The organism is Cupriavidus sp. Agwp_2, assembly GCF_040784895.1.
GTDB lineage: Bacteria > Pseudomonadota > Gammaproteobacteria > Burkholderiales > Burkholderiaceae > Cupriavidus.
Window position 1 is genome coordinate 3,555,464 of record NZ_CP088083.1, and the last position, 111,954, is coordinate 3,667,417.

At 68.1% G+C, this 111,954-nt stretch carries 104 protein-coding genes, 2 tRNA genes, 3 pseudogenes and 2 riboswitches (1 of these 111 running past the window's edge); of the genes and pseudogenes, 57 read left to right on the forward strand and 52 right to left on the reverse strand.

What is annotated here, in order from left to right:
- Positions 1-3 precede the first annotated feature (3 nt).
- Positions 4-702, forward strand: coding sequence for a GNAT family N-acetyltransferase (locus LPA45_RS16670; RefSeq protein ID WP_116319919.1), 699 nt, complete (start codon positions 4-6; stop codon positions 700-702).
- Positions 703-799: 97 nt separating this feature from the next.
- Here the strand turns inward: LPA45_RS16670 and LPA45_RS16675 are convergent, their stop codons facing one another.
- The 5 genes from LPA45_RS16675 to LPA45_RS16695 form a co-directional block, all read right to left on the reverse strand.
- Positions 800-1,294, reverse strand: coding sequence for an Lrp/AsnC family transcriptional regulator (locus tag LPA45_RS16675; RefSeq protein WP_010813460.1), 495 nt, complete (start codon positions 1,292-1,294; stop codon positions 800-802).
- Between the two features lie 417 nt (positions 1,295-1,711).
- Entirely contained in the window at positions 1,712-2,311 is a 600-nt protein-coding gene (locus tag LPA45_RS16680) for an EF-hand domain-containing protein (RefSeq protein ID WP_116319920.1), read from the reverse strand.
- A gap of 154 nt (positions 2,312-2,465) precedes the next feature.
- Positions 2,466-3,176: a type II secretion system protein N gene (locus LPA45_RS16685; protein ID WP_116319921.1), complete on the reverse strand. Its 711-nt coding sequence runs from the start codon at positions 3,174-3,176 to the stop codon at positions 2,466-2,468.
- Between the two features lie 93 nt (positions 3,177-3,269).
- Entirely contained in the window at positions 3,270-4,490 is a 1,221-nt protein-coding gene (locus tag LPA45_RS16690; protein ID WP_116319922.1) for a globin domain-containing protein, read from the reverse strand.
- Positions 4,491-4,585: 95 nt separating this feature from the next.
- Entirely contained in the window at positions 4,586-5,038 is a 453-nt protein-coding gene (locus tag LPA45_RS16695; RefSeq protein WP_116319923.1) for an Rrf2 family transcriptional regulator, read from the reverse strand.
- A gap of 206 nt (positions 5,039-5,244) precedes the next feature.
- Here LPA45_RS16695 and gspG point away from each other — a divergent pair, with 206 nt between their 5' ends.
- From gspG to gspF, 11 genes are all read left to right on the forward strand, one after another.
- Positions 5,245-5,718 carry a type II secretion system major pseudopilin GspG gene (gene gspG, locus LPA45_RS16700; RefSeq protein WP_116319924.1) on the forward strand — a complete coding sequence of 158 codons (474 nt, stop codon included), beginning with the start codon at positions 5,245-5,247 and terminating at the stop codon, positions 5,716-5,718.
- Positions 5,719-5,749: 31 nt separating this feature from the next.
- Positions 5,750-6,247, forward strand: a complete 498-nt coding sequence (locus LPA45_RS16705; protein WP_116319925.1) for a prepilin-type N-terminal cleavage/methylation domain-containing protein — start codon at positions 5,750-5,752, stop codon at positions 6,245-6,247.
- On the forward strand, positions 6,244-6,651 hold the full coding sequence (gspI, locus tag LPA45_RS16710) for a type II secretion system minor pseudopilin GspI (protein ID WP_116319926.1): 408 nt from the start codon (positions 6,244-6,246) through the stop codon (positions 6,649-6,651). Before LPA45_RS16705 ends, gspI begins: the two co-directional genes overlap by 4 nt.
- Positions 6,629-7,336 carry a type II secretion system protein J gene (locus LPA45_RS16715; protein WP_367394641.1) on the forward strand — a complete coding sequence of 236 codons (708 nt, stop codon included), beginning with the start codon at positions 6,629-6,631 and terminating at the stop codon, positions 7,334-7,336. The genes gspI and LPA45_RS16715 overlap by 23 nt, the downstream gene beginning before the upstream one ends.
- Complete coding sequence (gene gspK, locus LPA45_RS16720) at positions 7,333-8,361, forward strand: type II secretion system minor pseudopilin GspK (protein WP_367394642.1); 1,029 nt, start codon at positions 7,333-7,335, stop codon at positions 8,359-8,361. The genes LPA45_RS16715 and gspK overlap by 4 nt, the downstream gene beginning before the upstream one ends.
- A gap of 330 nt (positions 8,362-8,691) precedes the next feature.
- Positions 8,692-10,173: a type II secretion system protein GspL gene (gene gspL / locus LPA45_RS16725; RefSeq protein ID WP_116319929.1), complete on the forward strand. Its 1,482-nt coding sequence runs from the start codon at positions 8,692-8,694 to the stop codon at positions 10,171-10,173.
- A gap of 19 nt (positions 10,174-10,192) precedes the next feature.
- Positions 10,193-10,801, forward strand: a complete 609-nt coding sequence (locus LPA45_RS16730; RefSeq protein WP_116319930.1) for a type II secretion system protein M — start codon at positions 10,193-10,195, stop codon at positions 10,799-10,801.
- A complete protein-coding gene (gene gspN, locus LPA45_RS16735) occupies positions 10,801-11,640 on the forward strand; it encodes a type II secretion system protein N (protein WP_367394643.1) in 840 nt (279 codons plus the stop codon). The genes LPA45_RS16730 and gspN overlap by 1 nt, the downstream gene beginning before the upstream one ends.
- A gap of 34 nt (positions 11,641-11,674) precedes the next feature.
- Positions 11,675-14,131 carry a type II secretion system secretin GspD gene (gspD, locus tag LPA45_RS16740; protein ID WP_116319932.1) on the forward strand — a complete coding sequence of 819 codons (2,457 nt, stop codon included), beginning with the start codon at positions 11,675-11,677 and terminating at the stop codon, positions 14,129-14,131.
- Between the two features lie 8 nt (positions 14,132-14,139).
- Positions 14,140-15,681: a type II secretion system ATPase GspE gene (gene gspE, locus LPA45_RS16745; protein ID WP_116319933.1), complete on the forward strand. Its 1,542-nt coding sequence runs from the start codon at positions 14,140-14,142 to the stop codon at positions 15,679-15,681.
- Positions 15,682-15,696: 15 nt separating this feature from the next.
- Positions 15,697-16,914, forward strand: coding sequence for a type II secretion system inner membrane protein GspF (gene gspF, locus LPA45_RS16750; RefSeq protein WP_116319934.1), 1,218 nt, complete (start codon positions 15,697-15,699; stop codon positions 16,912-16,914).
- A 96-nt stretch (positions 16,915-17,010) separates the two neighbouring features.
- On the opposite strand, the gene LPA45_RS16755 is transcribed toward gspF, so the two are convergent.
- Positions 17,011-18,378 carry an NYN domain-containing protein gene (locus LPA45_RS16755; protein ID WP_116320125.1) on the reverse strand — a complete coding sequence of 456 codons (1,368 nt, stop codon included), beginning with the start codon at positions 18,376-18,378 and terminating at the stop codon, positions 17,011-17,013.
- Positions 18,379-18,717: 339 nt separating this feature from the next.
- Here LPA45_RS16755 and LPA45_RS16760 point away from each other — a divergent pair, with 339 nt between their 5' ends.
- Positions 18,718-22,323, forward strand: coding sequence for an indolepyruvate ferredoxin oxidoreductase family protein (locus LPA45_RS16760; protein ID WP_116319935.1), 3,606 nt, complete (start codon positions 18,718-18,720; stop codon positions 22,321-22,323).
- Positions 22,324-22,389: 66 nt separating this feature from the next.
- Here the strand turns inward: LPA45_RS16760 and LPA45_RS16765 are convergent, their stop codons facing one another.
- Entirely contained in the window at positions 22,390-23,001 is a 612-nt protein-coding gene (locus LPA45_RS16765; protein WP_116319936.1) for an HD domain-containing protein, read from the reverse strand.
- Positions 23,002-23,140: 139 nt separating this feature from the next.
- On the opposite strand from LPA45_RS16765, the gene LPA45_RS16770 reads away from it, so the two are divergent.
- The 5 genes from LPA45_RS16770 to LPA45_RS16790 all read left to right on the forward strand — a co-directional run bounded on the left by LPA45_RS16770 (position 23,141) and on the right by LPA45_RS16790 (position 27,081).
- Positions 23,141-23,560: a GNAT family acetyltransferase gene (locus LPA45_RS16770; RefSeq protein WP_367394644.1), complete on the forward strand. Its 420-nt coding sequence runs from the start codon at positions 23,141-23,143 to the stop codon at positions 23,558-23,560.
- A 30-nt stretch (positions 23,561-23,590) separates the two neighbouring features.
- Positions 23,591-23,941 carry a GFA family protein gene (locus LPA45_RS16775; protein WP_116319938.1) on the forward strand — a complete coding sequence of 117 codons (351 nt, stop codon included), beginning with the start codon at positions 23,591-23,593 and terminating at the stop codon, positions 23,939-23,941.
- A gap of 8 nt (positions 23,942-23,949) precedes the next feature.
- On the forward strand, positions 23,950-24,378 hold the full coding sequence (locus LPA45_RS16780) for a VOC family protein (protein ID WP_116319939.1): 429 nt from the start codon (positions 23,950-23,952) through the stop codon (positions 24,376-24,378).
- Positions 24,379-24,475: 97 nt separating this feature from the next.
- Positions 24,476-25,774, forward strand: a complete 1,299-nt coding sequence (locus LPA45_RS16785) for an MFS transporter (protein WP_367394645.1) — start codon at positions 24,476-24,478, stop codon at positions 25,772-25,774.
- Between the two features lie 86 nt (positions 25,775-25,860).
- Positions 25,861-27,081: an MFS transporter gene (locus LPA45_RS16790; RefSeq protein ID WP_376790617.1), complete on the forward strand. Its 1,221-nt coding sequence runs from the start codon at positions 25,861-25,863 to the stop codon at positions 27,079-27,081.
- 18 nt (positions 27,082-27,099) lie between these two features.
- Here the strand turns inward: LPA45_RS16790 and LPA45_RS16795 are convergent, their stop codons facing one another.
- Positions 27,100-27,993: a class III extradiol ring-cleavage dioxygenase gene (locus LPA45_RS16795; protein WP_116319942.1), complete on the reverse strand. Its 894-nt coding sequence runs from the start codon at positions 27,991-27,993 to the stop codon at positions 27,100-27,102.
- A gap of 225 nt (positions 27,994-28,218) precedes the next feature.
- Between LPA45_RS16795 and LPA45_RS16800 the strand changes: the two genes are divergently transcribed.
- Together LPA45_RS16800 and LPA45_RS16805 are read left to right on the forward strand one after the other, a co-directional pair.
- Positions 28,219-28,629, forward strand: coding sequence for a hypothetical protein (locus LPA45_RS16800; protein WP_367394646.1), 411 nt, complete (start codon positions 28,219-28,221; stop codon positions 28,627-28,629).
- A gap of 139 nt (positions 28,630-28,768) precedes the next feature.
- Entirely contained in the window at positions 28,769-29,770 is a 1,002-nt protein-coding gene (locus tag LPA45_RS16805) for a hypothetical protein (protein WP_233528146.1), read from the forward strand.
- 23 nt (positions 29,771-29,793) lie between these two features.
- Here LPA45_RS16805 and LPA45_RS16810 read toward each other — a convergent pair whose 3' ends face one another.
- Positions 29,794-30,150, reverse strand: coding sequence for a DUF2314 domain-containing protein (locus LPA45_RS16810; protein WP_367394647.1), 357 nt, complete (start codon positions 30,148-30,150; stop codon positions 29,794-29,796).
- Positions 30,151-30,264: 114 nt separating this feature from the next.
- Between LPA45_RS16810 and LPA45_RS16815 the strand changes: the two genes are divergently transcribed.
- Positions 30,265-30,900, forward strand: a complete 636-nt coding sequence (locus tag LPA45_RS16815; protein WP_116319944.1) for a DNA-3-methyladenine glycosylase I — start codon at positions 30,265-30,267, stop codon at positions 30,898-30,900.
- Positions 30,901-31,265: 365 nt separating this feature from the next.
- Here LPA45_RS16815 and LPA45_RS16820 read toward each other — a convergent pair whose 3' ends face one another.
- Together LPA45_RS16820 and LPA45_RS16825 are read right to left on the reverse strand one after the other, a co-directional pair.
- A complete protein-coding gene (locus tag LPA45_RS16820; RefSeq protein WP_116319945.1) occupies positions 31,266-32,273 on the reverse strand; it encodes a cation diffusion facilitator family transporter in 1,008 nt (335 codons plus the stop codon).
- A 36-nt stretch (positions 32,274-32,309) separates the two neighbouring features.
- Positions 32,310-32,447: pseudogene (locus LPA45_RS16825) on the reverse strand (MarR family transcriptional regulator); the annotation flags it as partial.
- 320 nt (positions 32,448-32,767) lie between these two features.
- Here LPA45_RS16825 and LPA45_RS16830 point away from each other — a divergent pair.
- Both LPA45_RS16830 and LPA45_RS16835 read left to right on the forward strand, forming a co-directional pair.
- Positions 32,768-33,019, forward strand: coding sequence for a hypothetical protein (locus tag LPA45_RS16830; protein WP_116319946.1), 252 nt, complete (start codon positions 32,768-32,770; stop codon positions 33,017-33,019).
- 240 nt (positions 33,020-33,259) lie between these two features.
- Positions 33,260-33,670, forward strand: coding sequence for a calcium-binding protein (locus LPA45_RS16835; RefSeq protein ID WP_367394648.1), 411 nt, complete (start codon positions 33,260-33,262; stop codon positions 33,668-33,670).
- 87 nt (positions 33,671-33,757) lie between these two features.
- Here the strand turns inward: LPA45_RS16835 and LPA45_RS16840 are convergent.
- From LPA45_RS16840 to LPA45_RS16925, 18 genes are all read right to left on the reverse strand, one after another.
- A tRNA-Ala gene (locus tag LPA45_RS16840) sits at positions 33,758-33,833 on the reverse strand.
- A gap of 84 nt (positions 33,834-33,917) precedes the next feature.
- Positions 33,918-35,639 carry a thiosulfohydrolase SoxB gene (soxB, locus tag LPA45_RS16845; protein WP_367394649.1) on the reverse strand — a complete coding sequence of 574 codons (1,722 nt, stop codon included), beginning with the start codon at positions 35,637-35,639 and terminating at the stop codon, positions 33,918-33,920.
- A 57-nt stretch (positions 35,640-35,696) separates the two neighbouring features.
- A complete protein-coding gene (locus tag LPA45_RS16850; RefSeq protein WP_116319948.1) occupies positions 35,697-36,191 on the reverse strand; it encodes a TlpA disulfide reductase family protein in 495 nt (164 codons plus the stop codon).
- A 5-nt stretch (positions 36,192-36,196) separates the two neighbouring features.
- Entirely contained in the window at positions 36,197-36,859 is a 663-nt protein-coding gene (soxX, locus tag LPA45_RS16855; RefSeq protein ID WP_116319949.1) for a sulfur oxidation c-type cytochrome SoxX, read from the reverse strand.
- Between the two features lie 19 nt (positions 36,860-36,878).
- Positions 36,879-37,706, reverse strand: a complete 828-nt coding sequence (gene soxA / locus LPA45_RS16860) for a sulfur oxidation c-type cytochrome SoxA (RefSeq protein ID WP_116319950.1) — start codon at positions 37,704-37,706, stop codon at positions 36,879-36,881.
- 78 nt (positions 37,707-37,784) lie between these two features.
- A complete protein-coding gene (locus LPA45_RS16865; protein WP_116319951.1) occupies positions 37,785-38,249 on the reverse strand; it encodes a DsrE family protein in 465 nt (154 codons plus the stop codon).
- A 112-nt stretch (positions 38,250-38,361) separates the two neighbouring features.
- On the reverse strand, positions 38,362-38,673 hold the full coding sequence (soxZ, locus tag LPA45_RS16870) for a thiosulfate oxidation carrier complex protein SoxZ (protein WP_116319952.1): 312 nt from the start codon (positions 38,671-38,673) through the stop codon (positions 38,362-38,364).
- Positions 38,674-38,731: 58 nt separating this feature from the next.
- Positions 38,732-39,187: a thiosulfate oxidation carrier protein SoxY gene (gene soxY / locus LPA45_RS16875; protein WP_367394650.1), complete on the reverse strand. Its 456-nt coding sequence runs from the start codon at positions 39,185-39,187 to the stop codon at positions 38,732-38,734.
- Positions 39,188-39,384: 197 nt separating this feature from the next.
- Positions 39,385-39,711 (reverse strand): c-type cytochrome, encoded by a 327-nt coding sequence (locus tag LPA45_RS16880; RefSeq protein ID WP_035826540.1) that lies wholly within the window; start codon positions 39,709-39,711, stop codon positions 39,385-39,387.
- Positions 39,712-39,829: 118 nt separating this feature from the next.
- Positions 39,830-40,879 carry a c-type cytochrome gene (locus tag LPA45_RS16885; RefSeq protein WP_367394651.1) on the reverse strand — a complete coding sequence of 350 codons (1,050 nt, stop codon included), beginning with the start codon at positions 40,877-40,879 and terminating at the stop codon, positions 39,830-39,832.
- On the reverse strand, positions 40,863-42,212 hold the full coding sequence (gene soxC, locus LPA45_RS16890; RefSeq protein WP_116319954.1) for a sulfite dehydrogenase: 1,350 nt from the start codon (positions 42,210-42,212) through the stop codon (positions 40,863-40,865). Before soxC ends, LPA45_RS16885 begins: the two co-directional genes overlap by 17 nt.
- A 108-nt stretch (positions 42,213-42,320) precedes the next feature.
- Positions 42,321-42,737, reverse strand: a complete 417-nt coding sequence (locus tag LPA45_RS16895; protein ID WP_367394652.1) for an ArsR/SmtB family transcription factor — start codon at positions 42,735-42,737, stop codon at positions 42,321-42,323.
- Between the two features lie 96 nt (positions 42,738-42,833).
- Positions 42,834-43,727, reverse strand: coding sequence for an EamA family transporter (locus LPA45_RS16900; protein ID WP_116319956.1), 894 nt, complete (start codon positions 43,725-43,727; stop codon positions 42,834-42,836).
- 182 nt (positions 43,728-43,909) lie between these two features.
- A complete protein-coding gene (locus LPA45_RS16905; RefSeq protein WP_116319957.1) occupies positions 43,910-45,184 on the reverse strand; it encodes an NAD(P)/FAD-dependent oxidoreductase in 1,275 nt (424 codons plus the stop codon).
- Positions 45,185-45,197: 13 nt separating this feature from the next.
- Complete coding sequence (locus LPA45_RS16910) at positions 45,198-45,578, reverse strand: cytochrome C (RefSeq protein WP_116319958.1); 381 nt, start codon at positions 45,576-45,578, stop codon at positions 45,198-45,200.
- A 162-nt stretch (positions 45,579-45,740) separates the two neighbouring features.
- A complete protein-coding gene (locus tag LPA45_RS16915) occupies positions 45,741-46,580 on the reverse strand; it encodes a BON domain-containing protein (protein WP_116319959.1) in 840 nt (279 codons plus the stop codon).
- A 63-nt stretch (positions 46,581-46,643) separates the two neighbouring features.
- The gene (locus LPA45_RS16920; protein ID WP_116319960.1) at positions 46,644-47,231 is read right to left on the reverse strand and encodes a phosphoheptose isomerase; all 588 of its coding nucleotides are present in this window, start codon (positions 47,229-47,231) and stop codon (positions 46,644-46,646) included.
- Positions 47,232-47,284: 53 nt separating this feature from the next.
- Positions 47,285-47,680 carry a YraN family protein gene (locus LPA45_RS16925; protein WP_116319961.1) on the reverse strand — a complete coding sequence of 132 codons (396 nt, stop codon included), beginning with the start codon at positions 47,678-47,680 and terminating at the stop codon, positions 47,285-47,287.
- Positions 47,681-47,695: 15 nt separating this feature from the next.
- On the opposite strand from LPA45_RS16925, the gene rsmI reads away from it, so the two are divergent.
- Positions 47,696-48,604: a 16S rRNA (cytidine(1402)-2'-O)-methyltransferase gene (gene rsmI / locus LPA45_RS16930; RefSeq protein WP_116319962.1), complete on the forward strand. Its 909-nt coding sequence runs from the start codon at positions 47,696-47,698 to the stop codon at positions 48,602-48,604.
- Between the two features lie 88 nt (positions 48,605-48,692).
- Here rsmI and LPA45_RS16935 read toward each other — a convergent pair whose 3' ends face one another.
- Complete coding sequence (locus tag LPA45_RS16935; protein ID WP_199414597.1) at positions 48,693-49,457, reverse strand: septal ring lytic transglycosylase RlpA family protein; 765 nt, start codon at positions 49,455-49,457, stop codon at positions 48,693-48,695.
- Positions 49,458-49,751: 294 nt separating this feature from the next.
- Here LPA45_RS16935 and LPA45_RS16940 point away from each other — a divergent pair, with 294 nt between their 5' ends.
- The 3 genes and pseudogenes from LPA45_RS16940 to LPA45_RS16950 all read left to right on the forward strand — a co-directional run bounded on the left by LPA45_RS16940 (position 49,752) and on the right by LPA45_RS16950 (position 51,505).
- On the forward strand, positions 49,752-50,402 hold the full coding sequence (locus LPA45_RS16940; RefSeq protein ID WP_116319963.1) for an MBL fold metallo-hydrolase: 651 nt from the start codon (positions 49,752-49,754) through the stop codon (positions 50,400-50,402).
- A pseudogene (locus LPA45_RS16945) lies at positions 50,288-51,063 on the forward strand (exonuclease). The gene LPA45_RS16940 and the pseudogene LPA45_RS16945 overlap by 115 nt, the downstream one beginning before the upstream one ends.
- A 208-nt stretch (positions 51,064-51,271) precedes the next feature.
- Complete coding sequence (locus tag LPA45_RS16950; RefSeq protein WP_116320130.1) at positions 51,272-51,505, forward strand: hypothetical protein; 234 nt, start codon at positions 51,272-51,274, stop codon at positions 51,503-51,505.
- 81 nt (positions 51,506-51,586) lie between these two features.
- Here the strand turns inward: LPA45_RS16950 and arsC are convergent, their stop codons facing one another.
- Positions 51,587-51,946 carry an arsenate reductase (glutaredoxin) gene (gene arsC, locus LPA45_RS16955; RefSeq protein WP_116319965.1) on the reverse strand — a complete coding sequence of 120 codons (360 nt, stop codon included), beginning with the start codon at positions 51,944-51,946 and terminating at the stop codon, positions 51,587-51,589.
- Positions 51,947-52,127: 181 nt separating this feature from the next.
- Here arsC and LPA45_RS16960 point away from each other — a divergent pair, with 181 nt between their 5' ends.
- Positions 52,128-52,703 carry a GNAT family N-acetyltransferase gene (locus LPA45_RS16960; protein WP_116319966.1) on the forward strand — a complete coding sequence of 192 codons (576 nt, stop codon included), beginning with the start codon at positions 52,128-52,130 and terminating at the stop codon, positions 52,701-52,703.
- A 143-nt stretch (positions 52,704-52,846) separates the two neighbouring features.
- Here the strand turns inward: LPA45_RS16960 and LPA45_RS16965 are convergent, their stop codons facing one another.
- Complete coding sequence (locus LPA45_RS16965) at positions 52,847-54,097, reverse strand: M20/M25/M40 family metallo-hydrolase (RefSeq protein WP_233528163.1); 1,251 nt, start codon at positions 54,095-54,097, stop codon at positions 52,847-52,849.
- A 71-nt stretch (positions 54,098-54,168) separates the two neighbouring features.
- Positions 54,169-55,449: an allantoate amidohydrolase gene (locus tag LPA45_RS16970; protein ID WP_116319968.1), complete on the reverse strand. Its 1,281-nt coding sequence runs from the start codon at positions 55,447-55,449 to the stop codon at positions 54,169-54,171.
- A 393-nt stretch (positions 55,450-55,842) separates the two neighbouring features.
- Here LPA45_RS16970 and LPA45_RS16975 point away from each other — a divergent pair, with 393 nt between their 5' ends.
- The 5 genes from LPA45_RS16975 (at position 55,843) to LPA45_RS16995 (ending at position 61,286) form a co-directional block, all read left to right on the forward strand.
- The gene (locus LPA45_RS16975) at positions 55,843-57,249 is read left to right on the forward strand and encodes a C4-dicarboxylate transporter DctA (RefSeq protein ID WP_116319969.1); all 1,407 of its coding nucleotides are present in this window, start codon (positions 55,843-55,845) and stop codon (positions 57,247-57,249) included.
- A gap of 47 nt (positions 57,250-57,296) precedes the next feature.
- A complete protein-coding gene (locus LPA45_RS16980) occupies positions 57,297-57,989 on the forward strand; it encodes a GntR family transcriptional regulator (protein ID WP_116319970.1) in 693 nt (230 codons plus the stop codon).
- A 607-nt stretch (positions 57,990-58,596) separates the two neighbouring features.
- Positions 58,597-59,400 carry an SDR family oxidoreductase gene (locus tag LPA45_RS16985; RefSeq protein ID WP_367394653.1) on the forward strand — a complete coding sequence of 268 codons (804 nt, stop codon included), beginning with the start codon at positions 58,597-58,599 and terminating at the stop codon, positions 59,398-59,400.
- A 55-nt stretch (positions 59,401-59,455) separates the two neighbouring features.
- Positions 59,456-60,241, forward strand: coding sequence for an enoyl-CoA hydratase-related protein (locus LPA45_RS16990; protein ID WP_116319972.1), 786 nt, complete (start codon positions 59,456-59,458; stop codon positions 60,239-60,241).
- A 202-nt stretch (positions 60,242-60,443) separates the two neighbouring features.
- Entirely contained in the window at positions 60,444-61,286 is an 843-nt protein-coding gene (locus tag LPA45_RS16995) for a crotonase/enoyl-CoA hydratase family protein (RefSeq protein ID WP_367394654.1), read from the forward strand.
- A gap of 10 nt (positions 61,287-61,296) precedes the next feature.
- Here LPA45_RS16995 and LPA45_RS17000 read toward each other — a convergent pair whose 3' ends face one another.
- From LPA45_RS17000 to LPA45_RS17010, 3 genes are all read right to left on the reverse strand, one after another.
- Entirely contained in the window at positions 61,297-61,659 is a 363-nt protein-coding gene (locus tag LPA45_RS17000) for a DUF2784 domain-containing protein (RefSeq protein ID WP_367394655.1), read from the reverse strand.
- A gap of 30 nt (positions 61,660-61,689) precedes the next feature.
- Entirely contained in the window at positions 61,690-62,610 is a 921-nt protein-coding gene (locus LPA45_RS17005; RefSeq protein WP_116319975.1) for a LysR family transcriptional regulator, read from the reverse strand.
- A 63-nt stretch (positions 62,611-62,673) separates the two neighbouring features.
- Entirely contained in the window at positions 62,674-63,624 is a 951-nt protein-coding gene (locus LPA45_RS17010) for a LysR family transcriptional regulator (protein ID WP_116319976.1), read from the reverse strand.
- 373 nt (positions 63,625-63,997) lie between these two features.
- Between LPA45_RS17010 and LPA45_RS17015 the strand changes: the two genes are divergently transcribed.
- Together LPA45_RS17015 and LPA45_RS17020 are read left to right on the forward strand one after the other, a co-directional pair.
- Positions 63,998-65,311, forward strand: a complete 1,314-nt coding sequence (locus tag LPA45_RS17015) for an MFS transporter (RefSeq protein WP_367394656.1) — start codon at positions 63,998-64,000, stop codon at positions 65,309-65,311.
- 42 nt (positions 65,312-65,353) lie between these two features.
- Positions 65,354-66,568: a M20 aminoacylase family protein gene (locus LPA45_RS17020; RefSeq protein ID WP_367394657.1), complete on the forward strand. Its 1,215-nt coding sequence runs from the start codon at positions 65,354-65,356 to the stop codon at positions 66,566-66,568.
- A gap of 40 nt (positions 66,569-66,608) precedes the next feature.
- Here LPA45_RS17020 and LPA45_RS17025 read toward each other — a convergent pair whose 3' ends face one another.
- Positions 66,609-67,343, reverse strand: a complete 735-nt coding sequence (locus LPA45_RS17025) for a hypothetical protein (RefSeq protein WP_376790618.1) — start codon at positions 67,341-67,343, stop codon at positions 66,609-66,611.
- 286 nt (positions 67,344-67,629) lie between these two features.
- Between LPA45_RS17025 and gcl the strand changes: the two genes are divergently transcribed.
- The 8 genes and pseudogenes from gcl to LPA45_RS17065 all read left to right on the forward strand — a co-directional run bounded on the left by gcl (position 67,630) and on the right by LPA45_RS17065 (position 77,617).
- Positions 67,630-69,423: a glyoxylate carboligase gene (gene gcl / locus LPA45_RS17030; RefSeq protein WP_116319979.1), complete on the forward strand. Its 1,794-nt coding sequence runs from the start codon at positions 67,630-67,632 to the stop codon at positions 69,421-69,423.
- An 86-nt stretch (positions 69,424-69,509) separates the two neighbouring features.
- Complete coding sequence (gene hyi / locus LPA45_RS17035) at positions 69,510-70,292, forward strand: hydroxypyruvate isomerase (protein ID WP_116319980.1); 783 nt, start codon at positions 69,510-69,512, stop codon at positions 70,290-70,292.
- 69 nt (positions 70,293-70,361) lie between these two features.
- Positions 70,362-71,276, forward strand: a complete 915-nt coding sequence (locus LPA45_RS17040; RefSeq protein WP_116319981.1) for a 2-hydroxy-3-oxopropionate reductase — start codon at positions 70,362-70,364, stop codon at positions 71,274-71,276.
- 66 nt (positions 71,277-71,342) lie between these two features.
- Positions 71,343-72,665: a glycerate kinase gene (locus tag LPA45_RS17045; RefSeq protein ID WP_367394658.1), complete on the forward strand. Its 1,323-nt coding sequence runs from the start codon at positions 71,343-71,345 to the stop codon at positions 72,663-72,665.
- A 74-nt stretch (positions 72,666-72,739) separates the two neighbouring features.
- A complete protein-coding gene (gene pyk / locus LPA45_RS17050) occupies positions 72,740-74,203 on the forward strand; it encodes a pyruvate kinase (RefSeq protein WP_116319983.1) in 1,464 nt (487 codons plus the stop codon).
- A 247-nt stretch (positions 74,204-74,450) separates the two neighbouring features.
- Complete coding sequence (locus LPA45_RS17055; RefSeq protein WP_116319984.1) at positions 74,451-75,320, forward strand: neutral zinc metallopeptidase; 870 nt, start codon at positions 74,451-74,453, stop codon at positions 75,318-75,320.
- A gap of 415 nt (positions 75,321-75,735) precedes the next feature.
- Positions 75,736-76,008: pseudogene (locus tag LPA45_RS34225) on the forward strand (efflux RND transporter permease subunit); the annotation flags it as partial.
- Positions 76,009-76,072: 64 nt separating this feature from the next.
- Positions 76,073-77,617, forward strand: coding sequence for an efflux RND transporter permease subunit (locus LPA45_RS17065; RefSeq protein ID WP_367394659.1), 1,545 nt, complete (start codon positions 76,073-76,075; stop codon positions 77,615-77,617).
- A 193-nt stretch (positions 77,618-77,810) separates the two neighbouring features.
- On the opposite strand, the gene LPA45_RS17070 is transcribed toward LPA45_RS17065, so the two are convergent.
- The 3 genes from LPA45_RS17070 to LPA45_RS17080 form a co-directional block, all read right to left on the reverse strand.
- Positions 77,811-78,224: a hypothetical protein gene (locus LPA45_RS17070; RefSeq protein WP_116319985.1), complete on the reverse strand. Its 414-nt coding sequence runs from the start codon at positions 78,222-78,224 to the stop codon at positions 77,811-77,813.
- A 271-nt stretch (positions 78,225-78,495) separates the two neighbouring features.
- On the reverse strand, positions 78,496-78,939 hold the full coding sequence (rnk, locus tag LPA45_RS17075; RefSeq protein ID WP_116319986.1) for a nucleoside diphosphate kinase regulator: 444 nt from the start codon (positions 78,937-78,939) through the stop codon (positions 78,496-78,498).
- Positions 78,940-79,430: 491 nt separating this feature from the next.
- Positions 79,431-79,889: a Cd(II)/Pb(II)-responsive transcriptional regulator gene (locus tag LPA45_RS17080; RefSeq protein WP_116319987.1), complete on the reverse strand. Its 459-nt coding sequence runs from the start codon at positions 79,887-79,889 to the stop codon at positions 79,431-79,433.
- A gap of 195 nt (positions 79,890-80,084) precedes the next feature.
- On the opposite strand from LPA45_RS17080, the gene LPA45_RS17085 reads away from it, so the two are divergent.
- On the forward strand, positions 80,085-80,435 hold the full coding sequence (locus LPA45_RS17085) for a hypothetical protein (protein ID WP_116319988.1): 351 nt from the start codon (positions 80,085-80,087) through the stop codon (positions 80,433-80,435).
- Positions 80,436-80,570: 135 nt separating this feature from the next.
- Positions 80,571-81,449 carry a protease HtpX gene (gene htpX, locus LPA45_RS17090; RefSeq protein WP_116319989.1) on the forward strand — a complete coding sequence of 293 codons (879 nt, stop codon included), beginning with the start codon at positions 80,571-80,573 and terminating at the stop codon, positions 81,447-81,449.
- A 26-nt stretch (positions 81,450-81,475) separates the two neighbouring features.
- Here the strand turns inward: htpX and arfB are convergent, their stop codons facing one another.
- The gene (gene arfB, locus LPA45_RS17095; protein ID WP_116319990.1) at positions 81,476-81,880 is read right to left on the reverse strand and encodes an alternative ribosome rescue aminoacyl-tRNA hydrolase ArfB; all 405 of its coding nucleotides are present in this window, start codon (positions 81,878-81,880) and stop codon (positions 81,476-81,478) included.
- Positions 81,881-81,918: 38 nt separating this feature from the next.
- On the reverse strand, positions 81,919-82,746 hold the full coding sequence (locus LPA45_RS17100) for a MipA/OmpV family protein (protein ID WP_317922503.1): 828 nt from the start codon (positions 82,744-82,746) through the stop codon (positions 81,919-81,921).
- Between the two features lie 307 nt (positions 82,747-83,053).
- On the opposite strand from LPA45_RS17100, the gene LPA45_RS17105 reads away from it, so the two are divergent.
- Entirely contained in the window at positions 83,054-84,805 is a 1,752-nt protein-coding gene (locus LPA45_RS17105) for a diguanylate cyclase (RefSeq protein WP_367394660.1), read from the forward strand.
- Positions 84,806-84,874: 69 nt separating this feature from the next.
- Here the strand turns inward: LPA45_RS17105 and LPA45_RS17110 are convergent.
- A tRNA-Arg gene (locus tag LPA45_RS17110) sits at positions 84,875-84,950 on the reverse strand.
- A gap of 453 nt (positions 84,951-85,403) precedes the next feature.
- Here LPA45_RS17110 and LPA45_RS17115 point away from each other — a divergent pair.
- Complete coding sequence (locus LPA45_RS17115; protein ID WP_116319992.1) at positions 85,404-86,300, forward strand: cytochrome c5 family protein; 897 nt, start codon at positions 85,404-85,406, stop codon at positions 86,298-86,300.
- A gap of 67 nt (positions 86,301-86,367) precedes the next feature.
- Here LPA45_RS17115 and hemN read toward each other — a convergent pair whose 3' ends face one another.
- Positions 86,368-87,849 (reverse strand): oxygen-independent coproporphyrinogen III oxidase, encoded by a 1,482-nt coding sequence (gene hemN / locus LPA45_RS17120; protein WP_376790619.1) that lies wholly within the window; start codon positions 87,847-87,849, stop codon positions 86,368-86,370.
- 228 nt (positions 87,850-88,077) lie between these two features.
- On the opposite strand from hemN, the gene LPA45_RS17125 reads away from it, so the two are divergent.
- Positions 88,078-89,166, forward strand: a complete 1,089-nt coding sequence (locus LPA45_RS17125) for an ABC transporter substrate-binding protein (RefSeq protein ID WP_367394662.1) — start codon at positions 88,078-88,080, stop codon at positions 89,164-89,166.
- Here the strand turns inward: LPA45_RS17125 and LPA45_RS17130 are convergent.
- Both LPA45_RS17130 and LPA45_RS17135 read right to left on the reverse strand, forming a co-directional pair.
- Positions 89,152-90,279: a sensor histidine kinase gene (locus tag LPA45_RS17130; protein ID WP_367394663.1), complete on the reverse strand. Its 1,128-nt coding sequence runs from the start codon at positions 90,277-90,279 to the stop codon at positions 89,152-89,154. The two genes, LPA45_RS17125 and LPA45_RS17130, sit on opposite strands and share 15 nt — an antisense overlap.
- Positions 90,280-90,284: 5 nt before the next feature.
- A complete protein-coding gene (locus LPA45_RS17135) occupies positions 90,285-91,040 on the reverse strand; it encodes a response regulator (protein ID WP_116319995.1) in 756 nt (251 codons plus the stop codon).
- Positions 91,041-91,320: 280 nt separating this feature from the next.
- On the opposite strand from LPA45_RS17135, the gene LPA45_RS17140 reads away from it, so the two are divergent.
- Entirely contained in the window at positions 91,321-91,833 is a 513-nt protein-coding gene (locus LPA45_RS17140; protein ID WP_367394664.1) for a hypothetical protein, read from the forward strand.
- Between the two features lie 232 nt (positions 91,834-92,065).
- Here the strand turns inward: LPA45_RS17140 and LPA45_RS17145 are convergent, their stop codons facing one another.
- Positions 92,066-94,162 (reverse strand): UvrD-helicase domain-containing protein, encoded by a 2,097-nt coding sequence (locus LPA45_RS17145; protein WP_116319997.1) that lies wholly within the window; start codon positions 94,160-94,162, stop codon positions 92,066-92,068.
- A 271-nt stretch (positions 94,163-94,433) separates the two neighbouring features.
- Between LPA45_RS17145 and LPA45_RS17150 the strand changes: the two genes are divergently transcribed.
- The 8 genes from LPA45_RS17150 (at position 94,434) to LPA45_RS17185 (ending at position 103,428) form a co-directional block, all read left to right on the forward strand.
- Positions 94,434-94,661, forward strand: a complete 228-nt coding sequence (locus LPA45_RS17150; protein ID WP_116319998.1) for a glycine zipper 2TM domain-containing protein — start codon at positions 94,434-94,436, stop codon at positions 94,659-94,661.
- Positions 94,662-94,775: 114 nt separating this feature from the next.
- Positions 94,776-94,862: riboswitch (glycine riboswitch) on the forward strand.
- A gap of 21 nt (positions 94,863-94,883) precedes the next feature.
- Positions 94,884-95,008, forward strand: a riboswitch (glycine riboswitch).
- Between the two features lie 94 nt (positions 95,009-95,102).
- The gene (gcvT, locus tag LPA45_RS17155; RefSeq protein ID WP_116320136.1) at positions 95,103-96,230 is read left to right on the forward strand and encodes a glycine cleavage system aminomethyltransferase GcvT; all 1,128 of its coding nucleotides are present in this window, start codon (positions 95,103-95,105) and stop codon (positions 96,228-96,230) included.
- Positions 96,231-96,329: 99 nt separating this feature from the next.
- The gene (gene gcvH / locus LPA45_RS17160; RefSeq protein ID WP_116319999.1) at positions 96,330-96,710 is read left to right on the forward strand and encodes a glycine cleavage system protein GcvH; all 381 of its coding nucleotides are present in this window, start codon (positions 96,330-96,332) and stop codon (positions 96,708-96,710) included.
- Positions 96,711-96,783: 73 nt separating this feature from the next.
- The gene (gcvP, locus tag LPA45_RS17165) at positions 96,784-99,714 is read left to right on the forward strand and encodes an aminomethyl-transferring glycine dehydrogenase (RefSeq protein WP_116320000.1); all 2,931 of its coding nucleotides are present in this window, start codon (positions 96,784-96,786) and stop codon (positions 99,712-99,714) included.
- A gap of 143 nt (positions 99,715-99,857) precedes the next feature.
- A complete protein-coding gene (locus LPA45_RS17170; RefSeq protein WP_116320001.1) occupies positions 99,858-101,234 on the forward strand; it encodes an L-serine ammonia-lyase in 1,377 nt (458 codons plus the stop codon).
- A gap of 111 nt (positions 101,235-101,345) precedes the next feature.
- Entirely contained in the window at positions 101,346-102,083 is a 738-nt protein-coding gene (locus tag LPA45_RS17175) for an MBL fold metallo-hydrolase (RefSeq protein ID WP_116320002.1), read from the forward strand.
- 27 nt (positions 102,084-102,110) lie between these two features.
- Complete coding sequence (locus tag LPA45_RS17180; protein ID WP_116320003.1) at positions 102,111-102,584, forward strand: OsmC family protein; 474 nt, start codon at positions 102,111-102,113, stop codon at positions 102,582-102,584.
- Between the two features lie 10 nt (positions 102,585-102,594).
- A complete protein-coding gene (locus LPA45_RS17185; protein WP_367394665.1) occupies positions 102,595-103,428 on the forward strand; it encodes an alpha/beta hydrolase in 834 nt (277 codons plus the stop codon).
- Positions 103,429-103,552: 124 nt separating this feature from the next.
- Here LPA45_RS17185 and LPA45_RS17190 read toward each other — a convergent pair whose 3' ends face one another.
- From LPA45_RS17190 to putA, 5 genes are all read right to left on the reverse strand, one after another.
- Complete coding sequence (locus tag LPA45_RS17190) at positions 103,553-104,668, reverse strand: YbdK family carboxylate-amine ligase (protein ID WP_116320005.1); 1,116 nt, start codon at positions 104,666-104,668, stop codon at positions 103,553-103,555.
- Entirely contained in the window at positions 104,668-105,891 is a 1,224-nt protein-coding gene (locus LPA45_RS17195; protein WP_199414599.1) for a cation:proton antiporter, read from the reverse strand. The genes LPA45_RS17190 and LPA45_RS17195 overlap by 1 nt, the downstream gene beginning before the upstream one ends.
- 159 nt (positions 105,892-106,050) lie before the next feature.
- Positions 106,051-108,009: a tetratricopeptide repeat protein gene (locus tag LPA45_RS17200; protein WP_116320139.1), complete on the reverse strand. Its 1,959-nt coding sequence runs from the start codon at positions 108,007-108,009 to the stop codon at positions 106,051-106,053.
- A 174-nt stretch (positions 108,010-108,183) separates the two neighbouring features.
- Positions 108,184-109,335: a branched-chain amino acid ABC transporter substrate-binding protein gene (locus LPA45_RS17205; protein ID WP_367394666.1), complete on the reverse strand. Its 1,152-nt coding sequence runs from the start codon at positions 109,333-109,335 to the stop codon at positions 108,184-108,186.
- A 191-nt stretch (positions 109,336-109,526) separates the two neighbouring features.
- Positions 109,527-111,954, reverse strand: partial view of a trifunctional transcriptional regulator/proline dehydrogenase/L-glutamate gamma-semialdehyde dehydrogenase gene (gene putA / locus LPA45_RS17210; protein ID WP_367394667.1) — the 3' portion only. The gene runs 1,562 nt beyond the window's last position; 2,428 of the gene's 3,990 nt are visible here — the last part of the coding sequence; its start codon lies off the right edge, out of view; it ends in the stop codon at positions 109,527-109,529.

A 111,954-nucleotide genomic window follows, 5' to 3' on the forward strand; every position in this document is an offset into this window, starting at 1 on the left:
AACGTGAACCCGCTCGAACTGAGCAAGGCTGTCGGCGCACTGACCGACGAAGATCTGCGCAAAGCAGCTGCAGCGACGCAGGCCGCCCACCGCGCCACCGTTCTGGTGCGCGAACTGGCCGCCCATCACCGCTCGCGCCTGCTGAAGCATTTCCTCGCCCTGGGTGAGGACGATCGCCTGCTCCGTTTCGGCCAGTCGGTGGGTGACCACGTGATCGAAGCCTACGTGGACAGCATCGACTTCGACCACGATTCCGTGTTCGGCGTCTACGACGACAAGCTCGAGCTGGTCGGCGTGGGCCACTTCGCCAACCTGCGCGACAACGCCCAGGGCCGCGTGGCGGAGTTCGGCGTGTCGGTGTCGCGCAGCGCCCGCGGCCGTGGCATCGGCAGCGCGCTGTTCGAGCGTGCGGCTATTCATGGCCGCAATACCAACGTGCGCACGCTGTACATGCACTGCCTGTCGCGCAACGCGGCGATGATGCATATCGCCAAGAAGGCCGGCATGAAGGTCCAGTATGCCTACGGCGAGGCCGACGCGTACCTGGAACTGCCGCCCGCCGACACTGCCAGCCGCCTGACCGAGGCGCTGGACGAGCAGCTGGCCGACCTGGACTACGCGGTGCGCCGCAACCTGCGCGACGCGCGTCGCTTCGGCCTGCGCTTCTGGCGCAGCATGGTGCCGCAGAAGCACACTGCATAAGCACAGCGTGTAAGCGGGCTTTTCGCCAGCTTCGCCGCCCACGGCCACAACGGCGCATCGCAACGATGCGCCGTTTTTGCATGCTCCCCCTTACCGCTCAGGCTGCGCCGCCGACCGGCAGCGCCGTGGTGTCCTTGATGCTTTCCAGCGCAAAGCTCGAGCGCACGTCGATCACCGACGGATGGGCCAGCAGCTGCTCCTGCATGAAGCGCGCGAAATGCTCCATGTCCTCGACATAGACCTTGAGCAGCAGGTCCATCTCGCCGGTCATGGCGTGGCATGCCGCCACCTCGGGCCACACCGCGATGGAGGCGCGGAACAGATCCAGCGGCGCCTTGCCCTTGGGCGCGCCGCCATGCTTCTCCAGCCGGACATTGATATAGGCCAGCAGGCCAAGCCCGATCTTGTTCGGCTCCAGCAATGCCGCGTACTGCCGGATTACGCCGATCTCCTCCAGCCGCCGGATGCGGCGCAGGCAGGGGCTGGGCGACAGGTTGACGCGCTCGGCCACCTCCAGGTTGGTCAACCGGCCGTTGGTCTGCAGCACTTCCAGGATCTTCCGGTCGATCTTGTCCAACTCCACCTTGCTCACGATATTGTTGCTCCGCAATATGTTTATTGGCAATTTTTTTGCGCAAATTTAGCAAGCCGTGCACAAATACGCAATTTTTTGTGTGATTGCGTCCGTTGCGGGCGGGATTCTGGCGAACCGGCAGCCTCTTCGGTCACTCGTGCTGCAGCCGGTCGGGCTGGGCAACCTGTCTGGTGGCACGGCCGCGGGGGTTGCGGTCGCGCCGCGCCGACCAGGGAAAGGCAAGGATGGTGCCAAGGCCCGGCCGGACAGGGAAGCGGCATTCTACGGGCGTTTGCCGCCGGGGTCAGATACTTCCTGGTCGACGCGCTGCCAATGCAGTCCCGGAGCGGACAAAACCAAAAGCGCGCGGCCCCGGGGCACGCGCGCTAAACAGCGGCTTCAGGCAGGGACGGCCATGGCCGTCCCGCCGCGGCATCAGCCTCCGCTACTGGACGGGGCACCTGGCGCAGACGGATTGGCCGGGGCCGGCTGGCTGCCCGGCGCACCCTGGCCGCGCTGGCCCCGGTGCTGGTGGTCGCGGTGCATCTTCTCCATGCCGGCGCGGATTTCATCGCGGGTCAGCTTGCCGTCGCGGTTGGCGTCGAGCTGGTCGAAGCGCTTGGCCAGGCGCGGCATGCCGGCATTGGCCTCGGCCTTGGTCAGGGCGCCGTCGCCGTTCTTGTCGGCTGCCTTGAATTTCTCGTCGAAGGCGGCCTGCATGCGGGCGTGACGCTCGGCCATGACGGCCTTGCGGTGCGCGTCCATCTCCGCCTTGTCGATCTTGCCGTCGCGGTTGGTGTCGAGCTTGTTGAAGTAGGCGTCGGCTTCCGCCTTGGAGATCGCGCCGTCGTTATCGGTGTCGACCGCCTTCATCCAGCCGCCGCCATGACCCATATGGTGGTGGTGGCCGTGGCCGGGCTTGCCGGCCGGCGCGGCGGGCGCGCTGGCCTGGGCGAAGGCACCTCCGGCGACCAGCAGGGCGGCCGAGGCGGCGAGGAATTGCTTCAGGATCTGCGGCTTGGAATTGCGTTGCATGTCTTGCTCCTTGTCAGCACGTTGGCATGTACGGATTAGAACGCAGACGATGCAGGGAAGTTGGTGCTTTTAATACGATGTTACCCGCCTCACAGAAAGGTTGGGGCGCCGTAAGGGAACGCAACGGAACGTGAATATTCGCGCCCGTGCCAGCTTAGTTCTTGGGGACCAGCATGCCGTCCTGGCTGGGCGGCGGCGCCATCATGGGCTGATGCTGGGCAGCCGGCTGTGCCTGGGGTTGAGACTGGACTTGCGGCTGCGGGGGCTGGCTTGTAGCCGGTAGCATCGGCTGGGCCGGCTGGCCGGCCATCGGGGTCATCGGAGCGGCCGGCGGCGGCATCGGCGTCGCCATCGGCGCGGCCGCGCCGGCGGGCGGCGTAGGCAGCGCGGGACCCGGCGCACCTGCGGCTGGTGCACGCGCGGCGCCCGCCTGCAGCGGCAATGCGATTTCCTGCCGCACGCCGCTGCGTTCGATCACCACGGAGCGCTGGCGGATCTCCACCAGCCGGATCTGCTGCGACAGTTCGGCTCCGGAGCGCACCGCCTTGGGCGGCCCGCCGTCCATCGACACGATCGCCGCGCCGGCGCCGCCGTCGACCTCAGCCACCACGCCAAGCAGTTGCACGTCGCGCGGACCGCCCTGAACCGAGCCGCCGAACAGCGTCGCCACGGCGCCGGTCTCGACCGCTTCGGTCTGCGCAACGCGCGCGCTCTGCGGCACCGGGAGGGTGCGCATCGCGCTGAAAGTCAGCGCCCAGTACGTGGCGAGCGCGCACAGCGCGACAAACAGCACCACGCTTGCCAGGCGCGGCAGCCACGGCGCGGCGGTATCGAAGCGAAGGACAGGCCGGAGGGAGAGTTGCACGGGAACGGTACCCCTGACGCAAATGAACGATCGCGCCAAGCCTACCAGAGCCACATGACACTGTCGCCATCACCGGCCCGTCCGGCGACGGACTCAGAGCAGGTGGTCGAGCAGGTCCGGGCCGAAGACTTCGCGGTCGATGTGCGCCACCGGCACGCCGGCGCTGACCACAGCATGCCGCTGCGCCTGCATGAAGCCCAGCGGCCCACACAGGTAGAAGCGGCCATCGATGAAGCGCTGCAGCGCCGGCTGGGCCAGCAACTCGGCCATCGGCATGGTGCCCGCGTGGTCGTAGTCGCGGCCGATGGCGTCGGCGGCCTCGGGGGCTTCATAGCTGATATGCGTCACCAGTTGCGGCAACCGCTCGCGTGCCCACTGCAGGTCGGCACGGTGCGCATGGTAGCGGCCATTGCGGGCCGCGTGGGCGAACAGGATCGGGCGCTGCGAGCCCTGGACGGCCAGCGTGCGCAGCACCGACAGCATTGGCGTGATGCCGATGCCGCCCGACAGCAGCACCAGCGGGCGATGGCCGTCGAGCGCCGGGGTGAAGTCACCAAATGGCGGGCTCACCTTCAGCTCGGTACCCTCCTGCGCGTTGGCATGCAGCCAGTTGGAGACGGCGCCGGCCGGCGTAGACTGGTCGCCGTCTTCGCGCTTGACCGAAATGCGCCAGGTCGGCAGGCCGGTCTCACCCGACAGCGAATACTGGCGCAACTGGCGCGTGCCGTCGTCGAGGTGCGCCTCGACGCTGACGTACTGGCCGGGACGGAAGTCGCGCAGCGGGCCACCGTCGGCAGCCGCCAGCGTCAGCGACACCACCTGCTCGCCCTGCGCTTCGCGGCGCATCACGCGCACCGCCGTCAAGTCGCCGGCGGCAACGCCGGTACGCTGGTACAGCCGCGCCTCGGCGGCGATCAGCTCTCCGGCCAGCAGCCAGTAGGCCTCATCCCAGGCGGCCAGCAGCGGCGACGTGGCGGCGTCGCCCAGCACCGCCTTGATCGCGCCCAGCAGGTGGCGGCCGACGATCGGATAGTGCGAGGGCGTCAGGCCCACTGCCGCATGCTTGTGCACGATGCGGTCGACCACCGGCGCCAGCGCCGCGCCATTGTCGATATTGGCGGCGTAGGCGAACACGGCCGACGCCAGCGATTGCTGCTGGCTGCCGTTGGCCTGGTTGCCCATATTGAACATCTGCGTGAGTTCAGGCCGGTCGGCGAACATCTCGCGGTAGAAATGGGTGGTGATGGCCAGGCCATGCTCGCGCAGCACCGGGACGCTCGCATCGATATAGGGGCGGGAAGCGGCGGACAGCATCAGGTAACACTCCGTTTAATTCATGCATGTTATATGCATGTTTTTTCGCACAATAAAACCGGCGCTCGTCGGCGCCTGCGCGGAACTCAGTCCACTCAGGCCGAACGCCGGTTCAGGAAATCGCGATGCAGCCGGATGATCGACTCGGCGGTCTTGCTGCCCGTGACATCGGCCAGCGTGACATCGTCCAGCGCGCGGTAGAACGCCTGCTCGGCCACGTCCAGGGCGCGCTTCAGGCGGCAGTTGCCGTTCAGCGCGCAGGGCGGGTTGTCGCAGTCGATGATGGCCTTGTGGCCTTCCAGCTCGCGCAGGATCGTGCCGATGGTCAGCTGTTCGGCACCCGGCCCCAGCTGCAGGCCGCCGTGGCGGCCGCGCGTGGCCGTGATCCAGCCCAGCTTCGACAACCGCGCCGCCACCTTGACCAGGTGGTTGTGCGAGATATCGAACTGCTGCCCCACTTCCGCAATGGTGATGGGCCGGCTGCCGTCGCCACGGGCGACGTACATCAGCAGGCGCAGTGCATAGTCGGAAAAGCGGGTCAGTTGCATCGTGGCGACATCTTAAAAAATATGCATTCAGGATGCAAGTTAAATCCGGGCGGGTGCACGAGCTGTGATTTGCATCGCACATTGCCGCGGCGCCGACGCCACCCCCATAAAACAGTCATGTGGCGCCGGTTATACTGACTGGCGAAACCGGCCCGCCGCCAGCCCGGCCGCGGGCCTAGCCATTCCAGCAACGAGGTTCACAGACGATGCGCATTTTCACTACCCGTTCCGCCAGCCCTGTCCGTTCCCGGCCCGCACGCGCCCGCCGCGCGCGCGGCTTCACCCTGATCGAGATCATGGTGGTGATCGTGATCCTTGGCGTGCTGGCGGCGCTGGTAGTGCCCAAGATCATGAGCCGTCCGGACGAAGCGCGCATCGTCGCGGCACGCCAGGATATCTCGTCAATCATGCAGGCGCTCAAGCTGTACCGGCTCGACAACAGCCGCTACCCGACCACCGAGCAAGGCCTGGCCGCGCTGGTGAGCAAGCCTACCACCGAGCCGGTGCCGAACAACTGGAAGGGCGGTGGCTACCTGGAGAAGCTGCCCAAGGATCCCTGGGGCCATCCGTACCAGTACCTGAACCCGGGCGTGCGCGGCGAGATCGACGTGTTCAGCTTCGGCGCCGACGGCCAGGCCGGCGGCAATGGCAACGACGCCGATATCGGCAACTGGGAATAAGTCCCGGCGCCCCCGCCCCCTTCCCTAAACCATGACCACGGCGCCGCGCCGCCGCGCGCCCTTGCGGCGCCGGGGCTTTACCCTGCTCGAGCTGCTGGTGGTCATGGTGATCGCCGGCATCGTGATCTCGCTGGTGGCGGTCAATGCCTCGCCCAACGAGCGCGGCCGCGTGCTGGATGACGGCCAGCGCATCGCACGGCTGTTCGAGCTGGCGCAGGAAGAAGCCCAGCTCGGCGCCCGCCCCCTCGCCTGGGAGGGCGACGCCAGCGGCTGGCGTTTCCTGGAGTCGACCCCGAACGGCTGGATCCCGATGCGCACCGACGTGTTCGCGCCGGGCCGGTGGCGCCTGGCGCTGGACCAGGTGGTGGTGGTCGAAGGCGGCCGCCCCACTGGCACCGGCGGCCCACTGCGGCTGGTATTCGGGCGCGAGCTGATCGATGCGCCGCAGCGGCTGGTGCTGGTGCGCGGCGACATCCGCGTTGACGTCACCGCTGACGGTAGCGGCCGTTACTTCGCCAGCTCGCCATGACCCGCGCCCCCTTGCACGGCCGCCGGCGCCGCGCCGGCTTTACGCTGATCGAGGTACTGGTCGCGCTGACCATCCTGGCGGTGGCGCTGACCGCCGCCATGCGCGCCATGGGCTCGATGGTCGATGCCGGCGTGGCGCTGCAGACCCGCATGCTGGCCGAATGGAGCGCCGAGAACCACCTGGCCGCGCTGCGGCTGTCCAAGACCTGGCCAGAGCCCGGCGTCAGCGGTTACGCGTGCCCACAGGGCGGCACGCCGCTGTATTGCGAGCAGTCGGTGTCGGGTACGCCCAATCCGGTCTTCCGCCGCGTCGAGATCGCGGTCTACCCGTCCGCCACCGACAAGTCCGTGCGGCTGGCGTGGCTGGTCACCATCGTTCCCAATGAAGCCCGCAACGTTCTCTGAGCGCAGGCGGCCGGGCCGGCACGCACGCGGCTTCACGCTGCTGGAGATGCTGGTCGCGATCACGCTGCTGGCGGTGATGGCAGTGATCGGCTGGCGCGCCCTCGACAGCCTGACGCGCAGCCGCGAGCGCCTGACCGACCACGATGCGCGCCTGGACGCGTTGAAGATTCTCTACGGCCAGTTCCAGTCCGACTGCGAGCACCTGGCCAACCCCACGCTGCTGCAGGGCAGCCCGGTCGAGGTCGGCCAGAACCGGCTGCTGCTGGTGCGCGACCGCCGCGACGAGGGGCAACCGCCCGCCTGGCAGGTACTCTCGTACCAGATCGACGGCAACACGCTGGTGCGGGTGGCCGCGCCGCCGGTGGCCGATCGGGCCGGGCTGCAGTCGGCACTGCTTGCGCTGCGCCAGGGCGGCAGCAATGCGGCGCAGGTGCGGCGCGTGCTGACCGACATCGCCGGCATGAACGCGCGCGCCTGGGTGGAGCCAGCCGGCTGGCAGGCCGATACCGGCCGCATCCGCAATGTGCTGTTCGCCGGCAACGCCGCCAGCGCGGTCGAGGCCTCGGGCGTCGGCGCGGCGCAGCCGAATTCCGCGGTGCGCGCGGTCGAACTGACCGTGTTCGCCCGCATGGGCGACGGCGACGCGCCGCGGCAGTTCCAGAAGATCTGCATGACCGGGCTATGAGGCGCGCTCCCGTCCGTTCCCGCCCGGCTTTCGCGCGGCGCCGCGCCCGAGGCGCCGCCGTGGTCACGGCGCTGCTGATCGTGACGCTGGCCGTGGTGGTGGTGTCCGGCATGCTGTGGCGCCAGCAGGTGCAGATCCGCGCCATCGAGAACCAGCGGCTGCTGGCGCAGGCGACCTGGATCGAGCGCGCCGCGGTGGACTGGGCGCGGCTGATCCTGCGCGACGACCAGCGCCGCACCAACGTCGACCAGCTCGGCGAGCCCTGGGCGGTGCCGATCGCCGAAACCCGGCTGTCGGACTTCCTCGGCACGTCGCTGCGCACCGACGTGGCGGGCGAAACCTCGTTTTTGTCGGGCCGCATCCTCGATGCGCAGGCCCGCTTCAACCTTGCCAACCTGGTGATCTGGACCGCTACCGCCGGCCAGGGACGCGCCGCTTCGGTCGATCCCGAGGCCCAGGCCGCCTACCGCCGCCTGCTGCAGACCGTGGGCCTGAACCCGCAGCTGGCCGAGTCCACGGCGCGCGTCATGCTGCAGGCAGCGCAAGGCGGCAGCGGCGACGGCCGCGCGGCGCCACGCCCGCTCGACAGCGTGCAGGGGTTGCTGTCCCTGCCCGGCTATACGCCGGAAATGGTCGCCGTGCTGGAACCGTTCGTCACCGTGCTGCCGGAGCGCACCCTGGTCAACGCCAACACCGCCGAGGCCGAGGTGCTGGCCGCCGTGATCGACAAGCTGCCGCTGGAGCGCGCCCGCGAACTGGTGCGCCAGCGCGACCGCGCCTATTTCAACAACATCGGCAACGTGCAGACCCAGCTGGCCGCCGTCGCGCCCCAGGCCGACAGCGCCAGCCTGGCCAACATGATCGACGTGCGCTCGCACTATTTCCTGGTCTACGGACTGGTTCGCCACGAACGCGCCAGCCGGCTGCAGGTGTCCCTGATCTTCCGCGGCGAGCCGCTGGGCGCCACCAATACGACGCGCGTAATCTGGATACAGGACGCCGACCGGTTGCCGGACCTGCGCTGAATGTCTGATACAAGACGCACGAAGCATGCATAGGCGGCGCGATGTGCAGGCGTTGGCAACCGGGGAGAATGGTATTGACGCGGTTTAGTCACACAGGCAAGGTATGCTGCGACGCTGGCGCGAGCGAGGCGCCACGCCGCCCGCCGCCAAGCGCGGCCGTGCACCGCTGCCTGCTGACCCGCCCGCGTCTCCGCGCGCAGCGGCAAGCCCGCGGCGCCGCGGCATGCCGGCTGCGGGGCAACCAAAAGGCTGGCCAAGGCGCAATCCACGCGGCAATGCGCCTTCCCGGGTTCTCCCATGTCCCGCCACTGACGCCAAGCTAAGGAAATCTTGAGCACCACCCTGTACGTCCGCCTGCCGCACCGGCCGCACGACCAGCCGCAACCCTGGCAATTCGGTGCCCTGCCGTTCGCGTTGGTACGCACCGGCGCCACTGCCGCCACCGACGCCGCACGGCGCGTGCCCGGCCGCACGGCGCCTGAAGTGTTGCGCGAAGGCCACGCCCGCATCGCCGACCTGCCCCCTGCCGAGCGCCTGGTGCTGATCCTGGCGGCCAGCGACGTACTGCTTACCACTGCCAGCGTGCCTCCGCTGCCGCCGGCACGTTTGAAACAGGCGCTGCCCAACCTGATCGAAGACGCGCTCGCCACCGACGCACAGCCCTGCCATATCGGCGTCGGCCCCGCGCTCGACGGCAGCGCCGCAATTCGCGGCCCGCGCCGGCGGCTGCTGATGGTGGCCGACCGCGCCTGGCTGCGGGCCGTGCTCGAAGCGTTTGCCGAACACCGCCATCGCCGCCGGCATGTGCTGGCGGCGCAGCTGTGCGTGCCGTTGGCAGCGGCAGCCGAGGCGCCTGCTCAAGCGCCGGGTACCGAACCGACGCTGCGCCCGGCGGAGGAAGCCGCACAGGACGAGCCGGCCACGCTGGTGGTCGAGGCTGACGCCAGCGCCCTGGCTGCCGGCGGCGGACTGCTCGGTAGTGCGACCGTCGGCGCCACCGAGCCAGCCCCTGCGCTGGCGCGCCAGTGGCAGCTGACCGTGCGCACCGGCGCACACGCCGGTTACGGCTTGCTGCTGGGGGACGACGCCCTTGGAGCCTGGCAGGCGCTGGCGCCCGACGGCATCTGGTACGCCGACGCCGATGCTGCCGCCGCGGCGCCGGTACCCGCATTGCATGGCGCCGCACCCGCCGGCTGGCCGCTGTGGATCGAGGGCGCGCAGGAATGCCTGCGCGAGCCGGCACTGGACCTGGCGCAGTTCGAGTTTGCGCAAGGCCGCGCCGACCGCTGGAACCTGGCGGCATGGCGCGTGCCGCTGGCGCTGCTGGCCGGCCTCGTGCTGGTGCAGGTGCTGGGCATGAACATCCACTGGCTGCTGCTGCGGAACGAACAGCAGCGCGTGGAAGCCGCGCAGCAGCAGACCCTGCGCAGCGCCTTCCCGCAGATCCCGACCATCCTGGACGCACCGTTGCAAATGCGCCGGCAGGTCGAGCAACTGCGCATCGCCAGCGGCCGCAGCACGCCGGAAGACTTCCTGCCGCTGGCAGACCGCTTTGCCCAGGCCGCGCGCCGCCTGCCCCCCGATGCGCTGCAGGCGCTGGAGTACCGCGGCCGCATGCTGGTGGTGACACTCAAACCGGGCACGGACATTGCCAGCCTCCGTACTGCCGCGCGCCAGGCCGGCCTGCAGATGGAAGAGGACAAGACCGGTGGCGCGGCCGGTAGCGCACCCGGCAGTGCGGCGGGCGGCGCGTTGGGTGGCGCCACGCCGGTGACGCCGGGCTCGCGCTGGACCGTCAGGCCGGGCCTGTGAGCGCGGCAGCACGATACGCATGGATGCCATGAAAGACTCCGCCCGAAACCAGACGCCACGCCCGGTCCGCTCCGCTGGCCCCACCGCGCTGCGCGCACGCGTGGCGCGGCTGCGCCCGAGCGTGCCGCAGGCGTGGCGGGAACGCTTCAACGCCTTCTGGTCGGCACGCAACCCGCGCGAACAGGCCATCCTGGCCGGCGGCGCCGCGGTGCTGGCGCTGGTGATCGGCTACACGCTGCTGTGGGAGCCGGCCGCTGAAGGCCGCCAGCGCCTGGCGCGCAGCCTGCCGCAGATGCGCGCCGACCTGGCCGAAATGGAAACGCTGGCGCAGGAAGCGCGCGGCCTCAAGGCCACGCCGGCACCGGCGCTGCGCGGCGACGCGCTGACGCAGGCACTGCAGGACAGCCTGGGCCAGCATGGCCTGAAGGCGACCCGGCTGGCCGCCGGTGCCGACAACAATGTCCAGGTGCAGCTCGACAAGGTGCCCTTCGGCGCGTTCAGCAGCTGGCTGCAGGACGTGCGCCAGCAGCAGCGCATGAAAGTGATCGATGCCCGCATCGTCTATGTCGGCGCCACGGCGCTGGTCAATGTCAGCGCGACCCTGCAGGGTCCGGGCGGCCGCAGCTGATGGTACGGTTGGAAACGCTAAGGCTGCCGCGCCGCAAGCTGCGCCAGCCGGGTGCGTGGCGGCGCCTGCGCTGGCTCGCGCTGGCAGTGGCGACCGCCGCGGTGACGGTGGTGGCGATGCTGCCGGCGGCGTGGATCGCCGAGCGCGTGGCCACGCAGACGCAGGGACGGGTGCTGCTGGCCGATGCCAGCGGCTCGATGTGGCACGGCAGCGCCACGCTGGCGCTGTCGGCCGGCGCCGGCAGCCAGACCGCCACGGTGCTGCCGGGGCGGCTGCAATGGACGCTGGCCTTCTGGCCACTGCTGGCCGGCACCGCGCGCGCGGTGGTAACGCACACAGAAGCCATGGCTGCGCCTGTGGCGATCACCGCGACGCCGGGCGGCTGGACCGTGCAGTCCGGGGCGATGCGGCTGCCGGCATCGCTGCTGGAAGGCATCGGCGCGCCGTTCAATACGCTGCGCCTGGATGGCCTGATGCGCGCGGACTGGTCGACGCTGCAGGGCCGCTTTGGCGTCCCGGATGGCAACGGCAATGGCAACCGCAACGGCATGATGCGCGGCCATGTCACGCTGCGCATCGAGCAGGTGTCGTCCGCGGTTAGCCGGCTGCGCCCGCTCGGCAGCTACCGCGCCGAGATCGACTGGAGCGGCGCCGGCAGCGGCAAGCTGCAACTGAGTACTATCGCCGGGCCGCTGCACGTGGAGGGCAGCGGCACACTAGGCCGGCAGGCGCGCTTCGAGGGCACCGCGCATGCCGAGCCCGATGCGGAAACGCAACTGACCAGCTTGCTGAGCCTGCTGGGACGACGAGACAACAACGTGACAAGGCTGCGCTTCTGATGCCAGGCAGCGCCAGGAGCGTACGGAAATGACTATGACAAACCATGCCACCCGACCTGTTTTCCAGACCGCCTGCGCCCGCGCCGTGGCCCTGCTGTGCGGGCTCTCGCTGCTGGCGCCCGCGCCGCTGTGGGCCCAGCCTGGCGCGCCGGGCGCACGCGCCACGGGCACGCCGCCGGCCCCGCCGGACGTCACGCCGGCCAGCCGCGACCAGGTGGTCCTCAACTTCGTCAATGCCGACCTGGACTCGGTGATCAAGGCGGTCGGGCAGGCCACCGGCAAGAACTTCGTGATCGACCCGCGCGTGAAGGGCACGGTGAACCTGGTCACGGAGCAGCCGGTGTCGCGCGCGCAGGCGCTGCAGACGCTGGGCTCGGTGCTGCGCATGCAGGGCTACGCGATGGTGGAAAGCAACGGCTTCACCAAGGTCGTACCCGAGGCCGACGCCAAGCTGCAGGGCTCGCCCACGGTGATCGGCGCGGCGCCGAGCCGCGGCGACCAGGTGGTGACACAGGTGTTCCGGCTCAACTACGAGTCGGCCAACAACCTGGTGCCAGTGCTGCGGCCGATGATCGCGCCCAACAACACCATCACCGCCTACCCGGCCAACAACACGCTGGTCATTACCGACTACGCTGACAACCTGCGCCGGCTGGCGCGCATCATCGCCGCCATCGACGCGCCGGCCACCGGCGAGGTCGAACTGGTGCCGCTGCGCCATGCACTGGCCAGCGACACCGCGCTGGTATTGCAGAAGCTGCTGGACCCCGCGGCGGCGGGCGCTGCCGGCGGCGGTGCCGCGCCCGGCGCCGACGCCAGCCTGCGCACTTCGGTGGTAGCCGAGCCGCGCAGCAATGCGCTGATGATCCGCGCCTCCAGCCGCGCCCGGCTGCAGCAGGCACGCCAGCTGATCGAGAAGCTCGACCAGCCCTACGCCCGCCCCGGCAATATCTGGGTGGTGCCACTGAAGAATGCCGATGCGGTCAAGCTGGCCGCCACGCTGCGCGCCATCGTTGCCGCCGACAGCAGCTTTGCCTCCTCGACCCAGCCCGGCACCGGCGGTGCAGGCGGCGTGGGCGGCATCGGCGGCGCGGGTGGCATGACCAGTGTCGCCACGCCGGCCGGCGGCCAGTTCACCGGCGGCACCACCGGCACCCAGACCGGCATGCGCAGCGGCACCAGCGGCACCGGCGGCGGTGCCTATGGCAACTCGGCCTTTGCCGCGTCGTTCGGCACCAGCACGCAGCCGACCACCGGCGGCATCATCCAGGCCGATCCGTCGACCAACTCGCTCATCATCACCGCCAGCGAGCCGGTCTACCGCAACCTGCGCGGCGTGATCGAAGACCTCGACGCGCGCCGGGCGCAGGTCTATATCGAATCGATGATCGTAGAGGTCACCGCCACGCAGGCGAGCGAACTCGGCATCCAGTGGCAGGGCCTCATCAGTTCCTCGAGCGGCAACAACAACGTCTTTGCCGGCACCAACTTCGGCTCCGGCGGGCAGAACATCCTGAACCTGACGCTGGCCGGTGCGCTGTTCGACACCAACCGCACCGCCGGTATCGCCGCGGCGCAGGGGCTGGTGCAGGACGTGGGCGGCCTGAACCTTGGCATCGTCAACAAGGCGATGGGACTGGGCGCGCTGCTGCGCGCGCTGGGCAGCAACGGCAGCGTCAACCTGCTGTCCACGCCGAACCTGATCACGCTGGAGAACGAGGAAGCCAAGATCCTGATCGGCCAGAACATCCCGATCACCACCGGCTCGTATGCGCAGACCGGCGGCGCGGCCTCGGTGACGCCGTTCCAGACCTTCGACCGCAAGGACGTCGGCATCACGCTGCGCGTGAAGCCGCAGATCACCGATGGCGGGCTGGTCAAGATGCAGATCTTCCAGGAGTCGTCGTCGGTGGTGGCTGGCACGCTGACGCAGGTGCAGGGCCCGACCACCAATGTGCGCTCGATCGAGACCAATGTGCTGGTCGACGATGGCCAGATCATCGTGCTCGGCGGCCTGATCGAGGACTCGTATGGCGACGGCGTGCAGAAAGTGCCGCTGCTGGGCGACATCCCGCTGATCGGCGGCCTGTTCCGCTACGAGAACAAGAACCGCTCCAAAACCAACCTGCTGGTGTTCCTGCGCCCGTATGTGATGCGCACGGCAGGCGCCGCCGACCGCCTGACCGCGGACCGCTACGACTATATGCGCGCGCAGCAGCAGGGCTTTGTATCGCCTAACATCATGGTGCGCGACACCAACACGCCGCTGCTGCCGCCGGCCGACGCGCCGAGCACGCCGTTCGTCGATCCGCGCGCGAACGGCCCGGTAGCAACGCCGCTGCCGCTGCCGCAAACGCTGCCGCAGAATCCGCAGAACCCGCAGCAGCCCGGCTTGCCGGCACAGCCGCAACCGGTGCCGCCGCCCGCGGCCGTGCAGCAGCCGTTGAGCCAGCGCGGCGAAGCCGTCACGCCGGGCGCTGTCCAGAACTGAGGCCTGCCATGGCGAGCGAAGTCCAGACCCCTCCCCTCGATACCCTCGAACCGCCCTCGCCGATGGCGGCGCGGCTGGTTTCGTACGGCTTTGCGCGCGAAGCGCCGCTGCTGATCGCGCACCAGCGCCCGGACGGCCTGGAGGTATGGGTCAGCCGCGCCACCTCGCCAACCGCACTGGCGGAAATCGCCCGGGTGCACGGCGCGCTGCGGCTGCGCGTGCTGGAGCCCGAGGCGCTCGAGCTCGCCATGTCCGACGCCTATAACCGCCAGGACGGCAGCGCCGCGCAGGTGGTCGGCGAAGTCGAGGGCGAGGTCGACCTGTCGCGCCTGATGCAGGACATCCCGGCGGTGGAAGACCTGCTCGAATCCGAGGACGACGCGCCGATCATCCGCATGATCAACGCGCTGCTGACGCAGGCGGCGCGCGAAGGCGCATCGGACATCCACATCGAGCCGTTCGAGTCGTCGTCGGTGGTGCGCTTCCGCGTCGACGGCACGCTGCGCGACGTGGTGCGGCCCAAGAAGGCATTGCATGGCGCGCTGATCTCGCGCATCAAGATCATGGCGCAGCTCGACATCGCCGAGAAGCGCCTGCCGCAGGACGGCCGCATCACGCTGCGCGTGGGCGGCCGGCCGGTGGATGTGCGCGTGTCGACGCTGCCGACCGGCCACGGCGAACGCGCGGTGCTGCGCCTGCTGGACAAGGAAGCGGGCCGGCTCGACCTGGCCAGGCTCGGCATGGCGCCCGACACCCTGCGCGGCTTCGACCACCTGATCCGCCAGCCTCACGGCATCGTGCTGGTGACGGGGCCGACCGGCTCGGGCAAGACCACGACGCTGTATGCGGCACTGTCGCGGCTGGACGCGCGCACCACCAACATCATGACGGTGGAAGACCCGATCGAATACGACCTCGACGGCATTGGCCAGACCCAGGTCAACCCGCGCATCGACATGACCTTCGGCAAGGCCCTGCGTGCAATCCTGCGCCAGGACCCGGACGTGGTGATGATCGGCGAAATCCGTGACCTGGAAACCGCACAGATCGCGGTGCAGGCCTCGCTGACCGGCCACCTGGTGCTGGCGACGCTGCACACCAACGACTCGGCCTCGGCGGTGACGCGGCTGGTCGACATGGGGATCGAGCCGTTCCTGCTGTCGTCGTCGCTGCTGGGCGTGCTGGCGCAGCGGCTGGTACGGCGGCTGTGCCCGCACTGCAAGCGCGAGGAAGTGATCGAGCTGCCCGAGGGAATGGCTGCGGTCGATGCCGAAGCGCTGCAGGCGCAGGGCAAGCCGCTGCAGCACGTGTGGCATCCGGTCGGCTGCGACAAGTGCGGACAGTCGGGCTACCAGGGCCGCATGGGCGTGTACGAGCTTCTGACCGTCGGCGACGAGATCCGCACCATGATCCACCGGCAGGCGCCGGAATCGGAGATCAAGCAGGTGGCGCTGGCGCATGGCATGCACACCATGCGCGGCGACGCGCAGCGCTGGATCGACAGCGGCGCGACCTCGCTTGAGGAAGTGTTGCGCGTGACGCGCGACTAAGGCGGAGCCCAACGGATGCCAGCCTTCCGCTATGAAGCCGCCGACGCCGCCGGCAAGACCGACCGCGGCGTCATCGAGGCCGACAGCCCGCGCCAGGCACGCTCGCAACTGCGCGCGCGCGGGCTGACGCCGCTGACCGTCGATGCGCTGGCCGGTGCCGGCCTGGCGCCGCGCAGCGGCAGCCAGCTGTTCGCGCGCAAGCTGTCGACGCAGGAGCAGGCGCTCTTCACGCGCCAGCTTGCGAGCCTGATCGTGGCCGGCCTGCCGCTGGACGAAGCGCTGGGCGCGCTGGCCGACCAGGCCGAACGACCGTATGTGCATGAACTGCTGGCCGGCATCCGCGCCGAGGTGATGGGCGGCAGCTCGCTGTCGGTGGCGCTGGCGCAGAATCCGCGCGACTTTCCGGATATCTACCGCGCGCTGGTTTCGGCCGGCGAGCATTCGGGCCATCTCGGGCTGGTGCTGGAGCGGCTGGCGGGCTATATCGAGTCGCGCAATACGCTGACGTCGAAGATCCGGCTTGCGTTCACCTATCCGGCGATCGTCACGGTGGTGGCATTCGCGATCGTGATCTTCCTGCTGTCATACGTGGTGCCGCAGGTGGTGAGCGTGTTCGCCAATACCAAGCAGAAGCTGCCGACGCTGACCATCGTCATGCTGTGGCTGTCGGACTTCGTGCGTAACTGGTGGTGGGCCGCGCTGGCGTTCATCGCCGTGGTTGCACTAGTGATCCGCAGCTTGCTCAAGCAACCCGCGGTGCGGCTGGAATGGCACCGCTGGCTGCTGACCGCCCCGCTGTTGGGCAAGCTGATTCGTGGCTATAACACCGCACGCTTTGCCGGCACGCTGGCGATCCTGGTGTCTGCCGGCGTGCCGATCCTGCGCAGCCTGCAGGCGGCCGGCGAGACGCTGACTAACGACGCGCTGCGCGCCAACGTGGAAGACGCCAACATGCGCGTACGCGAAGGGGCTTCGCTGGCGCGCGCGCTGGCGGCGCAGAACCAGTTTCCGCCGGTGCTGGTGCATCTGATCCGATCTGGCGAGGCAACCGGCAACCTGCCGGTGATGCTCGACCGCGCCGCGCAGGGCGAGGCACAGGAACTGGAAAGGCGCACGCTGTTTCTGACCAGCTTGCTGGAGCCGCTGCTGATCCTGACGATGGGGGTGGTGGTACTGCTGATCGTGCTGGCGGTGTTGATGCCGATTATCGAGATCAATCAGCTGGTGCGGTAGGCGGTGATACGGCAGTGGCGCCTGCATTGCCTGACGCCGCTCGCGTAGGCTCCGTTCTCCCGCATGCGGGAGAGCGGAGCCTACCGGCGCGGTGCGTTATTCAGTGGCCGGTTCGGCCTTCTTGCCAGGCCGCTTGCGGGGCTTACGCGCCGGCGCCGGCGCAGGCGCTGCTTCGACAACCACTTCCTGCTGAGCCGGCGCCTCGGGCTCCGCCGCCGTCGCCACCGTCGCCGACAACACCGTCGTCCCTGGTGCCGAGAACACCGATTGATCGATCGGCCAAGGTGTCTCGCTCAACGTCACATCAGGACGACGCGCCGCGCGCTTGCGTGCCGTGCGGCCCTTGGTGGCAGGCTCGGGTTGCGGCGCTTCTTCTGGCACCGATGCCGCGGCCGGTTCCGGCTCCACCACGTCGGCGGCAACGAATGGCATTTCGGGCTCGGGTTCGCGGACTGGCTCCGGCTCCGGTGCCACTACCGGTGGCACTACCGGTGCCACTACCGGCTGCACAATGACCGGAGCGGGCGGTTCTGCCGGCACAGGTGCCGGCTGTGGTTGCCGGCGCGGCTCCTGCTGCACAGCCTGCTGAACCTGGCGCTGCTGCGGTTGTTGCTGCTGGGCCTGCTGCTGGGCCTGCTGCTGGGCCTGCTGCTGGGCCTGCTGCTGGCCGCGGCCATCGCCCTCGCCACCGCCCTTGCCGCGCTTCTTCAGCCGGATCCAGATGGTCTTGTTGTTGCCGCCGTTACGCGTCTCGACCTCGAACAGGCCAGTGGCCGCCACCAGTTCCGATAGCTTGCCGTAGCCATAGTTGCGCGAGTCGAATTCCGGCGCCTGCTTGGCAATGTGGTTGCCCATGCTGCCCAGCGTCAGCCAGCCGTCTTCATCAGACACCGCCTGCGCCGCATTCTGCAGCAGGCGCACCAGGCGAGAATCCTGGCGCAGTTCGCCGGTGCTGCGCTTGCGCGTGGGCGCGGCGGCCCCATCGACCCCTTCGGCGCCTTCGGTATCTGCATCGGCGCGCAGCACGTCCGAGTAGATGAACTTGTCGCAGGCGGTGACGAACGGCTTGGGCGTCTTGCGCTCGCCGAAGCCGTACACGGTCAGACCCTGCTCGCGGATGCGCGAGGCTAGCCGGGTGAAGTCGCTGTCGCTGGAAACGATGCAGAAACCGTCGAAGCGCCCGGTGTACAGCAGGTCCATGGCGTCGATGATCATGGCGCTGTCGGTGGCGTTCTTGCCGACGGTGTAGCGGAACTGCTGGATCGGCTGGATTGAATGCGACAGCAGCCGCTCCTTCCAGCCGGCCAGGTTGGGCCGGGTCCAGTCGCCGTAGATGCGCTTGACTGCCGCGACGCCGTACTTGGCAACTTCGGCCAGCAGGCCTTCGACGATGGCGGGCGCCGCGTTGTCGGCGTCGATCAGCACGGCCAGGGTCGCGGTGCCCTGGCGGGGGGAATTGGTCATGTTCGGGTATTCGCTGGTTTGCCCGTGCATGAGACGGGCAATCGGAAATCAGGTTGCACCAGGCTGGCGCGGCAGATGTGGTGCATCGAAGACCGCGGAGCGGCATCGCCGGCGTTCTCGATGCAACGCAGTGTACACGCGAACCCCCATCCGTACGGGAAAACACGGTTGCCACGGGCACGTTTCGTGCTGCGCTGCAAGGTACCGCCGACCGCACGGCGGTGCTACCATCCCGCGCAGAGACACAGCCGCCCAACGCCTCCACAAGAGGCCGCGAGGCGATTGCCCACAACTGCAGGTGTCGGTGATCCCGACAACACGCCCCATAGAGGAGCACCTATGAATGCCCCCCTGACCCCTCCGGTCAGCGACGCCATCCGCCGCGCGCTCGAAAACGTTTCCCTCGACGACAAATACACGCTGGAGCGTGGCCGCATCTATATCAGCGGCACGCAGGCCCTGGTACGCCTGCCGATGCTGCAGCAGGAGCGCGACCGCGTTGCCGGCCTGAATACCGCCGGCTTTATCTCCGGCTACCGGGGCTCGCCGCTGGGCGCGTTGGACCTGTCGCTGTGGAAGGCCAAGAAGCACCTCGCCGCGCACAACATCGTGTTCCAGGCGGGCCTCAACGAGGACCTGGCCGCAACCTCGGTGTGGGGGTCGCAGCAGGTGAACATGTATCCGGATGCCAGGTTCGATGGCGTGTTCGGCATGTGGTACGGCAAGGGGCCGGGCGTGGACCGCACCGGTGACGTGTTCAAGCACGCCAACTCGGCTGGCTCGTCGAAGCACGGCGGCGTGCTGGTGCTGGCGGGCGACGACCACTCGGCCAAGTCCTCGACGCTGGCGCACCAGTCCGAGCACATCTTCAAGGCCTGCGGCCTGCCGGTGCTGTATCCGTCGAACGTGCAGGAGTATCTGGACTACGGCCTGCACGGCTGGGCCATGAGCCGCTACTCCGGGCTATGGGTGGCGATGAAGTGCGTGACCGACGTGGTGGAATCGTCGGCCTCGGTCGAGTTGGACCCGCACCGCGTGCAGATCGTGCTGCCGGACGACTTCATCATGCCGCCGGGCGGCCTGAACATCCGCTGGCCGGATCCGCCGCTGGAACAGGAAGCGCGCCTGCTCGACTACAAGTGGTACGCGGGCCTGGCCTATGTGCGCGCCAACAAGATCGATCGCATCGAGATCAATTCGCCGCACGCGCGCTTCGGCATCATGACCGGCGGCAAGGCCTACCTGGACACGCGCCAGGCGCTGGCCGACCTGGGCCTGGACGATGCCACCTGCGCGCAGATCGGCATCCGCCTGTACAAGGTCGGCTGCGTCTGGCCGCTGGAAGCGCATGGCGCGCGCGCGTTTGCCGAGGGCCTGCAGGAAATCCTGGTGGTCGAAGAGAAGCGCCAGATCATGGAGTACGCGCTCAAGGAAGAGCTGTACAACTGGCGCGATGACGTGCGCCCGAAGGTCTACGGCAAGTTCGACGAAAAGGACAACGCGGGCGGCGAATGGTCGATCCCGCAGAGCAACTGGCTGCTGCCGGCGCATTATGAGCTGTCGCCGTCGATCATCGCCAAGGCCATCGCCACGCGGCTGGACAAGTTCGAGCTGCCGATGGACGTGCGCGCGCGCATCACCGCGCGCCTGGCCATCATCGAGGCCAAGGAAAAGGCCTTGGCCACGCCGCGCGTGGTTGGGCAGGAAAAGGCGGAGCGCAAGCCATGGTTCTGTTCGGGCTGTCCGCACAACACCTCGACCAACGTGCCCGAGGGCTCGCGCGCGCTGGCCGGCATCGGCTGCCACTACATGACGGTGTGGATGGACCGCAGTACCAGCACCTTCAGCCAGATGGGCGGTGAAGGCGTGGCGTGGATCGGGCAGGCACCGTTCGCGGGCGACAAGCATGTGTTCGCCAACCTGGGCGACGGCACGTACTTCCATTCTGGCCTGCTGGCGATCCGCGCGTCGATCTCCGCGGGCGTGAACATCACCTACAAGATCCTGTACAACGATGCGGTGGCGATGACCGGCGGGCAGCCGGTGGACGGCCAGCTGTCGGTGCAGGACATCGCCTGGCAGGTGCACAGCGAGGGCGCGAAGAAGATCGTCATCGTCACCGACCAGCCAGAGAAGTACAACGCGGCGATCAAGCTGCCCCAGGGCATCGACATCCATCACCGCGACCAGCTGGACAGCGTGCAGCGCGAACTGCGCGAAGTGCCGGGCTGCACCATCCTGATCTACGACCAGACCTGCGCCACGGAAAAGCGCCGCCGCCGCAAGCGCGGCACGATGGAGGACCCGGCGCGCCGCGTCTTCATCAATGACACGGTGTGCGAAGGCTGCGGCGATTGCTCGGTCAAGTCGAACTGTTTGTCGGTAGAGCCGCTTGAGACGGATTTCGGCACCAAGCGCCAGATCAACCAGTCGTCGTGCAACAAGGACTTCTCGTGCCTGAACGGCTTCTGCCCGAGCTTTGTCTCGGCCGAAGGCGCACAGGTGCGCAAGCCCGAGCAGCACGGCGTGTCGATGGACAGCCTGCCGGCGCTGCCTGCGCCTGAGCTGCCGGCGATTCGCCGCGCGTATGGCATCCTCGTGACCGGCGTCGGCGGCACCGGCGTGGTGACCATCGGTGGCCTGCTGGGGATGGCGGCGCACCTGGAAAACAAGGGCGTGACCGTGCTCGACATGGCGGGCCTGGCGCAGAAAGGCGGCGCGGTGCTGTCGCACGTGCAACTGGCCGCGCGCCCCGATGACCTGCACGCAACGCGCATCGCGATGGGCGAGGCGGACCTGGTGATCGGCTGCGATGCCATCGTGTCGGCCACCGACGAAGTCATCTCCAAGACGCAAGCCGGCCGCACGCGCGCCGTGGTCAATACCGCCCAGACGCCAACCGCCGAGTTCATCAAGAACCCGAAGTGGCAGTTCCCGGGGCTGTCGGCGGAACAGGACGTGCGCAACGCCGTCGGCGAGAAGTGCGACTTCATCAACGCCAGCGGCCTGGCCGTGGCGCTGCTGGGCGATGCCATCTACACCAACCCGCTGGTGCTGGGCTACGCCTGGCAAAAGGGCTGGATCCCCCTGACGCTGCAGGCGCTGGAGCGCGCCATCGAACTCAACGGCGTGGCCATCGAGAAGAACAAGGCCGCGTTCGACTGGGGCCGGCACATGGCGCACGATCCGGAGCACGTGCTGTCGCTGACCGGCAAGCTGCAGACCACCGCGGAAGGCGCGGAAGTGGTCAAGCTGCCGACCTCGACCGGCGCGATGCTGGAGAAGCTGGTCGCCCGCCGCATGGAACACCTGACGGCCTACCAGGACGCCGGCTACGCGCGCACCTACCGCGAAGCGATCGACCGCGTGCGCACGGCCGAAAGCGCGTTGGCCGGCAGCGGCAAGCCACTGCCGCTGACCGAAGCCGCGGCACGCAACCTGGCCAAGCTGATGGCGTACAAGGACGAGTACGAGGTGGCGCGCCTTTATACCGATCCCGTCTTCCTCGACAAGCTGCGCGCGCAGTTCGAAGGCGAACCGGGCAAGGACTACCAGCTCAATTTCTGGCTGGCGCCGCCGACAACGGCCAAGCGCGACGACAAGGGGCACCTGGTCAAGCGCAGATTCGGCCCATCAACCATGACGCTGTTCCGCGTGCTGGCGAAGATGAAGGGGCTGCGCGGCGGCATGTTCGATGTCTTCGGCAAGACCGAGGAACGCCGCACCGAGCGCGCGCTGATCGGCGAATACCGCGCCTTGCTGGATGAACTGGTGGCGGGGCTGAATGCTGCCAACCACGACACCGCCGTCGCGCTGGCCAACCTTCCGGACGATATCCGGGGCTTCGGGCACGTGAAGGAAAACAACCTGAAGGCGGTGCGCGGGCGCTGGGCGAAACTGCTCGAGCAGTTCAGGCATCCTGAGACGGCGCAGCGCGCGGCGTAACGCGCTGTTCCTTCCCTCTCCCGCTTGCGGGAGAGGGAACACAATCGGTCCGCTCGTGGCGCCGCCCTACGGCTGCGCCAACTCCTTCTCGCCCGGCTTCACATACATCGAATTCTTCGGCTGCGACAGCACCCGCCGCACCATCGGCTCGAAGAACGATAAGGGCAGCGTGTCGTAGTCCGTCATGAACGCTGCCGCATCGTACTTGCGGCAGAACTCGGCCGTGCGCTCGAACAGCTCCGGCTGATTGCGATACTGCTCGCGCAGGTTGCGATCCAGCCCGAGGTGATGGAAGAAGTAGTAGCCCTGGAACACGCCATGCTTTTCCACCATCCACAAATTCTCGGCACTGACGAACGGCTTCAGAATCGCCGCCGCGATATCGGGATGGTTGAAGCTGCCAAGCGTATCGCCGATATCGTGCAGCAGCGCGCAGACCACGTATTCCTCATCCTGCCCGTCCCGGTGCGCGAGCGTCGCGGTCTGCAGCGAATGCGTGAGCCGGTCCACCGGAAAGCCGCCGCAATCGCCATCGAGCAGCCGCAGGTGCGCCAGCACGCGGTCCGGCAGCGCCCGCGCATACGGCATGAACTCGGCGGAAATGGCCGCCCAGTCCTCGCGGGTGCCGTGTTCCATATGGCTGAAGCTCGCGCGCGCAGGCGCATGGGTGTCGCTCATGCTGGGTCTCCTGTTGTGGGGGCGTGTGCGGGGGCCGCACATCCGCTCGTCATGTTGTGCGGGCATTGTGGCATCCGTAGCGGCGCTACACTGTCAAAAAGCTAACAATGTGCCGGCATATTGCAGCGCACCACCGTCCATGCTGATCCGTCCCTTCCGTCCTGAAGACGAACCCTGCGTCATTGACTTGTGGCAGGCCTGCGGCCTGACCCGTCCGTGGAACGACCCGCGGCGCGATATCGCGCGCAAGCTCACCGAGCAACCCGAACTGTTCCTTGTCGGTGAAGCCGACGGGCAGCCCGTGGCCACTGCGATGGTGGGGTTCGACGGCCACCGCGGCTGGGTCTACTATGTGGCCGTACATCCCGAGCTGCAGGGCCGCGGCTACGGCCGCGTGCTGATGGCGCATGCCGAGCAGTTGCTGATCGAACGCGGCTGCCCCAAGATCAACCTGCTGGTGCGCACGGGCAACCGCGCGGTGATCGATTTCTACGGCAAGCTGGGCTACGCGCCCGACGAAGCGGTCAGCCTGGGCAAGCGGCTGATCCCGGATATCTAGCAGCAACAGACTGAGGATCAAGGAGACGACATGACGTTCCACGGAAGCTGCCACTGCGGCAACATTGCCTTCGAGGTCGAGGCCGAAAGCATCCCGAGCGTGATCCGCTGCAATTGCTCGATCTGCCGCCGGCGCGGCCACCTGCTGTGGTTCGTGCCGCGCGCGACGTTCAAGCTGGAAACGCCGGAGAGCAATGCGTCGACCTACCGCTTCAACACCATGAAGATCGCGCACCGCTTCTGTCCGGTGTGCGGCTGCGGCCCGTACGCGGATGGCCAGGACAAGGACGGCAGGCCGATGGCAGGCGTGAACGTGCGCTGCCTGGACGATGTCGACCTGGACAGCCTGAAGGTCATCGACTACGACGGCCTGCACCACTGACGCGCGCCATGTTCCGCATCCTCGATCTCGACCACCTGGTGCTGCGCACCGCCGACGTGGACACGCTGCGACGCTTCTATGTCGACGTGCTGGGCTGCAGCGTCGAGCGCGAACAGCCTGACTTCGGCCTGACGCAACTGCGCGCGGGCAGCGCGCTGATCGACCTGGTCTCGCTGGACGGCCCGCTCGGCCGTGCCGGCGGCGCGGGCCCGGGCGCCGAGGGTCGCAACCTCGACCATTTCTGCCTGCGCATCGAACCGTTCGACGAGCCCGCGCTGCGCGCGTGGCTGGCCCGGCACGACGTGCAGGCCAGCGACGTGGCGCAGCGCTTCGGTGCCGAGGGCAAGGGCCCGTCGCTCTACATCAGCGACCCGGACGGCAACGTGGTCGAACTGAAAGGCCCGCCTGCACCAGCATCGGCGATGACCGCACAGTAAGCGGCGCACCGTCGCGCAGCGTGCGCGCAGGATCGCTACAATTTGCCACTGGTCCCGCGCGCCGCCAGCCATGGCGACTCCCCCGCCGGGGCCCGCCATGACAACGCTAGAAGCCAGCTCCGATCCGGACGCCGCCAGTACCGCCGATTCTTCCGCAGACGCCAGCCCGGCACGCGCCGGACCCGCGCAGCCAGCCACGCCGCCGCGCCGGCTGGTCTGGGTCCTCGGCCTGACCGAGACCATCTCCTGGGGCACGCTGTTCTTCGCCTTCACCGTCTTCATCGAGCCGATGATCCGCACCACGGGCTGGTCCAGGCCATTCCTGGCGGCCGGCTATTCGCTGGGGTTGCTGGTGTGGGCAATGTGCTCGTTCGCGGTGGGCCGGCTGCTGGACCGCGCGCCGGCGCGCAGGGTGATGGGCGCGGGTTCGGTGCTTGCCGGCCTGGGGCTGCTGCTGTGGGCATGGTCGCCCTCCCCCGCCATGTTCCTGCTGATGTGGGTGCCGATCGGGCTGGCGATGGCCACCACGCTGTACGAGCCAGCCTTCGTGGTGCTGCGCCAGGCCTATGGCGACCAGTACCAGAAGCCGATCATGGCGGTCACGCTGATGGCCGGCTTCGCCAGCACGATCTTCGTGCCGCTGGCGCAATGGCTGGTGCTGCATGTCGGCTGGCGGCCCACGCTGGTTGGCTTCGCGCTGCTGAACCTGCTGGTCTGCGCGCCGCTGCACGCGCGCATGCGCTATGCCATGCATCCCACCTACACTGGCACGCCGACCGCCGGTGCCGACGCGGGCAGCGCCGGCATCGCGCGCACCACGCTGCGCCAGCCGGTGTTCTGGGCCGTGGTGCTGGCCTTCACCGCGACCGCCGTGGTGGCCTCGCTGCTGGGCGCGCACCTGATCCCGATGCTGACCGAGAAAGGCCTGCCGGTGTCGCAGCAACTGGCGGTGGCGGCGCTGATCGGCCCGGCGCAGGTGGTGGGCCGCATGCTGATGATGCGGGCGGCGGTGCGCCACCCGGTGCGGCTGTCGCTGCCGGTCTACCTGCTGATGAGCATGGGGCTGCTGTGCTTCGCGCTCGGCCACGGCGCCTGGCTGATGGTGGCCGCGGTGCTCTACGGCTGCGCCAACGGCGTCAACACGATGCTGCGGGCGATGGCCATGCCCGAACTGATCTCGCGCCACCACTACGCCACGCTGAACGGCCTGATGATGACACCGGTGCTGCTGATGCAGGCCGCCGCGCCGTGGCTGGGCGCGCTGATGTGGCGGGCGGCGGGCGGCTACTGGCTGATGCTGTGGGTGATGCTGGCGCTGGCGCTGGGCGCGCTGCTGGCGTTCGGCTACGCGCTGCACCGGCGCGGGCTGCTGCGCCTGGCGGATACCGCGCCGTAGCGCCGCCAGGCCCCGGTCGCCCGGATGCACGACAATAGGGGCTTTTGCGGCCGCGCCGACGGCGCCGGCCGCGCCCCCGCATCACGATGTCAGACTCCAACTCGCCACCCGGCACCGCCCCGCTCGCCATGGCCGCCCCATCCACGCCGGGCGCGCTCGCGCGCGCCACACGCGGCACCATGGCGCTGTTTTTCGTCAACGGCGCCACCTTTGCCACCTGGGGCGTCCATATCCCCACCATCAAGGCGCGTTTCGGCCTGTCCGACGCGATGCTGTCGCTGGCGATGCTCGCTGTCGCCGGCGGCGCCCTCCTGGCAATGGGGCCGGTCGGGCGCTGGGTCACCCGCGTCGGCAGCGCACGCACGGCGACAGCCAGCGGGCTGTTGTTCGCGCTGGCCACGGTGGCGATCCTGGCGATGCCTTCGTTCTGGTGGCTGCTGCCCGCGCTGGTGGTATTCGGCATCGCCAATGCCGGCTTCGACGTGGCCATGAACGCGCAGGCCGCCACCGTGGAGGCCAGCCGCCCGCGCCCGGTGATGTCGGCGCTGCACGGCATGTTCAGCCTCGGCGGCATGGCCGGCGCGGCCTTCGGCGGGCTGATGCTGTCGCTGGACGTGGCGCCGCTGGCGCACGCGGCGATGATGGCGGGCGTGACCGCGTTGGCTGCGCTCGCGGCCATGCCCGGCCTGCTGCCTGACCACCCGGTGATGCCTGGCGCCGGCCACCATCGCGACCACGCGGTGCGCGCGCTGTGGCTGCTGGGCCTGCTGGCGTTCCTGGGGCTGATCGGCGAAGGGGCGATGTACGACTGGACCAGCGTCTATATGCGCGATGTGACCGCGGCGCCAGCCGGGTGGATCAGCCTGGGCTACGCCGCCTTCTCCGGCGGGATGGCGTGCGGGCGCTTCGGCGGCGACCGCCTGCGCGCACGCCTGGGCGATGGCGCCACGCTGACCGGCAGCGCCTGGCTGGGCTTTGCCGGCATCGTGCTGGCGCTGATGGTGCCGCTGCCACTGGCGGCGCTGGTGGGTTTTACGCTGATGGGACTGGGCGCCGCCAACATGGTGCCGATCTTCTTCGTGGCCGCGTCGCGGCTGCCCGGCGTGGCACCGGCCGAGGCGATCTCGCGCGTGGCGCGCTTCGCCTACCTGGGGCTGCTGCTGGGCCCGGTGCTGATCGGCGGCGTGGCGCACCTGGCCGACCTGCGCGTCGGGCTGGCCGTGGTGGCACTGACCATGGGCTGGATTGCGCTGGCCGGCGCGCGCTCGGCGCGGCGCTACCTGCCGCCGCGCAGGGATGGGCGCTGAGCAGCGCCTGCAGAAAACTCAGGCTGCCGCACGCAATGGCGTGCCGGCGCCTAGTCCCTCGAACACAAAGCTGTCCATTGCCAGCACGCCGTAGGTGACCTCATCGGCCACGCAAGCCACGCTGGCCGGCGCTGGCATCGTACCTGCGGCGCCTGCGCTCCGCGGCCCCAGCGCGGCACCCAGCGCCACGTAGAACGGCAGCAGGTGCTCGTCGGTCGGGTGCGCGCGGCGGGCGTATGGGGCCTCGGCGCGGTAGTTGGCAATGCGGCCGGTGTCGCCGGTGGCCAGCGCCTCGTCCAGCGCGTCGCGCATCCAGCCGCGGAAGGCCTCGACATAGGGTTCGGCCTGCGGCCCGTGCTGGTCGGGGCGGGCGCCGCTGCCGAACACCTCCTGCAGGTTATGCGTGAAGCTGCCCGAAGCCAGCACCAGCACACCATCCTCGCGCAGAGGGGCCAGGGCACGGCCGATCTCGATCTGAATGGCGGGTGACAGGTACGGGTTCAGCGCCAGCTGCACCACCGGTACGTCAGCGTCCGGGAAGAAGTGCCGCATCGGCATCCAGGCGCCGTGGTCGAGCGGCCGCTCGTCGTCCTCGCCGACAAACCCCGCGCCTGGAATGGCAGCGGCCTCGACCAGCGCCTTGACGCGCGCGGCCAGCGCCGGCGAGCCCGGGGCATCGTAGCGCAGCGCATACAGCTCGCGCGGGAAGCCACCGAAGTCGTGCCACGCTTCCTGCCGCTCGCGGCTGCTCACCGCCAGCGTGCTGTAGATCCAGTGCGCCGACACCACCAGCACCGCGCGCGGCGGCTGCGCGCGCAGGCGCTCGCCAAGTGCGTCGAAGGCCGCGCCGGTGGGGCCGGGATCGATGGCTAGCATGGGGGAACCGTGCGAGATGAACAGTGCGGGAAGCATGGCGTCGGGTCTCATTGATCTGTGTACTTGCCATTGAGTTTGGCAAAGATCGGCCGCCGTCACGGCCCGCTTTTGCGCATCTTTCATGCAAAAAAACTGAACTGGCGCAGGTGAGGTGGGCTAGACCACACACCGCCCCAGACATGCCGGGACGCCGCCGGCGCCGCCACCCTATGATGCAGCCGAGGGGGCAAGCGCCGCGCCGGCATGCCTCTGCGCCAATGCATGACGCCGCCAGCACGCCTTGCGCGCCGGGTGGCCGGAGACATCGTGGTACCGAATCTGCTGCGCCGCACCGGGCGGCGCATCCCCCTTCCAGCCCACTGGTGGCAGCCGGGCGTCTACGGCAGCGTGCCTGCGGTCGCGCTGTGGATCGCGGCGCGACTGCCTGCGCAATGGCTGTGGTCGCTCGCCGGCCAGCCGGATGCCGGCGAATGGCTGAACCAGGTGGGAGATACGGTGTTTGTTGCCGGCTGGGCCGGCAGCGCGCTGATGCTGTGGGTGACCCGCCACCGGCCCCCGCCGGCGGCCAGGACCGAAGTGGCGAATGTGGCGAATGTGGCGAACATGGCCAATGCGGCCGAAGCAGGCGATGCCGGCAGGCGGCAGACACCTCGCCGCCATCCGGCAGGCTGATCCTGGCCCCGCGCCCGATTCAATTCGTCGGCAACCCGATCTGAAAACTTTTGCGCAGTGCTCCCACGCCCGCCCGCGTGGCTAGAATGGCTGCTGCCTCGCGGCGCGCCGCGTAAGCCGTGTGCAAGGGGGAATGCCCATGTCCGTACGCCTGCTGACCGCCCGGCTTCGCGCCAGCCTGCGCCGCGCTGCCAGTTGGCGCGCCGTGGCGGCGACGCTCGGCTTGCTGGCCGCGGGTACCGCGCACGGCCAGGCCGGCAACGGGCTGCAGCTCGTAGGTGCCAACGTGCAGCGGCACGCCAACGCGGTGCTGTCGCTGATGGCGTATTCGGTGGTGCCTGACCTGACTTCCAGTTCGCTGTCCATCAACAACGCCAGCACCGACGATCCCGGCGTCGTCATGTCGCAGCTCGGCGGCGGCTTCACCATCAGCAAGTCGTTCCCCCTCTACCTCGAAGGCGCGATCGCCTACAGCCGCTACGATCCCACCTTCATTGCCAGCAACGGTACCGAATCGCGCGCCATCCCGACCCGCTGGAATACGTTCTCCGGCACCATCGGCATCGGCTGGGATTTCCCGATCACCGCCAACAAGGAGCTTGTGATCCGGCCGATCTTCAATTTCTCGCTGGGCAATGTCTCCAGTGACCTGTCGATCGGCAAGTTCGCGGTGGAACGCGTGACGGACCGCCAGATCAACTTCCTCGATGGCGGCAGCCTGAACGCGTACGGCCTGGGCGGCTCGTTGATGCTGGACTTGGAGCACTACCGCGAGAACTACGAGGTCGACGTCGAGCTGCGCTACACCAGCATCCACCTGCAAAGCTTCGGCGGCACGACCAGTTCAGTCACCGGCACGGCGACCGCGCAGACCGCCAACCTGTGGGCGCGCTGGCGGGCACCGACCGGCCTGTACGCGCTCGACCGGCCGGTGCGCTATGTGCTGGAGCTGTCGCATTCGCACTATTTCGGCAGCCAGGCAGGCATTCTCGGCTTCAACTACCTGACCACGCTTGGCACCGGGCTGGAGCTGGATACCAGTGCGCACGAGGTGTTCGTCACGCGGATACGGGCGGTGGTGCGCTATGTGTTCGGCAACAATGTGTCGGGGGTTTCACTGGGACTGGCGGCGAGCTTCTGACCCGCCCAGGGAGTTGGCTGCGCTCACTCCGCCTCATCCCCTTCCCGGTAGATATTGATCACATGCCTCGCCTCGAAGCAAAGCGGCATGCCCGGCGCCATATCCTCGGAGCAATACGGCTGGTTATCCAGTTCGCCGGTATAGAGGCTGCCCTCGCGCCCGGTCACGATCACCCACATCCGCTCGACATGGACCTCCTCGCTGTCGTCGTCGGCGGCGACCAGGATACGGAAGATCAGCTTGACCTGCTGGCCCGGCACCAGCGCTTCACGTTCCTCGCGGGGCGGAATCCAGAAGGTGTCGGGATGGGCGGCGGCAATGGGCTCGCCGTCGTCCAGCTCCCAGCCGTCTTCATCCAGGGTCGTCAATCGCATGTCCATTTTCAGCCTTCCGCAATGTCTCAGGTGCGGGCATGATCGCAGCAAATGCGGCGCGCCGCGAGCCAGTTGAGCGGCCGCCGCGCCGGATCCACCGAAATGGGAGAAAGGTTGCGCATGACAAGCAAGAAGGAAGCGCAGGCAGCCACGACAGCGCCGGTGCGCTGCGGCTGGTGCGGCACGCTGGAAGACTATTGCCACTACCACGACCACGAGTGGGGCTTCCCGGTCGCGGATGACCGGCGGCTGTTCGAGAAGCTGTGCCTGGAGGGTTTCCAGGCGGGCCTGAGCTGGCTGACGATCCTGCGCAAGCGCGAGGCCTTCCGCAAGGCCTTCGCCAACTTCGACATCGACAAGGTCGCCCGCTTCGGCGAGCGCGACATCCAGCGCCTGCTCGGCGATGCCGGCATCGTGCGCCACCGCGGCAAGATCGAGGCCGCCATCAACAACGCCCAGCGTGCGCGCGAACTACTGGAAACGGAATCGTCGCTGGCTGCCTATTTCTGGCGCTTCGAGCCGGATCCGGACAGCCGGCCCAAGGTGCTGACGCCCGAGGTGCTGCGCACCATGGCGGTCTCGCCCGAGTCGACGGCGCTGTCCAGGGACCTGAAGAAGCGCGGCTGGCGCTTTGTCGGGCCGACCACCATGTACGCGCTGATGCAGGCGATGGGCCTGGTTAACGACCACCAGGACGGCTGCTCGACGCGGGCGGAAGTGATACGGGCGCGCAAGGTGTTCAAGGTGCCGCGTTGACCAGCGTTAACGATGGTCCGCGCTCATCACGCGACGTATACGTCCGCCGCAAGGCGATGCATTGTTCAGCGCCTGACCGATGCGGTCGATGCAACGGTCCTTGTGATGGTTTTTATATTGTTTACATATGTAAACATAGTAGTAGTAGGTAAACCAGTCACTGCGCCGTGGATAAGTCACCTTTTCCCTTTCGCCTCAAGGACTTGCAAGAAAGATAACCACGGCGGCAGCACATGCGTATACGTGGATAGCCGGGCGCTTGCGTATACGTCCGCGACGGCGGCGCGATTGTTGTTCGTATACGTCCCACAGCGCACCCCCAGGCGGGACACAGCTTGTCCGGCGAGTTATCCCCAGGTGCGGGCCTAGATGTCCACAGCCGCCTGGCCGGCGGCGGCGGTTCTGGTGGAGGCCCCTGCGGCGTATGCGGGATTAACCTGCGCGGGATTAACCTGCGCGGGATCGACGTGCGTCATCACGTTGAGCACGTGATGGTGTTCGAGCGCGCGGCGCCGTGCCTCGACCGCGATCGCATGGCCCTGCGCCACGGTCAGGGTGCCGTCGATCTCCAGGTGCACGTCGACCAGCACCTGGTCGCCCATCTTGCGCGTACGCAGGTCATGCAGGCCCTGCACACCCGGCGTGCCGAGCAGGGTCGCCTCGATCGCTGCGACGGTTTCTTCGTCGGCGGCACGGTCCATCAGGTCGTTGAGCGCGTCCCAGCCGAAGCGCAGGCCCATGCGCGCCACCATCAGCCCGACCACGATCGCCGCCACCGGGTCCAGCAAGTGATAGCCGAGCAGGTTGCCGCCGATGCCCAGCGCCACCACCAGCGACGAGGCCGCGTCGGAACGCGCATGCCAGGCATTGGCGACCAGCATGCCGGAACGCACGCGCCGCGCCACCGCCAGCATGTAGCGGAACAGCAGTTCCTTGGCAACCAGCGTGGCCAGCGCCACCCACAGCGCCAGCGCCTGTACCGGCTGGGCGCCGCCGGGGTGCTGCAACTTGCCGACCGCGGCCCACAGCATGCCCGCGCCGACTGCCAGCAGCAGCCCGCCCAGCGCCAGCGACGCCGCGGTTTCGAAACGGAGGTGGCCGTACTGGTGGTCGCCGTCGGGATCCTTGCGGCTCTGCCAGGCGGCCAGCAGCACCACGAAGTCGGAGAGCAGGTCGGACAGTGAGTGCGCTGCGTCGGCCAGCAGCGCTTGCGAGCCGGCGAGCAGGCCTGCGGCGCCCTGCGCCGCAGTCAGCACGATATTGACCCCCACGCTGACCAGCGTGCAGCGCCGGCCCGCGCGGTGGCGCGCGTCGGCTTCGGCCGCGGTCGCGGCGGTGGTGTCGTCGGGCAGGCTGGCTGATTGGGATTGCATGGGTTCACGTCGCACGGGTCAGCGCTCCACCGCGGCCGCCAGGTAAGCCAGCGCGCGGCATTGCGTGCGCGTCAGGCCCAGCGTGGACTTCGGCAGGTCGTCGAAGCGCTTGCCGCAGAGCCGCCCGACATCGGTGACCAGGAAGCCAGAGCGTTTTTCGGATTCCGATTCCATCGCGCGACTATAGCCCAGGAAGGCACCCACGATGCCGACCGGGAGACGCGGGCGCCCCACTGGCGTTGCCGCCCTGCCCGGCCGTCATGCTGGCACGGGCCCGCTGTGGCAGGCCGGAGATCGCCAGCCGTGCTTGGTCACCGACGATATTTCCTCCATCGCGGCCAGCATGTGCCCTCTTTTGTAGCCGATCTTGCCGCACGGCGTGGCAGTTCCGACTGCAATCGTGCCGATTTCGTAACAGCGCTGGCGAAGTTCATGCGACGCTCTTACCGTAGTCAGTGACCGGCCTGCCGGTCACTGCAAGGAGGGCCTTTACGATGGCGATTCGGTCACTTGCCTCGCACAGCACGTCGCAACTGCGCCGCCTGGTCGGCCAGATGCAGGCGGAAGTCGATGCACTGGAACAACTGTCCACCTCCGATGCCGATGCGCAAAGCCGGCTCGGCTATGCCACTGCGCGGCTGCGCGACGGCATCGAGGCCGTGGAAGACGCGCTGCAGTCGCTGCGCGCGCTGCAACAAGTAAGGCCTTCGGCGATGAAAGCCCGGCGGCCGACGCGGGTGGCGTAGGACGGCGGGCTTTCATTGCCGAGGGCGTCCGACTTCGGCTCAGCCCGATTGACCGCCGACGGCGCATCCGGAACGCGTGCCCGTCTTGCGGCACGCCGCCATCAAACGATTCAATCGGCTTCAGAAAAGATTGAATTCTGCCGAACAGTCGCCGCTGCTAGAGTGCCCCTTGCCACCCGGGCCAGAAGCCAGGCCATCGACACGGGCCGGCTATTCCAAGACACAAGCGAGGAGACTTTGATGACGAAACGCGTACTGGTGACCGGCGCCCTGTTGACTGCCGTGTTCTTCGCCGGGCAGGCCGGCGCCCAGCAACAGCCGCAGGCACAACCGGCGCAACCGGCACAGCCCGCACAGCCCGCACAGCCCGCACAGCCCGCACAGCCCGCACAAGCGGCGCAGCCACAGAAGCCGATGACTGCCCAGGAGATGAAGGCGGCGTTTGCGGAAAAATTCAAGGCCGCCGATGCCGACCACGACGGCAAGCTGACCCGCCAGGAAGCCGAGGCCGGCATGCCCGAGGTGGCGAAGAACTTCGACAAGATCGACCGCAAGAAGACCGGCTATGTCACGCAGAAGCAGGTCGGCTCTTACGCTGTCGCCAGGGCCAAGCAGCGCAAGACGGCGCAGGATCCCAGTTCGCTGAACTGACGGCTGGCCCCGGTCTACTGGTGGGGGCCCAAAGCAAAACAACGCTCGGCATCGTGAGATGCCGAGCGTTGTTTTTGTATGGAATCCTGGTGGACCGAAGGAGGATCGAACTCCCGACCTCTGCATTGCGAACGCAGCGCTCTCCCAGCTGAGCTATCGGCCCGTCGCGAGGATTGTAGCCTACTTCGCCGGCCGCCTTCAATCCTCGGCGGCCACCATGAGGACGCCGCGCAACATCGCCGGCAAGTCAGGCGGCGATGCCGGGGTTGCCGTCCATGCCACGGACCGTGGGCAGGTTCAGCGGCCGTGCGCTGACTTCCTTCGTGCTGCGCAGCCACTGCGCCATCACGTCCCAGATGGGTGCGCCGCCGTTGTTGCGCGCCTCCTCGGCCACCGGCGCCCAGCCTGCCACCTTGTAGGTCTTGCCCACCTCCAGCGGCTTGCCGGCCAGGCGCATGGCGGTGATGCGCTTGCCCATGCCGGCGTTGGGATCGATGGTGTACTGCAGGCCGCCGACGCGCACCATGTCGCCGCCCTGCTGGTAGTACGGATCGGGGTTGAACAGGTTGTCGGCGACGTCTTCCAGGATGGTCTTGATGGTCTCGCCGCTCATCGCCGTCACGGTCGTGTACGGGTAGGTGATGGCGGTCTGGTCCATCAGGTGTTCCATGGTAATGGCCTGGCCCGGCAGCAGCGTGGTGCCCCAGCGAAAGCCCGGCGAGAACGCGATCTGCGCGCCCTGCACCTGCATCAGGCCGTCCAGGATCAGTTGGTCAAACGTGCCGTTGAAATTGCCGCGGCGGTACAGCACGCCACGGTTGACGGCGAGGACTTCGGACAGCTTCTGTTCATACGGCGCCCGTACCTGCTTGATGAGCGCGTCCATCGCCGGGTCGGCCGGCAGGTAGTTGGCGAACACCGGCAGCAGCCGGTAGCGGAAATCCGCCACCTTGCCGCCCTTCACGTCAAAATCCAGCACGCCCAGGAACTTGCCGTTGGAGCCGGCATTGGTCACCAGCGTGGTCCCGCCGGCGTTCTTCACCGCCACTGGCCTGGGCACGCCGTCATGGGTGTGGCCGCCGAGGATGGCGTCCAGCCCGCGCACGCGCGAGGCCAGCTTCAGGTCGACGTCCATGCCGTTGTGCGACAGCAGCACCACTGCCTGCGCGCCTTTGCCGCGCGCCTCGTCGATGACGTGCTGCAGGTTTTCTTCCTGGATGCCGAAGGTCCAGTCGGGCACGAAATAGCGCGGGTTGGCGATCGGCGTGTACGGAAAGGCCTGGCCGATGATGGCCACCGGCACGCCGTTGATCTCGCGGATCACGTAAGGATCGAACACCGGGTCGCCGAAGTCGTTGGTCTTGATGTTCTGCGCGAGGAAGGCAACCTTGCCCTTGAAGTCCTTGTCGACAATCTCCTTGACACGGTCTGCGCCGAGCGTCATTTCCCAGTGCGGAGTCATCACGTCGACGCCGAGCGCCAGCGCCGCATCGACCATGTCCTGCCCCTTGGTCCACAGCGCCGTGGCCGAGCCCTGCCAGGTATCGCCGCCATCGAGCAGCAGCGCGCCCGGCCGCCCCGCCTTGAGCCGCTTCACCAGCGTGGCCAGGTGCGCAAACCCGCCGACCTTGCCGTAGCGGCGCGCGGCCTCGTTGAAATCTAGATAGGTGAACGCATGCGCCTGCGGCGTGCCGGGGCGGATGCCGTAGTGGCGCAGCAACGCGTCACCGACCAGGTGCGGCGGCTTGCCGGCGTAGTCGCCGATGCCGAGGTTGACGTTGGGTTCGCGGAAATACACCGGCCGCAGCTGCGCGTGGCAGTCAGTGAAATGCAGCAGGTGGACGTTGCCGAAGCGCGGCACGTCGTACATCGACTCGGCGGCCTGCGCGGCGTGCGCGTCGTGGTGGGGGAAAGTCATGCCGCCGGCGCCGGCGATGGCCAGCACCTGCAGGAACTCGCGTCGGTTCATGTCTCTTCCTGTGGATAAGTGCGTGCCGGTGGGCGCGTGGCGTCCGGCATCGCATCGCTATGGCTTCGCGTAACGCTCCAGCGCGGCCACGTCGTCTTCGAGCATCTCGCCCACTTCCTTCTGCACCACGCGCCCGCGCGCGTCGATCACGTACAGCTCGGGCAGGCCTTTGCGCTTGCCGAACACGGCCTGCAGCGCGGCGGAATCCATCGTCGCCGGGAAGGTGTAGCCGCGCTTCTTCATGTAGTCGGCGGCTTCGCGCGGGTCCTTGTCGATGCTGATGGCCAGCACCTGCAGCGGCGTGCCGCGCGTGCGTTCGTACAGCTTCTGCAGGCGCGGGTTCTGCATCGCGCAGAACGGGCACCACGAGGCCCAGTATTCGACCACCAGCGGCTTGCCGGCCAGCGTTGCGGCGCGCAGCGTGCGGCCGTCGAGCGTCTGCACGTCGGGCAGGCGCACGGTGTCACCCACTTCCAGCGCGGCGGCGCCACCTGCGGCGCTGGCCAGGCCAGCGGCCAGCAGCCAGCGCAGCAGCACGGCACGCGCGCGCATCGGGCTTACTGGTTGACCGGCGAGGCCGGGTCGAGCAGCAGCGCCATCACGTCGCGGATCTGGGCTTCGGTCAGGATGCCCTTGTGGCCGAAGCGCGGCATGTTGGAGCAGGCGGAGTAGGCGTTCGAATCCCAGATCTTGCCCCAGGTGTACCTGACCACTTCCTGCGAGTTGCCGCGCAGCTTGCCGTACTGGTACAGCGACGGGCCGATATTGCCGAACGAGATCTCGGCCTTGGTCATCTGGTGGCAGGCGTAGCAGTTGCCGCCGTTGGTGCCGCCGACCTGGTCGGTGAACTGCATGCCGCGGCCGTTCTGGGCGACCTTCTCGCCTTCCTTCCAGTCACCGAGCCAGTTGCTGTCGGCGGGATATTTCACCTGCTTGAGCTCGGCGGCCTCGATCTTCTTCGCCAGCTTGTCCGGCACCTTGCTGCGGTCGGGGTACTGGCTGCAGGCCTGCTGCATGGTGTCCTGGTTCAGCACGCCTTCCACGGTGGCCGGGCCCCTGGAGGAAAACGAGTCCTCGATCAGGTGCTTCATGTCGGCGTTGCTGACGGCGGCGGGCTTGCCCTTGGCGGGGCGGGCCTTGGCGTTGTCCTGTGCGTGCGCACCGGTTGCCACCAGGGTAGCCAGCGCGGCGATGGCGAGCGCCTTGTATTGTCGTTGCATGTTGTCTCTCCCGTACTGGTCAGCGCTTCATCGCCGGGCCATCGTAGGTGCCGCCGTTGGCGTTCTTGGCCAGGAACATGGTCAGCGCGGTGATCACGTCCGAGCCATAGGCGGGTTCGGGAAAGCGTTGCTGGCGCAGGCAGTCGTACAGGCGGTGCTGCATCGAGCGGACCTCGCCCTGCGACACGCGGTAGGCGGGCCACGTGGTGTAGGCCGCCTGCGCGCCCTTGTCTGTCAACAGGTTGGGCAGGTCCTGCAGGCGGATGCGCTGGCCGTCGACCGCGTGGCAGGTGGCGCAGGCGAAGTCATAGGCGCCGCCGCGGTAGAAGAACATTTTCTGGCCGAGGGCGTAGGTGCGCTTCTCTTCCGGATGATTGAGCTGCACGTTCATCTTCACGCCGCGCGATTCGCCGGTCAGGTACGCAACCAGGCGCTCGATGTCGGACGGCTTGCCCGACGCGGAGAACGGATTCTTCGTCGCCTCTTCCCTGGTCAACCCCTGCAGCGTCGTGCGGCACCAGGCCAGCCGCTGCTCCAGGTCCATCACCTTGTCGGCGTCCTTGAAGTAGCGCGGCAGCTCGGCGTAGGCGCCCTTGGTCACGCCCGGGCCCTTGCCCAGGTCGCACTGTTCGAGCGAGACGTTCTTGGGGCCGGCCGGCTTTTTCCACAGTTCTTCGCCGGCGGCTTCCCACAGCTCGGCGGGATTGCCTTCGGCCAGCATCTGGCGGTACTTGGCGATTTCGTCGGCGGTGCTGCCCTGCGCATGCACGGCGGCGGCGCCGGCAACTGCCGCGGTGGCGGCCGTGGCCAGCGCGGCGCGCCGGACCAGGCTTCGGATCGATTTCATGGGGCTTCTCCTCGCGGCCGCGCCTTTCGGGACGGGCCGTTCTTCTCTTGTCTTGCCTTCAGACCGCGCCAGCCCGGCTCAGGGCTTGATATAGGCGTAGCCTTCCTCGGCCTGCAGGCGGGCAATCTCGACCACGCCAGCCTGTACCACCTTTGCTTCCATCAACAGCTGCGATTCGGTAATCCTGCGCGCGGTCAGCGTATTGCGGCACACGCGGAACTCCACGCCTTCTGCGGCCAGCGCGCCAACCGGGCTTTCGAAGCTGTTGCCGCGCGCATCCTTGGCGCCTTCGACCAGGAAATCGATGCCATAGCCGAACGCGACCACCACGATCCTGGTGCCGGGGGCGCCATTCAGGTGGTTGCGCAGGTTGCCCATCGCGCGCACGGCCTGGTCAATGCCTTCCGACAGCTGGTACACCACCTTCACGCGCCCGCCCTTGCCGGCACCGGCCGGCGCCGACTGGCCGGACTGTGCAGAGGCCCTGGCCGCCAGGCCGATGGCGGCCAGGGCCGCCGATGCTCGAATAAATGCTCGCCGCATAATGCTCCTTCCGTCCGGGTCCGTCCCGGCATTCCGCCCCGAACCTTAGCAGAGGACGGCGCGGCCTGCCGGCGACATCCCGGCCGTAACCCGGGACCAGGATCGGGCAGCGTCAGGCGATGGTCGCTTCGTCGGTGCGCTTGTCGCCCTTGTTGTCGACCCAGGTCACGGTGACCTTGTCGCCCTTGGCGCCGCCCTTGAACTTGAAGTTCAGGAACGGGTCCTTGGACACCGCCGGCCCGAACTGGGCGCGGAACACTTCCTTGCCCTTGCACTGTGTGGTCACGGTCTGGATATGCCAGGCCGGGATGACCTTGCCGGACGCATCCTTGCGCTGGCCGGTCTCCATGTCGTGCTTCATCAGGATCTTTACATCAACCACGCCGCCGTTCTCGGTGGCGCGTACGCGCATCGGGTCTGCCATGTGTTTCTCCGGTTGCAGTTGGCGGAAATCTTGGTTACGGGGATAAGGGGGGCCGGCCTCAGCCGCCGCAGCCGCCCAGCGTGACCTTGATTTCCTTCGATGCCACGTACCACTTGCCGCCGGCCTTGACCGCGGCGTGCACCACCGAGGTCTGGCCCATCTTCACGCGCGTGGAGACGAACGGCTCGGTGCCGGCCGGGATGATGAAATCGGCGGCCAGGGTATTGGGGTTCTTTTCCACCAGGATCGCGATCTGCTCGGTCTCCGGGATGGTGCTGGTCACGGCCACCGGCACCACGGCGCCGTTCTCGGCGATGTCGGGGGCGTTAAAGGTGATGGCGGTGCTTTTCTCGGTGCCGCTGCCGCCAAGTGCCTTGATCACGTCGGCAACGCTCTTGCCGTCAAAGGCGGTCTTGTTCCATTCGGCCGCCTGCGCTTCGCTGATCAGGCCGGTGGCGGCCATCAGCGACAGGACAGCGGTGACCCGCAGCACTTCTCGTCGTTTCGAATTCATTTCTTATCTCTCCGGCTACTCCGTCCCAATCGGTTTGCGTCCGCTTTGGCGGTACTCGTTGGTGTGTCCTGCTTGTGTCCTGCTTTTGCCCTGCTTGCGGCCGGTACATTGCCGGCCGCTGGATCTGTCCAGGTCGGGCCGGCTTGCGCCGTCCGGCCCGTTGCATCGGTGGACTGCCCGCGCGGGGCGGTCAGGCTTTACTTGGCGGGCGCGCCTGCGAGCACCCACTCGACCACGGTCTTCAGGTCGGCGTCGCTGATGGCGGCGTTGGCCGGCATCGGCACCGGGCCCCAGACGCCCGAACCACCGCTCTTGACCTTCTTGCTCAGGGTCGCGAGGGCGTTCTTGTCGCCCTTGTACTTGGTGGCGACTTCCTTGTAGGAAGGACCGACCAGCTTCTTGTCGACCTGGTGGCAACCCATGCAGGCGTTCTTGTTGGCGATTTCCTGTGCCTTGGCGGCATCGACCGCGTGGGCCGATGCGGCGGCGCCCAGCATCAGCGCTGCGATGACAAACTGCTTCATTGTTAAGCTCTCCAAGCTCTGTAAAGCCGTGGGGACGGCAAAGGCCGCTCGGCGTACTGCAAGCTGCTTCGCGGCACACACCGGCCGCCGCCTCGGGGGCACTGCGGCGGCCAGCCCGCTATTTTGCCTCAAGAATCCACCCCACCATGGCATGGACGTCCGAATCGGGGATCTGCGGCTGCGGCGGCATCGGCACGCTGCCCCAGGCGCCCTGCCCGCCTGCCTTGACCTTCCTGGCCAGCGCGGCGTGCGCGTCCTGGCCCTTGTACTTGCCTGCGATATCCGCGAAGGACGGGCCGACCAGCTTCCGGTCCGTCGCATGGCAGGCCACGCACTGGTACTGGCTGGCCAGCCGGGCGCCAGCCGGCGCTGGCGCTGAAGCGGCGGATGCGGCACCCGCTGGCGCTGCGCCATGGGCCGCAACCCCGCGCACCGGGCCGAAGCCGCGCTGCTGCTGCGCCAGGTCGCCATGCGTGTCATGGGCATAGTCCGGCATCGCCGAGGCGATCGCGACCTGGCCAGTGCAGTCCTTCATGCAGGCGGTATTGCGCGTGTCCGGGCGGCCGCGTCCCGGCCACAAGCCGTGGTCGGTGGTCATGCCGTCGCGGTTGGGCATGCGCCGCTGCACGGTGGCGATATTGGCGTCGGACAACGTGAAGTCCGCCGGCACGATCTCGCCCAGGTTCAGCAGGTAGGCGGTGACGGCATAGACCTCGTTGACGGACAGGCTCTTGGGCGCGTTCCACGGCATGGCGCGGTGGATGTAGTCCCACAGCGTGCTGACCGTGCTGACCTTCATCAGTGTGGTGCGGTAGGGCTGGTTGCCGGTCATGGCGGCGACGCGGCCGCGCTTGATGTCCTCGGCCGTGGTGCCGCCGACGAGCGGCGTGAAAATCTCGTTGGACTCGCCGAAATCGCCGTGGCAGGACGCGCACTTCCCGTCCCAGACCTTCTGCCCTTGCGCCACGGTGCCGCTGCCCTTGGGCAGGCCCTTGAAGTCCGGGCGGACGTCGATGTCCCAGGCGGCCACTTCGGCCGGGGTAGCGGTGCGGCCAATTGCCGCACGGGCCTCGGCCGTGCCGGCGGCCCAGGACGGCGCCGCGCAGGCCGCGGCCAGCGCCAGCGTTGACACCAGCAAGGCGGTGCGGCGCTCAGCCCACATGGACATTGGACACCTCGCCGCCTGCCGCCACCTGCCAGCTCTGGATGGCGTTGTTGTGATAGATCGAGCGCGTGCCGCGCACCGCGCGCAACTGCGCCATCTTCGGCTGCACGTAGCCGGTCTCGTCGATGGCGCGGCTCTGCAGGATGACGGGACTGCCATCCCAGACCCAGTCCAGGTTGAAGCGCGTCAGGCACTTCGACAGCACCGGCGATTCCAGCCGCGCGGTGCGCCAGTTACGGCCGCCGTCGGTCGACACATCGACCCGCCGGATGCGCCCGCGCCCCGACCACGCCAGCCCGCTGATGTTGTAGAAGCCCTTGCCCACCAGTTGCTGTCCGCCCGAGGGTGTGGTGATCACCGACTTGCACTCCTGGATCGAGGTGTACTGGCGCAGCTTGCCGTCCGGCATCATGTCCACGTAGTGGATGGTCTCGTCCTTGGCGTTCCACGGCTGGTCGCCCACCTCCAGCCGGCGCAGCCACTTGACCCACGACACGCCCTGCACGCCCGGCACCACCAGCCGCAGCGGGTAGCCGTTCTCGGGTCGCAGCATCTCGCCGTTCATGCCCCAGGCCACGATGATCTCGTCGGCCAGTGCCATTGGGATGGTGCGCGTCATCGACGAGCCCTCGCCGCCCTCGGCGAGCAGGTAGCGGCCGCGGCGCAGGTCGGCGCCGGCGTCGTCCAGCAGCACCCTGAGCGGCACGCCGGTGAATTCGCAGCAGGACAGCATGCCGTGGGTGTACTGGACCGTGGGCACGGCCACGTTGCCCCACTCCATGCCGGTATTGGCCCCGCACTCGATGAAATGCATGCGCGACACCGCCGGCAGGCGCATCAGATCGTCCATGGTGTAGACGCGCGGCGTGCGCACCAGGCCGTTGATCATCAGGCGGTGGCGGGCCGGGTCGATATCGTGCCAGCCCTGGTGATGGCGCTCGAAATGCAGGCCGTTGGGGGTGATGATGCCGAAGAAGCCCTGCAGCGGCGCGAAGGCGACCGACGCCGCGGCCACGCGCGTCAGGCCCGGCGACTCGCGCCGTATCAGGTTCTTTTCATGGACCGAAGGCTGCCCATAGGGCCGCGCCGCGACCGGCTGCCCGAGCGAAGTGGCCCAGGGCTGCGGCTCCAGGATGGCGGGATCGCCGTCCGCCGCCAGCGCGCGCCGGCCGGCGGTGGCGGCGGCGATACCTGCCGCGGCGCCCAGGAAGCTCTTGCGCAGGAAGTCGCGCCGCGGCGCGTCCAGGCCGTGCCGGCCGATGTCCTGCTGCAGCGATGCGCTGACGAAGTGCTCGGGCGCGGGCACGATGCGCCCGGGCCGGTTCCGTTCCTGCAATGCCGTCTCCTCCGGCAGCTTGCGTGCGTGGGGGCCGCGCTGCCTGTTATTCGTGCCGCCGCGCGGTCGCGCAACAGCTATCGATTGGCCGGAAGAGCCGGATCGCGCTCAGCTTGCCGCCCGGCGCCTGCGCGCGGGCGCTGCCTCGGGCTGCGCCATGAAGCGGTCGACCGCGCCGGTAGGCAAGGCGTTGTCCTCCAGCCGGCTGGCCACCTGCACGCATACGGTGCGGCACAGCTCGATCACGCTCTCGTCCGCGATCGCGTAGAAGACCAGGTTGGCCTCCTTGCGGCGCGACAGCACGCCCGAGCGGTACATCGCGTTGAGATGCCGCGACACGTTGGTCTGCGACGAACCCACCGTGTCGACCACCGTGCTGACCGGCTTCTCGCCATCGCACAAGGCGTGCAGGATCTTCAGCCGCGTCGGCTCCGCCAGCAGGCTGAAGTAGCCCGACACCTTCTCGAATACGCGATCCAGCTCTTCCATGCCATCCAATATATTCGTATATGCGTGAATGCGCATATAGTGTTTACCCAATGATGCAGAACAACATGATTGTGCCGGCCATGGCTGCGCGGCACCAATCATGGTTTGCCAGCGGTGGCGCCGGGTGGTGGCCTATCGGCGCTGCATTGCCCTGCCCGCCCACAGGCGCCGGCCGAACACATTGAGCAGCAGCCCCGCCATGACCACCGCCGCGCCCCCCCATTGCGCCGGCGACAGGTCTTCACCCAGCAACACATGCGCCGACACCAGTCCCACCACCGGCACCAGCAGCGTCAGCGGCGCCACCTGGCTGGCGGGATAGCGCGTCAGCAGCCGGCCCCACATGGTGTAGCCGAACACGGTGGCGGCGAATGCCAGGTACGCCACGGCGAACACGCCCATGGCCGACACATGCGTGACGCTCTGCACGATGCGCGCCGGCCCTTCCGCCCACAGAGACAGCAGCGTGAACGGCACGATCGGCACCAGCGCGCCCCAGATCACCAGTCCCAGCAGGTCGACCGGTCCGATTTTCTTGCTGACGATATTGCCGCTGGCCCAGCAGAACGCCGCGCACAGCGTCAGCACGAAGCCGGCCACGCTCATGCCACCGGTGCTGGCGGCGGCACCCGAGCCGATCAGCGCCAGTCCGGCGGCGGCAACCGCCATGCCGGCGATGTTGTGCCAGCGCACAGGTTCGCCCAGCCACAGCGCAGCAATCGCCAGCGTGAAGAACGCCTGCGACTGGAGCACCAGCGAAGCCAGCCCGGCCGGCATGCCCACCGCCATCGCGTAGAACAGGAAGGCGAACTGGCCCAGGCTGATGGTCACGCCGTACGCCAGCAGCAAGCGCCACGGCACGCGCGGCCGCGGCACGAAGAAGATCGCGGGGAAGACCACCAGCAGGAATCGCAATGCGCCGAGCAGCATCGGCGGCATGCCCGCCAGCCCTACCTTGATGATGACGAAGTTGACGCCCCAGACGCAGACGATGGCGAGGGCGAGGAGACGGTCTCTGGCTTGCATGGCGGGGGCGGCCTGGATGGCCGGTCTCTATGGCGATTGGGGGGGCGATCAAACCCCCAAGCCTACCAGCCGCCCCGCGCGCGGCATTGCACGTTCTTGCGGTTTTGTCATGAGGCGCCTGGCGCGCTCCGAACTTCCAGGGCCTTACGCCAGTGCCTAACGCCAGTGCCTAATGCCAGTGCCTATCCCAGCATCTCCGACCAGATGCCCTTGGCCCACGACAGCGCGTACACCCCCTCCAGCGTATTGGGCGCGTCCGACAGCCCGCCCGAGCCCGGCACGGTCAGCATGGTCTTCTGCGCGGCATCGTAGCGGTGCACGCTCGCCACATGCACCGCCTCGCGGTCCGAGGTAAAGCTGTAGCAGGTGTTGTTATAGAGCGGCTGCGGGTCCGGCGCCCGGCCCGAGAGCAGCGCCACGATCGCCGCCGCCGCCACCTTGCCATGCTGGTTGGCCATATGGCCGGACTTGGGCATCAGCTGCGCGATCTGGATGGCGTCGCCGACCACATGGATATTGGGCGCCGCGCGCGACTCGAATGTGACGAAATCGACATCGCACCACTTGGCATTGGCCGTGGCCAGCCCCGTCGCCACCGCGATCGCGCCCGCGCGCTGCGGCGGCAGCACGTTGATCACGTCGGCGCGCACGTCCTCCTGCACCTCGAACTTGAGCGTGCGCGTGGCCGGGTCGACGTCGACCGTGTTGTATTGCGGCCGGTACTCGACCATGCCGGCATACTGCCCCGCCCACACCTTGCGGAACAGGCCGGCCTTGGACGTGATGTCCGGGTTGGCGTCCAGGACCAGCACCTTGCTGCGAGGCTTGTGCTGCTTGAAATAGTGCGCCACCTGGCAAACACGCTCGTATGGGCCGGGCGGGCAGCGGTACGGTGCCGTAGGGATGGTGATGGCGTAGGTGCCACCATCGGGCATCGCTTCCAGCTGGCGGCGCAGCGCCACGGTCTGCGGGCCGGCCTTCCAGGCGTGCAGCACCTGGTCGCCGCCGGGCCGCTTCAGGCCGGGCAGCGCATCGCTCATCAGGTCGATGCCGGGCGACAGCAGCAGGCGATCGTAGGACAGCGTGCTGCCACTGGCCAGCCGCACCGTGCGCTTGCCCGGATCGATGGCGACGGCAGTGTCGCGCACCAGTTTCACGCCGTGGCGGCGCACCAGCTGGTCGTACGACAGCGTGATGTCGCCCATCTGCCGGCTGCCCCCGATCACCAGGTTGGACAGCGGGCAGGAGATAAACACAGGGTTGGGTTCGACCAGCGTGACTTCGATGGCATTGCCGCTCCACTCGCGCAGGTAGCGCGCGGCGGTGGCGCCGCCGTAGCCGCCGCCGATCACCACCACCCTGGCCGGCGCCGCGGCCCTCGCCGCGAGTACGCCCATCGAGCCCATCGAACCCAGCACCGCGGCGCCGGCGGCGCCCAGGAAATGTCGTCGTTGCATGGCGCTCTCCCCCTCAACGCACGTTGGCGAACCACGCCGCGATCACGGCGAGCTGGTCGTCGGTGTAGCCCTTGGCGATCTGGTGCATCACCGTGGCCGGGCGTGCCCCGGAACGGAACGCCTGCATCTGCGCCATCAGTTCGGCCTGCTGGCGTCCGGCCAGCGACGGGATGGTGCTGCCTTCGGGCGCACGGCCGGATGGCCCGTGGCAACTGGTGCAGGCGGCGGCATGGCTGCGTGCGCGCTGGGCGGCGTCGATGGCGGGGACTGCGGCGGGAACCGAGGCAGGGACAGAGGCCGCGGGATCGGCGGACAGCGCGGGCTGGGCGCCGCACAGCGCCGAGGCCAGCATTGCCAGCCGCACGATCACAGCGGGCCGGGGGATGGTTGTCATGGTCTCGCTCCGTGTGGGGATGCCGGGCGCTGGCATCGGCAAGATGCCGGCGGGCGTGGCAACCGTATCACATCGGAAGCGGGCGGTGTGCGGTGAAAACCGCAGAACGAAAAACGGCGCCCGCATGTGCGGACGCCGTTGATCGGCAGCGAGTCAGCCCGCTCAGGGCAGACTCCGGCCCGGCGGCAGCGCAACGGGCGAGGAGACCGGCGAACTTACCGGGCTGGTAGTCACCTGGCTGGGCGTGCTGGCCGGCGCATCGACCGGTCCGCCCACGCCAGGCACCGACTGCACCGGCGCCGGCGTGCCGACGGTGCCATCCATCGACGGGTTCTGCGCGGTCGAGGCCGAATCCAGGCGCGCGCGCTCGGTGTCGTTGACGTAGTCGAATGCCTTGACGACCTTGGTCACGCCGGAGGCGTTGCGCGCCACGTCGGTGGCGCGGTCGCCTTCCTGCTGGGTGACCACGCCGAGCAGGTAGACCACGCTCTTCTCGGTGGTGATCTTGATCGAGTTCGACGGCACGCCATCCGCGGTCATCAGCAGCGTCTTGACCTTGCTGGTCAGGTAAGCGTCCTGGCTCTGCGTCATGAAGCCGGGCGAACTGACCACTTCGAGCTCGTTGATCACCACGCGCGCATTCTGCAGGCCGCGCACGTACTGCTCGACCTGCTGCTTGACGCTGTCGTTGCTGGCCTCGCCGGTGAGCAGAACCTTGCGGTTGAACACGGTCACGTTGACGCGGGCCTGGCCGCTGTAGCGCGAGTTGATGGTGCTCTCGGCTTCCATTTGCAGGCCGCGGTCGACGGTCTGCGTGGCGGCCGGGCGGCGGTCGGTGGCCATGGTCACGCCGGTTCCCACGGCGCCGGCGATCACGGGGAAGCAGCCGGCCAGCTGAGTGGCGGAAACCAGCACCGCCGCCGCGGTCAGCGTGGCGCGAAGGATGCGGCCGGTGCCGGCGGCGCCGGTCCGGGGTTCAGGCGTAGTGGGCAGGTTCGTCATGCGGTCCTTGCTGTGGCTGGATGTTGGAAATTGGGTCGGAAGTGAGGAAGCAGGCGAGCGCGCTCAGGCTTCCCCGAGCAATGCCTCGTCGATGCCGTCGCACAGGCAATGCAGCGTCAGCAGGTGCACTTCCTGGATGCGCGCGGTGCGCTCGCTCGGCACGCACACGTGGATATCGAATTCGTCGAGCAGGCCGCCGATGACGCCGCCACCCTTGCCGGTCAGCGCAATCACGGCCATCTCGCGCTGGCGCGCCGCCTCGACCGCGGCGATCACATTGGCCGAGTTGCCCGAGGTGGAGATCGCCAGCAGGATGTCGCCGGGCACGCCCAGGGCCTCGACCTGCTTGGAAAATACCTTGCTGAAGTCATAGTCGTTGCCGATCGCGGTCAGGATCGAGCTGTCGGTGGTCAGCGCGATCGCCGCCAGGCCCGGGCGCTCGCGCTCGAAGCGCCCCACCAGCTCGGCCGCGAAGTGCTGCGCATCGGCCGCCGAGCCACCGTTGCCGCACGCCAGGATCTTGTTGCCGCTGGTCAGCGCGCCGACCATGCGTTCCACGGCGGCGTCGATATATGGGGCCATTGCCGCCGCGGCCTGTCGCTTGGTCTCGGCGCTGTCTAGGAATTGTTGCTGGATACTCTCGATACTCATGGCTCTGTGGCCTTTCATTGGCAGTTGCGCGCTGCCTCGCGCGCCAGCGCGCATTATGTACCAGCTGCTGCGGCGTCCAGGTCAAACGCGTGCTGCAGCCACTCCAGCCGGCCCGGCTCCAGCGCCACCACGTCGAACCGGCACGGCGGCAACTGCGCCAGCGTGGCCAGGTAGTGTGCCGCAGCCAGCAGCACGCGGCGCTGCTTGGCTGGCGTGACGCTGGCGGCGGCGCCGCCGAAACCGCGTCCGCTGCGCTGGCGCACCTCCACGAACACCAGCGTGCCGTCCGGCGCGCGCATTACCAGGTCGATCTCGCCGCCTTTGCAGCGATAATTGCGGATCACGGGCTGCAGGCCCTGGCGCCGCAAATGCGCCAGCGCCCGGTCCTCCGCCCGCATCCCGCGCGCCTGCGCGCCGGTCAGCTGCGTGGTGGATTTGAATGATGGCATCGACGGAAGTTCTCAATGAGTGACTGGATCTCGCTGGCGGCCGGCCAGTCGTACCCGGGCGGCACGCTGTATGTCGTGGCCACGCCCATCGGCAATGTCGCGGACCTGTCGCTGCGGGCGCTGCATGTGCTCGGCCTGGCCGACGCGGTGGCCTGCGAAGACACCCGCAATACCGCCCAACTGCTGTCGCGCGTGGGCCTGCAGCGGCCGCTGGTGGCCGTGCACGAGCACAACGAGCGCGAGGCGGCCGGCCGCATTGCCGCGCGGCTGGCCGCGGGCGAGCGTATCGCCTACGTCTCGGACGCCGGCACGCCGGGCATTTCGGATCCGGGCGCCAGGCTGGTCGAGGCGGTGCGCGCCGCCGGCCACCCGGTGGTGCCCCTGCCCGGCCCCAGTGCCGCGGTGGCCGCGCTGTCGGTGGCGGGCGAAATGCTCGACGCCGGCGAAGGCCGCTTCACCTTCGTCGGCTTCCTGCCGAGCAAACCGAAGGCGCGCGGCGAGGCCATCGCGCGGCTCGCCGCGCTGGACCATGCCTGGGTCTGCTACGAGGCGCCGCACCGCATTGCCGACACGCTGGCCGCGCTTGCCGCCGGCCTGCCGGCCGAGCGCCGCCTGCTGGTCGGGCGCGAGCTGACCAAGCTGTTCGAGGACATCGCGGTGGTGACCGCAGCGCAGGCGCCGGCGTGGCTGGCGGCCGACCCCAACCGGGCCAAAGGGGAATTCGTGCTGGTGGTGGAAGGCGCCGGTGGTGACGCGGCTGCGGACGGTGCGCCGGATGCCGAGGCGCAGCGCGTGCTGGGACTGTTGCTGGCGGAACTGCCGGCCAAGCGCGCCGCCAAGCTGGCGGCCGCGATTACCGGGGCCAGCACCGACGCGCTCTACCAGCTGGCGCTGGCGCAACGTTCCGGAAACAGCGGGGACTGAAGCCGCCCGGGCGACGGCGCCGGGGCGATGCGGGGAAAGTAACGGAGAGGTGTCAGCGCGCGGTGGCATGCATCGGGCGCTGCCGGCGTCAGTGGCGCTTGCGCTTGACGGTCTTGCCGCTGGCCTTGGCCTTGCGCGCCTTGGCGGGCGCCAGCGAGTTGGCCAGTTCGGGCACGGAGACATCGTCGTCGCCGCTGCCATCGCCGGCCTCGGTGCCGCTGGCATCGATCTGCGGGCCCAGCGCCGCGACTTCGGTGCGCGTCAGCCGGCGGATCTCGACGTTGGTGGCGCCGCGTTCGACGAAGCCAAGCCGGCGGGCGGCGCCCATGGACACGTCCAGCACACGGTTGCCGTGGTAAGGACCGCGGTCGTTGATGCGCAGCACCGCGACCTTGTTGTTGCGCAGGTTGCGCACCAGCACCCAGCTGTCGAGCGGCAGCGACGGATGGGCGGCGGTCATCGCGCGCATGTCGAAGCGCTCGCCATTGGCGGTCTTGCGGCCATGGAAGCCCTTGCCGTACCAGGAAGCGACGCCGCGCTGCTCGAAGGTGCCGATGTCCGCGCGCAGGCCGTCGAGCGAGCTGCCGCTGCGGCCTTCGTCCGGGTCGTAGCCGAACAGGTTCCAGCTGCCGCCTTCGGACGACGCACGGGCGCTCCTGTCCGCGTCGTTGCGGCCAGCCTTGCCGGCGTTCTTCGCGGCGCGCGTGGGCACCGCGTTCGACGTACCGGCAACGTCCGCATTGTCGCCCTCGGGGGGCGTGGCACAAGCGGCCAGCACCAGGGCGCATGCGCTGCATGTCCCGAGCTTGGCCAGCCGTTGCCAGCGCTTGGTGAGGGCGGTGAAATTAAGCATGGGCGCGAGTCTAGCATTGACTATTGCTGACTATCTCTTTCATTTTGTTACGAAATCTGTTCGATCTCGCACGAACGGGATCTATCTCGCCCGCGATCCACGGCGTGACAAGGGATTGCGGGCGATTGGGCGATTTTGTAACTGAGTGGTCATTACGTCTCATTCAGTCATGCGCCGCAACAATTTAGCCCCTGGCGCTACAATGCAAAGCATGAATGCCGGCCAGTTTTTCGACACTGTCGCGGCGCGTGCGGCGCGAGTTGTACATGCCGCATGGATCACAAAAAATCACCGATGAAAGTCCTCCTTATTCCGGTCACCCCCTTCCAGCAAAACTGTTCGCTGCTGATCGACGAAAGCACCGGCACCGCAGCCGTCTGCGACCCCGGCGGCGACCTCGAGCGCATCCGCGAAGCGCTCCGGGAGCAAGGGGTCACGCTGCAGAAAATCTTCCTGACGCACGGTCATGTCGACCACTGCGCCGGTGCCGCGGCGCTGGCGCGCGAATTCGGCATCCCCATCGAAGGGCCGCAGCAGGACGAGCGTTTCTGGATCGAGCAGCTGCCCGACCAGACGCGGCGCTTCGGTTTCGGCCATGCGGAAAGCTTCGAACCCGACCGCTGGCTGGAAAACGGCGACACCGTGCAGTTCGGCAATGAAACGCTAGAGGTCTACCACTGCCCTGGCCACACGCCCGGCCACGTGGTGTTCTTCTCGCGCGCCAACAAGCTGGCGGTGGTGGGCGACGTGCTGTTCGCCGGCTCGATCGGCCGCACCGATTTCCCGCGCGGGAACCACGCCGACCTGATCCGCTCGATCCGCACGCGGCTATGGCCGCTGGGCGAGGACGTGACCTTCATTCCCGGCCACGGCCCGGTTTCAACCTTCGGCGAGGAGCGCCGCAACAACCCCTACGTGGCCGACCACCTGATCGACGTGGGCTGACGCCATGGCCAAGCGACAGCTGCCCGACGCCCGGCCGGAAATCTACGTCAGCACCGACGTCGAGGCCGACGGCCCCATTCCGGGCCCGCACTCGATGCTGTCGTTCGCTTCGGCGGCCATGCTGGCGGACAAGACGGTGATCGGCACGTTTTCGGCGAACCTGGAGACGCTGCCCGGCGCGGCGGGGCATCCGGTGCAGATGCAGTGGTGGCAGACCCAGCCCGAGGCCTGGAGCGCCTGCCGGCGCGACCTGCAGCGCCCGGAGGACGTGATGGTGCGCTACGTGGAGTGGGTCGAGAGCCTGCCCGGCAAGCCGGTCTTCGTGGCCTTCCCGGCCGGCTTCGATTTCACCTGGATGTTCTGGTACATGATGCGCTTCGCCGGGCGCTCGCCCTTCGGCTGGGCCGCGCTGGACATCAAGACGCTGGGCTTTGCGCTGACAGGCCGGCCTTACCGCAAGACCGTGAAAGCGGCATTCCCGAAGGAATGGCTGGATCCGCTGCCCCACACCCATGTGGCGCTGGACGATGCGCTGGAACAGGGTGCGCTGTTCTGCAACATGCTGGCAACGCTGCGCGCGCAGGAAGCGTCGCTGGCGAGCCTGGCGCCGGCCGTGGCCGATGGCGCGAGCGAGTCCTCACAGCCTGATCCAAAGCCCTGACGCGTTGCCGCAGCGCGGCATGTGCTGCGGCACGCCCCTTGCAGGCCGCGCTCTCGCATCTGCCGCCAACCCGCCTATAGTAGAAGTGGATGTGGCGCACCGGGCGAAACGAGCCAACCGACTATTCGGCGCAATTGCGCAACCCGCCATCATCCGCCTGACCGATGTTGCCCGGAGCCGCGCGGCGCCTGCCGAGGAGGTGTCGATCATGCGTTTTCCTACCGACCTGCACTTGAGAGACCTGGCCGGCCGGATTCACTGGCCGCATGGGTCGCACCCGAAGGGCGCCACGCCCATCACCCATCACCACACCTCGGATGAAGACGCCGAAGTCGCCAAGGCCACGCTGTACGTCAGTACGGTGACACTGGTGGTACTGCTGGTCGTGCTCGCGGCCATCGCTTTCGGTCAGGAGGCCATGCACTGGCTGGGTGTTCATTAGACGACCCGCCTGAAGCTGTTTGTCTCGCAGACCGGCCGGCCCCCACAGCTCGTGGGGGCCGGTTTTATTCCGGCGGCCGGTTCAGGCCAGCAGCGGCACTACGTTTTCGGGCGGGCGGCCGATGGCGGCGCGGCGGTTGCGCACGACCACCGGGCGCTGCAGCAGGATCGGGTTATCGGCCACGGCGGCCAGCAGCTCGGCATCGGTCAGGCCGGGATCGGCCAGGCCGAGTTCGGCGTAAGGCGCCTCGTTGTCGCGGATCATCTCGCGCACCGGCACGCCCAGCATGGTGTTGAGCTGTCGCAGCGCCGGCACGGACGGCGGGTTCTTCAGGTACTCCACGATTTCCACCGGCTCACCCAGGCGCCCGGCGGCTTCTTCGACCATGGCAAGCGTTTCGCGCGACTTGGAGCAGCGGGGGTTGTGGTAGATCGTGATCATGGCAGGTGTCCTTTCTTGTTGATGGGCGCCCCACGCTTGGGCGGTGGCACTAATGCGGTGCAAATCCAACGGCACTATATACAACACAACGGGCTGCGCGCAGGTACAAAGCCACAAGTGTCGGGCACGCATCCTGCGTTGCCCCAAGTCCATGCATCCGGCCACAGGCCTTGCTTCCGCAATGACAACCGCTACCGCCACCAAACGTCCTGTCCCCGCCCGCAAGCCGTTCACGCTGCGCGACGCCACCGCCGCCGACGTGCCGGCCATCCACGCCATCTACGCGCACCATGTCCTGCACGGCCGCGCTTCATTCGAGGAAGTGCCGCCGACCGTCGACGACATGCGCCTGCGCTTCGCCGAGGTGCACCGCAAGAACCTGCCCTACCTGGTCGCGGAGCGCGATGGCGAGGTGCTGGGCTACGCCTATGCGTCGGCCTACCGCACCCGCAGCGCCTACCGCTTCGCTATCGAGGATTCGATCTATATCGACCACCGCTGCGTGGGCGAGGGATTGGGACAGGCGCTGCTGTCAGCGCTGATCGCGCGCTGCGAGACCGGGCCGTGGCGCCAGATGGTCGCGGTGGTCGCCTGCACCGCCAGTGGCGAAGGTGCTGGCTCGGTGGCGGTGCATGAGCGGCTGGGGTTTCAAACCGTGGGCCGGCTGGAAGCGGTCGGCTATAAGCATGGGCAGTGGATCGATACGGTGTTGATGCAGCGGATGCTGGGGACGGGGGCGAAGACGCTGCCGGAGTAGGCGGAAGCGGCACACATCGCGACAACTGGCCGCCATCCTCTGGTAGCTCTCGCTGAAGAAACAAAAAAACGCCACGGCAATGCCCGTGGCGTTTTCATGCTGCAAGCGAGCAATGCCGATGACAGTCGTCCGGAACGACTCGCTTACTTCATCAGGTCCGACAACGCCAGCGCCACCACCTTGGTCGCACGGTTCAGGTCGTTCAGGCGCAGGTTCTCGTCCGAGTTGTGGCCACGTGCTTCCATCAGCGTGCGCGGGCCGGCACCGTACAGCACCGTCGGAATGCCGCGCTTGGTGTAGTGGCGGGCATCGGTGTAGAGCGGCACGCCCTGCACCGGGATTTCCACGCCGAACACCGACTCGGCACGGCTCTTCAGGGCACCAATCAGCTTCTCGACGCCCGGCAGTTCCGACAGCGGCTCGGCCAGGATGATGCGCTCGACCTTCACTTCGATGCCCGGGCGGTCCTTGGCGGCCTTCTCGACCACGGCGCGGATTTCGCCTTCGGCGTCGAAGCCGATTTCCTCGGGGATCATGCGGCGGTCAACGCGGAAGGTCACCAGGTCAGGCACCACGTTGGTGTTGATGCCGCCCTTGATCAGGCCGACGTTCAGCGTGGCGGTGTCGATGCCAGGCACCTTCGACTTGCGCGTGGCCAGCTCGGCACGCAGGCCGTAGATGGCTTGCAGGATATGGGTGGCGGCTTCAATCGCGTCGACGCCGGTGTGCGGCATGGCGGCGTGGCCTTGCTTGCCCTTGACCGTCACTTCGACGTGCAGGCAGCCGTTGTGCGACGAGGTGATGCCGTACGAGAAGCCGGCCGAGATGGCGTAGTCGGCCTTGCTCAGGTTGTTGTCGAGCAGGAACTTGGGACCGATGTCGCCGCCGGTTTCCTCGTCATAGGTGAACTGCAGTTCGACCGCGCCGTTGATCGTGGCGCCCTGCTTTTCGGCTTCCATCAGCGCCAGCACGGCGTAGGTGTAGGTGGCGAAGTCCGACTTGGACACCGCCACGCCGCGGCCGTACATGACCGGGCCGTGCTCGCTGTCGGCAATCTCGCCGCCGTACGGATCCTTGGTCCAGCCCAGGCCCGGGGGCACCACGTCGCCGTGGGCGTTCATGGCGATGGTCGGGCCGCCCGTGCCGAACTGCTTGCGCACGATCAGGTTGGTGGCGCTGATCATGCCGGCTGCCTTCACCTGCGCGTCGGGGACCTTGTGCGCCTCCACGGCAAAGCCCAGACCCTCCAGCAGTTCCCTGGCGCGCTTGCCGTGGGCATCGCAATCGCCTGCCGGGTTGTCCGAGGGCACCTTGACCAGCTCGGCCAGGAAGGCTTCCTGCTGCGGGCGGTGCTGGTCGATGAACTGCGTCAGCGTGGTTTCGGTGGGGTTCATATTGTCTCGTGCGGTCATGACTTGTTCTCGTAACTTCTCAGGAGGGTTCGGGTGGGCTTGCGGGCGCTGGCTTACTGCTGCAGCCGGAAGTGCTCGACGAAATCGCTGAACACGCGCGCGGACAGTGCTGCGTCCTCGGCGGTCATGGTTTCGGTGGGATGGTGGCTGATGCCGCCGTTGCCGCAGCGCACGAACAGCATGGCGACATCGGCGATGGCGGCAATGGCCATGGAGTCATGGCCGGCACCGGACGGCAGATGGCGCACGGGCACGCCCTGGCGGGCGATGGCGGCGGCCCATTGCTCTTGCAGCCACGGGGCGCAAGGCACGCTGTTCGCCTCGTGGGTCTTGCGCACTTGCACGCGCACGTTGCGGCGCGCGCACACGCGTTCGATCTCGGCCAGCACGTCGTTGACGGCGGCCTCGCGCTCGGCGTCGATGCCCGAGCGAATGTCGATGGAAAACACCGCGTGGCCCGGCACCACGTTGGTGGCGCCATTCGGCACGTTGAACTGGCCGACGGTGCCGACCAGGCCCGGCTTGCCGCCGCAGCGCTTTTCAATGTACAGGCCGATTTCGGCACCGGCCATGGCGGCATCGCGGCGCATGTCCATCGGCACCGTGCCGGCGTGGCCAGCCAGGCCTTCCAGTTCGACGATAAAGCGCGTGGCGCCAGAGATCGCGGTGACCACGCCGACCGGCAGGCCCTCGTTCAGCAGCACCGGACCCTGCTCGATATGCACCTCGATGAAAGCGGCAACCTTGCTGCGGTCATGCTTGGCGGCAGGCAGGTCGGCGGCGTCGAAGCCAGCCTCGCGCATCACTTCGCGCATGGTCTTGCCGCTGTCGTCGACATTGTCCAGCACCTTGTTGTCGAAGGTACCGGCAATGGCGCGGCTGCCCAGCAGCGTTGCCTTGAAGCGCACGCCCTCTTCCTCGGCAAAGCCGACTACTTCGAGCGCGAACGGGAAGCGCTTGCCCTGGCGGTTCCACTCGGCCACACAGGCAATCGGCAGGATCACGCCCAGGTTGCCGTCATAGCGGCCGCCGTCGCGCACGGTGTCGAAGTGCGAGCCGGTCAGCAGCGCCGGCGCGTCCGGCGTGGTGCCCTCATAGCGGCCGATCACGTTGCCGGCGGCATCGCGCCGCACCGTCATGCCGGCTTGCTGCATCCATTCGGTCAGCTGCGCGGCGGCGCCGTGGTGGGCCTCGGTCAGGTAGGTGCGGGTGAGCATGCCGGGCTGCTCGGTGTGGACGGCCAGGGTATCGGCCCAGGCCATGATGCGCGTGCCTACCTCTGCGGCTGCCGGCGCGGTTGTCGGCATGCTGGCCGACGACGGATTTGCTGCCATGCGTGTCTCCTGCTGGATGTACTTGAAAGCCGCGGCGGCGTGGCTGGCGGGGTGCCAGTGCGGGCGGGACGCCCAGGCCGAAGCTCTATTCTGTGCGATTCATGGTAGCACAGTGAATTCAAAAATTGCATACAAAAATGATATGCACTATATTCGGTTCCACGTTCAGACAATCCGCTGCGGACAATCCGGTCCGGACAACGGATTGCGTGGATTCCGCCCCAACAGGGGGGCTGTCCGCGCGGTGGCGCGCTCCCGACCCGGAGCCCCGCCCGAGACGTAAGGCCGGCAGCCCACCCAGCCGTCAGAGCAGTACGGGGCCGCCGGTGATTCCTGGATCGAAATGGGCCAGCCAGCGCACATGCACAGGACCGGCCCGGCACGGAGACAACCATGCAGCACGCAGTTCCCTCGCAGAACCGCCCGGGCACACCACGCCTGCACACCCGCTTTACCCGTTCGCTGTTCGGCCAGGTGCTGATCGCCCTGGTGATCGGCACCGCACTCGGCCTTGCCTTCCCCGAATTCGCAGCCAAGCTCAAGCCGCTCGGCGACGCCTTTATCAAGCTGATCAAGATGCTGATCGGCCCGATCGTGTTCTGCGTGGTGGTGGCCGGCATCTGCGGCGCCGGCGAGCTGAAGAAGGTCGGCCGCGTCGGCATCAAGGCGGTGGTGTACTTCGAGATCGTCACCACCATCGCGCTGGCGCTGGGCATTCTCCTGGCTTATGTGTTCCAGCCCGGCGTCGGCATGAACGTGGATCCGCGCTCGCTCGACGCGTCGGCCATTGCCGGTTTTATCGACAACGCCACCAAGGTGAAAGACCAGGGCACGGTCGACTTCCTGCTCAAGCTGATCCCCAATACCGTGTTCGGCGCCTTTGCCAACGGCGACGTGCTGCAGGTGCTGCTGGTGTCGATCCTGTTCGGCTGCGCGCTGTCGCTGGTGGGCGAGCCGGGCAGGCCGCTGGTCAGGCTGATCGACACGTTCTCGCACACGCTGTTCAAGATGATGGGCTTCATCATCAAGCTGGCGCCGCTGGGCGTGCTGGGCGCGGTGGCCTTCACCGTCGGCAAGTACGGCATCGGCTCGCTCAAGCAACTGGGCTTCCTGGTGTTCCTGTTCTACGGCGCGGTGATCGTGTTCGTGCTGGTGGTGCTGGGCACCATCATGCGCGTGTGCGGCTTCTCGGTGATCAAGCTGATCCGCTACCTGCGCGCCGAGCTGCTGGTGGTGCTGGGCACGGCCTCGTCCGACAGCGTGCTGCCGCAGGTGATGAAGAAGCTGGAGTTCATGGGTATCAAGAAGTCCGTGGTGGGCCTGGTGATCCCGACCGGCTATTCGTTCAACCTGGACGCGTTCTCGATCTACCTGACGCTGGCCGCGGTGTTCATCGCGCAGGCAACCAACACGCCGCTGGCGATGGGCGACCTGCTCGGCATCCTGGCGGTGGCGCTGGTCACCTCCAAGGGCGCGCACGGCATTCCGGGCTCGGCCATCGTGATCCTGGCGGCGACGCTGTCGGCGCATCCGGCAATCCCGGCGATCGGCCTGGTGCTGGTGCTGTCGGTGGACTGGTTTATCGGCATCGCGCGCGCGCTCGGCAACCTGATCGGCAACTGCGTGGCGACCGTGGTGGTGGCCGCGTGGGAGAAGGATATCGACCGGGCGCGGGCGCATGGCGTGCTCAATGGCACCATCGAGGCGACCGACCTCGATGCCGGCCTGGCCGCGATGGCAGAGGACGTGGCCGCTGCCGCTTCGCCGGCCGCCGTGCCCGGCACCGTCGCGGGGCGCTAGAATCACGGCATCTCCCCAACGCGCAGCCCCTGCGCAAGTGCGCTGCCATGCCCGAGCATATCGATCCTGACATGACCGCCGAAGCGATCGCCGAAGACATCGTCGCGGCGATCGTCTCGCACCGCCTGCCGCCCGGCACCAAGCTGCGCGAGGAGGCGCTGGCCAGCGTCTACCGCGTCAGCCGCACCAAGGTGCGCGCGGCGCTGCTGATGCTGAGCAAGGACAAGGTCATCCAGATCGTGCCGGACAAAGGGGCGTTCGTCGCCAAGCCCAGCGCGGAAGAGGCGCGCGAGGTCTTCGCCGTGCGCCGCATCCTGGAAGCGGCGCTGGCGCGAGAGTTCGTCGCCAAGGCCACCGCGGCCGACTACAAACGCATCGACAAGCACCTGGCCGCCGAGCGCAAGTCGCTGGGCGGCAACGATGCGCAGGTGCGCACCCGTCTGCTGGGCGATTTCCATATCGTGCTGGCCGAGGTGGTGGGCAACGGCGTGCTGACCGAGATGATGCGCGAGCTGTCGGCGCGCAGCGCGGTCATCACCATGCTGTACCAGTCGCGGCGCGATGCGGCGTGCTCGTCGGACGAGCATCGCGAGTTCATCGAGGCCGCGCGGGCTGGCGATGTCGAGCGCGCCGTCGCGCTGATGGTGGACCACCTCGGCCATGTCGAAGGCGCGCTGCATTTCGAGGAAACCCCGCCGGTGGCGCGGGGCAAGGACCTGGTCGCGGCGCTGCTGGCGTAGGACCAGAGTCGGCCGTTGAGCAGCGCTTGACGTGAGTCAAAGCGGCTTGGGCCGCGCCGGGGCACACTTGTCCTCGCCATGAAGACGCGGGGGCGCACTTCATGAGCACTCCGCCTTCCGCGCATCATTGCCGGAAGGCCGCCCGCACGCTGCAACGGTGTGCGGGCTTTCTTTTTTCTGAGGGCTGGCTTTTGCGGCGCTGAGCGTCGCCGGCCCGCGGGCCCCGGCAAACGATGCCGCCGCGCGGCATTTTCCCTTTCCGGCCAATCACTTGCGCAAACGCGGGCAGCCGGCAGGTCGTGCGGGGTCACGCACATTGCCGCGCCACACAGCTCCAGCGCTGGCGGAAAGCGGCCATAACCGAACGCGTCCTTCAGGTTAGGATCGCGAGGGCCCAATACAGAGGCCTGCGCCGCGGCATCGCCGCGGACGCGCACCAGAACAACCGTCATGGAGACCCATCATGCGTGATCGCACCGCGCCCGCGCGGCCGTCCGGCCTGCGTTCGCACCCTCTCCCGGTTTTCGTTTCCTGAGCGCCCCGCCCCGCTTCTGGCGGGTGCGTCCGCCCCTCGCATTGCCCTGACCATCGATCAAGAGGACTAACCATGCCCAGTGCCTTCCGCGCAGACGCCTTCGCCGGCAAGACCGTATTCATCGCCGGTGCTTCTTCCGGCATCAACCTCGGCATCGCGCACGGCTTCGCCCGCGCCGGCGCCAAGCTGGCGCTGATCAGCCGCACCGAGGACCGCATCCAGGCCGCTGCCGAAGGCATCGCCGCCGCGGGCGGCACCGCGATTGGCATGGCGGCCGACGTTCGCGACTATGCCGCGGTGGAAGCGGCACTGGCGCGCACGCGCCAGGAGCTCGGCCCGATCGACGTGGTGATCTCCGGGGCCGCCGGCAACTTCCTGGCACCAGTGGTCGGCATGTCGGCCAATGCGTTCAAGACCGTGGTCGACATCGACCTGCTCGGCACCTTCAACGTGTTCCGCGCCAGCTTCGACTACCTGAGCAAGCCGGGCGCATCGCTGATCGCGATCACCGCGCCGCAAGGCGTCAACGCCATGATGTTCCAGGCCCACGCCTGCGCGGCCAAGGCCGGCATCAACATGCTGATCAAGTGCCTGGCAATGGAATGGGGCCCGGCCGGCGTGCGCGTGAACGGCATCTCGCCCGGCCCGATCGCCGATACCGAAGGCATGGCGCGGCTGGCGCCGACGACGGAGGTCGAGGCGCGCTACAAGGCCCGCCTGGCGCTGCGCGACTACGGCACCAAGGACGATATCGCCGACGCGGCGATGTACCTGAGCAGCGACAACGCGCACTACGTGACCGGCACCATCCTCGACTGCGATGGCGGCAGCAAGCTGGGCGACGCATCGGCCGATGCGCTCAAGCCCAACCGCTGATACCCGACCCGACAAATACACAAGAGCAACCACAACGATTCATGGAGATCCAACGATGACAGCATCCGTGCTCTACCAATCCAGCGCAGGCGTGGCGACGCTGACCCTGAACCGCCCGGACGTACTCAACGCGATGAACGCCGACCTGATGCGCGACCTGCGTGAAGGCGTGGATCGCGCCGCCGCCGACGCCGAAGTGCGCGCCGTACTGATCACCGGCGCGGGCCGCGGTTTCTGCGCCGGCGCCGACCTCGCGGCGCGCCAGGCTGGCGGCAACGGCATCCAGGATTCCGGCCAGATGCTGCGCGAGCGCTATCACCCGATCATCCTGGCGCTGCGCCAGATGCCCAAGCCGGTCATCACCGCGGTCAACGGTGTCGCCGCCGGTGCCGGCATGAGCCTGGCGCTGGCCGGCGACGTGGTGCTGGCGGGCCGCTCGGCCAGCTTCCTGCAGGCATTCTCCAAGATCGGCCTGATTCCCGATGCCGGCAGCACCTACTTCCTGCCGCGCTACGCCGGCGAGATGCGCGCCCGTGCGCTGGCCATGCTGGCCGAGAAGATCGACGCCGAGGAGGCGCACCGCATCGGCCTGGTGTGGAAGGTCCATGACGATGGCGCGCTGCAGGATGAAGCCGGCAAGCTCGCGCACCACCTCGCCGCCATGCCGACGCTGGCCTACGGCATGATCAAGGAAGCCCTGAACCAGAGCTTCGGCAACGATCTCGCCGCGCAACTGGAAGTCGAAGCCACGCTGCAATCGCGCGCCAGCCGCAGCGAAGACTGCAAGGAAGGCGTCGCCGCCTTCATCGAGAAGCGCAAGCCGCAGTTCAAGGGCCGCTGAGCAGCGCCCTCGCCGTTTGCAGCACGTTCGCAGCACGTTTGCAGCACCCCCGGCGACGGACGTCGCCGGGGCAAGGGAAACAGCACCTGGGAGACATCATGCTTGGTCTCATGCAAGACCGTCCGTCGCGACTACGTGCTGCCGACCGTCGACACGGCCCGCAGCGCCTGAACCGGCAACACCAAACCCAAGGAGCCCGCGCATGAGCGCCAGCAGCAATGAACGGATCATCGTCACCATCGAAGGCGGCGTCGCCGACGTCCGCCTGAACCGTCCCGACAAGATGAATGCGCTCGACCAGGCGATGTTCGATGCGCTGATCGAAACCGGCGAGCAACTGGCACGCATGCAGGACCTGCGCGCCGTGGTGCTGTCGGGCGAAGGCCGCGCCTTTTGCGCGGGCCTGGACATGGGCCGCATGGCCGGCATGCTGTCCGGCGATGGCGGCAGCAGCGAAAGCGAAAGCGACAGCATCGGCGGCGGCCGGCTCGGCAAGCGCACCAACGGCATTTCCAACCGCCCGCAATATGCCTGCATGGTGTGGCGCGAGCTGCCGGTGCCGGTGTTCGCGGCGGTGCACGGCGTGGCCTTCGGCGGTGGCCTCCAGGTGGCGCTGGGCGCCGACGTGCGCTACGTCGCGCCCGATACGAAGTTGTCGGTAATGGAGATGAAGTGGGGGCTGGTGCCGGACATGGCCGGCATGGTGCTGACGCGCGGGCTGGTTCGCCCTGACGTGCTGCGCGAACTGGTCTACAGCGCGCGCGTGCTCAGCGGCACCGAAGCATGCGAACTGGGGCTCGCCACCTACGTCGCCGACGACCCGCGCGCCGCGGCGCTGGAGGCGGCGCGCCAGGTGGCGCAGAAGAACCCGGATGCGGTGCGCGCGGCCAAGCGGCTGATGGCCGTGGTCGAGCGCGGCGACAATGCCGCCATCCTGCAGGCCGAATCGGACGAACAGGACCGGCTGGTCGGCTCGCCCAACCAGCGCGAGGCGGTGCTGGCCAACATGGAGAAACGCGCGCCGCGCTTTAACCCGGCGCGTTGAAGCCTGCAGCTCAGTGGCGGCGCCGGCGGCGCCACCACACCGCGTAGACCGCCAGGTTGACCACCAGCACCACCAGGCCGAGCCACAGTTGCACGGCGGGCGTCAGGCCCGCCGGATAGATCAGCGGCAACAGGTAGCGCTCGACAAAGCCCCCGCTGTAGCCCGCTTCGCCCGCGGCACGACGCAACGCATTCTCCAGCGGCGTCAGCGGGCAGATCCACCCGGACCACTCGATCAGCACGCCCCACGCCGCGGCGGGCAGGTGTACCCACGCCAGTCGCGGCCAACGCAGCACCAGCAGGCCGCCGGCCACCACGAACACGATAAACAGGCCGTGCACGATGACGACGAGGTCGGCCAGCCAGGCTGCCATGGCGTCTCGATTCGTTGCGCCCGGCCGCCCTCAGTCGCCGTTGCCGCCGGCCATCCAGTAGCCGGGGCGCGCGAACTGCGCTTTCAGGTGCTCGATAAAGAAGCGGATCTTGGCCGGCACCGGGCGCTGCTGCGGGTACACCGCGAGGATGTCGTAGTCGGGCAGCGCGTACTCGTCGAGCACTGTAATCAGTTCGCCGCTCTCCAGCTGCGGCAGGATTTCCCAGGTCGAGCGCCAGCCCAGCCCCAGCCCCTCGCCGGTCCAGCGGTGCAGCAGTTCGCCATCGTTGCAGTCGAGGTTGCCATTGACCCGCACCGTCACGGCCTTGCCATTCTGGCTGAAGTACCAGCCGCGCTGCTGCCCGCCCTGCAGGTTGAATGCCAGGCAGTTATGGTGCTCCAGGTCGTCCAGCGTCTGCGGCACGCCGTACCTGGCGAAGTAAGCCGGCGTGCCGCACACCACGCGCTTGTTCTGCGCCAGCTTGATCGCGACGAAGTTGGGGTCGATCGCGCCGCCAATGCGGATACCCACGTCATAGCCCTCGCGCACCAGGTCGACCACGCGGTCGGTCAGGTTGAACGAGATCTGCACTTCCGGGTTGGCGGCCAGGAAGGCCGGCGCGTGCGGCGCCACGTGCTTGCGGCCGAACGCGGCCGGCGCCGACACGATCAGGTGGCCGGTGGCCTTGTGCTTGCCTTCGGCGATCAGCATCTCGGCGCGGTCCAGGTCGGACAGCGCCTTCTTGCACTGCTCCATGAACACCGCGCCCTGCTCGGTCACGGCGATGCGGCGGGTGGAGCGGTGCAGCAGCTTGACGCCGATGCGCGCTTCCAGTGCGTTGATGCGGCGGCCGATCATCACCGGCGTGACGTTCTGCGTCAGCGCCGCGGCGGCCATGCTGCCGTGCTCCACCACGGCGATAAAGGCTTCGATTTGCTTGAGTTTGTCCATCGGATATCAGTCTCCCGGGCGCCATTGTGCGGCATCGGCGCCGCCGTGGCACCCCGGCGGCGCTTATGAAGCGGATCGGGCCCGGCGCATGGCGGGCGGCGCATCGCGGCGCTCACGGGCACAGTGGCGCACTTCGCGGCTGAATTCGGCGCAAACATGCGTCATCAGGTCGACCGAGCGATAAACCAGGAACACGCGAAAATCCGGCAACTCGTCCTGGATCGGCAGCGGCACCAGCTGGTCGCTGGCCAGTTGCAGCGGGCCGCCAGTGCCGTGGAAGACAAAGTCCGACCACATGCTGATCAGGTCAGTGCGCGTGGCCAGCTGCAGCCCAAGCAGGTTGGACGCGCTCTGCACCACCCGGCGCGGCATTTCCATCCGGTGCAGCCGCATCAGGCTGGCGAGCGGGCTGCCGGCATCGTCGACCGGGTCGAGCACCAGCCAGTCGGCGTCCAGCAGCGGCCGCAGCCGGCGTGTGCGCCGCAGCGGGTGCCCGGCGCGCACCGCCAGCTTCATGCCGACCGAGAACAGCGGCTCCCATTGCAGCGACGCCGAGCCGGGGCCGCTGTTGGTGGAGATCAGTCCCAGGTCGAGCCGCCCCTCGCGCAGCCCTTCCTGGATCTGCTGGGGGCGCAGCTCGAAGCCGCGCAGCGCGACGTTGGGGAAGCGCTGCCGGAATGCCGCGATGGCCGCAGGCAACGGGCCGCTCGACGCCACGGCGGTAAAGCCGATGTTCAGTTCTGCCTCGGCATGGCCGCGGATCGACTCGATGTCTTCCAGCGCGTGCCGCAGCTCCTGCTCGACCACGCTGGCGCGCTTGACCAGCGCCAGGCCGTAGGCGGTCAGGCTGACGCCGCGCACCGAGCGCGACAGCAGCGTCACGCCCAGCTCGCGCTCCAGCTCGGCGATGGCCTTGGACAGCGCCGGCTGCGAGATATGCAGCGCGCGCGCCGCTTCATGGATGCTGCCGTGCTCGGCCACGGCCAGCAGGACCCGCAGTTGGTGCAGCTTCATCGTTTCCGTTTCCTGTTCCAGGGTGCCGTGCATCGCCGTGCGCCATGCCCCGGCGCGGGGCAGCACGCCCCATCCGCGGGCGAAATGCCGACGCGCGCCGCAGGCCGCACTTCCGCCCCTTCGCCGCGTCGGCCAAGGCTTTGCGGGCACCCTTCAGTAGTTATCCCGATACCGGGGCGACCCCGGTTATGACGGTGATTCGATCTGGTTATCAGGATGAAAATATATGATTTTTTGTCCTGGTCCGTTTGCCTGAATACTCAGCGCCACAGGTTGCCAACCTGACTGCCGCGCGAGCCGATCCTGCTCACCGGGCCCCGACAACACCGGTCCGCCGTGCGTGCAGCCCCCCACCAGTTCGTGGAGACCTTGCATGAACGACGCCACCCTCGTGACGCCTGCCAGCGTTGCGGCCGCCCCCGCCACAGCCGCAAGCACGCCCCGCAACCAGAGCCAGTTCCGCCTGATCGCGGCGTGCTCGCTGGGCAATGCGCTGGAGATGTTCGACTTCACCGTCTACAGCTTCTTCTCGCTGCTGATCGGCAAGCTGTTCTTCCCCTCCGACAGCCCCTACGGCTCGCTGCTGCTGGCAGTGGCCACCTTCGGCATCGGCTTCGTGATGCGCCCGCTCGGCGGCGTGGTGATCGGCAGCTACGCCGACCGGCGTGGCCGCAAGGCGGCGATGACGCTGACCATTGGCCTGATGGTGCTGGGTACCCTGTTCATCGCGCTGGCGCCGCCGTATGCGTCGGCCGGCATGGTCGGCTCGCTGATGATCGTGGCGGGCCGCTTGCTGCAGGGCTTTGCGCTCGGCGGCGAGATCGGTGCCTCGACCGCGATGCTGATGGAGGCAGGCGGGGTCAAGGGCCGCGGCTGGCGCGTCAGCTGGCAGCTCGGCAGCCAGGGCATCTCGGCGCTGCTGGGCGCGCTGACCGGCGCCACGCTGTACGCCGTGCTGCCGACCGCGTCGCTGGAAAGCTGGGGCTGGCGCCTGCCCTTCCTGGTCGGCCTGCTGATCGCGCCGGTGGGGCTGTATATCCGCGCGCACCTCGATGAAACCCACCAGGCCGACGCTCACGCGCCGAACCCGCTCGGCGAGCTGTTCCGCAACCACGGCGCCACCGTGGTCAAAGGCATCCTGGCGACCACGGCCGGCACCGCGACGATGTACCTGGTGGTGTTCTTCATGCCCACCTACATGATCCGCGTGCTGCATATGCCGGCGTCGCTGTCGTTCCTGTCGGGCTGCGTCACCGGGCTGACGCTGACGGTGGTGTCGCTGTTCGCCGGCCGCCTCGCTGACCGCCTTGTCGCGCGCAAGCCGCTGGTGGTGGCATCGCTGGTGCTCAGCATGCTGGCGGTGTACCCGGCGTTCTGGCTGATCAATGCCTACCCGAGCGTGCCGCTGGTGCTGTGCGTGTCGGCGCTGCTGACCGCGCTGGTCAACCTGGGCACCACGCCGATGTTCCTGATGATGCTGGAGATGCTCCCCGCCGGCGTGCGCGCCAGCGGCCTGTCGGTGATCTACAGCGTGGGCGTGACTGTGTTCGGCGGCTCGTCGCAATTCATCGTCACGTGGATGCTCGCCCGCACCGGCAACCCGATGTCGCCGGCCCTCTACATGCTGGTCTGCGGCGTGATCACGCTGCTCGCCGTGCTGCGCATCCGCGAGATCCGAGCCCACTGAGCCGCGCCCACTGAACCCTATACATTTTCGGAGACCGATCCCATGACCCGCGCACCGACGCTCCAGCCGTTCCAGTACCTGCCGCACCTGCTGCCGGCCATCGGCATCGACGCCGAGACCTTCGTCGGCATCCGCCGCCAGATCCACGCGCAGCCCGAGCTGGGCTTTGAGGTCGGCGCGACCAGCAGGCTGGTGGCGACGCTGCTGGCCGAATGGGGCTACGAGGTCCACACTGGCATCGGCAAGAGCGGCGTGGTTGGGCAGCTCAAGCGCGGCAACGGCACGCGCCGCCTCGGCATCCGCGCCGACATGGACGCGCTGCCGATCACCGAGGCGACGGGCCTGCCCTACGCCAGCCGCGTGCCCGGCAAGATGCACGCGTGCGGCCACGACGGCCATACCGCCATTTTGCTGGCGGCGGCCAGGGCGATTGCCGATCAGCCCGATTTCGACGGCACGCTCAACCTGATCTTCCAGCCCGACGAAGAGAACCTGTGCGGTGCGCGCGCGATGATCGAGGACGGGCTGTTCGAGCGCTTCCCGTGCGATGCGATCTTCGCGCTGCACAACATGCCGGGCGTGCCGGCGGGTTCCTTCCGCGTGCTGCCGGGGCCGGTGAGCCTGTCGTCGGACGTGGCCGACGTGACCGTGCGCGGCGTGGGCGGCCACGGCGCGATGCCGCACCGCGCGCGCGACCCGATCGCGGCGGCCGCGGCCATCGTCGCCGCGCTGCAGACCGTGGTGGCGCGCAATGTCGCGCCGGACGATACCGCGGTGGTGTCGGTCGGCTTTATCCGCGGCGGCGCCACGCACAACGTGATTCCGGAAGCCGTGACGCTAGGGCTCAACGTGCGCGCCGCGCGGCCAGAGACGCGCGCGCTGGTCGAGCAGCGCATCCGCGAGGTCGTTTCACTGACCGCGCAGGCGCATGGCGTGGAAGCGGAGATCGACTACCGCCAGCTGACGCCGCCGATGGTCAACGCGGAAGCCGAAACGCTGCTGGCGCAGCGCGTCTGCACCGAGCTGGTCGGCGCGGACAACGTGGTCACGCAGGCGCCGAAGGGCCTCAACGGCAGCGAAGACTTTGCCTGGATGCTGAACGCGGTGCCCGGCTGCTACCTGATCCTTGGCAATGGCGAAGGCGAGTTCGGCGGCTGCATGGTGCACAACCCCGGCTACGACTTCAACGACGCGGTGCTGCCGCTGGGCGCGGCGGCGTGGGTACGGCTGGTGCAGGCCTATCTCGCCGCGGCCTGATTACGCCTTCCTGATCACGCCGCTTGATCACGCCGCTTGATCACGCCTCCTGCCGGGCGGCGGCGCGTTGCGCGCGCCGCGCGTCCAGTTCAGCATTCATTCGCGCCGCCTCGCCCAGCACGTACGCCAGCCGCCGCAGCGGCCGGCTGCACTGCACATGCAGGTACAGGTAGGTGGCGCCGCCAGCGACCAGCATCACGCCATAGCCCCACAGCAGCGTCGGCACCGTCTGCTCCGGACGCGGCAATGCGCGCCACGCGCTGGCCAGCACCACCGCGGCGGGCGCCAGCGCCAGCAGTAGCCCTACCGTGCGTGCCGCCCCTTCCCATAACTGCAGCTGCAAGGCCACGCGACGCTGCCGCGCCTCCAGCTGCGCCGGCGGGACGCGCGCCAGCTGCCGCAGCAGCGCATCTTCGGCGGTGCGCTGGCGGTCCATTTCGGCGGCTTGCCAGCGCAGCGGGTTGCGCAGCCTGGCCAGCACCGAGCGCGAGCGCGCCACACCGGCGCCGACATAGCAGGCGGCCGCCGTGGCCAGGGATGCCTCGAACGCGCGCAGCGACCACGGTGGCACCGGGGGCTTCAGCCACAGCCGCCATACGGCAAGCGCCCCGCCGCCAAGCAGGGTCGCCACCAGCGCGACGATAAAGCCGATCCACAGCAAGCGGGCCAGCCCGCCGGCCGGCGCACTTTCCTTTGGCGGCGCGGGCGCGCTGCTGGCTTCAAGCGCTTCAAGCAATTCGTAGGTCGGCGGCAGCCTGGAATACATGGTCGGCATGGGCAACGGGATGGCGCCATTTTCGCCGCTCGGGGCACGTGCGGGATAGTCACCACGACTAGCAGTGCCGGCACGTACCTATTGCTGCGCAACGTGGCCGCTTCATCACACCATATATCCAATTGCATACGCTGGCGTGCCATCGGCGACCGTCTCATCAGGCTTCCAAGCCCATATTCCATACCCGAAGTATCGAATCAACTGATCGTCCTTCTGTTTATCCCAGCCGGGTTGGGGGAATAGGATCGACTCCAATGCGAATCCCACCACCATTGGAGACAAGATCATGGCAAAGATGAGAGCAATCGACGCGGCCATCGCGGTTCTGGAAAAGGAAGGCGTGACCACGGCGTTCGGCGTTCCGGGCGCGGCGATCAACCCGTTCTACTCGGCGATGCGCAAGTCGGGCAACATCAGCCACGTGCTGGCCCGCCACGTCGAAGGCGCCTCGCACATGGCCGAGGGCTACACCCGTGCCGAGCCGGGCAATATCGGCGTCTGCGTCGGCACCTCGGGCCCCGCGGGCACCGACATGATCACCGGCCTGTACTCGGCCTGGGCGGATTCGATCCCCATCCTCTGCATCACCGGCCAGGCCCCGCGCGCCCGCCTTTACAAGGAAGACTTCCAGGCCGTCGATATCGAGTCGATCGCCAAGCCCGTGACCAAGTGGGCCGTCACCGTGCGCGAGCCGGCGCTGGTGCCGCAGGTGTTCCAGCAAGCCTTCCACATCATGCGCTCGGGCCGTCCGGGCCCCGTGCTGATCGACCTGCCGTTCGACGTGCAGGTTGCCGAGATCGAATTCGATGTCGACACCTACCAGCCGCTGCAGCCGTACAAGCCCGCCGCCTCGCGCGCCCAGATCGAGAAGGCCATCTCCATGCTCAACGCGGCCGAGCGCCCGCTGATCGTGTGCGGCGGCGGCGTGATCAACGCTGACGCTTCGGAACTGCTGGTCGAGTTCGCCGAGCTGGTCAACGTGCCGGTGGTGCCGACGCTGATGGGCTGGGGCGTGCTGGCCGATGACCACCCGCTGCAAGCCGGCATGGTCGGCCTGCAGACCTCGCACCGCTATGGCAACGCCACGCTGCTGGCTTCGGACTTCGTGATGGGCATCGGCAACCGCTGGGCCAACCGCCACACCGGCAGCGTCGATGTCTACACCAAGGGCCGCAAGTTCGTGCACGTCGATATCGAGCCCACCCAGATCGGCCGCGTGTTCGGCCCGGACCTGGGCATCGTCTCGGACGCCAAGGCCGCGCTGGAACTGTTCGTTGAAGTCGCCCGCGAAATGAAGATGGCCGGCCGCCTGCCGTGCCGCAAGTCGTGGGTGGCCGACGTGCAGAAGCGCCGCCGCACCATGCAGCGCAAGAGCGACTTCGACAACGTGCCGGTCAAGCCGCAACGCGTGTACCGCGAGATGAACCAGTACTTCCCGCGCGACGTGCGCTACGTCAGCACCATTGGCCTGTCGCAGATCGCCGCCGCGCAGTTCCTGTCGGTCAACGAGCCGCGCCACTGGATCAACTGCGGCCAGGCCGGCCCGCTGGGCTGGACCATCCCGGCCGCGATCGGCGTGAAGACCGCTTCGCCGAACTCGGACGTGGTGGCGATCTCGGGCGACTACGACTTCCAGTTCATGATCGAAGAGCTGGCCGTGGCCGCGCAGTTCAAGGTGCCGTACATCCACGTGGTGGTGAACAACTCTTACCTCGGCCTGATCCGCCAGGCACAGCGTGGTTTCGAGATGGACTACTGCGTGCAGCTCGCGTTCGACAACGTCAACTCGCCCGAGCTGAACGGCTACGGCGTGGACCACGTCAAGGTTGTCGAAGGCCTGGGCTGCAAGGCGATCCGCGTGTTCAAGCCGGAAGACATCGCCCCCGCCTTCGCCGAGGCGCGCGACCTGATGGCCGAGTTCTCGGTGCCGGTGGTGGTCGAGGTGATCCTGGAGCGCGTGACCAATATCGCGATGGGCACCGAGATCGACAACATCAACGAGTTCGAGCCGATCGAGGACATCGAGGATGCCCAGGACGTCGAAGGGGCCATCCTGACCGAAGAAGTGGAAACGGCGTAAGACCCTTCCCGCCCCCTGCAGGACCAGAACGCCATCCCCGCGCCAGCGGGGATGGCGCACAAAAACCAAGTCACAGGAGATGACAAATGACCAAACTTGCGGCCAACCTCACCATGCTGTTCAACGAAGTGGGCTTTCTCGACCGCTTCGAAGCCGCCGCGCGCGCGGGCTTCCGCGGCGTGGAGTTCCTCTTCCCGTATGCGTTCCACGCGGACCAGATCGCTGACCGCCTGAACCGCTTCCAGCTGGACCTGGTGCTGCACAACCTGCCCGCCGGCAAGTGGGACGCGGGCGAGCGCGGCATTGCCTGCCACCCGGACCGCGTCGGCGAGTTCCAGGACGGCGTGGGCGAGGCCATCAAGTACGCCAAGGTGCTGGGCGTGCGCCAGCTGAACTGCCTGGTCGGCATCCTGCCGCAGAACGTCAAGCGCGAACAGGCGCAGGAAACGCTGGTGGAAAACCTGCGCTTCGCCGCCGGCGCGCTGGCCGCCGAGCACATCGACCTGCTGGTCGAGCCGATCAACACCTTCGACATCCCCGGCTTCTTCCTGTCGCGCACGCAGCAGGCGGTCGACCTGATCAACCAGGTCAACGCGCCCAACCTGTACGTGCAGTACGACATCTATCACATGCAGCGGATGGAGGGCGAGATCGCCAACACCATCAAGGCCAACCTGCCGAAGATCAGGCACGTGCAGCTGGCCGACAACCCGGGCCGCAACGAGCCGGGCACGGGCGAGCTGAACTACCAGTACCTGTTCAAGTTCCTGGACGAGATCGGCTACACCGGCTGGATCGGCTGCGAATACAAGCCGAAGACCACCACCGAAGCCGGCCTGGGCTGGCGCGCCGCGCACGGCGTGCAGTAAGCCCCGCGGTAACCCGTTACCACCTACGCGAACCAAGACAGACTTACTCTCAAGCAAGGAGACATCAATATGGCAAACCAACGCAACGTCGGCTTTATCGGCCTGGGCATCATGGGCGCACCGATGGCGGGCCACCTGCGCGCCGCCGGCCACACGCTGTTCGTGCATGACGTCAACCCGGCCCCGCAAGCGCTGGTCGATGCAGGCGTGACCGTCTGCACCAGCGCCGAGGAAGTCGCCAAGCGCGCCGACATCATCGTCATCATGGTGCCGGACACGCCGCACGTTGAGGCCGTGCTGTTTGCCGACAAGGGCGTTGCCGCCGCGCTGAAGGCCGCGGGCAAGGAAGCCAGCTACAGCAAGATCGTGGTGGACATGAGCTCGATCTCGCCGATCGCCACCAAGGACTTCGCCGCGCGCATCAACAAGCTGGGTGCTTCGTACCTGGACGCGCCGGTGTCGGGCGGCGAAGTGGGTGCCAAGGCCGCGTCGCTGACGATCATGGTCGGCGGCCCGCAAGAGGCGTTCGACCAGGTCAAGCCGTTGTTCGATCTGATGGGCAAGAACGTCACGCTGGTGGGCGGCAACGGCGACGGCCAGACCACCAAGGTTGCTAACCAGATCATCGTCGCGCTGAATATCCAGGCTGTGTCCGAAGCGCTGCTGTTCGCCTCCAAGGCCGGCGCCGATCCGGCCAAGGTGCGCGAGGCACTGATGGGCGGCTTCGCCGCTTCGCGCATCCTGGAGGTGCACGGCGACCGCATGGTCAAGCGCACCTTCGACCCGGGCTTCCGCATCGAGCTGCACCAGAAGGACCTGAACCTGGCGCTGCAGGGTGCCAAGGCGCTGGGCGTGGCGCTGCCCAATACCGCCACCGCGCAGGAGCTGTTCAACACCTGCTCCGCCAACGGCCTGGGCAAGCAAGACCACTCGGCCCTGTGCCGCGCGATCGAGATCATGTCTAACCACCAGATCGCCAAGTAAGCAGTGCCCCAGTCGTCCCCGCCCCGCGGGGACGACTAGCTTTTCCCGTCAGCACCAGGATTCTTCATGCTCGCCACCGAACCCCAAGCCGCCCTGCTGTCGCCCCAGCGCACGGCAGACCTTCCCGGACAGATCAATCCCCGCGCGCTGCTGCGCGACCTGTTCGATACCGCGGTCGCTTCCGTCAGCGCCAGCCACTGCCTGCCGCCGCACCTGCCCGCGCCGCCCAAGGGCCGCACCGTGGTGATCGGCGCCGGCAAGGCCGCCGCCGCGATGGCGCAAGCAGTGGAAGCGAACTGGCAAGGCGAGCTGTCGGGCCTGGTGGTGACGCGCTATGGCCATGGTGCCGATTGCCAGCGGATTGAAGTGGTCGAAGCCGCCCACCCCGTTCCCGATGAAGCCGGCGCGCGCGCCGCGCAGCGCATGGTGGAACTGGTGCAGGACCTGAGCGCCGATGATCTGGTGCTGTGCCTGATTTCCGGCGGCGGTTCCGCGCTGCTGGCGGCGCCCGCGCCGGGCCTGACGCTGGCCGACAAGCAGTCCGTGAACAAGGCGCTGCTCAAGAGCGGCGCGAGCATCGGCGAGATGAATTGCGTGCGCAAGCACCTGTCCGCGCTCAAGGGCGGACGCCTGGCGCTGCACTGCGCGCCGGCGCGCGTGGAAACGCTGCTGATTTCCGATATCCCCGGCGATGACCCGACGCTCATCGCCAGCGGCCCGACGCTGCCCGATGCGACCACCTGCGCCGATGCGCTGGCCGTGATCGCCAAGTACGGCATCGACGTGCCCGCCAACGTGCGCGCGCACCTGGAGAGCGGTGCCGGCGAAACGCCCAAGCCGGGCGACGCGCGCTTCGAAGGCCATCGCCATGTGACGCTGGCCACCGCGCAGCAATCGCTGGAGGCCGCCGCGACGCGCGCGCGCGAACTGGGCTTCGAGGCCCATATCCTGTCCGATTGCATCGAAGGCGAAGCACGCGAAGTGGCCGAAGTCCACGCCGCCATCGCGCGCCAGGTGGCGCAGCGCGGCCAGCCCTTCAGCAAGCCGTGCGTGATCCTTTCCGGCGGCGAAACCACCGTGACCGTGCGCGGCAAGGGCCGCGGCGGGCGCAATGCCGAGTTCCTGCTGTCGCTGGCGGTGGCGCTCGACGGCCTGGCCGGCGTGCATGCGATCGCCGGCGATACCGATGGCATCGACGGCTCCGAAGACAACGCCGGCGCGCTGCTGTCGCCCGACACGCTGACCCGCGCCGCCGCGCGCGGGCTGAACGCCCGAGCGCGTCTGGAAAACAACGACGGCTACGGCTTCTTTGCCGGCGTGGACGACCTGATCGTCACCGGGCCGACCCGTACCAACGTGAATGACTTCCGCGCGATCCTGATCGTCTGACGATCGCCGCCAACGTAGTACCGACTGACTCGCGGCGCCAACGCGCCGCTACCGAGAATGGAAGAGGAGACATCATGAGACGCCAGCGCAAAGCGAAGATCTTGGCCACGCTCGGCCCCGCCAGCACCGACATCGCGGTGATCCGCGCGCTGTTCGAGGCCGGCGCGGACGTGTTCCGCCTGAACTTCAGCCACGGCACGCACGACGATCACCGTGCGCGCTACGACGCGGTGCGCCAGATCGAGGCCGAGACCGGCCGCCCGATCGCCGTGCTGGCTGACCTGCAGGGTCCCAAGCTGCGCATCGGCACCTTCGCCGCGGGCAAGGTCGCGGTACGCACGGGTGACGTGTTCGTGCTCGACAGCGATCCCACGCCAGGCGACGGCAGCCGCGTCTACCTGCCGCACCCCGAGCTGTTCGAAGCCGCGCAGCCGGGCCAGTCGCTGCTGATCGATGACGGCAAGGTGCGCCTGGCGATCGAGTCGGTGACCACCGGCACCATCACCACGCGCGTGGCCAACAACGGCACGCTGTCCGACCGCAAGGGCGTGAACGTGCCCGACGCGGTGATCCCCATCCCCGCGCTGACGGCGAAGGACCGCAAGGACCTGGACTTCGCGCTGTCGCTGGGCGCTGACTGGATCGGGCTGTCGTTCGTGCAGCGTCCGTCCGATATCGTTGAAGCGCGCGAGATCGTCGGCACCCGTGCCGGCATCCTGTCGAAGATCGAGAAGCCGGCCGCGCTGCAGCAGCTGGAAGAGATCGTGCGCGTGTCCGATTCGGTGATGGTGGCGCGCGGCGACCTGGGCGTGGAACTGCCGCCCGAGCGCGTTCCCGGCGTGCAGAAGCGCATCCTGCGCGTGTGCCGCCAACTGGGCAAGCCGGTGGTGATCGCCACGCAGATGCTGGAATCGATGATCGACTCGCCGGTGCCGACGCGTGCCGAAGCGTCGGACGTGGCCAGCGCGATCTATGAAGGCGCCGATGCGGTGATGCTGTCGGCGGAGTCGGCCAACGGCCGCTACCCGGTGCAGGCGGTGTCGATGATGAACCGCATCGTCACCGAGGTGGAGCGCGACCCGCTGTACCGCAACCTGCTCGATGCGCAGCACGAGACCCCGCTGAACACGCGCCAGGATGCGATTTGCGCCGCGCTGCGCGAAGTCACGCAGATCATCGGGGCGGCAGCGACGGTGACCTATACGTCGTCGGGCGCCACCGCCCTGCGCGCCGCGCGCGAACGGCCGTGCGCGCCGATCGTCAGCATCACGCCCAACCTGGACATCGCGCGCCGGCTGGCGATCGCCTGGGGCATCCACTCCACCGTGAGCCCCGACGTGCAGAGCGTCGACGAGATGGTCGAAGCCGCGACGCGCGCGGCGCTGGTGGAAGGCTACGCCGCGCCGGGCGACCAGATCACCATCGCTGCCGGCATGCCGTTCGGCCAGGGTGGAACCACCAACCTGCTGCGCGTGGCGGAAGTCGGCGCCAGCGCGGTGGCCACGGCCTCGTCCACGCGGGAAGCCGCATTGGCCTAACCCCCGCACCAGCGTTCCGTCCCGGGACGCTCAGGCAGTGACCGGACCGGGCGCAAGCCCGGTTTCTTATGTTTGCCGCACACCGCCCGCGTTGCCCGGCTCCAGGGTGATCGGGCGGTGTTTTTTTTGGGGGTGCAGAAAGGGGAGCGGTTTTGGGCGCACGCAAGCAGGCCGAGCCGGTTGCTATACTGATTTCCACCCCGGTCAGTCCCCGCCCCCCCATCACATTGCCCCAGGAGCCCGCAGCATGCGCCTCGATGACGAAGCCGAAAGCCAGCACGTAGAAGACCGCCGTGGCGGATTCGGCGGGCTGGGCGGCAAGTCGATCGGCATCGGCACGGTCATCATCGCATTGGCCGCGTCATACTTCTTTGGCATCGACCCGACGCTGATCATGCAGGGCGCATCCGTGCTGCAAGGCTCGGGCCAGCAACAACAGCAACAGCAGGCCAACCGCCCGCCCGCCACGGACCAGATGACGGTCTTCACGCGCAAGGTGCTGGGCAATACCGAGCGCACCTGGCAGCACATCTTCGAAACCGAGCTGAACCGCCGCTATGCGCCGCCGACGCTGGTGCTGTTCTCCGGCGCCACACCGACCGCGTGCGGCACCGGCCAGTCTGCGATGGGCCCCTTCTACTGCCCGGGCGACCAGAAGGTTTATATCGACCTGGCGTTCTATGACGAACTGCGCAAGCGCTTCGGCGCCAGCGGCGACTTTGCCCAGGCGTATGTGATCGCGCACGAGATCGGGCACCACGTGCAGAACCTGCTGGGCGTGGCCGAGAAGGTTGACACCGCGCGCCGCCGCATGGGCGAAGCGCAGGCCAACCAGCTGTCGGTGCGCATGGAACTGCAGGCCGATTGCCTGGCCGGCGTCTGGGCCGCCACCGCGCAGCGTGCCAACCAGCAACTGCTGGAACCAGGCGATATCGAAGAAGGCCTGAAGGCCGCCGCCGCGATCGGAGACGACCGGCTGCAACGCCAGTCGCAAGGCTATGTCGTGCCCGACGCCTTTACCCACGGTTCCAGCGAGCAACGCGTGCGCTGGCTGCGCCGCGGCATCGAGTCGGGCGACATCCGCAAGTGCGACACCTTCGCCGCGCGCCAGCCCTGAAGCCTTAGCTCCCCTGCGCACCCCCAACGCCTGAGGGGTGCTGCAATGTGACGCTTACGTTGTCCCGCGCCCGCTTCCGTGTCTATAATCGCCGCCAACGCCGCATCACGACGGCCAGTCGCCGGCGCCGGTCTCTGAAGCTTCATTGACCCCCTGCGCCGCTGCGCCGGGCCCTCTCCTCCGGGCCCCTGTGCGCCGCGGCCCGCGCCGGATCCAGTCAACGGGCCACGCGTCCCCTGACTGAACCGGCACAACACCTTCCGGCACGACCAGCATGTCCAGTGCCGCTGCCCCTTGCCGCCCCTGTTGTCGATGGCGGCGTCTCCACCCGAAAGCCGTTCCGTTCCAACCGCACCGGAGCCACGGCCGATCTGTTGCTGCCGTGCGCCCGTGCCAGCCCTGACTTGACCTGACCATCGTGGTGCCGGTGTCGCTGCTGGGCACGGTGGCTTGCCTGTATGCGCTGGGCCTGTCGCTGAACGTGATCACGCTGTTCGGCGTGGTGCTGGCAATCGGCATCCTGGTCGACGACGCCATCGTCGTGGTCGAGAACGTCGAGCGCATCATGCGCACCGACGGTGTCAACGCCATGCAGGCCGCCGCGCGTTCGATGCGCGAAGTCTCCGGCGCGCTGGTGGCAGTGACGCTGGTGCTGTGCGCGGTGTTCGTGCCGATGGCGTTTTGTTCGATGCCCGCTTTGCCGCCTTCACCGACGCTACGCCGGCTGGGTCGGCGCGCTGCAGCGCTGCCGCATGCGCTGGCTGGCGGTGTATCTGACGCTGGCGTGCGGCTATGCCTTGTGGAAAATGCCGAGCGGCTTCCTGCCCGAGGAAGATACCGGCGAGATCGTGGTCGACGTCGAACTGCCGGCCGGCAGCACGCAGGCCGATACGCGCCGACTGGTGGCATCGCTGGAGCAATGGATGCAGCAGGAGCGCTTCCCGGTGCATTCCACGTTTGCGGTGCTGGGCTGGTCCAGCGGCGGCAGCGGGGAGCAGCGCGCCAGCCTCTTCATCAGCCTGACCGACTGGAAGGCGCGCGGACGCAAAGACAATGCGCACGCGGTGCTGGCGCGCCTTTCGGCCGGGCTGGAAGAGTGGCCGGGCCGGGGCGCGGCGCAACTGTTTGCCTACAACAGCTCGGCGCTGCCGGAACTGGGCAGCATCGGCGGCCTCGACATGCGCGTGGTGGCGCGCCAGGCGGTCGGCCGCGAGGCGCTGTTCGCCGCGCGCGACAAGCTGATCGAGCGCGCCAGGGCCGACCCGGTGCTGGGCGAAGTGCGCGCCACCACCGGCCAGCCGGTGCCCGCGCTCGACCTGAAGATCGACTACCGCAAGGCGGAGAGCTTCGGTGTCGAGGCCGAGGCGACCCACCATACGCTGTCGGCCACGCTGGGCTCGCGCTATATCGACGAGGTCGCGCGCGAGGGCCGCGTGCGCCGCGTGATCCTGCAGGCGGATGCGCCGTTCCGCATGCATCCGGAGCAGCTGGCGCGCGTGCATGTGCGCAATGCCCAGGGCGCGATGGTGTCGCTGGCGGCATTTGCCTCGCTGGAATGGGGGCATGGCGAAGTCACGCTGGAGCGCTTCGACGGCTTCAGCTCGGTGCGCATCAATGCCGAGGTGGCGCCGGGCCACACCACCGGCGCGGCGATGGCACGGCTGACCGAACTGGTCCGCGGGCTGGGGCCGGAGTATGACGTGCGCTGGACCGGCCGCGCCTTCGAGCAGCAGCAGACCGGCACGCAGGCGCCGTGGCTGTTCGCGCTGTCGCTGCTGTTTATCTTCCTGTGCCTGGTGGCGCTGTACGAGAGCTGGACGCTGCCGCTCGCGGTGATCGCGATCGTGCCGACCGGCCTGATGGGTGCCGCCGCGGCGATCTGGCTGCGCGGCATGCCCAACGACGTCTACTTCAAGGTGGGTGTGGTGGTGATCATGGGGCTGGCCGCCAAGAACGCGATCCTGATCGTCGAATACGCCGAGCAATTGCGGCGCGAGCGCGGAACCGGCGTGACCAGCGTGGTGGAGGCTGCCGGGCGCGCGGCACGCCAGCGCCTGCGGCCGGTGGTGATGACCTCGCTGGCATTCGTGCTGGGCGTGGTGCCGCTGGCCATCAGCACCGGTCCGGGCGCCGGCGCGCAGCAGGCGGTCGGCACCGGCGTGCTGGGCGGCATGCTGGGCGCGACGGTACTGGGTACGCTCGTGGTGCCGCTGCTGTACGCGGCGATTGCGCGCAGGTTGCCGGATGCACAGGCAGACCGGCACGGCGCCGCAGCCAGCCAGCGGCCATCGGCATAGGACGAACCCAGGCTATTGCAGCCGTGTCGTGCAAACAGGAATGGGGAAAAAAGAGGGGAGAAAAGCGCCTGCCAGGCGAAGAGAGAAGGAGGAGGAGGTCAGCCGGGCAGGCGGGAGAGAAAACATGCGGCCACCGCAGTGGCCGCTTCAGGTCGGGTGAAGACCGGAAAGAACAGGCGTTCGGCAGCGCCGTTCAGACGCGATAGCCGTACAGCGAGCCGTCACCGGTGCGCGAGTTGTCCAGCGCGCGGTCAGCGATATCGCCGCTGAAGGTGTGCGTGCCTTCGCTGAAGGTATCGAACTTGCCTTGCTTGGAAATCTCGCCGCTGAAGGTATGCGTACCTTCACTAAAGGTGTCGAACCTGCCACCCTGGCGCGAGCCTTCCGAGTACACATCGAAGCGGCCGGTGCGGGCGCCATCGGTGTATGTATCGAACTTGCCTTGCTTGGCACCGTCCGTGTACACGTCGTACTTGCCGGCGCGCAGCGCATCGGCATACACATCAAACTTGCCGACCTTGCTGGTGGCGGGGGCAGCCAACGCCGCAGCGGACGCGGCAACTGCCGCGAACACAAGCGCGCCGCCAAGGATACGTCTGGCGATCATTTCGGGACTCCTTCAACTGATTTCGTCTGTCTTATTGTTTGACCGGGATGAAGCTCCGGCCGCCCGGCAATCCTATGTTGCGATGCGAGCACGGACTGAAGATTAGTCACAGTGCGCGCAAGCAGAAATGCCGCTGCGACGAATGGTGCGTTGCGAGTCGTGAAACGACTCGCTTGCCGATGAATGGTGTCCACGGATCGCCATTGGCGCGCACGAGGCGCGGCAGGCGTGTGGCCCGCGCAGCACGCGCTGGCACGGGCTCGGCGGCCGCTCAGAGGGTGTACTGGCCGCTGGCTTCCGGCTGGAAAGCGATCTCGCTGATCGTCACCTGCTGCTCGCGGCCGTCCGGAAGGCGGTAGCCGACGGTCTGTCCGGCGCGTGCGCCCAGCACCGCCTGGCCCACCGGCGACAGCACCGACAGCCGGCCGGCATCGAAGTCGGCCGCATCGGGGTAGACCAGGGTCCAGTTGCGCGGCGCCGGGTCGCCGGGCAGCGTGCACACCAGGCGCGAGTTCATGGTGACGACGTCGGTCGGGATCTCCTCCGGGGCGACGATGGTGGCGCGCGCGAGCAGGCTGTCGAGCATGTCCTCCAGCTGCGCCGAGCCGGCACGGCTGGCGATGCGCTCCAGGCGTGTGACGTCGAGCTCGGTCAGGTAGAGCGACGGGGTCGCGGCTTGTGCAGATTGGGCGGATTGTTTCTTCGTGGCCTTCATGGCGGATCCTCCGGCAGTCATGGGTTGGCGCGGCCCGGCCTCCATGAATGGAGACAAGCGGCAGCGGGATCAGGTCTTGGCTTTGCGCAGCAGCGCGAACATCAATGGTGCTGGCGACGGCATGGCGGTCGCCGGCAACCATGGAGAGGCTGGCTCGGGCCCGGTTCGGCCCGGGCCCCGTGGTGGGGGAGAGTCAGGCTGGGAACCGGGCGGAAGCAGGCGGTGCGCTGATCCGGCGGGGAGACATGGCGAACGCGGACGCGCGCGGGCGGCCGGTCCGCTGCAGGCGGACAGGCGCGTCGGTCATCGGCGTCAGACGATCGTTCACGGTCATGTGGATAAGTTTGGGTTGCGGCGGCCTTTCAGCCGTAGCAGCCGTAGGCCCGCAGCGTAAGTCATTGCTTACTGTGCAAGGCGCCGCCCGAAGTCATGCACCGCAGTGGTGCGGTCACGGTGACAGCCATCGTAGCACAGCGGCGTGTTCGCGTACCTCACCCGTTGGCAGCATGTCCGGCATCGTGCGTGGCATGGCATTCACAGGCTGCCCCGACGGCGGCCTGCTGCAGGTTCTGCAGGATGCCGCATTCGCTGGCGGGCTGGTGGTGGTGATGGTGGCAGGTTTCCCGTAGTGCGCGCAGCTGCCCTTCCAGCGCCTCCAGCGCCACCCGCTGTGCATGGATCTGCGCGATCTGGCGGTCCAGCAGCGTGTTGATGTCGTCACAGTCCTGCGACGGGTTGCGCTCGAACTCGCGCAGCCGGCGCACGTCCGACAGGCTCATGCCGAGCGAGCGGCAATGGCGTACGAAATTCAGCTGCACCAGGTGGCCGTCGTCGTAGCGCCGATAGCCATTGGCCTCGCGCCGCGGGGCGTCAAGCAGCCCCTCGCGTTCGTAATAGCGGATGGTCTCGACATCGCAGCCGCTGGTACGGGAAAGTTCACCGATACGCATCGTATGAGTCCTGTCTTGCGTGCATCAAATCCCTGTAATGACTACAGGGTTTAAGCTAGTGTAGGGCAGTCTGCGCAACCTTGCAGCGGCGTGCCGCAACCGGCGCCGGCGTCATGGCGCATCCTGTAGAATCGCTCAACACCTACCGATAAGTTCGTCCTCCAAGTGCGTTCGCTCCGGCTTCTCCTGCTGGTCATGATGCTGGCCTTCCTGCCCCTGCCGGGCTGGGCAGGCGCGCTCGCGCACGCCGTGGACACGATCGGCGACGGACTGGTGGCGTCCGCCACCGCGCCTGCCGCAAGCGCGGCGGACGAGATGGCCGGCGATGCCATGCAAGCCGACCTGGCCGCCGCACCCGATTCAGCGCCTGCGCCCGAATCCGCCGAGCCGCAACCGCAGCCCGGCGCCGACCTGGCCGAGCAGCTGCTGCCCGCAACTCCCCTGCGCCTCGCGCCGTGGGCCGGCCGCGTCGGACCGCCGCGCTACGCCGGCGCCCCGCTGCCCGAGCCGGACCTGCCGCTGCTGCCCCGCCCGCCGCGCGCCTGAGCGTGCGCGGCCGCGGTTGTCCGCGTCCGCCGTTTCCTGCGCCGTGCCGCGGGTACGGTGCGCTGCTTGCGGCTTGCCCGCATCTTTCCCGTAGTTGCTCCACTCCGATTGCACTCGACTGCATTCCATACACACATGAAACGCGTATTGCTTTTCCTGGCGACCAACATCGCCGTCATGATCGTCCTCAGCATCACCGCCAGCGTGCTCGGCGTGAACCGGTTCCTGACCGCCAACGGCCTGAACCTGGGCATGTTGCTGGCCTTTGCCGCGCTGATGGGCTTTGGCGGTTCGTTTATCTCCCTGCTGATGTCCAAGACCATCGCCAAGTGGTCCACCGGCGCGCAGGTCATCACCCACCCGAGCACCAGCACCGAGCTGTGGCTGATGCAGACGGTGGAAAAGCTGGCGCAACGCGCCGGCCTGCCCATGCCCGAGGTGGCGATCTACGAGGGCGAACCCAACGCCTTCGCCACCGGCGCGACCAAGAACAGCTCGCTGGTGGCGGTGTCCACCGGCCTGCTGCAATCGATGTCGCACGACGAAGTGGAGGCGGTGCTGGCGCATGAGGTTGCGCACGTGGCCAACGGCGACATGGTTACGCTCACGCTGATCCAGGGCGTGGTCAATACCTTCGTCATCTTCATGGCGCGCGTGGTCGGCTACTTCGTCGATTCGATGCTGCGCAAGAACGACGAGGAGTCGAGCGGTCCCGGCATCGGCTACATGGTGACGGTGGTCGTCTGCGAGATCGTGTTCGGCATCCTGGCCAGCATCATCGTGGCGTGGTTCTCGCGCCAGCGCGAATTCCGCGCCGATGCCGGCGCCGCGGGCCTGATGGGGTCGCCCACGCCGATGGTCTCGGCGCTGCGCCGCCTGGGTGGCCTCGATCCGGACGGGCTGCCGCAGAACATGCAGGCGATGGGCATTGCCGGCGGCAAGTCGTGGATGGCGCTGTTCTCCAGCCATCCGCCGATCGAGCAACGCATTGCCGCGCTGCAGTCCGCGCGCTGACGCGAACCGGCCCCCGTTCGCGGGGGCTAGTCGAAGACCTTGCCGCGCAGCGCCTTGACCTGGCTGCGCTGGTTCTTGCCTTCCAGCCTGCGCCGTCGCGATGCCAGCGTTGGACGCGTGGCGCGCCGCACACGCGGCGGCGTGGCCACGCTGCGGACCAGCTCATGCAGGCGCCGCACCGCTTCGTCGCGGTTCTGTTCGAGGCTGCGGAATTGCTGCGCCTTGATCACCACCACGCCGTCGCGCGTGATGCGGTGATCGTGCAAGGCCAGAAGACGTTCCTTATGGTCGGGCGGCAGCGAAGAGTCCCGCACGTCGTAACGCAGGTGCACGGCGTTGGATACCTTGTTGATATTCTGGCCGCCAGCGCCTTGCGCGCGGATCGCGGTGATCAGGTATTCGTGGTGGGGAATGACTAGCTCGTCGACCATGGCCGCATCATAGCAAGCCGGCCCCGCGCCGCCCCGTGCTAGCGCCACGAATAAGCCAGGCCGATGCCATAGGTGATCTGGTTGCGCGTGCCGCGCTGCGTGACGATGGGACTGTCGGCGGCATCGCCGGCCAGCCGCTGTGCATAGACCATCGCACCGCCATACCAGTGCTTGTCGAACTGGTAGATCATCGCCAGCCAGCCCGTGAATTGCTCCAGCCCGCCGCCGGGGCTGTAGACGGGCAGGCCACTGGCAGCCGAGTCTGCCGGCGTCACGCCGAAGTAGGTACGGTTGAAGCTGCCGCTGACCCAGGTCGCGCCGAGGCCAGCCCCCACGTAGATCCGCCGGTGCAGCGGCATCCAGAAGGTGCCGGTGGCGGTGACACGGCTGCCGCCGTAGACGATGCCGGCATTGGTCATCACGTTGATGCCGCCGCGCAGCCGCCACGGGACGCTGCCCGGGTTTAGATATTCATAGCCGACATACCCGCCCGCCTCCACCGTGGTGTCGATCTCATGCACTTGCGCCACCACCGGATCGTCGACGTTATTGCGGCCCAGTCGCAACCCAACCGCCGGTCCCCACTGGAAGCCCGTCAGCCCGCCGAAGTTGAACTGCGCATACGGTCCGTACCACTCCAGCAGCCGTCCACCCGGGGTCACGTAGCGGACGCCGGGCACAACTCCGAGCATGCGGTCCTTGCCGCCAGCGAACTCGGTGGTGGAGCCGACCCCGAGGCCGACCATGTTGGGTAGCGATCCTGGCAGGCTCAGCGGCGCGGCCTCGCCGGAGTGCGCGGTCGCCGCCAGTGCGATGCCGGCCAAGGTGCCGCGTAGCCGGCGCAGGAGTCTTGTCGAGATAACCATGGCATCGCGCCCGGATAGGGGTGGTCGGGTGAATCTATCAGGACGGCTGTGGCGCAAGATTGTGTGGCCGTCATGAAACTTTTCGTGTGGGGAATTAAGTGCGCGCCGATATCTGTTCCCACAGTAACGATATCGCTACCTGCGAGCCCCATCATTCCCGCTTTGGCAATGACGTGTAGACACCCTTTGTCTTTTATTCCGGATAGCGCATCATGAGTTCGGATTTCACTGAACTCCGCACCACACGAACCCGATCGCGAATGCAGTAGGCTGCGTGCACGGATTCAGGAACCCCCTGGAGTCACTCATGCGCCCCCGCCTTTCCGCACTGCTCGACCGGCTATGGGAGCAGGCAGTGCGTACGCCGCAACGCTTCGTGGTGCTGTCCTTTGCTGCCGCTTCCGTGCTGCTGCTGGTCATTTCCGCGCACGGCCTGGTGGTGCTGCGCGACCACGAAGTGCAGACCCTGCAGCAAACACAACAGCTGCAGGTGGCCGGCATCAGCTGGGTGCTGAACGTCGAGACCGAACGGCTGCGCAGCGTGCGCAATTTCGCCCAGCACCTGATCCGCCTGCAGATGGGCCCGCACGCGGTCGAAGCCGATCCGCCGCTGCAAGCCGCCTACGCGCACCGCAACGATGACCTGTGGCAACTGCCCGCGCCAGAAGGCGATGCGGTGTTGCTCGGCGCCGGCCCCCGGATGCTGGAAGGCATGGACGGCTTTTACCGCCGCGATGAAGACCTGCTGCCCGGCCTGTATGTGGCACGCGGCCTCAGCCACCTGCTGAGCGCCGAGCCGGTCAACCCGCTGGTCACGCGCAAGCTCATGTACGTGTCCACCAACGGGTTCTTTGTCACCTATCCGCCGGTGCCGCCTGCGCGCACGGCCGCCGTATTGCGTCGCGTCGACGATGCCGGCTTCATGCGCGAGCACCAGCCGCATAACAACCCCGATCGCACCCTGCGCTGGCAGATGGTGCCGGCTGCCGATGGCAGCGGCGACATGTACCTGACAGTCAGCCTGCCGGTGTACCTGCACGCCCAGTTCCGCGGCGTGGCGATTTCGGGCATTTCGCAGCGCAGCCTGGACGCCTACCTGACCAGCACCACGCGCAAGGGGGTGCGCAGCTTCCTGATCGATATCGACGGCCACCTGATCGGCGCCAGCACGCGCGACGTCAAGGGCGGCGAGAAAATAGATGCGGTCGTGCCGCCCGCCTGGCGCGAAGCCACGCCCCAGCAGATGTTCAGTCGCGGCTCCGGCACGCTGCACCTTGGCGACGGCAGCCGCCTGATGTTCCAGCGCATCGGCAGCACCAACCTGATGCTGGTGGACTACTTCTCCGCGACGGACCTGCTGCTGCGTACCGCTTCGCACCTGAGCGCGGTGCTGGCGGCCAGCGCGCTGTCACTGGCGGTGCTGCTGTGGGTCACGCTGCAGGGCTTCCGCAAGCTGTTCTCGCACTACCTGGCCCGCGGCGAAGCGCTGCGCGAACTGGCCGAGACCGACGCGCTGACCGGGCTGGCCAACCGCCGCGTGTTCGAGGCGCGTTTCGCCATCGAGCACAACCACAGCCAGCGCGAAAACACGCCGATGTCGATGCTGATGATCGATATCGACCGCTTCAAGCGCATCAACGACCAGTGGGGCCACGCCAGCGGCGACCGCGTGCTGAAGACGCTGGCCGACGTAGTGCGCGCGACCGTGCGCGCCATCGACGTGCCGGCGCGCATCGGCGGCGAGGAGTTCGCCGTGCTGCTGCCGCGCACCAGCATCGAGGAAGCGACCCAGGCCGCGGAGCGGCTGCGCAAGATCCTGGGGCAGACGGCATGCGGTCCGGCCGCCGATGCGACCGGCAAGGGTGATATCCGGTTCACGGTCTCCATCGGCGTGTCGGATCTGGGCGCCGACGGCACCGACAACCTCGACACCATGCTGATGGTGGCGGACCGCCGCCTCTACGCCGCCAAGAACGCCGGCCGCAACCGGGTGGTCAGCGACGACCGTATGCCGGAACCGGCAGGCGAAAGCATGCCCACCCCTGCGCCGACGGCATGAGCGTCGCGCGAAAGCGGCTGTTCGCGGCGGGGGGAAGAAAGCGGGAAAGCGGAGGAATCCGGATGGGATTGGCGCGCCCGGCTGGGATCGAACCAGCAACCCCTGCCTTCGGAGGGCAGTACTCTATCCATTGAGCTACGGGCGCACAGAAGCGGTTTTTCAACCGGTATTGCAGGTACAGCGGTTGCGGCGCGCGAATGCCGCCGCAGGAAAGTCGCATAGCATACCGCGTTTGCACCGCGCCGTCCATGCGGGCTCTCCGGAGGGTCCGCCAGACGTCTCGCAACCGCCGCTTTTGGCACTGGCGAAGGGTGGAATGGGGCTATAATCGCCAGCTATTTGCGTCAAATCGTGCCCCTCGCGCAGTCGACCAGGATCAAGGCTTTGCCACTTGGTTTCGGCGACAATCCGGGGCCCGGTCCGGGAGACAGTCCGAATTGCGCAAATAGCGACAGACCCAAGTCAGGCAATGGCCGCAGGCAGCATGGGCGGACTTCTGTCGGGCCCCTTGCGGGCCAGGTAGTGGTCAGACAAGGGCCAGATAAAGCAAGCCGAGGGTGAGCGGCCAGAAGGTTTCCTGCAAAACTGAGAGTTCTGTATGAGCGACGTCCACAACGAACACCACGAACACGAGTCTCCCATCAAAACGCCCAAGCAGCTGATCGCTGTGGTGATCGCGGCTTTCCTGGTGCCGATCATCGTGATCGCCCTGCTGGTCAACTTTGTCGGACACGGCTCTACGGAAAGTGCCGGCGCGGTCACAACCGCAGAAGCCGTCAACGACCGCATCAAGCCGGTCGCGTCGCTCGAAATCAAGGATCCCAACGCACCGCGCGTGTTCAAGACCGGCGAGCAGGTCTACAAGGAAATCTGCGCGGCCTGCCACGCCACCGGCGCGGCGGGTGCGCCCAAGTACGGTACTGCCGGCGACTGGACCGCGCGCATCGGCCAGGGCTTCAACGGCCTGATGAAGTCGGTAATGGCCGGCAAGGGCGCAATGCCGCCGCGCGCCGGCAGCACCCCTGACGACTACACCGATTACGAACTGGCCCGCGCCGTGGTCTACATGGCAGACGCCGGTGGCGCCAAGTTCCCCGAACCGCCGGCACCGGCTGCCGCTGCCCCGACGACCGCTGCGGCGCCGGACGCCGCTGCCGCCCCGGCTGCTGCCGCTGCACCTGCCCCGGCCGCACCCGCTGCTGCGGCTCCGGCAGCCGCTGCCGCGGCGCCAGCTGCGGCGCCCGCCGCTGCGTCGGCAGACGTCGGCAAGAAGGTCTATGACCAGGTCTGCGCCGCCTGCCACGCCGCCGGCGTGGCCGGTGCGCCCAAGTTTGGCGACAAGGCCGCCTGGGCACCGCGCCTGAAGGAAGGCATGGACGCAGTCCACAACTACGCACTGAAGGGCAAGGGCGTGATGCCGCCCAAGGGTGGTTACGCCGGCCCGGACGCCGACGTGATCGCCGCGTCGGACTACATGGCCAACGCCGCCAAGTAAGAGACAGCTGCGCTGCAAACAAAAACGCCCGCGAAATTCGCGGGCGTTTTTTTATGCCTGGCGGCGCTTACACGACGCGCGAGTAGCGGGCCCGCGGCACGAAGCGGATCGGTTGCGCGCCGTCGTTGGCGGCCTGGGGGGTATCGTGGCCCTCGGGCCCGGCGAGCGCGGCGCGGGCGGCATCGTCGCGCAGGTAGCGGTCGAACACCATCGCCACGCGCCGGACCAGCAGCCGGCCAAGCGGCGTGACCGTGATGCGGGCGGGCTCGATCTGCACCAGGCCGTCGACTGCCAGGGTGGCAAGTTCGGCCAGTTCCGGCGCGAAGTCGGCGCCGAAATCGATGCCGTGGCGCCGCTCCAGCGCCGGGATTTCCAGCACGCCGTTGCACATCAGCGCGCCGATCAGTTCGCGCCGCAGGTGATCGTCGGCCGTCATGGCCACGCCGCGCACCAGCGGCAGGCGGCCCTGGTCGAGCGCGCCATAGTACTCGTCCAGCGTCCGCGCGTTCTGCACGTAGCGCCCCGCCACCGCGCCGATCGCGGAGATGCCGAGGCCGAGCTGGTCGTAGCCGGCGTGCGTGGAATAGCCCTGGAAGTTGCGCTGCAGCCGGCCTTCGCGCTGCGCCACGGCGAGGTCGTCGTCGGGCAGCGCGAAGTGGTCCATGCCGATGTAGACGTAGCCCTCGGCGGTCAGGCGTTCGATGGTGGAAACCAGGATGTCGAGTTTCTCGCCCGCCGGCGGCAGCGCGCTTTCGTCGATGCGCCGCTGCGGCTTGAACACATGCGGCAGGTGCGCGTAGCTGTAAACCGATAGGCGGTCGGGCCGCAGCGCCAGCACCTGGTCGATGGTGCGGCCAAAGCGCGCGGCGGTCTGGTGCGGCAGGCCATAGATCAGGTCGAGGCTGACCGAGCGGAAGCCGAGCCGGCGCGCGGCGTCGATCACGGCACGGGTCTCTTCGTAGGACTGGATCCGGTGGATGGCCTGCTGCACCTCAGGATCGAAATCCTGCACGCCCAGGCTGACGCGGTTGAAGCCCAGCTCGGCCAGCAGCGCCATGCGCGCGTCATCGACCCGGCGCGGATCGATCTCGATCGAATGCTCGCCATCGGGCGGCAGTTCGAAATGCTGGTGCAGCAGCGCCATCACGCGGCGCATTTCGTCGGGATCCAGGAAGGTTGGCGTGCCGCCGCCCCAGTGCGACTGGAGCACGCGCCGGCGCGTACCGAGCCGCGCGGCGAGCAGCGCCATCTCGCGGCCCAGGTAGGTGACGTAGCGCGCGCTGCGGCCGTGGTCGCGCGTGATGATCTTGTTGCAGCCGCAGTAGTAGCAGATGTTCTCGCAGAACGGGATATGCAGGTACAGCGACAGCGGCGCGGGCGCATCGGCGCGGCACGCGGCCAGTGCGTCGTGGTACAGCGACAGATCCGGGCTGTTGTGGAAGCGGTCTGCGGTAGGGTAGGAGGTGTAGCGCGGGCCGTTGCCGTCGATGCGGCCGGCGAGTGCACGAAAGTCCGACAGCGCGCGGCGGTCGGGCGCAGGGGTAGTCATGGCAAGCGGATTCATGGGGGCGCGGGGGAACGGTATTTGACAGCCCATGCTAGGACCGCACGCGGCGCGTTGCGTTGACCGTGGTCAAGCGCAACGCTGGCCGGTGCGCGCAGCGTGGGCGCCGCACGTCACACGGCGGTCATACGTGGCGGATACGCTGCGCGCCGGCGCCACTTGCGCCCGCTTCCCTTCTGCGCCATGCCGATCCCGGATTCCCTGCCCAACCTTATGCCGTACCTACCGCTGCGCCGACGCCTGCTGGCGGCCGGTGCTGCCGCCCTGGCGCTGCCCGCTGCACCGCTGCTGGCCCAGTCCACGGCGCGCCGCACCGTGGTGGTCGGCCACCTGATCGACCGCGGCGGCGCGCAGGCCGATCTGGCGCGCGACTACCTGGCCGGCGCCAAGGTGCTGTTCGACGCGGCCAACGCCGCCAATGGCCAGGTACGCATCGTCCACGTGGTGCGTGACGCCGATCCCGATCCGCGCCGCGCGCTGGCGCAGGCCTTGGCGCTGGCCGACAGCGAACGCGCGGAACTGCTGTTCGGCGCCGGCGACCGCATCCTGCCGGCGCTGGCGTCATCGGCCGAGCTGGCCCGGCGCGGCGTGCAGATCGTCGCGCCGCTGTCGGGCCTGGCGCTGGCGGGGGACAACGTCTGGTTCACTCGCGCCGACTACCAGGCCGAACTCGACGCAGCGGTGCGCCAGCTGCGCAGCTATGGCCTGAGCGCGATCGCGCTGGCGGTGGCGCCCGACTTCGCCACGCAGTCGCTGGCCCGGCTGGAGGCGCAGACCGGCACCCGCGCGGTGCCGCTCGATCCCAGAGCCGATCCCGGCGGCGACGCCGCGGCACGGCGCATTGCCGCTGCCCGCCCCGGCGCCGTGATCGTTGCGGGCGATACGCTGGCTTATGCCGGACTGGGCCGCGCGCTGGCGGCACAGGGCTGGTATGGCTTCCTGGTCGGGCTGTCGTCGGTCAGCGCCACGGCTGCGCGCGAGATACTGGGCTCCGGCTACGCCGGCGGCATGGTGCTGACCCAGGTCGCGCCTGGTCCGCAGCAGGCCACGCTGCGCGTGGTCAGGGAACACGTGGCGCGCATGAAGCAATACCTGGACGAGCCGCCGTCGCCGGCGACGCTGGCCGGCTATATCGGTGCCGCATGGCTGGCTCGGGCGCTGGCGGGCATGCGCACCAGCGGCGCCCCGGAGCTGCGCCGCGCACTGCAGGGCCGTGTCGACGTGGGGGACTTTACGCTCGACTTCAGCCACGGGCAGCGCGGCTCGCAGTACGTCACGTTGGCAGTGTCAGGCGCGCGGTAGCGACAGGCGCGCGCGCAGGCCGCCTTCCGGGCGGTTGGACAGGATCAGCTCGCCGCCATGCCGTGCGGCGATGTCGGCGGCGATCGACAGGCCCATGCCGACCCCGCCGGTGGCGCGGCTGCGCGACGATTCGAGCCGGTAGAACGGCTCCATCACGCGTGCCAGCTGGTCTTCCGGGATGCCGGGGCCGTCGTCGCAGATATCGATCAGCACCCGTGCCGGGCTGTCGGTCAGCACGATGCTGGCCGCGCCGCCATAGCGCCGCGCATTCTCGACCAGGTTGACGACCGCGCGCCGCAGCTCGGACGGCCACGCCAGCAGTGGCTGCGCCTGGCCGCTGAGCGCGACCTCGTGGCCGGTATCGGCGGCGTCGTCCACCACCGCCTGCAGCAGCGCCAGCACGTCCACGCGCTGGCGCGGGCCGCTGGCTTCGTCGCGGTCACGCAGGTAATAGAGGGTGGCGTCGATCAGGCCGTTCATTTCGGCGAGATCCTGGCGCAGGCGGTAGCGCACCTCGCCCGCGTCGATGCGTTCGAGACGCAGGCTCATGCGCGTCAGCGGCGTGCGCAGGTCGTGCGAGACCGCGGCGAGGAAGCGCGATTGCTGGGCGAGTTGGGTGCGGATGCGCTGCTGCATGAGGTTCAGCGCCTGTGCGGCCGCCCGGGCTTCGGCGGGGCCGCCGGTCTCGTCCAGCGGCGGCGCGTGTACGTCCTGCGCCAGCCGCCCCGCGCCGCTGGCCAGCTGCTGCACCGGCCGCGCCAGCAGCCGTGCGCCGACCCATGCCGCCGCCACCATTGCCGCCACCTGGATCACCATGCCGAGGTGCGGCGGCCACGGCCAGCGCGGCGGCGGGCGATGCTGCGGAGCGCCCTGCCCTGCGGGTCGGCCTGGCGCGCCCTCGGGCGGTGGCCCCCGGTGCCAGGCTTCAGGCGGCGGCGGACCATCCGGCCCCCTCGGACCGTCACGCAGCGCGCGTTCCATGCCGGGCCGCGGAAACAGGTTTTCGATGACCGTCATGCCGAGCAGGTGGACGGCCAGCATGATCGTGGCCATCACCACGAACAGCCGCAGGAACATCGAGTCGTAGCGCGCCAGGCGCCCGTTGCCGGGCATCGGGCTCATCCTTCCAGCGTGGCGGTGAAGACGTAGCCTTCGCCGCGCACGGTGCGGATCAACGCGGGGTCGCGCGGGTCGTCGCGCAGTTTCTGGCGCAGCCGCGAGACCAGCAGGTCGATGCTGCGGTCGAACACGTCGAGCCCGCGCCCGCGCGCCTGGTTGATCAGCAGCTCGCGGTCAAGCACGCGGTTGGGCTGCTCGACAAAGGCCAGCAGCAGGCGGAATTCCGCATTGGACAGCGGCACCACCACCTCGTCCCGGTCGACCAGCTGGCGCAGCGTGGTGTTCAGGCGCCAGTCGCCGAAGCGCAACTCATGGCCCGAAGGCGGCGCCGCGCGGCGGCCATTGGCGCCCGGGCCGCCCGGGCCGGCATGGGCGCGGCTGCGGCGCAGCACGGTGTGGATGCGCGCCACCAGCTCGCGCATCTCGAACGGCTTGGTGACGTAGTCGTCGGCGCCGACCTCCAGCCCGACCACGCGGTCTGCCAGCTCGGCGCGCGCGGTCAGCATGATCACGGCAACGTTGGTCTGCGCGCGCAGTTCGCGGCACAGCGCCAGGCCATTCTCGCCGGGCAGCGACAGGTCGAGGATGACGAGGTCATAGGCCGTGGCGGCCATCGCCTGGCGCATCGCGGTGCCGTCCTCGACCCCGTCCGCATGCATGCCGAAGGTGGACAGGTACTCGGCCAGCATGGCGCGGATCTGGGGATCGTCGTCGACGATCAGCAGGCGGATGGGAAGCGGCGGGGTGAATTCCATAAGCGAAGATAACGGCATCTGACGGGCGACCGGACGATCGGACGATCGGACGATCAGACGATCGGGGCGACGTCGTGGCCGATGCCGGGGGCGTGCGGTGCCCCACTGTACCAGCGGAGGGTGGCGGCACTATGCCGGCTTTGTATCAGGCCTGATACGCAGCGTTGCCGGCAGGCCTGCCATGTACGCCATTGCAATACGGCGCAGACCAAGTGCTCAAGCATTGTGGCGCGGCCTTCCCTAGCATGGACCGGCATCGATACCACTACAGGAGAATTCCATGCCCGTCCTGCCCGTCCTCACCTCCCGGCTGCGCACCAGCCTGTCCGTCCTGGTGCTGTGCGGCGCCGCCCTGGTGGCCACGCCGGCCAGCGCCCTGCAAGCCGGCCCGGGGCGGCATGGCGCCATGCCGCCGCCCGCCCCTGTCCCGGCAACGCCCGAGCCGCTTGGCCTGAACCCGGCGCAGGCACGGCTATGGCAGGCCGCGCGGAGCGCAGCGGTGGAGGCGGAAGCGCATGCGCTGGAGCTGCGCGCCCGCTTCCTGCGCGAGACCGCCGACGCCGCGCCGGACGGCCCGCTGCGGCCGCGCGCCGAAGCCATGGACCGCCTGCACCACGCGCTCGAACAGGACCGCCGCGCAGTGCGCGAACGCTGGCTGGCGCTCGACGACAGCCTCGATTCCGGCCAGCGCCAGCGCCTGCGCGGCGCGCCCGATGCCGCGCGCTGGCTCGGCCTGCCGCCGGGACCGATGATGGCGCCGCCGCCGGGCGCACCGCAGGCGCCGGGGCACTGAGCGCCGCGCCAAAAAAATTGCCCCCGCACGCTTGCGCGGCGGGGGCCAATTACAGGGAAAAACCAGACGTGATGTCTGGAGCGGCAAGACCCGGGCAGGCCCTGCCGCCGCACAGCCGCACTACCGTACAGAGTGCAGGCGGCACAACCGTCATGCTAGGGACCGCGGCGCGCGCGGTCTTGTCGGCCTGGTAGGGTTTTGTATCGGGACTGTACGCGTACGATCGCCCGGCTCAGTCCGCGGCCGTCTTGCCGGGGCCGCCGAGCAGCGCCTTGAGCGCGCCGAGCCGGTCCTTGGGACTCATCGCCGGGGTTTCGTCCTTGGGTGCCGGCGCCTCCTCCAGCTTCATCTCGCCGATAAAGCGCGACGGCTGGCAGGAGTAGGTATCGCGCGCACGCTTGCGCTTCTTGCACCAGGTGATCTGCAGGCTGCGCTGCGCGCGCGTGATGCCAACATACATCAGCCGCCGCTCTTCCTCGATCTTCTCGTCGGTCATGTCGTCGTCTTCGCGGCAGTGGGGCAGGATGCCCTCTTCCACGCCGACCAGGAACACGTGCGGATATTCCAGCCCCTTGGAGGCGTGCAGCGTCGACAGCCGCACCGCATCGGGATCTTCCTCGCGACCTTCGAGCATGCTCATCAGCGCCACGGTCTGTGTCAGTTCGAGCAGGTTCTTGCCTTCGCTGCCGAAGCCGTCGGCGTTGTCGAAGCCCGTTGCTTCCTCGCCGTCGGCCGCTTCGGGCTTGGTGCCCTTGCGCTTGAGCCACTCCAGGAACTCGAGGGTATTGGTCCAGCGCGACTGTGCCTGCCGTTCGTCGAAGCTGTCGTACAGGTAGGCCTCGTAGTGGATGCCGGCCATCATGTCGTCTAGCACTTCGGTGGCCGGGTCCTTGGCCGCGCGGTCGGCCAGCCGCACCATCGATTCGCAGAACACCCGCAGCGGCTCCAGCTGGCGCGGCTGCAGCTTGCCTTCGATGCCGCCCATCATCGCCGCTTCGAACAGCGAGACCTTGGCCTGCCCGGCGAACGTGCCCAGCACTTCCAGCGTGGTGTTGCCAACGCCGCGGCGCGGCGTGGTGATCGCGCGGATGAAGGCGGGATCGTCGTCGGGGTTGGCGATCAGGCGCAGGTAGGCGCAGATGTCCTTGATCTCGGCCTTGTCGAAGAAGCTCTGGCCGCCCGACAGCACATAGGGGATGCGCTCGCGGCGCAGGATCTGCTCGAACAACCTCGCCTGATGGTTGCCGCGGTACAGGATGGCGTAGTCGCGGAACTGCGCGCGGCGCTCGAACTTGTGCGCGGACAGGCGGAACACCACCGACTCGGCCTCGTGCTCCTCGTCGTTCATCGGGTGGATGGCAATGGGGTCGCCCATGCCGTGCTCGCTCCACAGCTTCTTGTCGAACAGCTTGGGATTGTTGGCGATGACCGCGTTTGCCGCCTCGAGGATGCGCACCGTGGAGCGATAGTTCTGCTCCAGCTTGATGACCTTGAGGTTGGGGAAATCTGTCTGCAGCCCGCGCAGGTTATCCAGCGTGGCGCCGCGCCAGCCGTAGATGGCCTGGTCGTCGTCGCCCACCGCGGTAAAGGCCGGCGCGCGCAGGTGCGAGCCGCCCGCCAGCAGCTTGAGCAACTGGTACTGGCAGGCGTTGGTGTCCTGGTATTCGTCGACCAGGAAGTAGCGCAGCCGGTTCTGCCACTTGAGCTGTACCGCTTCATTGCGCGCGAACAGTTCCGCGGGCAGGCGGATCAGGTCGTCGAAGTCGACCGCCTGGTAGGCATGCAGCGTGGCGACGTAGTTGCGGTAGACCAGCGCGGCCTGGTGCTCGTCGGCATTGGCGGCCTGCGCGATGGCGGCCTCCGGATCGATCATGCCGTTTTTCCACAGCGAGATCGTGCTCTGCACGCCGCGAATCAGCTTCTTGTCGGTGGTGCCGAGCTGCTCCTGGATCAGGCCGAAGCAGTCGTCCGAATCCATGATCGAGAACTGTGGCTTCAGGCCGACGTGTTCCGCCTCCATGCGCAGGATCTGCACGCCCAGCGAGTGGAAGGTACAGACCGTCAGCTGCTTGAGCGGGATGCGCTTGCCTTCGCGCGTGGTCTTGCCTTCCATCAGCTTGCCGATGCGCTCCTGCATCTCCTTGGCGGCCTTGTTGGTGAAGGTGACGGCGGCGATATGGCGCGGCTCGAAGCCTTTGTCCTCGATCAGGTGCGCGATCTTCTGCGTGATGACGCGGGTCTTGCCGGAGCCCGCCCCGGCCAGCACCAGGCAGGGGCCGTCCAGGTAGCGGACGGCTTCGGATTGGGCGGAATTCAGGCCGTGGCTCATGTGAAAGGCGCTCGGGAAATGAAGCGGAATGGGGCGAATGAATGGGGCGTACGAGGCGCGCGCCATGGGCAGCACACGTGCCCGGCGGCAAAGCTTTCGATGCTAACACGCTGGGCCTGGCCGGTCAGTCAGCGCCTGCCGCATCGTCGGCCCTCGTTGTGTCACTGGCGTAACACTTCGTAAAGGCCGGAGCCAATGAACGTGCACCAGGCTCTAACTGTTATGTCCAGGCGTGTCTCGGACATGCAATATCCATCACTCGGAGCCAACAATGAAAACCCTGCAGACATTGACCAAAGTGACCCTGATCGGCGCGATGGTCGCGGCATTCGCCGGTTGCGCGGACATGACCCCGAAGCAACGCAACACCGCCATCGGCGCGGGTGCGGGCGCCGTGGGCGGCGCCGTCCTGACCGAGGGCAGCGCACTGGGTACGCTGGGCGGCGCGGCCGTGGGCGGCGTGATCGGTAATGTCGTGACCGACGACAAGAAAAAGTAAGCCTCTCGCCAGACCCGGCTTCACGCCCCTGGCGGCGGGGCGCAGGAACGGGTACAGCCGCCGGGCGGCCGTCCGGCTTGGTTTGACAAAGGCCGGGGCCTCCCGTACATTGCGCGCATCCGACCGGGAGAGCGCGCAGAACTGCGCCGCCGAAGGGGTATCACCCGAAAACTCTCAGGCACCACGGACCGTTCGGATCGGCATGCAACATGCACACGATGCATGCCGCACTCTGGAGAGCGGCACCCGCCATTCGTGGCGAGCGTGCCCACCGAAGGGGCGCGCGAGGATGGGGTTCAACGAATCCGCCTCGTAATCTCTCAGGTATCGAGGACAGAGGGGTCATCCGCCGCAGCGGATTGCTTGCCTATTGGCATGGCGATCGTTGCGGCGGATGACCCTTTTTTGTTTTCGCAACCCGACATTGCCCCCGAGGATTCCATGACGCTCCAGGCCACGCCCCTCAACGCCATCCACCGCGCCCTCGGCGCCCGCATGGTCGACTTCGGCGGCTGGGACATGCCGGTCAACTACGGCTCCCAGATCGAAGAGCACAACGCCGTGCGCACCGACGCCGGCATGTTCGACGTGTCGCATATGTGCGTGGTCGATCTCAACGGCCCCAATACCCGCACCTTCCTGCGCGGCCTGCTGGCCAACAACGTCGACAAGCTGCAGACGCCCGGCAAGGCGCTGTACTCGTGCATGCTGGACGAGAAAGGCGGTGTCATCGATGACCTGATCGTCTATTTCTTTGCCGAGGACCGTTTCCGCCTGGTGGTCAACGCCGGCACCGCGGTCGGCGATATCGACTGGATCCGCGCGCGCAATGACGCCACCGGCAGCGGCGTGACCATCACCCCGCGTCGTGAAGACGTCGCGCCCGCGGGCGTGCAGCCGCTGGCGATCGTCGCAGTCCAGGGCCCTGACGCCCGCGCCAAGGTGTGGAGCACGTTCCCGTCGACCCAACCTTCCGATGCGCTCAAGCCCTTCAACGCTGTCGTGGTCCAGGATCCCGCCCTGGGCGAGGTCATGGTCGCGCGCACCGGCTACACCGGCGAAGACGGTTTCGAGCTGGTGGTGCCGGCCGCAAGCGTCGCCGGCCTGTGGGAAAAGCTGAATGCCGCGGGCGTGCGCCCGGCCGGCCTGGGCGCGCGCGACACGCTACGCCTGGAAGCCGGCATGAACCTGTACGGCCAGGACATGGACATCAGCACCTCGCCGCTGGACGCCGGCCTGGCCTGGACTGTGGACCTGCAGAGCGAACGCGACTTCACCGGCAAGGGGGCGCTGGCCGCCGCCGGTTCTCGCCAGCAGTTCCTTGGCCTCATCCTGCGTGATAAAGGCGGCGTGCTGCGCGCCCACCAGAAGGTCATCACCCCCGCCGGTGACGGCGAAATCACTAGCGGCACCTTCAGCCCCTCACTGTCGCAATCGATCGCGTTCGCACGCCTGCCGCAAGGCGTGAATGTCGGCGACACGGTGCAGGTGGAGATCCGCGACCGCAAACTCAACGCGACTGTGGTTAAACTGCCGTTTGTGCGTAATGGCAAGGCACTCGTGAGCTAAGGGAAACACCCGCTCACCCAACGGTCGCCCTCGCCTGCCGGCAGCGTTGCCGGGCAGGCATCACCCAACAAGAAACAGATCTGAATCCGGAGAACCTTCATGAATTTCCCCGCCGACCTCAAATACACCGAATCGCATGAGTGGGTGCGCGTCGAAGCCGACGGCACGCTCACCATCGGCATCACCGACCACGCACAGGACGCATTGGGCGACATCGTCTTCCTGGAACTGCCCGAAGTGGGCAAGTCGGTCGGTGCCGGCGACGCGCTGGCAGTGGTCGAATCGGTGAAGGCCGCTTCCGACATCTATGCCCCGGTGGCCGGCGAAGTGATCGCCGTGAACGAGGCCGCCACGGCTGCGCCGGAAAGCGTCAACGCCAACGCCTTCGACGCCTGGCTGTTCAAGCTCAAGCCGGCCAACAGCGACGACGTCAACGGCCTGATGTCGGCCGACGCGTACAAGGCCAGCGTCGGCGCCTGATCGACACACAGCATTTGCAGCGCCGCGGCACGGCTGACCACCTGCCGCAGCGCTCCCCACGAGGTTCTTGCCAATGAACGCCCCGCTTCCCATGAACGCCGCCCAAGGTAACCGGCCCACGCTGGCCGAACTGGAGGCGCGCGACGCCTTCGCCGCCCGCCATATCGGCCCCGATACCGCCGAACAGCAGCACATGCTGAAGGTGCTCGGCTACGACAGCCGCGCCGCGCTGATCGACGCCGTGATCCCCGCCGCCATCCGCCGCCGCGACGGCATGCCGATGGGCGAGTTCACCGAGCCGCTGAACGAAGAAGCCGCGCTGGCCAGGCTGCGCGGCCTGGCGCGCAAGAACCGCGTGCTGAAGAGCTTTATCGGGCAGGGCTACTACAACACCGTCACGCCCGCGGTCGTGCTGCGCAATATCTTCGAGAACCCCGCCTGGTATACCGCCTACACGCCCTACCAGCCGGAAATCTCGCAGGGCCGCCTGGAAGCCATGCTGAACTTCCAGCAGATGGTCACCGACCTGACGGGCCTGGATATCGCCAACGCGTCGATGCTGGACGAAGGCACCGCCGCCGCGGAAGCGATGACGCTGCTGCAGCGCGTGAACAAGCACGACTCCAACACCTTCTTTGTCGCCGACGACGTACTGCCGCAGACGCTGGAAGTGGTACGCACGCGCGCGCTGCCGCTGGGCATTGAAGTGAAGGTCGGCCCCGCCGCCGACGCCGCTGCCGCGGGCGCCTTCGGCGTGCTGCTGCAGTACCCGGGCGTGAATGGCGACATTGCTGACTATCGCGCCATCGCCGACGCCGTGCACGCCGCCGGCGGCCTGGTGGTGGCTGCCGCCGACCTGCTGGCGCTGACGCTGATCGCGGCGCCGGGCGAATGGGGTGCCGATGTCGCCGTGGGCAACTCGCAGCGCTTCGGCGTGCCGCTGGGCTTTGGCGGCCCGCATGCCGGCTACATGGCGGTGAAGGATGCGTTCAAGCGCTCGATGCCGGGCCGCCTGGTAGGCGTGACCGTCGATGCGCAAGGCAACAAGGCGTATCGCCTGGCGCTGCAGACGCGCGAGCAGCATATCCGCCGCGAAAAGGCCACCTCCAACATCTGTACCGCACAGGTGCTGCTGGCGGTGATGGCGTCGATGTATGCCGTGTACCACGGCCCGCAAGGCCTGAAGCGCATCGCGCAGCGCGTGCATCGCCTGGCCGCCACGCTGGCCGCCGGCCTGGAGCAGCTCGGCTTCGCCCGCACCAACGCCACCTTCTTCGACACGCTGACGCTGGAAACCGGCTTCAACACCGAAGCCATCCACGCCGCCGCCACCGCACGCGGCATCAACCTGCGCCATGCCGGCGCCACACGCGTCGGCATCTCGCTGGACGAGACCGCCACCCGCGCCGACGTGGTAGCGCTGTGGGAGATCTTCACGCAAGGCAAGCCGCTGCCGGCGGGCCTCGACTTCGACAAGCTCGAAGCCGCCACCAATGACGCTTTCCCGGCCGAGCTGGCGCGCACCAGTGAATACCTGGCGCACCCGGTGTTCAACACCCACCACGCCGAGCACGAGATGCTGCGCTACCTGCGCATGCTGGCCGACAAGGACCTGGCGCTGGACCGCACCATGATCCCGCTGGGCTCGTGCACGATGAAGCTGAACGCCACCAGCGAGATGATCCCGGTGACGTGGCCCGAGTTCAGCCAGATCCACCCGTTCGCGCCGCTGGACCAGACCGTGGGCTACCGCGAGATGATCGACCAGCTCGAAGCCATGCTGTGCGCTGCCACCGGCTACGCCGCGGTCAGCCTGCAGCCCAACGCCGGCTCGCAGGGCGAGTACGCGGGCCTGCTGATCATCCATGCGTATCACGCCAGCCGTGGCGAAAGCCATCGCGACATCTGCCTGATCCCATCGTCGGCACACGGCACCAACCCGGCGTCGGCGCAGATGGCCGGCATGAAGGTCGTCGTGGTGGCCTGCGACGAGAACGGCAACGTCGACCTGGAAGACCTGGCGAAAAAGGCCGGGCAGCACAGCAAGAACCTGGCTGCGATCATGATCACCTACCCGTCCACGCACGGCGTGTTCGAGCAGGGCGTGCAGCAGATCTGCGAGATCGTGCACCAGCACGGCGGCCAGGTCTATGTCGACGGCGCCAACATGAACGCGATGGTCGGCACCGCCGCCCCGGGCCAGTTCGGTGGCGACGTGTCGCACCTGAACCTGCACAAGACCTTCTGCATCCCGCACGGCGGCGGCGGCCCCGGCGTGGGCCCCGTTGCGGTCGGCGCGCACCTGGCGGACTTCCTGCCCAACCAGGACAGCGTCGGTTATCGCCGTGACGACCGCGGCATCGGCGGCGTGTCGGCGGCACCATTCGGCTCGGCCAGCATCCTGCCGATCTCGTGGATGTATGTCGCGATGATGGGTTCGGCCGGCCTGACCGCTGCCACCGAGAACGCGATCCTGGCGGCCAACTACGTGGCCAAGCGCCTGGCGCCGTACTACCCGGTGCTGTACACCGGCCAGCACGACCTGGTCGCGCACGAGTGCATCCTGGACGTGCGCCCCCTGCAGAAGGAAACCGGCATCAGCAACGAAGACGTGGCCAAGCGCCTGATGGACTACGGCTTCCACGCCCCGACCATGAGCTTCCCGGTGCCGGGCACGCTGATGATCGAGCCGACCGAGAGCGAGGCGCTGCACGAGCTGGACCGCTTTATCGATGCGATGATCGCGATCCGCCAGGAAATCGGCCGCGTCGCCGACGGTACTTTCGACCGCGAGGACAACCCGCTCAAGCACGCGCCGCACACCGCCGCGGTGGTGACCGCCGACGAGTGGACCCACAAGTACACGCGCGAGGAAGCCGCTTATCCGGTGGCATCGCTGCGCACGCAGAAGTACTGGCCGCCGGTCGGCCGTGCCGACAACGTGTACGGCGACCGCAACCTGTTCTGCAGCTGCGTGCCGGTCAGCGACTACGTGGTCGACTAAGCCACGCCGAAGGGCCGCCGCCGACGCGGTGGCCCACGCACTATGCTCAAGGCAGCGGGCCCGCCTGCGCGGCGCCCGCCTTCGCCACTTCGACCGCCTAACAAGAGCCTCTGCAGGGCCACCCCCATTGCTGGAGACATTCCGTGGCAGTCAGCGTCTTCGATCTGTTCAAGGTGGGCATCGGCCCGTCGAGCTCGCATACCGTGGGCCCGATGCGCGCGGCCCTGATGTTCGCGCAGGGGCTGGAGCGCGATGGCCTGCTGCCTCAGGTGGCCAGCGTACGGGTCGAGCTGTATGGCTCGCTCGGCGCCACTGGCAAGGGCCATGGCACCGACAAGGGCGTGATGCTCGGCCTGATGGGCGAGTCGCCCGACACCATCGATCCCGATTCCATCGACACACGCCTCGCGGCGTTGCGCAAGAGCCGCGAGCTTTCGCTGCTGGGCCGCCATATCGTGCCGTTCGTGGAAAAGGAACACATCGCCTTCTACCGGCGCGAGGCACTGGCCGAGCATCCCAACGGCATGAAGTTCCATGCCTTCGACAGCGGCGGCGCCAGCCTGCGCGAAGCGCGCTACCTGTCGGTGGGCGGCGGCTTCGTGGTCACCGCGGGCGCACCCAATACGCAGGTGCTTGCCGCCGCGCAGCAATTGCCGCATCCGTTCCGCAGCGGCAAGGACATGCTGGAGATGGCACAGGCCAGCGGCAAGAGCATCGCGCGCCTGATGCTGGAAAACGAACTGACCTGGCGCAGCGAGCAAGAGGTCTTCGACGGCCTGCTGCATATCTGGGACGTGATGCAGGCCTGCGTCGCGCGCGGCTGCCGCACCGATGGCGAACTGCCGGGGCCCTTTAAAGTCAAGCGGCGTGCGCCCGAGCTGTTCCGCAGCCTGACCGAGCGCGCCGAACGCACGTTGTCGGATCCGCTGTCGGTCATGGACTGGGTCAACCTGTACGCCATTGCCGTCAATGAAGAGAACGCGGCCGGCGGGCGCGTGGTGACCGCGCCGACCAATGGCGCGGCCGGCATCATTCCCGCCGTGCTGCATTACTACGACCGCTTCGTGCCGGGCGCGAACAAGCAGGGCGTGGTCGACTTCCTGCTGACCGCGGGCGCGATCGGTCTGCTGTACAAGCTCAACGCATCGATCTCCGGCGCCGAAGTCGGCTGCCAGGGCGAGGTCGGCGTGGCCTGCTCGATGGCGGCCGGCGCGCTCGCCGCGGTACAGGGCGGCAGCCCGGCGCAAGTGGAGAACGCAGCCGAGATCGGCATGGAGCACAACCTCGGCCTGACCTGCGACCCGGTCGGTGGGCTGGTGCAGATCCCGTGCATCGAGCGCAATGCGATGGCCTCGGTCAAGGCCGTCAACGCGGCGCGCATGGCGCTGCGCGGCGACGGCACGCACTACGTATCGCTCGATTCGGTGATCAAGACCATGCGCGAGACCGGCGCCGACATGAAGACGAAATACAAGGAAACGGCGCGCGGCGGGCTGGCCGTGAATATCGTGGAGTGCTGACCTCCCATAAACATGTGAGAGGCGCCAGGAGGCGCACATTGCGCACCCAATGGGCACCCATTGCGGCGTATCATGGCGGCGTTCCCCGACTGCAGAACAAGAGGGCCCGCCATGCAGACCTTCCACCAGCTCTTTGACGATACCTCGTCCACCTTCACCTACCTGCTGATCGACGCGGAAACGAACGACGCGCTGCTGATCGACCCCGTCGACCACCAACTCGAACGCGACCTGGCGCTGGTGAAGGATACTGGTGCACACCTGGCCTGGGTCATCGAAACCCACGCCCACGCCGACCACATCACCTCCGCCGGCCATCTCGCCATGCAGACCGGCGCCCACACCGCGGCGCCATCGGGCTGCGATATCAAGCCCGCGCAAAAGCAGCTGATCGATAACGACACTGTCGCATTCGGCAAGCAGGTGCTGCGCGCGATCCATACGCCCGGACACACCGCTGGCAGCATGAGCTATCTGTGGGAAGAGCCCACGCCCGACGGCATCGTGCGGCGCGTCTTCACCGGCGATGCCTTGCTGATCGACGGCTGCGGCCGCACCGATTTCCAGTCGGGCGACGCCGGCACGCTTTACGACAGCCTTACCCGCAAGCTCTTCGCGCTGCCCGACGACACCCGGGTCTACCCCGCGCACGACTACAAGGGCCAGACCTCCTCCACCATCGGCCAGGAGCGCGCGCACAACAGCCGTGTTTCCGGCCGCACGCGCGAGGAGTTCATCGAGATGATGCGCAACCTGAACCTGCCGCGGCCCAAGCTGATCGATATCGCGGTGCCGGCCAACCAGCGCCTGGGCCTGCGCGACGGCGAAAGCGTGCCGCACGGCGCCTGAAGCATTCTCAACGTTAGGAGTCAGCGCATGTCCGTATATACCGCCGAAGTCCTGTGGCAACGCGACGGGCAGGATTTCTCCGGCAACCGCTACAGCCGCAGGCATGTACTGCGTTTCGACGGCGGCGCAGAGGTTCCGGGTTCGTCGTCGCCCCATGTGGTGCCGTTGCCGATGTCGGATGCCAGCGCGGTCGATCCGGAAGAGATGTTCATAGCGTCGCTGTCGAGCTGCCACATGCTGTGGTTCCTGTCGCTGGCGGCGAAGCAGCGCTTTGTCGTCGACCGCTATGTCGATGCCGCCACTGGCGTGATGGAAAAGAACCGCGAGGGCCAGATGGCGATGACGGTGGTGACCTTGCGCCCCCAGGTCACCTTCTCCGGCGCGCGCGAACCCACCCGCGACGAGCTGGAGCGCCTGCACCATGCCGCGCACGATGCCTGCTTTATCGCCAACTCGGTCCGGACCGAAGTGCGGTGCGAACCGGTGGTCGCCGGCGCCTAGTCGGCATGCCATGGCTGCGACCGCGCCACCTGCGGCACGGTCCGCGCCGTCGCGCCGCCTGCTGCGCTGGCTGCTGGCCGGCGTGGTGCTGCTTGGAGCCATCCTGATGCTGCAGGATCGCTTTCTCTACTTTCCCGACAGGGCCTCGGTCGACGATATGGTCGTGCCCGGCTTGCGGGCGTGGCCGGGCCCGGATGATTTTCGCGGCCTCCTGGCCGAGCCGCATGGGCCTGTGCGCGCGACCGCCATTGTCTTTCACGGCAATGCCGGGCACGCCGGCCATCGCGGCTACTACGCCAGCGTGCTGACGCGGCTGGGAATCCGCGTGATCCTGGCCGAATATCCCGGCTATGGTCCGCGCGATGGCGCGCTTGGCGAGCGCAGCTTCGTCGACGATGCCGAGCAGATTATTGCGCTCGCCCGCCGCCAGTTCGACGGCCCGCTGCTGCTGGTCGGCGAATCGCTCGGCGCCGGCGTCGCCGCTGCCGCCGCCGCGCGCCAGCGCGAGAACATCGCCGCGGTGCTGCTGCTCACGCCATGGGACAAGCTGGCGAACATCGCCTCGCACCACTACGCGTGGCTGCCAACCGGATGGCTGCTGCGCGACCGCTATGACAGCGTGGCCAACCTGGCCGGCCTGGGGCGCCCGGTTATGGTGGTGGTGGCCGAGCGCGACAACATCGTGCCGGCGCGCTTCGGCAAGGCGCTCTATGAAGCGCTGGACGAACCCCGCCGCCTGGCCGTGATCGCCCATGCCGGGCATAACGACTGGACCGGCTACGTCGACGAAGCGTGGTGGCGCAATGCGGTCGGGTTCCTGCTGGCGCCGCCGCCGTCCCGCTGATCCGCCGTGCGCGGCCGGGCACGTGCGGTCCGCGCATCGGCATCCGCCGCTCCGGCACGTTGAGGCGCGAAGTGAGGAGTGAAGCGACGAGTGAAGCGAGGCGTGAAGTGAGCGGATGGCGGCGTTAAGTCGCCCACCGATCGCACGCCTTGCGCACGGTCTCGCGCTGGCTGCGCGCGTCGGCATCTGTCTGGCGCAGCCATTCGGCATCGCCGTCGCGGCGCTCGGCCAGCGCGCGGATATTGGCCAGCGCCGGCAGCGAACCGAGCGCCTCGGCATGCGGCACCAGCGCATCGCAGATCGACAGGATGTGGTCGGCGACAGGCATGCGCGTCAGCTCGTTGGGATGCACGTATTCGCCATCCAGCCCGAAGCGGCACGCCTGGAAGCGGTTGAAGGTGTACACCAGGTAATCGTCTTCCTGTGGCATGAACGGGCGCGACAGCAGCAGGTAGCGCGCCAGCATCTGGATATAGGCGGCGATATCGCAGGCACGCTGCACCGTCAGCGGCGTGTCCATCACGCGGACTTCGATGGTGCCGAATTCCGGCTTGGGCCGGATATCCCAGTAGAAGTCCTTCATGCTTTCGATCACGCCCGTATTGCGCATCTTCTCGAAGTACGCGGTGAAGGCATCCCACGTCAGCAGGAACGGCGCGCGCCCGCTCATCGGGAAGGCCGCGACGGAGTTCAGCCGCGCCGAGGCAAAGCCGGTATCGACGCCCTGCACGTACGGCGACGACGCCGCCAGCGCGACGAAGTGCGGCACGTAGCGGCCGATGGCGTGCAACAGGAACAGTGACTCGTCCGCGCTCGGGCAGCCGATATGCACGTGCTGGCCGAACACGGTGAACTGCTTGGCCAGGTAGCCGTACAGCTCGGAGATGTACTGGTAGCGCGGCGAGTCCGAGATGGTGCGGTCGGACCACTGCATGAACGGGTGCGTGCCGCCGCCGGAAATGCCCAGGTTGAGCGAGCGCGAGGCCGCCACCATCAGGTCGCGCATGGTGGTCAGCTCGTCCAGCGCCTGCTGGTAGCTGTGGCAGATGCCCGTGCTGATCTCGATCATCGACGGGCTGATCTCCGGCTTGATGTCGCCGGCATGCTCGGCGCCCTTGAGCGCGCGCAGCAGGTCGGGCGCGAACGGCGCCAGGTCATAGTCGTGCCGGTTGACCAGCTGCAGCTCCAGCTCCACGCCGAAGGTCAATGCTTCGGATTGCTTGAACGGTTCGAGCGACATCAGCGCCCTCCTCCATTAGCCCGCGATTCGCCGGCGAAGCGCAGCGCCCACGCTGCCATCACCGGGCCGAGCAGTTGTTCGATCGCCAGCGCGCACAGGATGATGGCGGCCAGCGGCTGTCCGGTGCCGGGGTAGATGCGCGCGACGTCACTCATCAGCAGGTAGGCCAGCCCCGACATCGGCGCCAGCGCCACCCCCAGTGCCATGCACTGGCGCATGCTCAGGCCCGAAAACGATCCCAGCGACACCACGCCGGCAAACTTGGCGAGGTGGCGCAGCAGCACCAGCACGACGGCATATGCACCACCCACGGCCCAGTCGTGCGCGGTCAGCGGCAGACCCAGCGACACCACCATGACGATAATCAGCAAGCTGCCGGCGCTGCCGAAGTGCGGCGGCCAGACATGCGGCTGGCTGTCCTGGTGCTTGAACACCACACCGGCCAGCAGCAGCGTCAGCGGCATCGACAATTTTAGTACCCGGGTCAGCGCCAGCGTGAACAGCACCAGGCCGACCAGCACCAGGAAGCTGTAGTGGTCATCGGCCGACATGCGCTCATAGATCACGTGGCCGACCTTGCCCACCACCCATGCCAGCAGGCACGAACCCACCAGCAGGTAGAGCGGGTGCAGCAGCGCGGCGCCCAGGTTGCCGTATTCGGAGTGCAGCCAGCCGGTGGTCAGCTGCACGATCGCGGCGGCGTAGATGCTGTTCAGCGCCGCCATTGCCATCAGCCGCTCGGTGACCTGGCCCTCGGCACGCAGTTCATTCTTGAGCTGCAGCACGATGGTGGGCGAGGTGCTGACGGCAATGCCGCCCGCCAGGATCGCCACGCCCGGCGAGGCGCCGATCCATTGCAGCACCGCGGCAACCAGGCCCCAGGTGAGCAGGCTTTCGAAGGCGCTGGTCAGCAGCAGCCAGCGGTTGGCGCGCAACCAGGTGAGCGACAGCCGGTGCCCGAGTTCGAACAGGGCCAGTGCCAGCGCCATATCGATCAGGATACGGGTCTGGTTGATCATGTTCTGGTCGACGATGCCGCGCCCGAGCATGCCGGCGAACAGCCCCGCGACGGCATAGCCCACGATGCGCGGGCAGCGCAGCCAGCGGCGGCTTACCTCGCCCGCGAGGCCGGCGCCTACGAGCGCCAGCCCGACCCAGAACAGGCCGCCTGGGGCGAGGGGGAGTGTTGGAAAAAGTTGGCTCAGTCCGTTCATGGTCGACATGGTAATGTAAGCACTTCACAATCCATGTCAGTGATTGTCCGACACCGCACCAAACGCACAAAGAACTTCGGTCAACTTCATGTAAAAAACGCCATCTCCCGGATGGCGTTTTTTACATTTTACGAGGAACCCGATGCGGCCGCGTGCCCGTGAGGCGCTTCAGACGCCCCAGACTTTCCAGCGCGGGCGAGTTGATTTCAGCGCCGTCTCTACCTGCGCGTACAAAGTGCGCGTAACGCCCTGCGCGGCGCCGCGGGCGCGTGCCTTGTCGAAGTAGGCCAGCGCGGTCTCGCGCTGCTGCAGCCCGAGCGCCGACTCCACCACACGCAGGCATACCTCCGCGTCCCAGTCGTCACGCACGGCAAAGGCCGCGGTGAAGTCTGCCATGGCCGCGTCGTGGCGCCGCGCGGCGTTATGGACCAGTCCGCGCTGCACTCGCGGACCGGCCTGGTCCTCAGGATCGCCTTCGGTCAGCGCGACCGCCCGCTCGAACATTGGCAGCGCGCGCTCCGTGTCGCCCAGTTCGCGCCACAGCAGGCCGAAGCGGTTGAACAGCCAGGCATCCTCGACCAGCAGCGCGCGGCGCTGCTGGGCCTCGATCTCGGCGAGCGCGTCGGCACGGTCATGCTCGTCCATGCGCGCCATCTGCGCCTGCAGCAGCGCGGCAAAGTGCGCGCGCGCGTGCGCCATCGGATGCGCGGCCTCGCTGCGTGCCTCGACCGGCAGTGCATCCAGGCGGGCGTCCATGTGCGCCATCGCGGCCCGTGCGGCCTCGGCCGGTTCGGCGCCGCCCATGGCTTTCCACGCCGCGATCAGGCGGCTGAAGGCCCAGGTGACGTCGGCCGGGTTGCGCTCGAGCGGATAGCGGTTGAGCACTTCGCCAGCCAGCTCGACCACCTTGCCATGCTGGCCCGCGCCGGCATGGCAATCGAGCAGGTCGATCCAGTGGTCGATGAACTCGCTGGCGGCCATGCCCTGGCGGTGCAGCGCGATGCGTTCTTCCAGGTGCGCGGCATCGGCGGGCAGGCTGCGCGCCAGCAGGCGGCACAGCAAGGAATACACGTGCGGATCGGCATTGCCGCCGTGCCCGGCGGCATCGCCCTGGCCCGTGGCGAAGTACTGGTCGTAGCACCTCACGCCGTGGCGGCACGCCGCCACCAGCGCGGGGCGCAGCGCCGCCTCGGCAGCGGGGACTTCGTCGATGAACTCGCCCAGGGCCATCGCGGCGCGGTAGTAGGCGGCGCCGTCGTCGGACTTGTCGGTGATGGCGAAGCGCAGCCAGGGCTCACGCTCGGCATCCTGCGCGCCGGACCTGGCCAGTTGATGGCGCCAGGCCAGTTCGCGTACCTGTGCCTGCGGGTCGGGCACCTGGCGCAGGTAGACCGTCAGGTCGTCGAGCGCGCCTTGCGTGTCGCCCACGCCCCAACGCAGCGGCGCGCGCAGCCGGCGCGCCTCGGGGTGGTCGGGATGCTCGGCCAGCACGCGGGCGGCCTGGTCGGCGGCGAGCGCGTCGCCGGCCTCGGCATCAAGCTGCAGCAGGTGCGGATTGTCCAGCGCCACGCGCCCCAGGCAAACGCGCATCAGCGGTTCCACCGGCACGCCGGCGGCCTCGGCGCGGGCAATGTAGTCACGCACCAGCGGCGTGATGTCCTCGGCACCCAGGTCGGGGTTGCGGAACATCAGGTCATGCCAGTAGCGCGCCGCGGCGGCCATGTCGTTCATGCGCAGCGCGCTCAGCCCGGCGTGGAAATGCGCCGGCCATTCGCCCGACAGCAGGCCGCTGCGCTGCGCGGCCTCGTGCAGCCACGGGCGCGCCTCGGCGTCGCGTCCCAGGCTCATCAGCATGGCTCCGTAGCGGTGCGCGATCACGCCGCGCGAGGCCCAGCGGTGCGGCGGCTGCAGCGGCAGGCTGTCCAGGCGCGCGAGGGCCTCGTCCAGCACGGCAAGCGCCGCGGCGGCATCGCCGTTGTCGAAGTGCAGCCGCGCGCGCAGCGTGACGAAATCGACCACCTCAGGCCGGGCCTGCGCAAGCTGGTCGGCGATCTGCAGGGCTTCGGCAAAGCGGCCCCGGTTGGCAAGCTCGATGGCGTGGTCGTAGCTGACTTCCTGCACGGACACGTACTGCTCCTTCTGCATTTTGATAAGCGAGTGCGGGATTATGCGCCATGAGGGCGATCCGCATTCGGACAACCATCGGCACGGCAGCCGCTTTGTTAAGCCTTTGCACCAAAAAACAAAACGCCACCCGAGGGTGGCGCCTTGCCTGGCGAGGCTATGACTGCTTGCTTCTGCTTACTTGCCGCCAACCGTTTCCAGCACGGTCCACTTGCCGCCCACCACCTTGTAGACGGTGATGCCGCCGTCCTTCAGGTCGCCGCGGGCGTCATAGGCCAGCGTCTTGGTGGTCACGCCCTGCATGCTGGTCGCGGCCAGCACCGGCAGGTAGCGCGCCGGATCGGCCGAACCGGCCTTGACCATCGCGGTCATCAGCGCGGTGGCGCCATCGTACGAATACGGCGAGTAGGTCTGCACCTTGGAGCCAAAGCGCTTCTCGTACTTCTTCTCGTAGGCGGCGCCGCCCGGCATCTGGTCCAGCGGCAGGCCGGCCAGCGACACTACGGTGCCTTCGGCGGCGGGGCCGGCCAGCTTCAGGAAGTTGTCGGTCTTGGACATCTCGCCCGACACCAGCGGAGCCTTGATGCCCAGTTCCTTGACCTGCTTGGCCATCGGCGCGGACTGGGTCTCGGCGCCGCCGTAGAAGATGATGTCCGGGTTGCTGCGCTTGATGTTGGTCAGCACGGCCTTGAAGTCCACCGCCTTGTCGTTGGTGAACTCGCGGCGCACGACCTTGCCGCCGGCGGCCTTGGCGGCCTTCTCGAACTCGTCGGCCAGGCCTTGGCCGTAGGCGGTGCGGTCATCGACGATGGCGATGTTCTTCGCGCCCAGCTTCTTCACCACGAAGGCACCGATCACCGAACCCTGCTGGGTGTCGGAGGTCATCATGCGGAAGGTGGTCTTGAAACCCTGCTTGGTGTATTCCGGCGCGGTCGCCATGGCGATCTGCGGAATGCCGGCGCGGCTGTACACCATCGACGCCGGGATGGTCGTGCCCGAGTTGAAGTGGCCGAGCATGCCCTGGATGCCGTTGTCGACCAGCTTCTGCGCGACCACCGAGCCGGTCTTGGGGTCGGCCTGGTCATCTTCGGAGACCAGCACGAACTTGACTTCCTTGCCGCCGATCTTGGGCTTGGTGGCGTTCATGTCCTCGATCGCGAGGACGATGCCGTTCTGCATGTCCTTGCCATACTGGGCCTGGCCGCCGGTCATCGGGCCGGCGTAGCCCAGCTTGATTTCCTGTGCCTGCGCGAACGCGGCGGAGGCGGCGGTCACGCCAGCCAGGGTCAGGGCAACGGTCAGTGCCGTCTTGTGGAATGTCGAGCTCATCAGATCTCCTTGGGTCCCGATTGGTACCGCTCTGGTGCCGCGGTGGTGCCGCGGTGGTGCCGGTATGGCGCCCTGAGCGGCGTATTTTTCGAGGCGCGGCCTGGCAGTGCCGCGCCCTCCTTGGTATGCGCGCCGGGGCAGGATCGCCGCCACCGGTGCGCGCTTCGACAAGACGCGCGTCCGAGGATGCCTCAGCCGATCGTCATCAAACTTGCATTGCCGCCCGCGGCCGCGGTGTTGACCGACAGCGAGCGTTCGATCAGCAGGCGGTCGAGCGCCACGTTCGGTTCGCCCTGGGCCAGGCCCTGCACGCCGATTATCGGCCCGGGGCGCGCCGCCACCTGCTCGCACACCGTGCGCAGCTGGTCGGAGTCGCCGTGGTGCAGCACCGCATCGATGGCGATGTCCGCGGCAGTCCAGTCGGCCACCATGCGGACGCGCGATTGTACGCCCTTGGGCAGGCGGGCAAACAGCCCTCGCGCAACAGGGTTTTCCGGCCACACGGCGTGCGCGCCGACGGTCAGCACGGCGCCCAGCTGCAGCGCCAGGTCGGCTTCCTGCGCGGCCAGGCACAGCACGCGTTCGCGTGGCAAGAGCGTGTAGGTGTTGCGCTCGCCGGTGGGGCCGGCCAGCGTGACCGCCAGGCCCGAGGGCGTCGCCTCGGCAAAGCGGGCGCAGGCGTCCGCCACCGCGGGCAGCTCGGTGCCGGCCCAGTTGCGGAAGGCTTCGGCGGCGCGCACGGCCTCGTCGTCCGGGCCGACCGTCTCGGCGTGGTTCGTCACGTCGGCCGCGCGCACGCTGCGTGCCACCGCATCCTGCGGGCACACCGACAGCAGCCGGTGCAGGTACAGCGGGCCGCCCGCCTTGGGGCCGGTGCCCGAGAGCGCCTCGCCGCCGAACGGCTGCACGCCCACGACCGCGCCGACGATATTGCGGTTCACGTACAGGTTGCCCACATGGGCGCGGCTGACGATAAACGAGATAGTCTCGTCGATGCGGGTATGGATGCCCAGCGTCAGGCCGTAGTTGGTGCCGTTGATCTGGCTGACCATGGTGTCGAGCGCCGCGCGCGGGAAGCGCACCACGTGCAGCACCGGGCCGAACACCTCGCGCTTCAGTTCCTCGATGCTGTCCAGCTCGATCAGCGTCGGCGGCACGAAGGTGCCGTTGCGGCAGCTCGCGCCCTGCGCGGCGTTGGGGTCGGCCTGGTGGACGCGGCGGCCCTTGGCGCGCATGGCATCGATATGGCGCACGATGTTGGCACGCGCCTCTTCGTCGATCACCGGGCCGACGTCGGTCGACAGGCGGTCCGGGTTGGCCATGGTCAGTTCCTGCATCGCGCCCTTGAGCATTTCCAGCACGCGGTCGGCCACGTCTTCCTGCAGGCACAGCACGCGCAGCGCCGAGCAGCGCTGGCCGGCCGAGTCGAAGGCGGAGTTGACCACGTCGCCGACCACCTGCTCGGCCAGCGCCGAGGAGTCGACGATCATCGCGTTCTGGCCGCCGGTCTCGGCGATCAGCGGGATCGGGCGGCCGGCGGCGTCGAGGCGGCCGGCGACATTGCGTTGCAGGATGCGTGCGACCTCGGTCGAGCCGGTGAACATCACGCCCTTGACGCGGGGATCGCCCACCAGCGCGGCACCGACGGTCTCGCCGCGGCCCGGCAGCAGCTGCACCGCGCCGGCCGGCACGCCGGCTTCGCGCAGCAGCTTTACTGCGGCGGCGGCGATCAGCGGGGTCTGCTCGGCAGGCTTGGCCAGCACCGGGTTGCCGGCGGCAAGCGCCGCGGCCACCTGGCCGGTGAAGATCGCCAGCGGGAAGTTCCACGGGCTGATGCAGACTACCGGGCCCAGCGGGCGGTGGGTCTCATTGTCGAAGCCGCGGCGGATCTCGGCGGCGTAGTAGCGCAGGAAGTCCACCGCCTCGCGCACTTCGGCGATGGCGTTGGAGAAGGTCTTGCCGGCCTCGCGCATGATGATGCCCATCAGCGATTGCATCTGGGCTTCCATCAGGTCGGCGGCGCGTTCCAGCGCGGCGGCGCGCACGTCCGGCGGCGTGGCCTGCCAGATCGGCGCGGCATTGACGGCGGCCTGCAGGGCGGCGTCGACGTCGGCCTGGCTGGCTTCGGTGACCTGGCCGACCACGTCGCGGTGGTCGGCGGGGTTCAGCACCGGCGTGGTGAGTGCGTCGGCCGCGCGCGGCGAATCGGCGACCGGCGCAGCGCCCAGCATCGGCTCGGCGACATGGCGCTCGCTGGTGCCCGCCAGCAGGGCCGACGACAGCGAAGCCAGGCGGTGCTCGTTGGCCAGGTCGATGCCGGCCGAATTGGGACGGCTCTTGCCGTACAGCGTGCGCGGCGACGGGATGCGCGGATGCGGCAGGCCCAGCCCGCCTTCGTCGCGGTGCATGGACTCGACCACGGCTACCGGGTCGGCCACCAGCTCGTCAAGCGAGATGGTCTCGTCGGCGATGCGGTTCACGAACGAGGTGTTGGCGCCGTTTTCCAGCAGGCGGCGCACCAGGTAGGCCAGCAGCGTTTCATGCGTGCCGACCGGCGCGTAGATGCGGCACGGGCGGTTGAACTTGCCGTCGGCGGTCGGGCCCACCACCTGGTCGTAC

Coding starts and splice junctions, on each gene's coding strand:
- LPA45_RS16680 (WP_116319920.1), bottom strand. CDS start 2,311: ATGCAACGCAATTCCAAGCCGCAGATCCTGAAGCAATTCCTCGCCGCC.
- LPA45_RS16690 (WP_116319922.1), bottom strand. CDS start 4,490: ATGCTGTCCGCCGCTTCCCGCCCCTATATCGATGCGAGCGTCCCGGTG.
- LPA45_RS16695 (WP_116319923.1), bottom strand. CDS start 5,038: ATGCAACTGACCCGCTTTTCCGACTATGCACTGCGCCTGCTGATGTAC.
- gspG (WP_116319924.1), top strand. CDS start 5,245: ATGCGCATTTTCACTACCCGTTCCGCCAGCCCTGTCCGTTCCCGGCCC.
- LPA45_RS16705 (WP_116319925.1), top strand. CDS start 5,750: ATGACCACGGCGCCGCGCCGCCGCGCGCCCTTGCGGCGCCGGGGCTTT.
- gspI (WP_116319926.1), top strand. CDS start 6,244: ATGACCCGCGCCCCCTTGCACGGCCGCCGGCGCCGCGCCGGCTTTACG.
- LPA45_RS16715 (WP_367394641.1), top strand. CDS start 6,629: ATGAAGCCCGCAACGTTCTCTGAGCGCAGGCGGCCGGGCCGGCACGCA.
- gspK (WP_367394642.1), top strand. CDS start 7,333: ATGAGGCGCGCTCCCGTCCGTTCCCGCCCGGCTTTCGCGCGGCGCCGC.
- LPA45_RS16730 (WP_116319930.1), top strand. CDS start 10,193: ATGGATGCCATGAAAGACTCCGCCCGAAACCAGACGCCACGCCCGGTC.
- gspN (WP_367394643.1), top strand. CDS start 10,801: ATGGTACGGTTGGAAACGCTAAGGCTGCCGCGCCGCAAGCTGCGCCAG.
- gspD (WP_116319932.1), top strand. CDS start 11,675: ATGACAAACCATGCCACCCGACCTGTTTTCCAGACCGCCTGCGCCCGC.
- gspE (WP_116319933.1), top strand. CDS start 14,140: ATGGCGAGCGAAGTCCAGACCCCTCCCCTCGATACCCTCGAACCGCCC.
- gspF (WP_116319934.1), top strand. CDS start 15,697: ATGCCAGCCTTCCGCTATGAAGCCGCCGACGCCGCCGGCAAGACCGAC.
- LPA45_RS16755 (WP_116320125.1), bottom strand. CDS start 18,378: ATGACCAATTCCCCCCGCCAGGGCACCGCGACCCTGGCCGTGCTGATC.
- LPA45_RS16760 (WP_116319935.1), top strand. CDS start 18,718: ATGAATGCCCCCCTGACCCCTCCGGTCAGCGACGCCATCCGCCGCGCG.
- LPA45_RS16765 (WP_116319936.1), bottom strand. CDS start 23,001: ATGAGCGACACCCATGCGCCTGCGCGCGCGAGCTTCAGCCATATGGAA.
- LPA45_RS16770 (WP_367394644.1), top strand. CDS start 23,141: ATGCTGATCCGTCCCTTCCGTCCTGAAGACGAACCCTGCGTCATTGAC.
- LPA45_RS16775 (WP_116319938.1), top strand. CDS start 23,591: ATGACGTTCCACGGAAGCTGCCACTGCGGCAACATTGCCTTCGAGGTC.
- LPA45_RS16780 (WP_116319939.1), top strand. CDS start 23,950: ATGTTCCGCATCCTCGATCTCGACCACCTGGTGCTGCGCACCGCCGAC.
- LPA45_RS16785 (WP_367394645.1), top strand. CDS start 24,476: ATGACAACGCTAGAAGCCAGCTCCGATCCGGACGCCGCCAGTACCGCC.
- LPA45_RS16790 (WP_376790617.1), top strand. CDS start 25,861: ATGTCAGACTCCAACTCGCCACCCGGCACCGCCCCGCTCGCCATGGCC.
- LPA45_RS16795 (WP_116319942.1), bottom strand. CDS start 27,993: ATGCTTCCCGCACTGTTCATCTCGCACGGTTCCCCCATGCTAGCCATC.
- LPA45_RS16800 (WP_367394646.1), top strand. CDS start 28,219: ATGACGCCGCCAGCACGCCTTGCGCGCCGGGTGGCCGGAGACATCGTG.
- LPA45_RS16805 (WP_233528146.1), top strand. CDS start 28,769: ATGTCCGTACGCCTGCTGACCGCCCGGCTTCGCGCCAGCCTGCGCCGC.
- LPA45_RS16810 (WP_367394647.1), bottom strand. CDS start 30,150: ATGGACATGCGATTGACGACCCTGGATGAAGACGGCTGGGAGCTGGAC.
- LPA45_RS16815 (WP_116319944.1), top strand. CDS start 30,265: ATGACAAGCAAGAAGGAAGCGCAGGCAGCCACGACAGCGCCGGTGCGC.
- LPA45_RS16820 (WP_116319945.1), bottom strand. CDS start 32,273: ATGCAATCCCAATCAGCCAGCCTGCCCGACGACACCACCGCCGCGACC.
- LPA45_RS16830 (WP_116319946.1), top strand. CDS start 32,768: ATGGCGATTCGGTCACTTGCCTCGCACAGCACGTCGCAACTGCGCCGC.
- LPA45_RS16835 (WP_367394648.1), top strand. CDS start 33,260: ATGACGAAACGCGTACTGGTGACCGGCGCCCTGTTGACTGCCGTGTTC.
- soxB (WP_367394649.1), bottom strand. CDS start 35,639: ATGAACCGACGCGAGTTCCTGCAGGTGCTGGCCATCGCCGGCGCCGGC.
- LPA45_RS16850 (WP_116319948.1), bottom strand. CDS start 36,191: ATGCGCGCGCGTGCCGTGCTGCTGCGCTGGCTGCTGGCCGCTGGCCTG.
- soxX (WP_116319949.1), bottom strand. CDS start 36,859: ATGCAACGACAATACAAGGCGCTCGCCATCGCCGCGCTGGCTACCCTG.
- soxA (WP_116319950.1), bottom strand. CDS start 37,706: ATGAAATCGATCCGAAGCCTGGTCCGGCGCGCCGCGCTGGCCACGGCC.
- LPA45_RS16865 (WP_116319951.1), bottom strand. CDS start 38,249: ATGCGGCGAGCATTTATTCGAGCATCGGCGGCCCTGGCCGCCATCGGC.
- soxZ (WP_116319952.1), bottom strand. CDS start 38,673: ATGGCAGACCCGATGCGCGTACGCGCCACCGAGAACGGCGGCGTGGTT.
- soxY (WP_367394650.1), bottom strand. CDS start 39,187: ATGAATTCGAAACGACGAGAAGTGCTGCGGGTCACCGCTGTCCTGTCG.
- LPA45_RS16880 (WP_035826540.1), bottom strand. CDS start 39,711: ATGAAGCAGTTTGTCATCGCAGCGCTGATGCTGGGCGCCGCCGCATCG.
- LPA45_RS16885 (WP_367394651.1), bottom strand. CDS start 40,879: ATGTCCATGTGGGCTGAGCGCCGCACCGCCTTGCTGGTGTCAACGCTG.
- LPA45_RS16895 (WP_367394652.1), bottom strand. CDS start 42,737: ATGCGCATTCACGCATATACGAATATATTGGATGGCATGGAAGAGCTG.
- LPA45_RS16900 (WP_116319956.1), bottom strand. CDS start 43,727: ATGCAAGCCAGAGACCGTCTCCTCGCCCTCGCCATCGTCTGCGTCTGG.
- LPA45_RS16905 (WP_116319957.1), bottom strand. CDS start 45,184: ATGCAACGACGACATTTCCTGGGCGCCGCCGGCGCCGCGGTGCTGGGT.
- LPA45_RS16910 (WP_116319958.1), bottom strand. CDS start 45,578: ATGACAACCATCCCCCGGCCCGCTGTGATCGTGCGGCTGGCAATGCTG.
- LPA45_RS16915 (WP_116319959.1), bottom strand. CDS start 46,580: ATGACGAACCTGCCCACTACGCCTGAACCCCGGACCGGCGCCGCCGGC.
- LPA45_RS16920 (WP_116319960.1), bottom strand. CDS start 47,231: ATGAGTATCGAGAGTATCCAGCAACAATTCCTAGACAGCGCCGAGACC.
- LPA45_RS16925 (WP_116319961.1), bottom strand. CDS start 47,680: ATGCCATCATTCAAATCCACCACGCAGCTGACCGGCGCGCAGGCGCGC.
- rsmI (WP_116319962.1), top strand. CDS start 47,696: ATGAGTGACTGGATCTCGCTGGCGGCCGGCCAGTCGTACCCGGGCGGC.
- LPA45_RS16935 (WP_199414597.1), bottom strand. CDS start 49,457: ATGCTTAATTTCACCGCCCTCACCAAGCGCTGGCAACGGCTGGCCAAG.
- LPA45_RS16940 (WP_116319963.1), top strand. CDS start 49,752: ATGAAAGTCCTCCTTATTCCGGTCACCCCCTTCCAGCAAAACTGTTCG.
- LPA45_RS16950 (WP_116320130.1), top strand. CDS start 51,272: ATGCGTTTTCCTACCGACCTGCACTTGAGAGACCTGGCCGGCCGGATT.
- arsC (WP_116319965.1), bottom strand. CDS start 51,946: ATGATCACGATCTACCACAACCCCCGCTGCTCCAAGTCGCGCGAAACG.
- LPA45_RS16960 (WP_116319966.1), top strand. CDS start 52,128: ATGACAACCGCTACCGCCACCAAACGTCCTGTCCCCGCCCGCAAGCCG.
- LPA45_RS16965 (WP_233528163.1), bottom strand. CDS start 54,097: ATGAACCCCACCGAAACCACGCTGACGCAGTTCATCGACCAGCACCGC.
- LPA45_RS16970 (WP_116319968.1), bottom strand. CDS start 55,449: ATGGCAGCAAATCCGTCGTCGGCCAGCATGCCGACAACCGCGCCGGCA.
- LPA45_RS16975 (WP_116319969.1), top strand. CDS start 55,843: ATGCAGCACGCAGTTCCCTCGCAGAACCGCCCGGGCACACCACGCCTG.
- LPA45_RS16980 (WP_116319970.1), top strand. CDS start 57,297: ATGCCCGAGCATATCGATCCTGACATGACCGCCGAAGCGATCGCCGAA.
- LPA45_RS16985 (WP_367394653.1), top strand. CDS start 58,597: ATGCCCAGTGCCTTCCGCGCAGACGCCTTCGCCGGCAAGACCGTATTC.
- LPA45_RS16990 (WP_116319972.1), top strand. CDS start 59,456: ATGACAGCATCCGTGCTCTACCAATCCAGCGCAGGCGTGGCGACGCTG.
- LPA45_RS16995 (WP_367394654.1), top strand. CDS start 60,444: ATGAGCGCCAGCAGCAATGAACGGATCATCGTCACCATCGAAGGCGGC.
- LPA45_RS17000 (WP_367394655.1), bottom strand. CDS start 61,659: ATGGCAGCCTGGCTGGCCGACCTCGTCGTCATCGTGCACGGCCTGTTT.
- LPA45_RS17005 (WP_116319975.1), bottom strand. CDS start 62,610: ATGGACAAACTCAAGCAAATCGAAGCCTTTATCGCCGTGGTGGAGCAC.
- LPA45_RS17010 (WP_116319976.1), bottom strand. CDS start 63,624: ATGAAGCTGCACCAACTGCGGGTCCTGCTGGCCGTGGCCGAGCACGGC.
- LPA45_RS17015 (WP_367394656.1), top strand. CDS start 63,998: ATGAACGACGCCACCCTCGTGACGCCTGCCAGCGTTGCGGCCGCCCCC.
- LPA45_RS17020 (WP_367394657.1), top strand. CDS start 65,354: ATGACCCGCGCACCGACGCTCCAGCCGTTCCAGTACCTGCCGCACCTG.
- LPA45_RS17025 (WP_376790618.1), bottom strand. CDS start 67,343: ATGCCGACCATGTATTCCAGGCTGCCGCCGACCTACGAATTGCTTGAA.
- gcl (WP_116319979.1), top strand. CDS start 67,630: ATGGCAAAGATGAGAGCAATCGACGCGGCCATCGCGGTTCTGGAAAAG.
- hyi (WP_116319980.1), top strand. CDS start 69,510: ATGACCAAACTTGCGGCCAACCTCACCATGCTGTTCAACGAAGTGGGC.
- LPA45_RS17040 (WP_116319981.1), top strand. CDS start 70,362: ATGGCAAACCAACGCAACGTCGGCTTTATCGGCCTGGGCATCATGGGC.
- LPA45_RS17045 (WP_367394658.1), top strand. CDS start 71,343: ATGCTCGCCACCGAACCCCAAGCCGCCCTGCTGTCGCCCCAGCGCACG.
- pyk (WP_116319983.1), top strand. CDS start 72,740: ATGAGACGCCAGCGCAAAGCGAAGATCTTGGCCACGCTCGGCCCCGCC.
- LPA45_RS17055 (WP_116319984.1), top strand. CDS start 74,451: ATGCGCCTCGATGACGAAGCCGAAAGCCAGCACGTAGAAGACCGCCGT.
- LPA45_RS17065 (WP_367394659.1), top strand. CDS start 76,073: ATGCGCTGGCTGGCGGTGTATCTGACGCTGGCGTGCGGCTATGCCTTG.
- LPA45_RS17070 (WP_116319985.1), bottom strand. CDS start 78,224: ATGATCGCCAGACGTATCCTTGGCGGCGCGCTTGTGTTCGCGGCAGTT.
- rnk (WP_116319986.1), bottom strand. CDS start 78,939: ATGAAGGCCACGAAGAAACAATCCGCCCAATCTGCACAAGCCGCGACC.
- LPA45_RS17080 (WP_116319987.1), bottom strand. CDS start 79,889: ATGCGTATCGGTGAACTTTCCCGTACCAGCGGCTGCGATGTCGAGACC.
- LPA45_RS17085 (WP_116319988.1), top strand. CDS start 80,085: ATGATGCTGGCCTTCCTGCCCCTGCCGGGCTGGGCAGGCGCGCTCGCG.
- htpX (WP_116319989.1), top strand. CDS start 80,571: ATGAAACGCGTATTGCTTTTCCTGGCGACCAACATCGCCGTCATGATC.
- arfB (WP_116319990.1), bottom strand. CDS start 81,880: ATGGTCGACGAGCTAGTCATTCCCCACCACGAATACCTGATCACCGCG.
- LPA45_RS17100 (WP_317922503.1), bottom strand. CDS start 82,746: ATGGTTATCTCGACAAGACTCCTGCGCCGGCTACGCGGCACCTTGGCC.
- LPA45_RS17105 (WP_367394660.1), top strand. CDS start 83,054: ATGCGCCCCCGCCTTTCCGCACTGCTCGACCGGCTATGGGAGCAGGCA.
- LPA45_RS17115 (WP_116319992.1), top strand. CDS start 85,404: ATGAGCGACGTCCACAACGAACACCACGAACACGAGTCTCCCATCAAA.
- hemN (WP_376790619.1), bottom strand. CDS start 87,849: ATGACTACCCCTGCGCCCGACCGCCGCGCGCTGTCGGACTTTCGTGCA.
- LPA45_RS17125 (WP_367394662.1), top strand. CDS start 88,078: ATGCCGTACCTACCGCTGCGCCGACGCCTGCTGGCGGCCGGTGCTGCC.
- LPA45_RS17130 (WP_367394663.1), bottom strand. CDS start 90,279: ATGCCCGGCAACGGGCGCCTGGCGCGCTACGACTCGATGTTCCTGCGG.
- LPA45_RS17135 (WP_116319995.1), bottom strand. CDS start 91,040: ATGGAATTCACCCCGCCGCTTCCCATCCGCCTGCTGATCGTCGACGAC.
- LPA45_RS17140 (WP_367394664.1), top strand. CDS start 91,321: ATGCCCGTCCTGCCCGTCCTCACCTCCCGGCTGCGCACCAGCCTGTCC.
- LPA45_RS17145 (WP_116319997.1), bottom strand. CDS start 94,162: ATGAGCCACGGCCTGAATTCCGCCCAATCCGAAGCCGTCCGCTACCTG.
- LPA45_RS17150 (WP_116319998.1), top strand. CDS start 94,434: ATGAAAACCCTGCAGACATTGACCAAAGTGACCCTGATCGGCGCGATG.
- gcvT (WP_116320136.1), top strand. CDS start 95,103: ATGACGCTCCAGGCCACGCCCCTCAACGCCATCCACCGCGCCCTCGGC.
- gcvH (WP_116319999.1), top strand. CDS start 96,330: ATGAATTTCCCCGCCGACCTCAAATACACCGAATCGCATGAGTGGGTG.
- gcvP (WP_116320000.1), top strand. CDS start 96,784: ATGAACGCCCCGCTTCCCATGAACGCCGCCCAAGGTAACCGGCCCACG.
- LPA45_RS17175 (WP_116320002.1), top strand. CDS start 101,346: ATGCAGACCTTCCACCAGCTCTTTGACGATACCTCGTCCACCTTCACC.
- LPA45_RS17180 (WP_116320003.1), top strand. CDS start 102,111: ATGTCCGTATATACCGCCGAAGTCCTGTGGCAACGCGACGGGCAGGAT.
- LPA45_RS17185 (WP_367394665.1), top strand. CDS start 102,595: ATGGCTGCGACCGCGCCACCTGCGGCACGGTCCGCGCCGTCGCGCCGC.
- LPA45_RS17190 (WP_116320005.1), bottom strand. CDS start 104,668: ATGTCGCTCGAACCGTTCAAGCAATCCGAAGCATTGACCTTCGGCGTG.
- LPA45_RS17195 (WP_199414599.1), bottom strand. CDS start 105,891: ATGTCGACCATGAACGGACTGAGCCAACTTTTTCCAACACTCCCCCTC.
- LPA45_RS17205 (WP_367394666.1), bottom strand. CDS start 109,335: ATGAGCTCGACATTCCACAAGACGGCACTGACCGTTGCCCTGACCCTG.